The following is a 113,035-nucleotide window of genomic DNA, read 5'->3' on the forward strand; positions in this document are numbered from 1 at the left end:
AATGTTTTGTGTCTCAACACCACCAATCATTCCAGCTCAGAGGGCATTTTCACGTTATCGACACCCCGGATTCATCCACGGATCCAGGCTGAGGAGCGAGGCGCTAGCCGAGTGTCACGAAGGGTCAGTCCTGATTGCCCGAATCAACAGTCGCGGAAGTGATTTCCACCGGCTGCTTCGGCTTGCCGTCCTCGGCGCTGCCGTTGGGCCCCGGCGTCAGGCCGTTGGCCGCGATCTTGTCGAGCACCGTGAGGCCGTCAGGGTCGACCTGGCCCACCACGGAGTAGTTCGCCGCCAACTGGCTGTCCTGGAGCACCAGGAAGAACTGGCTCGAACCGGTGTCGGTCTGACCGCTTTGCGGGTTGTTGCTGTTCGCGATCGCCACTGTGCCACGCGGGTAGATGACCGGAGCGGTTCCCGACATGGGGTCGGGCTCACCGGCCGGCTTCAGGTCGGTGGGCAACTCGTCGGGGCTCGACCATCCCGGACCACCGGCACCGGTACCGGTGGGGTCGCCGCACTGCAGCACCTTGAGCGACTCGCTGTTGGTCAGTCGGTGGCAGGGGGTGTCGTTGTAGAAATCGTTCTCGGCCAGCGAGATCACCGCGCCGGTGTTGCATGGCGCGCCCGTGCGGTCCAGGGTGATGGGAACTGCGCCCTGGTTGGTGTCGAGCACCAGGTTCGCGGTGCCCTCCTTGAGTTGCTTCTCGTCAGGCTTGGGGGCGGTGCGCTGTTTGGACTCGCCGGCACGCATTTCATCGAGGTAGGCCTGGGCCTGTGCTCTCTGTTCGGCAGGGACCTCTGCCGGTACCTCGTCGGGGAGTTCGTCGAAGCGACTGGGTTGGTCGGTGTACGAGCATGCGGTCCAGCGGGCTGCCTCGCGATCGTCGAGCACCTTCTTGACGATCAACGTGGTGGCAGTGGCCACGATGGCGACGACGACCACGGTCGATACGGAGGCGATGATGATCTTGCGCCGCCGCTTCTCCTGCCGCTCCCGCTCGAGGCGCTCCTCGAGCTTGCGCTTGGCGGCTTCGCGGCGTTCCTCGTTGCTTGACACGCGGTTGGGTCCTCCTGAACTCGTGTGCCGTGGCTCCCCCGGGGGATGGCATGGGCGTACGTGCGGTCGGGCGGCACGTGAATCGGCGCTGATGCTACATCGACAGGCCAGTGTGCCAGCTGAACCTGAGAGTTCCATGGTCGGGGCGGAATCGGGCATGCGGAACCGGCGGATTCTCCGAGCGTGACCGTCGCGGGTGGAGGTGCCGAGCCGTTTGTCACAATGGACAGATGCTGATCACCGGATTTCCGGCCGGAATGTTCCAGACGAACTGCTATCTCCTCGCCAATGAGGCGGGCTCAGAGGCGGTCATTGTCGATCCGGGCCAGGACGCCGCGGTCCGAGTTCGTGAACTGCTCGCCGAGCACGATCTGACGCCGGTCGCGGTGTTGCTGACGCACGGGCACCTCGATCACACCTGGAATGCCACCGAACTGTGCGACGAGTTCTCCATTCCGGCGTATATCCATCCGGCAGATCGGCCGATGCTGACCGACCCCGGTATGGGGTTGGGGCAGGCCCTCGGTGGCCTGATCGGTTCGATGGAGTTTCGCGAGCCGGAGAAGGTGGTCGAGTTCGCCGACGATGAGGACGTGGAGCTGGCCGGTATCCGGATCACTGTCGACCTCGCTCCGGGGCACACCCGGGGATCGGTGTTGCTCGGCATCGAGGTGCCGGTGGAAGCAGACACCGCCGAGGGTGACGATTCCGTCCCCGAGGTCGTACCCGTGTGTTTCTCGGGAGATGTCCTGTTTGCCGGTTCCATCGGTCGAACCGACCTACCGGGCGGTGACCATCAGCAGTTGCTCGACTCGATCGCCGCCAAACTGATGCCGTTGCCCGATCACACCCAGGTGCTTCCGGGGCACGGACCACAGACCTCGATCGGTGCCGAACGCGCCGGCAACCCTTTCCTCGTCGACCTGCCCGGGCGCGGGGATTCCACACCCAAGAAGGGACGTTTCGGACTGTGAGCGCCGAATTTGCCGCTCCGCGGGGGATACCGGACTATTTTCCCCCGGCCTCCGCGGACTTCCGCCGAGTTCGTGACACCCTGACCGACGCCGCGCGTCGCGCCGGCTACGGACACATCGAGTTGCCGATATTCGAGGACACCGCGCTGTTCGCTCGGGGCGTCGGAGAGTCCACCGACGTGGTGAGCAAGGAGATGTATACCTTCGCCGATCGTGGAGATCGGTCGGTGACGCTGCGCCCCGAGGGCACGGCCGGTGTGATGCGCGCCGTCATCCAACACGGGCTCGATCGGGGGCAGCTGCCGGTAAAGCTGTGCTACGCGGGCCCCTTCTTCCGCTACGAGAAGCCGCAGACGGGTCGGTATCGCCAACTGCAGCAGGTCGGCGTGGAGGCGATCGGTGTCGACGACCCCGCGCTCGATGCCGAGGTGATCGCCGTCGCCGACGAGGGCTACCGGCGTCTGGGGCTCTCCGGATTCCGCCTGGAGATCACCTCGCTGGGTGACGCCGCCAGTCGCGGCCCGTATCGGGAGGCCCTGCAGCAGTTCTTGTTCGGCCTCGACCTCGACGAGGCCACCCGGCGCCGCGCAGAGATCAACCCGCTGCGCGTGCTCGACGACAAACGCCCGGAGGTGAAGGAGGCGACGGCGGACGCGCCGCTGCTCATCGACTATCTCTCCGATGATGCGCGTGCGCATTTCGATCTGGTTCTCACCCACCTGAAGCGGCTGGGCGTGCCGTACGAACTCAATCCGCGTCTGGTGCGGGGACTCGACTACTACACGAAGACCACCTTCGAATTCGTACACGACGGACTCGGTGCCCAGTCGGGTATCGGTGGGGGAGGCCGATACGACGGCCTGATGCAGCAGATCGGCGGCAAACAGGACCTTTCCGGGATCGGCTTCGGACTCGGTGTCGACCGCACGATGCTGGCGATGGAAGCCGAAGGCGTGGCGCACGCCGATGTCGCACGGTGTCGGGTGTTCGGAGTGCCGCTGGGTTCGGACGCCAAGGCTGAATTGGTCGGTGTCGCCGGACAACTGCGCGCCGCCGGGATCGCGGTCGATCTGGCTTATGGTGACCGGGGACTCAAGGGTGCGATGAAGGCTGCCGACCGTTCCGGTGCCCGCCTCGCCCTTGTTCTCGGCGACCGGGAACTGGCCGATCGCCAGGTCGAGGTGAAAGATCTGTCGAACGGTGAGCAGCGCAAGGTCTCGCTGGATTCCATTGTGGACGAGGTGCTTTCGATCCTCAGCTAGTCACCGCACCCTCGATGGGCCACGACGATGAAGGCTCTCGTCGTGGCCCGTGTGCGTTGTGGACGAGTTCGGTTGAGTTCGGTCACCGTGTTGGCAACGCCCGGACACCTTCGTATCCCCGCGTCACCCCTTCTCCCTGAGTAGCGTCCGAGCTTGCGAGGCCGCGTCACGAAGGGTGCTCCCACGCAACCACTCTCACCCACGAAAAGTTGTCACACCCCACCGCTATCCTGAACTTAACACCTCGCCGATCGAGTCCATCCACACCCCACCCGTAGCGCACCAAAGTTGTCAGACCCTCCCGATAGTCTGGTAGCAGTTTGATTCCCCGCCAACCCATCCCGACCTCAGAGACCGTCTTCGCTGGAAAGGAGCGTTTCGTGTTCACCTTCACCGACCGTGCTGCCGACGACGCTCTGCTGACCAGCAGCAGTCTCGATGAGTTGGCGCAGTACGGTCGCGATTTGTTGCGGTTGAGTAATCAAGCCCAGGCAATCGCGATGCAGATTGCCCGTCAGATTGGTCAATCCACTTACAACGAGCGCCTGGCCGGGTACAACGATTTCGTTCCGAACCGGGTCCGCAATGCCGCGGACAAGGCCGCGAAGGGCGAAATCTCGCTGCAGTTGGGTATTTCTCGACGTCAAGCCGGTGAATGGGTCGGTCTTGACGAACTGCTCGACGAGCATCCCAAGATTCGTGATGCCTTCCGCGCCGGCGATTTGAGGCCCCACCGGCTGGGTGTGGCCATCCGCGGCGCCGCCACCGGCCCCACCGGCGACCTGCGGGAGCGACTGGGCGAACTCGCCGACAACGCCGAAACCACCGACGAACCCGATACCGACGCCGACAGCAAGGATGTCGAGGAGGAACTCACCCTCGACCTCGACGACCCCGAGGCCGACCTCGGCGCCGACAGCGACGACGCCGGCACAGACGGTGAGGGCACCGACGACACTGATAACGCTGCGGCCGAGACCGACCCCGCCACCAACGACGATCCCGAGGATGAGCCGTGGGATTTCGATGATGTGGTGCTCGATCTGGCCAGCCGGCCCACCACCGACACCGCCCTGCGAGATGATCTCGACGCCATCATCATCAGCCTCGACCCCGATCGAGCCGCCCAGACGCGCGACGACATCACCGACCTGTTCGGGGATGTGACGATCGGTGCCGAAGCGTTCGGGCACATGACCGTCGATGCCTGCATCCCCGCCGAACACGGCGTACACCTGCGCGACCGCATCAGCGCCTTGATCAGCCGACGGGTCTGTCGCCGTGATGGGCGCAGCATCAAAGCCCAACGTGTGGCCGCGTTCGCCGAGATCATCAAGGCTCCCGGTGCGAAGCTGCGTTGCCATTGCGGCGATGACACCTGCCCCGCCCGCCAAGCCCGCACCAACAACCCAACACCCGCAACGGCACCCACTCCGAGTGCCGGTGACAGCAATGTCTGCGACTCATCGGTCGACACCAGCACGTCTGCACCCGACCAGACCGCCGACGAACCCGCGACGGGTGGGCCTGACGCGGCCGAAGAACAGCCGATCACCCTCGCCGACATCGACGCCGACAGTGGAATCGACGGCGACAGCGACAACAACGGTGAGAGCGGCCCGTCCGACGCCGGAATCGACGCCGATGACACCGCTAAGGACGCGCCCTCGGAACCGCGACGAGAGTTCATCACCGCACAACCCGCCGACCACGACGCAGACGTGCTCGTTGCGGAAGCGACCGACGACGCAGACTCCGACCGCGCGGCCGATGCAGATGCCGAAGTCGACACGGCCGCAGAAGTCGAACTCACCGCCGGCGCCGAACACGCCGAGGCGACCGCAGACGGTGCGGTAGACGACGACCCCACCGACACCGACTCCGACGCGGACACAGACTCCGATTCCGACCTCATCGTCCCTGGCCTGACCCTGCTCCATGACCCCACCGGTCTCGACCCGACCCGCCTGATGGGCTACGGCGCCATCGATCCGGCCCACGCCGCACGAATCGCACCACACGCCACCACCATCACCGCCCGACCGAGTGAAACCCGCACCGCCAGCGGACTGATCATCTTCGGCAACCGCACACCAGCCCCACCGATCGACCTGACCGGCCACGGCGGTTTCGCCGCCCCACCACCGGGGGCACTGACCTACAGGCCGTCAGCCGCCCTACGCGCGGAGATCATTCAACTCGACCGACGCTGCCGTTATCCCTACTGCGGGCGACCGTCCGAGGAATGCGAACTCGACCACCTGCTCAAGTTCTGCCATGCCGACCCGGCGGCCGGCGGCTGGACCGTGGCGTTCAACCTCGCACCCCTGTGCCGACCCGACCACGACCGTAAACATGACGGGCCGTGGATACCGACCATGCACACCGACCGCACCATCACCTGGCGCAACGCCCGCACCGGACAGACCATCGTCACCTACCCCAGATGACAGCGGGAGCTCACCCCGACGCGAGTTCATCGGCCAGCACATCGAGGGAAACTCCGCCGAGGGCCAGTGCGCGAGTATGGAAATCCCTCAGCGTCCAGTCGCGGTGGGTGGCGAGCGCTGCGGTTCGTGTCTCTTCCCATACCCGCTGTCCGAGCGCATACGACGGCGCCTGACCGGGCCATCCCAGGTAGCGGTCCAGTTCGAAACGCAACACCGAACGGTCCATCGCCACCGAATCGGTGAGGAACTGCCAGGCCTTGGCTGCATCCCAGGTCCCGCCGCCCAGCGCAGCGGGGGCGCGGAGCCTGCAGTGCACACCGATGTCCACCACCACGCGTGCCGCTCGCAGACGTTGCGAGTCGAGCATGCCCATCCGATCGCCAGGATCGTCGAGCCATCCGAGTTCGGCCATCAGTCGCTCAGCGTAAAGAGCCCAACCCTCGCCGTGGCCCGAGGTGAACGACGCCAGTTTCCGCCACGTGTTGAGATCGTCACTGACGATCGCAGCGCCGAGTTGCAGATGATGCCCCGGAACCCCCTCGTGGAAGACCGTAGTGGTCTCCTGCCATGTGTGGAACACCTCCTGCTCCGGCGGTACCGACCACCACATGCGCCCGGGGCGGGACAAATCTGCACTCGGCTGGGTGTAGTAGATGATTCCGGTCGACGAAGGCGCCAGGCGACACTCCAGCCGGGTCAACCGCGCCGGGATGTCGAAATGTGTTCCGGCCAGGCCCTCCACTGCGCGATCGGACAGCCCCTGCATCCACGCGACGAATTCGTGGCGATCGTGAACTGCATAGCGCGGCAGCGTATCCAGATGGGCCATCGCCTCGGCGACCGATGCACCCGGTAACAGTTCGTGGGCGAGCGCCGCCTGCTCGGCGACGATCGCCGACAGTCGGTCGGTCGCCCACGCATACGCTTCGTCCGGGTCCACGTCGGCGCCGAGGTAGGCCGGGAGAAAACGCAGATATCGTTCGCGCCCAACCCCATCCACCGCGGTTGCCGACGGTGCGGCCTCCGCACGCAGCACCGCGACGAGGGCCCCGAACGCCACCCGCGCGTCACTTAACGCCACCTCGAGCGGACCCTGCAGGCGGGGGTCGGCGGCGAACGGACCCGTGTTGGAGGCGATCGCGTCGGCTGCGGTGCTTGCCTGTGCCGCAACGAGTTCGACCTGCCTCTGGGCGAGCGGCGGGCCGTGAGCGATCCGATGACGCAGGCCGTCGATGATCGTGTCGACACACTCCGGCAGCGCGCGCAGACGCTCCAGGAAAACGTCGCGCTGCGTCGGCGTGTCGGCGGGCATGAGGTCGAAGATGTCGCGGACCGCCTGGAGTGGCGAAGCGATCACATTGCAGTCTCCGACACGTTCACCGGCTTCGGCGAGGGCGATCTCGCGGCGCAACGATGCACACATGGTGGCGACCGTGACCCGATCCACATCGTCCACGCAATGGGCCTCGGCCAGTGCGTGGACGGTCGCCCGCGCCGACGATGCGCGCGCGGCACAGGCGGCGGGGGAGAAGTCGGTCAACAGGTGATCGTGCCCGGCCACGCCGATCTCGGTGGCGAACAGCGGATCCTGGGCCGTCTGATCCGATAGGTACTGCTCGGCGATGCGATCGATCGCACTCGGTTCGCGTGGCATAGATCCGGCGGGCCCGGTCATAGGTCGTTGGTCGCGAAGGTGTCGCAGCGCCGCGGGTCACCGGAGTCGTAGCCGACGGTGAACCAACGGGCGCGTTGCTCGGACGAGCCGTGGGTCCAACCCTCGGGGTTGGAATTCGCGCCCTGGATGGTGTCGTCGCCGATCGCCTTCGCGGTCTGGATCACCGTGTCGATCTGTGTGGGGGTCAACGGCTCGAGCATCGCGTCCGGGCCGTTGTCGGCGTGATACGCCCACACCCCGGCGAGGCAATCGGCCTGCAGTTCCACGCGGACCGAACCGGAGCGCGGACCCTGCGACCCCATGCGGTTGCCCTGCTGGAGCACCCCGGTCAGATTCTCGATGTGATGGCCGTACTCGTGGGCGACCACATACTCCTGCGCGAGTGGCCCGTCGCTGCCGCCCATCTGTTCGAGCTGGGCGAAGAAGGAGGGATCGAAGTAGGCCGTCTGGTCGGCCGGGCAGTAGAACGGCCCGGTCGCCGACGTCGCCGGGCCGCAGCCGGTGCTCACCGCACCGGTGAAGATCTTGGTGCTCGGCGGCGTGTAGCCCGGCATCAGGTCCGACCACACGGCGTCGAGACTGTTGGTGGTGGCGACGATGCGGCAGATGGTGTCGACGTTCGCCTTTTCGATGGTGCACGACTGGATGTGCTGGTTGATCTGCGCCACGTCCCGGTTGTCGGCGGTTCCACCGCCATACGACGAACCACCGGTGAGTGAATCGGGGTCGATTCCGAAGAACAGCGCGACGATGGTGATGATCAGACCGGCACCACCCCCGACGGCGATACGGCCCACGCCGCCACCGCCACCACCACCGGAGACCGAGCCGGTGTCGAGTGGCCCGTCGCCCTGAAAAACCATCCCCGCTCCTCGCGTTCTGCGCCACGGCCCGACCGTCCCGCACGGTTGTCCGGTCCGGCAGGGTCGAGCATATTCGCCCACCTGCCCGGTTGCGGGTCGGTCCTGGTCACGACAGTAGGATGAGCCGAGATTCGCCTCGATCTCCATTGGGAAGGACTCCTGAGTGCTCCGCACGCATCTCGCCGGCTCGCTTGGTCGCGCCGACGCCTCGCAGACCGTCACCGTCGCCGGGTGGGTCGCGCGCCGCCGCGATCACGGTGGCGTGGTCTTCATCGATCTGCGCGACAGCTCCGGGCTGGTCCAGGTCGTCTTCCGCGACGAGGCGGTGGCAGAGGCCGCACACCGGTTGCGCGCAGAGTTCTGTGTCGCGGTCACCGGCGTCGTCGAGGTGCGCCCCGAGGGCAGCGAGAACCCGAACCTGCAGTCGGGCGAGATTGAGATCAATGCCGTCTCCCTCGAGGTCCTCAACGCCGCGGCGCCGTTGCCGTTTCAGCTCGACGAGAACCCGGGCGAGGAAGCGCGGCTGCACTATCGTTACCTCGACCTGCGCCGAGAGGGGCCGGCCCGCGCGCTGCGGCTGCGCTCCAAGGTGAACGCGGCCGCGCGTGGCGTACTCGCCGAGCACGACTTCGTCGAGGTGGAGACCCCGACCCTGACGCGATCGACGCCGGAGGGGGCGCGCGACTTCCTGGTGCCCGCCCGCCTACAGCCCGGCACGTTCTACGCCCTGCCGCAGAGCCCGCAGCTGTTCAAACAGCTGCTGATGGTCGCCGGGATGGAGCGCTACTACCAGATCGCCCGCTGCTATCGCGACGAGGATTTCCGTGCCGACCGGCAGCCCGAGTTCACCCAGCTCGACATCGAGATGAGCTTCGTCGATCAGGACGACGTGATCGCGCTGGCCGAAGACATCCTGCGCGCACTGTGGCAGCTGATCGGCGTCGAGATCACCTCGCCGATCCCACGGATCACCTACGCCGACGCGATGCGGCGGTTCGGCACCGACAAGCCCGACCTCCGGTTCGACATCGAACTCGTCGAGTGCACCGAGTACTTCAAGGACACGCCGTTCCGGGTGTTCCAGGCGCCCTACGTCGGCGCGGTGGTCATGCCCGGCGGCGCGTCGCAGCCACGCCGGCAGCTCGACGCGTGGCAGGAATGGGCCAAACAGCGCGGCGCCAAGGGACTGGCCTATGTCCTCGTGGGTGAGGACGGCGAACTGGGCGGCCCGGTCGCCAAGAACCTGTCCGACGCCGAACGCGCCGGGCTCGTCGAGCACGTGGGTGCGAAGCCAGGGGACTGTGTCTTCTTCGGCGCCGGCGCGGTCAAGTCGTCGCGCGCTCTGCTCGGTGCCGCCCGTGGTGAGATCGCCGATCGCCTCGGCCTGATCAAGGACGGCGACTGGGCGTTCACGTGGGTCGTCGACGCCCCACTGTTCGAACCGGCCGACGACGCGACGGCCTCCGGTGACGTCGCCGTCGGCTCCGGCGCCTGGACCGCCGTGCACCACGCGTTCACCGCCCCGAAGCCGGAATCGATCGAAGCTCTCGAATCCGACCCGGGTTCGGCGCTGGCCTACGCCTACGACATCGTGTGCAACGGCAACGAGATCGGCGGCGGTTCGATCCGTATCCATGAGCGTGACGTGCAGGAACGGGTGTTCGAGATCATGGGCATCGGCCACGACGAGGCGCAGGAGAAATTCGGCTTCCTCCTCGACGCCTTCGCCTACGGTGCGCCGCCGCATGGCGGCATCGCCTTTGGCTGGGACCGCATCACCGCGCTGCTGGCCGGGGAGAGTTCCATCCGCGAGGTCATCGCCTTCCCGAAGTCCGGTGGCGGCGTGGACCCGCTCACCGATGCACCGGCGGCGATCACTGCCCAGCAGCGCAAGGAGTCGGGAATCGACGCGAAGCCGATTCCACGCAAACAGACCGGGACCGGCGACGGCCCTACGACCACCGAGTCGGCGGCCACCGCCGAACACACCACCGGCGAATCCTGACGTGGTCCACCGTCGGTCGATCCGGATATGTCATCCCGATCGGCCGACGGCGCTTCGGCTATGTCGGTGATGCCCACCGCAAACCCGGCATCGGATCGGTAATTGTGATGTGATTTCTGACCATGACGATCAAGGTGGCCCTCGAGCACCGCACGAGTTACGCATTCGATCGCCCGGTCAAGATCTTTCCGCATGTGGTGCGGCTGCGACCTGCGCCGCACTCGCGCACGCCGATCGAGGCGTACTCGCTCAATGTCGAACCGGCACAGCACTTCCTGAACTGGCAGCAGGATGCCTTCAGCAACTATCAGGCCCGGTTGGTGTTCCCGGAACCCTCGTCGGTGCTGTCGATCTCGGTGAGTCTGATCGCCGACCTCACCGCGATCAACCCGTTCGACTTCTTCATCGAGGACTGGGCCGAGAACTACGGTTTCGACTACCCCGAAGAGCTGCGCCACGATCTGGAGATCTTCTTGCGGCCCGTCGGCGTCAGCGAGGGGGAGTTCGTGGGTGCGCCGGTGCATCCGTCGGTCGCCGAATTCGCCGCGCGACACAAGCCCACCGCCGAGATCCGGATCATCGACTTCCTGGTCGCGCTGAACCAGGCCGTCCAGCAGGCCGTCGGCTACACCGTCCGGCTCGAGGCCGGTGTCCAGACGCCCGAGCACACCCTGGCCAGTGGGATCGGATCCTGCCGTGATTCGGCGTGGCTGCTCGTCGCGATCCTGCGGGAACTGGGGCTTGCGGCGCGCTTCGTCTCCGGCTACCTGGTGCAGCTGACCTCCGACATCAAGTCGCTGGACGGCCCGTCGGGCCCCGACGCCGACTTCACCGACCTGCACGCCTGGACCGAGGTCTACCTGCCCGGCGCCGGCTGGGTGGGTATGGATCCCACCTCGGGCCTGTTCGCCGGCGAAGGCCACATCCCGCTCGCCGCCACCCCGAACCCGGGCGGTGCGGCACCGATCACCGGTGCGACCGGTCCGTGTCACGCCACCCTCGACTTTTCCAACACGGTCACCCGATTCCACGAGGATCCCCGCGTCACGCTGCCCTACACCGCGTCGCAGTGGAAACGCGTGCAGGAACTCGGCGCCGACCTCGACCAGAAGATGGCGGACAACGATGTCCGGCTCACCATGGGCGGTGAGCCGACGTTCGTCTCCATCGACAATCAGACCGACCCCGAATGGAACACCGCCGCCGACGGCCCGCACAAGCGGGCGCTGGCCTCCGACCTCGCCGGGCGCCTCAAGGATGCCTACGCACCGACCGGGCTGGTGCAGCGCAGCCAGGGCAAGTGGTACCCCGGTGAACCGCTGCCGCGCTGGCAGATCGCGTTGCTGTGGCGCACCGACGGCCACCCCATCTGGCGTCGTCCCGAGTTACTGGCCGATCCGTGGCGCAATCGCGCCGCGGCGCAGGCCTCCATCGAGGTCGAGACCAGCGGCCCGGCACCCGGCACGCGCGGTACCTCGGAGACCGCGCAGAAACTGCTGACCGCTTTTGCCGGCCGGCTCGGACTTCCGTTGTCGCAGGTGATGCCCGCATTCGAGGACCCGCTGGTGCGGATGCGGGAACTCGCCGCCCTCCCGCCCGGCGACCCCGGCGCCGATCCCACGCTGCGCACCGTCGTCACCTCCAAGCTCGCGGAGGCGGCGGTCGAGGCCGCCGACTCCGACGAGGACCTCGAACCACCGGCCGACACCACGCCGGCGCGGCGGGCACTGCTGGCCAAACTGGATGAAGCGGTGAATGCGCCGACGGCCTATGTGCTGCCGTTGAGCCGCTCCGAAGACGAGACCGCATGGCACAGTGCCCGCTGGACCACGCGCCGCGGACGGTTGGTGCTCACCCCGGGCACCTCCCCAGCAGGCCTGCGGTTGCCCCTGAACTCGTTGTCTTGGGGGCCCGCGCCGACCCTGTTCGAATCCGACCCGTCGGCCCGCCCCGACCCGCTGCCCGACGATCCCGCCGAAGCGTTGGGCGTGACGGTCCGCGAGATGGACCCCGCTGCCTTCGTGCCACGTAGCGCCGTGGTCGCCGAGATGCGTGGGGGAGTGCTGCACGTCTTCCTGCCGCCGACCGCCACGCTGGAGGAGTTCCTGGCCATCGTCGAGATGGTGGAGGAAGCCGCCGCTGCCATCGACACCCCCGTGGTGGTCGAGGGGTACGGCCCGCCCGCCGATGGTCGTCTCACCACGCTTACCGTGACCCCGGATCCGGGAGTCATCGAGGTCAACATCCAACCCACCAACAGCTTCGGAGAACAGTCCGAACTGCTGGAATCGCTATACGACCACGCGCGACGGGCCCGCCTCGGGACCGAGACCTTCGACCTAGACGGCAGTCACGGCGGCACCGGCGGAGGCAATCACATCACGCTGGGCGGGCCCACGCCCGCCGATTCCCCGATGCTGCGCCGACCGGATCTGTTGGTGTCGATGCTGACGTTCTGGCAGCGGCATCCGTCGCTGTCGTACCTGTTCTCCGGGCGGTTCGTCGGTACCACCTCACAGGCGCCCCGCGTCGACGAGGGGCGGGAGTCGTCGCTGTACGAACTCGAGATCGCGTTCGCCGAAATCGACCGACTCGCGGTGAAGGCAGCCGCCGGCGAAGGCGTCGACGCGCCCCCCAACCCGTGGGTGACCGATCGCGCGCTGCGACATCTGCTCACCGACATCACGGGCAACACCCACCGTGCGGAGTTCTGCATCGACAAGCTCTACAGTCCCGACTCGCCCCGCGGACGTCTGGGGCTGCTGGAGTTGCGGGCCTTCGAGATGCCGCCGCATCATCAGATGGCGATGGTGCAGTCGCTGCTGGTGCGCTCGCTGGTGTCCTGGTTCTGGGAACAGCCCTACCGCGGCCGACTGATCCGACACGGCGCCGACCTGCACGGCAAACACCTCCTCCCGCACTACGTCATCGCCGACATCGCCGCGGTCGCCGAGGAACTGCGCGAAGCCGGCTACGCATTCGACACGGCATGGCTCGATCCGTTCACCGAGTTCCGCTTCCCTCGGTTGGGGACTGTGCAGATCCGCGACCACGAGGTTGAACTGCGCGGCGCGATCGAGCCGTGGAACACCCTCGGCGAGGAGTCCACCGGTAGCGGCACCGCCCGCTACGTCGACTCGTCGATCGAGCGGGTGCAGGTACGGGTGCTCGGCGGCGACGACGACCGGTTCCTGCTCACGTGCAACGGTTACCCGATACCGCTGCGGCCCACCGGACGCACCGGCGAGCAGGTGGGCGGTATCCGCTTCCGCGCCTGGCAGCCGCCGAGCTCGCTGCATCCCACGATCACTGTCGACACCCCGCTGACCTTCGATCTGGTCGACACCGTCTCCGAACGATCCGTCGGTGGTGCCACCTACCACGTGGTGCACCCCGGCGGGCGGGCCTACGACCGTCCGCCGGTCAACGCCGTGGAAGCCGAATCACGACGCAACGGCCGCTTCGAGGCATCCGGCCACACGAGCGGTTCCGTCGACGTCGGGCTCCTGCGGGAGCGGCAGGCGCGCATCGCCACCGACACCGGGGTCCCGGCAATTCTGGATCTGCGTCGGGCACGTACAGTTCTCCGGTGACTGTTTCGTCGGACCACCCTGCCGGCGTCGGCCTGCCCGCGGTGTTCGACCGGTACCGTCCAGACGGTTCCGCCCTGTTCGACGTGGCACGACTCGCCGCGCCCACCGCATCACCGAGTGCGACGACTCCGTACGACGAGATGCTGGACACCGACGGTCGAGTGCGAACGGCGTGGACAGATCTGGTGGCCGGATACGGGCTGCGCGGAGACGCGCGACTGCGGTCCGCGGCCGGTCGGCTCGCCACCGCGATCGGCGACGAGGGTGTGGTCTACAACCAGGTCGTCGGTGGCGTCACGGTGGCTCGCGACTGGCAGGTCGACCCGGTACCACTGGTGGTCGACGGGGTCGACTGGTCCGATCTGGAAAAGGCGATCATCCAGCGATCGACAGTGCTCGACCTGTTGCTGCGCGACCTGTACCGCGACCAGAAGACCATCCGCTCGGGGCTGGTCCCACCCGAGATGGTGTTCGGCCACCCCGGCTACATCCGCAAGGCGGTACGCCTCGAACTGCCCGGTCCGCACGCGCTGTTCCTGCACGCGCTGGATCTGGGACGCGCCCCCGACGGCCGTTTCGAGGTCTTCGCCGACCGCACTCAGGCGCCGTCGGGCATCGGCTTCGCGATGATCGACCGTCGGCTGCTGTCGCGTACCTTCCCACAGCTGTTCCAGACGTGTGCACCTCGTCCGGTCACCAACTTCGCCGGCACCGTCCGGCTGGCCCTGTTCGACTACGCGCCACCCGGCGTCGATGACCCCACCGTGGCGGTGCTGAGTCCGGGCAGCATGTCCGAGACAGCCTATGACCAGGCATATCTTGCTGCGGTTCTGGGCTTCCCCCTCGTCGAGGGCAGCGACCTCACCGTGCGAGACGGGGTGGTCTACATGCGCTCGCTCGGCAAGTTCAAACGTGTCGACGTGCTGCTGCGGCGGATCGACGCGGAGTACGCCGACCCGCTGGACCTTCGCACCGACTCACGCCTGGGTGTCGCGGGCCTGGTGGAGGCCGTGTCGCGGGGCACGGTGACCGTGGTCAACACTCTCGGCAGCGGGGTGGTCGAGAATCCCGCCATCCACACGGTCCTGGACAGGCTGGCCCCGGTTCTCGTCGACGAGGAGCTCGCCTTACCGTCGGTGCCCACCTACTGGGCCGGCGATGACGTGCAGCGCGGAAAGATCCGTGCCGACCTCGACCACCTCGTGCTGACCAACTTCCGCACCGGCGAAGAGGTCGTGGCGCCGCTGGTCGACGCCGCGGCACGCGCCGAACTGGCCGCCCGCGTCGAGGCCGAGTCCTGGCAGTGGGTGGGACGGGAGCTGCGTTCCTATTCGGTGGCGCCGAGCATGACACCCGGCCGAAACGACGCGCCGGGTGCCGGTTCGGTACGGCCCGCGCCGGTCGGCATCCGAGCCTTCAGCGTCGCGCAGGGCCCCACCTACGCGGTGATGCCCGGTGGTCTCGGTGCCGTGTTGACCGATGGACCCGCGGGAGCTGCACAACGTACGATCGCCGCCAAGGACGTCTGGGTCACCAGCTCGGACATCGGCGGTCACGTGTCGCGGCGTTCGACCACCACGGCGACCGGGGCGGTCGACGAAGCGGTGTCGCGGGGCGCGGTGCGGCATGCCCGCGCACTCGAATACTCCGACGTCGCAGCGGCGGCCAGCCCACGCGTGCTGGCCGACCTGTTCTGGTTCGGTCGCTACGGTGAGCGCACCGAGGCCACCACCCGGCTGGCGAAAGTGGCCCGCGAGCGCTACCAGGAGGTGCAATACCGGCCCTGGATGAGCGGCACCGCGGCCGTGCCGCTGGTGCTGCATGCCGCCGCCACCGTGACCGGAACTGCCGCCTACCTGCGGACCGCCGAGCTCACCGCCGAGGCCGAGGACGGCACGCCGAGCCCGCAGCGGGTCGTCGACGCGATCGCGAAACTGACCGATCTCACCGTGGCGCGGGTCGTGCCGGGAACGATCGCGCACTCGGCTGAGCGGTTGGTGTCGACCGCCCGCGCGGTGCGCGACCAGATGTCGACGAGCACGTGGATGGTGCTGGCACCGGTCGAACGCGCCATCGAGCAGCTCGCTGCCCAGGTCCGCGCGGCCCGCGAGACCGGCGGCACCGATGCGGGGCTCGACCTCGGTTCCGAACTGGGTCACACCCACGACGAGGTGCTCCACGGTGTGCTGGCCCTGGCCGGTCTGCAGGCCGACTCGATGGTGCACGACGCCGGGTGGCGGTATCTGGACATCGGCCGACGTATCGAACGAGCGGTCAACCTGGCCGAGTTGACCCGCGCCCTCTTCGTCGAACATCACGACCGGGAGGTCGAACAGACGCTGCTGGAGTCATTCCTGGTCGCCAACGAGTCGTCGGTCATCTACCGGCGCCGTAACCGCGGCCTCTACCAACTCGACGCCGTCGCCGAGCTGCTCTTCTTCGACGAGACCAACCCACGAGCGATGGTCTTCCAGTTCAACCGGCTCCAGGAGAACCTCGGCGCCCTGCCGGATGCGCTGCGATCCGCGGCCGCCGAACGCATCATCGAGGATCTCATCGCCGAATTGCGCCGCTCGGACCCGGACGATCTGGCCACCGTCGACACCGCAGGCCAACGGACCGACCTCGAGGCGTTGATGACCGCCATCGGTGCCGGGGTGCGCGAGCTGTCCGACGTGCTCAACCGGACCCGATTCGCACCGCCGCGCGAGGCGCAGCCCATCTGGGGCGGGGGAGGTGCGCTGTGATGAGCAGTCCCGAGCAGGGCCGGGCCGTCGAACCCGGTGCCACCCGCCGGTATCGGGTGATGCACCGAACCCGCTACACCTACGACGACGTCGTGTCGTCGTCGTACGGGCGGTGCTACCTCACGCCGCGCGACCTGCCCGGTCAGCGAGTGCTGGACGCCGAGGTGAGGATCGATCCGGAACCCGACGACTGGTCCACCGGGGTGGACGTGTACGGCAACAGCGACTCGTACTTCCATGTGCGCAGCAACCACGACGAGCTGACGGTGACCGCCACATCCGTCGTCGAGGTCGACCCGCCCGACGCCACCGTGCTGTTGTCGGCGGCTGCGCTCGGACCGTGGGAGCTGGCGCGCCCGGCTGCTGCCGGGGTGGCCGGGGCGGCCGCCACCGAGTACGTCCTCGATCTGTACCCGCCGGAGATCACCGCTGCGGTCCGCGAGTACGCGGGCGACGTGTTCACTCCCGGTCGGCCGATGATCGAGGCGGTCACCGACCTCACCGGACGCATCTACCGTGACTTCGACTACAAGTCGGGATCGACGGCCATCAGCACCCGGGTCGACACCGTGATGCAGCGGCGGATGGGCGTCTGCCAGGACTTCGCGCGGGTCGCGATCGCATGCCTGCGTTCGGTCGGGCTCGCTGCACGCTACGAATCCGGCTACCTCGCGACCGACCCGCCACCGGGTCGCGAACGCATTTTCGGCGCCGATGCCAGCCACGCGTGGGCGGCCGTGTGGTTGCCCGGTGACCACTGGGTGGCCTTCGATCCCACCAACGACAAACTCGTGGACGAGCGGCACGTCACCGTCGCGTGGGGGCGCGACTACGATGACGTACCGCCGCTACGGGGTGTGATCTACACCGAGTCGAAGAAGAGCCGGATCGACGTGTCGGTGGACGTGAGTCCCATCGAGAGCGCACCCGATGAGGTGCCCCAGACATCGATCGGCGTCACCGACTGATCCCGCGCTGGTCACGGGCTCGCGACGATGGTGGTCCGAACGTATGACATGTGCTGACGTGGAGTCTTAACGGCGCGACCCTTGTTGTGCGAGACAAGATCTGGCGTTTGTGGAGGGGTTGCGTGCGGCAACTGGGTTGCAGATGGATGAAGACGACGACACCGCGATCGCGGATTGGGTAGGTTGGTAGACGACATGACGGTAATAACTGAGAGTCGCATCACCAGTGTGGTGCGTGCAGCCGAGGCGGTGCTGTCGCACCGGGCCGGCGCCCCCGTCACCCTCGCCGACCCAGAAGACCTCGGCGGCAGCGGCCGTACGGTCGTGGTCCGGGCGCGGGTGCTGGCCAACCCCTTGTCGATGGACCGCACGCTGGTCATCAAGGTGCTCCCCGCCGACGAGGATCCGCGCGCATTCCACCGCGAGCTCGCGTCCTACAAGTACGCCAATGCGTTGCCGAGTGAGTCCCGGCCGGGACCACAGCTGATCGCCTCTGATTCGGAGACCCGGGTGTTGGTGCTCACCGACCTGGGACACGGGCGCTCGATGAACTCACTGCTGGCAGGCCCCGACGCTGCCGACGCCTCCCATGCGGTCAGCGCGTGGGGGCAGGCGCTCGGGCGGATGCATGCCGCGACGGTCGGCGGGGAGATCGACTTCCTCGCCATCCTGCGTCGCGACGCGGCGGGTTCCGAGGATGTCGACATCCTGGCCGAATCGGCCGGTCGCGCGATCGCCGACGCGCCCGCACAGTTGTCACGGCTGGGAGTGGACCTTCCCGACGACATCCGGGACCGCCTCGCCGCGGCGTGCACCCTGTTCGTCGACGGCGATCACCGCGCTTTCAGCCCGTCGGACGTCGGCCCGGAGAACATCCTGCTCAACGATGACGGCGTCCAGTTCATGGACTACGAATGGGGTGGATTCCGGGACGCGACCCTCGACATCGCCTACGCCCTGGTCACCTGCGGCGCGCAACTGTCACCGGTCAACGTCGGGCACCGGGCGGATCTGGAGATCGCGCTCGTGGACGCGTGGCGATCCGAGGTCCACGCCATCTGGCCGTCGCTGGGCCGCGACGCCGACTGCGCCCGCAAGATCCTCACCGCACGACTGCTGTGGACCTGGCTGTCGACGACGTGGATGCTGCCGGCCAAGGACGCCTCCACGGCTGCGGAGATCGATCAGTTGAATCAGGCCGGCTTCGCGATCAGTCCGGCCGGCTACACCCACGACTGGGCGTTGCACACCAACGATCCGCGAGTCGTCGTGGCCCGGTGGACCGACCTGTCGGCCGCTGCGGTGCGCGGTGGTGATCCGACGATCGCCGAGTTCGCCGCGCAACTAGGGGCGGCCTTGCAGCGCACCTGGCTCACCTGACCCGGTATGGATGGGCTCTTCGACCCTCCGCCCGGCCCGATCGCCGCGCCCGGTGGTGGTGCGGTGACCGGCGGTGCGCTGACGAGCACGCCGTCGCCGTCTGCGCCGCTGGCGGTGCGGATGCGGCCACAGTCGCTCGACGAGATCGTCGGTCAGCAGCATCTGCTGGGCGCCGGCTCCCCGCTGCGTCGCCTGATCAACGGTTCCGGTGCAGCGTCGGTGATGCTCTACGGACCGCCGGGTACCGGCAAGACCACCATGGCCGCGTTGATCTCGCGCGCCACCGGTGGCCGGTTCGAGGCCTTGTCGGCGTTGTCGGCCGGGGTCAAAGAGGTCCGAGCCGTCATCGACGTGGCACGACGGCGGTTGGTCGACGGTCAGCAGACGGTGTTGTTCATCGACGAGGTCCATCGGTTCTCCAAGACACAGCAGGATGCGCTGCTCGATGCCGTGGAGAACCGCATCGTGCTGCTCGTCGCCGCCACCACCGAGAATCCGTCCTTCTCGGTTGTCGCGCCGTTGCTGTCGAGGTCACTGGTGTTGCAGCTGCGGTCCTTGACCGACGCCGACATCCGCGAGGTGCTCACCCGGGCCATCACCGACCCCCGGGGACTCGACGCCGGTGTCGAGGTCACCGACGCCGCGCTCGATCATCTGGTCGCGGTGGCCGGCGGTGACGCGCGCAGAGCGTTGACCGCACTGGAGGCCAGTGCGGATGCGGCACTGCGGGGCGACGATCGTGCACGCGACCCCGACGACGACCCGACTGATGCCGACCCGACCGACGATGCCGACCCGACCGACGACGAATCGACGTTCGAATCCGGGGCGTCCGCTGCGCCCGTGATCGACATCGCCGACGTGGAGGCCGCGATCGACCGCGCTGCGGTCCGCTACGACCGCGACGGCGACCAGCACTACGACGTCACCAGCGCGTTCATCAAATCGATCCGCGGTTCCGATGTCGACGCCGCGCTGCATTATCTCGCCCGGATGATCGTCGCGGGGGAGGACCCGCGATTCATCGCGCGGCGGCTGATGATCCATGCCAGCGAAGACATCGGTATGGCCGATCCGATGGCACTGCAGACCGCCGTCGCCGCAGCGCAGGTGGTCGCCCTGGTGGGCATGCCGGAGGCCCGCCTGGCACTGACCCAGGCGACCATCCACCTGGCGACCGCGCCCAAGTCCGCCGGAGTGGTATCGGCGATCGGTGCCGCGATCGCCGACGTCGAAGCAGGCAAGTCGGGTGCGGTGCCGGCGCATCTGCGGGACAGCCACTATGCGGGGGCACAGGGTCTGGGCAGCGGGATCGGCTATCGCTACCCTCACGACGACCCCGATGGAGTGCTCGCGCAGCAGTATCCCCCCGACGATCTCGTCGGCGTCGACTACTACCAGCCGACCGATCACGGCAATGAGCGAGAGATCGGCCCGCGACTGGGCAAGTTGCGTTCCATCGTGCGGGGTGTCACCAGCCGGGCGCGCCGACGGTAGGCTGGTGTGTCGACCAGCCCGGACACGAGATCACCGGGGCAGCGGGACGTCGACGGCGTGACCGACCACCACTTCAAGGACGAACTCAGTGCAGACGCATGACATCAGGCAGCGCTTCCTGGATCACTTCATCAAGGCGGGCCACACCGAGGTGCCCAGCGCCTCGCTGGTCCTCGACGATCCGAACCTGCTGTTCGTCAATGCCGGCATGGTCCCGTTCAAGCCGTACTTCCTGGGCGAGCAGACCCCGCCGTTCGACCGTGCGACCAGCGTCCAGAAGTGTGTGCGCACCCTCGACATCGAGGAGGTCGGCATCACCACGCGGCACAACACCTTCTTCCAGATGGCGGGCAACTTCTCGTTCGGTGACTACTTCAAGCGCGAGGCGATCGGGTTCGCCTGGTCGCTGCTGACCAACAGTGTCGACGAGGGCGGCTACGGGATCGACCCGGAGAAGCTGTGGCCCACCGTCTACCTCGACGACGACGAGGCCGAATCCATCTGGCGCGACGAGATCGGGGTACCCGCCGAGCGCATCCAGCGTCGGGGGCTCAAGGACAACTACTGGTCGATGGGCGTGCCCGGCCCGTGCGGCCCGTGCTCGGAGATCTTCTACGACCGCGGACCCGCCTACGGTGTCGAGGGCGGGCCCGAGGCCGACGAGGACCGCTACATCGAGATCTGGAATCTCGTCTTCATGCAAAACGTCCGCGGCCCGGGCGGCGGCAAGGACAACTACGAGATCCTGGGTCCGCTGCCCAAGAAGAACATCGACACCGGTCTGGGCATCGAGCGGGTCGCCTGCATCCTGCAGGGTGTCGACAATGTCTACGAGACCGACCTGCTCAAGCCGATCATCGACCTGGCGTCCCGGCTGACCGGTCGCGCCTACGGGGCCGGCAACCACGACGACGACGTGAAATTCCGGGTGATCGCCGACCACGCCCGCACCGCCGCACTGCTGATCGGCGACGGGGTCCTGCCCGGCAACGACGGACGTGGCTATGTGCTGCGCCGATTGCTGCGGCGCGTGGTCCGGTCGGTGCGGCTGCTGACCGCCGGGAGCGAAGCGAGCGGGACGGCTCCGGCAGCGGCGGATCAGCCCACGATGGGCGACATCATCTCGCTGGTCGTCGACACCATGTCGCCGTCCTATCCGAACCTCGCCGAGCAGCGTGAGCACATCGTCGATGTCGCCGTCGCCGAGGAAGCCTCGTTCAGCAAGACCCTCGCCGCCGGCTCGAAGTTGTTCGCCGACGCCGCAACGGCCACCAAGGCCGCCGACCGTTCGACGATCAGCGGTGACGACGCGTTCACCCTGCACGACACCTACGGATTCCCGATCGACCTCACCCTGGAGATGGCCGCCGAGGCCGGCCTCTCGGTCGATCGTGAGGGGTTCACCGAGCTCATGGCCGAGCAGAAGCAGCGTGCCAAGGCCGATGCGACGGCCCGCAAATCCGGCCATGCCGACCTGTCGGTGTACCGCGAGTTCCTCGACCGTGGGCCCACCCTGTTCACCGGGTTCGACGAACTCATCTCCGAGGCGACCGTCCTCGGCCTGGTCGCCGATGGGGCCCGCGTGCAGAGCGCAACGCCGGGCCAGGAGTTGGTGGTGGTACTCGACCGCAGCCCGCTCTATGCCGAATCCGGTGGCCAGATGGCCGACGTCGGCACCATCACCACCGGTGACGGTGTCCGGTTGCGCGTCACCGACGTGCAGAAGGCGGGCAAGTCCGTCTGGCTGCACAAGGTCACCGTCGACGAAGGTGAGATCGCCGAGGGGGATGAGGTCATCGCCGCGGTGGACCAGTCCTGGCGCCACGGAGCGACGCAGGGCCACTCCGGCACGCACATGGTGCACGCCGCGCTGCGTGAGGTGCTCGGACCCACCGCTACCCAGGCCGGCTCGCTCAACCGTCCGGGATATCTGCGCTTCGACTTCCACTCCGGCAAACCGTTGTCGGACAGTCAGCGTCGCGAGATCGAGGAGATCAGCAACGCCGCCGTGGAGGCCAACTATCCGGTGCACACCTTTGAGACCGGGCTGACCGAGGCCAAGCAGATGGGCGCAGTCGCGTTGTTCGGTGAGAACTACGGGGACGTCGTACGCGTCGTCGAGATCGGCGGGCCGTTCTCGATGGAGTTGTGCGGCGGCACCCACGTCGCGTCGTCGGCGCAGATCGGTCCGGTGACCGTGATCGGCGAGTCGTCGGTGGGTTCGGGGATCCGGCGTGTCGAGGCCTACGTGGGCATGGATTCGTTCCGGTACCTGTCCAAGGAACGGGCCCTGATGGCCGGCCTGGCGTCCTCGCTGAAGGTGCCGTCGGACGAGGTGCCCGACCGTGTCGAGCAATTGGTGTCACGCCTCAAGGACGCCGAACGTGAGGTCGAGCGGCTGCGTGCGGACTCGGCTCGCGCTGCCGCCGGGGGTCTGATCGATGCGGCGACCGTGTCGGGCGACACCCTACTCGTGGGTGGACTGGTGCCCGGCGGGCTTGACGCCAACGGTCTGCGGGGGCTGGCGACCGATCTGCGCGGCAAGGTCGCCGATCGACTCGCGGTGATCGCGCTGTTCGCACCGAGTGCCGACGGCACCAAGGTGCCGTTCGTGGTCGCGACGACGGAATCCGCCCGGAGCCACGGCATCAAAGCAGGTGACCTCGTGAAAGAGGTCGCCCCCCTCGTCGGGGGCCGTGGCGGCGGTAAACCCGACCTGGCGCAGGGAGCCGGCTCGGACCCGGCCGGGGTCGAACCGGCCATGGGCCGGATCCGCGACGTCGTGCGGGATCGATGACCTGGACTCGCGGACGGCGTCTGGGGGTCGACGTCGGTTCGGTGCGTATCGGGATCGCCGTGTGCGACCCCGACGGCATTCTCGCCACCCCGGTCGAGACGGTACGGCGTACGCCCGGTGGTCACTCGGATCTCACGCGGATCGCCGCGCTGGTCGAGGAATACGATGCCGTCGGTGTCGTGGTGGGGTTACCCAAGACTCTGCGCAACGAGAGCGGTACCGCAGCCGGACTGGCGCGGGAGTTCGGTGACCTCCTCGCCGAGCGCATCGCGCCCGTGACGGTCGAGTACCACGATGAACGACTGACCACCGTCACCGCGAGCCAGGCCCTGCGAGCGAGTGGACGCAACGCCAAGTCCTCGCGTGCCGTGATTGATCAGGCGGCCGCGGTCGCTATCCTGCAAGGGTGGCTGGACTCGCGACGATGACTTCTGCATGCGTCCGTCCAGACGGCACAACGCAATTCGCGATCACAAAGAGTGCGTGTCCCGCGACCGAATCATGCCCGACCCGGGGAGGAATCGCTCGGTGACCGACGAACGCCACCGACCGAGGCGGCACGATCTGTCCGACCAACCCACCGAACAGCTCGATCTCGAGCGGTTGCGGTACTTCACCCAACCCGCCGACGGAAAGCCCTCCACACGCCACCGGCGGCGCCGGGCCGTGCCGGGTGACCTGACGATGACCGGGCCGCAACCAACGGTGCAGCCGCCCGCGACGACGGGTTCCGGTGGAGCCCGCGGCATCGATCCGCAGGCCCACGACGCACCCGCACCAACCACCGGGCCGACGCCGTCCTCACCGCCGTCACCGTCGGCGGCTACCGGCGGGTGGCCGGCTCCGCCGCCCGCAGGGCGACCGGGCCGACCGCAACCCGAACGGGTGGCGCCACGCCGCCTACCGCCACGTCAACCCGTCGATCATTTCCACGAACCCGGCGAAGCCATTCCGGTTCGCGGTGGCGAGTTCGACGACCCCATGCGGCGCGCCGTGCCCCACCGGGTTCCGCCGCGACCCGTTGCGGCGCCCCCCAACGTGCTCGACGAGGACCGTGCGGACGCCGGTGACAGCGCCGAGGGTGTCCTGGACCTCTGGGACGACCGCGACGATCCGGAATCGGTGAACCCCGGGCGCCGTGACGGCGGCCGGACCCGCCGTTCGGGCGCGGGGAAGTCGGGACGTACTCGGCCGGCCACCGCGGGTCGGCTCCGCAAGCGTGTCGTGTTGGCGATCGTGCTCACCTGCATGCTGATCCTGGTCGTCGGCGTTGGTTTCGTCGGTCTGCGAGCCTTCGGGGTCTTCGAGAACACCAAGGACTACACCGACGCCGCGGGCACTGCCGACGTGATCGTGGACATCCCGGAGAACTCGACGCTGATGGACTTCGGCCAGATCCTCGAGGACAACGATGTGGTCGGTAGCGTGCAGGCGTTCATCAACGCCGCCGACGGACAGCCGATGTCCGGCGGGTACTACAAGCTGCGCACCCAGATCCCGGCAGCGACGGCGGTAGAGATGATGACCGACGACACCGCGCACCGGGTCGGGCGCATGGTGGTGCCCGAGGGGCTGCAGCTCGACAACAAGGAGGGGGTCGACGGCAAGATCACTCCGGGCATCTTCCAGATGATCGAGAACGCCACAGCGGTCACCGTGAACGGGGAGCGCATCGGTACCGACGTCGCCGAGCTGGAACAGGCGGCGGCGCAGGACACCCCCGAACAGCTTGGCGTGCCCGACTGGGCGCGTGCGGAGGTGCAGCATCTGGACGGAGATCATCGGCGGATCGAGGGCCTCATCGCGCCGGGCACCTGGGAGACCATCGACCCCAACGATTCGGCGACGTCGATCCTGCACGATCTGATCACGGCCAGCACATCTCGATTCGAGCAGTGGGGGCTGCTCGAACCACACGACTCGGGGTTGACCCCGTACCAGACGCTGGTCGCCGCGTCGGTCGTCGAACGGGAGGTCACCGACCCCGACGACTATGCCAAGGTCGCCCGGGTGATCCTCAACCGCCTGGACAAAGGTCAGCGGCTGGAGATGGACTCCACCGCCAACTACACCGCCGAGGTCACCAACATCGACGTCTACGGTGAGGCCTACCGCGCCGACAACGTGTGGAACACCTACCGCATCGAAGGCCTGCCGGCTACGCCGATCGGTGCGGTCGGGGAGCGTGCGCTGACCGCCGTGGAGTACCCGACCCCCGGAAACTGGCTCTACTTCGTGACCATCGATCGGGACGGCACCACGCTGTTCGCCGACACCTTCGAACAGCACAAACGCAATCGTGAGCAGGCCTGTGAGAACCAGTTGCTGACCACCGGGTGCAGTTGACGACGATGACATCCACCACACGCCGGGCCGCCGTGCTCGGATCCCCGGTCGGGCACTCGCGTTCCCCGGACCTGCACCTGGCCGCCTACCGGGCGCTCGGGCTCACCAATTGGACCTATGACCGCATCGAGTGCACCGCCGAAGCGTTGCCGGAGTTGGTGTCGGGGCTGGGGCCGGAGTTCGTCGGGTTGTCGGTGACCATGCCGGCCAAGCTGGCGGCGTTGGCGTTCGCCGACGAATGCACGGATCGTGCAGAGCTGGTCGGCTCGGCGAACACGTTGGTGCGCACCGAGCGGGGCTGGCGGGCCGACTGCACCGACATCGATGGAATGGCCGGCGCCCTCTCCGAAGTGGGGGCCGACGCGCAGGTCAACGCCACCGCAACGATGATCGGAAACGGGGGCACGGCGTTGCCGACGGTCGCCGCGCTCGCCGACCTCGGGTTCACCGACCTGGCCGTCGTGGCCCGAGACGCGGGACGCGCCGAGCCGGTCATCGATCTCGCGCAGCGACTCGGCCTGACGGTGTCGGTGTTGCCTTTCCACGCCGACCATGTGCTCGCCGAGCGCGCGCGCATCAGCGGGGTGGTGATCTCGACAGTGCCCGCGAGTGGCGCCGACGCCCTGGCGGGTGCGCTCGCCGGGGCTCCACGGCTGGTCGACGTCATCTACGACCCATGGCCGACGCCGCTGGCCGAGGCGGTATCCGCCGCGGGTGGCCACGTCGTCGGCGGGTTGGTGATGTTGCTGAATCAGGCATACAGCCAGGTCGAGCAGTTCACCGAGATGCCGGCGCCGCGCGAGGCGATGGCCGCCGCGCTCGGCGCGATCTGAGCCGCCGTAACGCGTCGACGGTGACTCGTCGACCAATCCATCCACAGGCCGGGACCGGTCCACAAGCGGCGGACGCGGGCAACGCCGCCGCCGCGGCGTGGCGGGCACGGTGGGTCGATGGCCACCGTTCTCGTCCTCTGCTGGTTGGCGACCATCGCCGAGCGCGACCGCCGCACGGGGCGCATCCCGGTGGCGTTGATGTGGCCGGGTCTGGTGATACCGGTCACGCTCATCCCCACGGACCCGACGGTGGCGGCCGCAGCGACACTCGCCGCGGTCCCGTATCTGATCGCGGCGCTCGTGGGTCACGGCGGCGGTGGTGACATCAAGTTGGCCTTCGCCATCGGCGGGCTGGTCGCCGATCCGACCCTCGCCTTGCTGGTGGTGCTCCTCGCCGCGACACTCGGGGGTCTCGATCATTTGTGGGTGCGCTCGGGTGGTCCGCGGCCGCACGCTCCGGCGCTCGTGGCCGCCGCCGTCATCGGGCTGGGCCTCGGCTGAGGGCACCGCACTCGTGCGGGTGGGATGCGCGCACCGCAGGTCGATGGTCGCATGGAACAATTGAGCACTGTGTTGCGCTGGATGACTGCCGGAGAATCGCATGGCCCGGCCCTGGTAGCCCTGATCGAAGGCATGGTGGCCGGTGTCGAGGTCACCTCGACCGACATCGCCGAACAACTCGCCCGCCGCCGGCTCGGTTACGGCCGTGGCGCCCGGATGAAATTCGAGGCGGACAAGATCACCATCGTCGGTGGACTCCGACACGGCCGCACCATGGGCGGCCCGGTGGCCGTCGAGATCGGTAACACCGAGTGGCCCAAATGGGAGACGGTGATGGCCGCCGACCCGGTGGATCCGGCCGAGCTGGAGGGCAGCGCGCGCAATGCGCCGCTGACCAGGCCGCGCCCCGGCCATGCCGATTACTCCGGGATGCTCAAGTACGGGTTCGACGACGCTCGGCCCGTGTTGGAGCGGGCGAGCGCGCGCGAGACCGCCGCCCGCGTCGCCGCCGGGACCGTGGCTCGCAACTTTCTGCGGCAGGTCCTGGGTATCGAGGTGCTCTCGCACGTCATCTCGATCGGCGCCAGTGAACCCTACGACGGTCCGGCGCCGCGTCACAGCGACCTCACCGCCATCGACGAGAGTCCGGTACGTGCCTTCGATTCCGCATCCGCGGATCGGATGATCGCCGAGATCGAGGCGGCCAAGAAGGACGGCGACACCCTCGGTGGTGTGGTCGAGGTGGTCGCCACGGATGTGCCGGTCGGCCTGGGCTCGCATGTAAGCGGCGAGACGCGACTGGATGCACGACTGGCCAGTGCGTTAATGGGCATCCAGGCGATCAAGGGGGTCGAGGTCGGCGACGGGTTCACCACCGCCCGGCGGCGCGGCAGTCAGGCCCACGACGAGATGGTGCCCGGACCGGACGGTGTGCTTCGCTCGACGAACCGTGCCGGTGGCCTCGAAGGCGGGATGACCAACGGCGAGGACCTGCGTGTCCGGGTCGCGATGAAGCCCATCTCGACGGTGCCGCGCGCGCTGGCCACCGTTGACATGGCGACCGGAGACGAGGCGGTCGCCATCCATCAGCGCTCCGATGTGTGCGCGGTCCCCGCCGCCGGCGTGGTCGCCGAGGCGATGGTCGCCCTCGTCCTGGCCCAGGCGGCGCTGGAGAAGTTCGGTGGCGACTCGGTCGCCGAGACCGCCGACAACGTTGCCGCCTACCGCAAACGCGTCGACGCCCGGTTCCCACGTTCATGACCGGAGAGTTCACCGACCGCGGGCCGTCGGCCGTCCTGATCGGATTCATGGGGGCCGGTAAGTCGACGGTGGGTCGTATCCTCGCCGACCGGCTGGGAGTCGATTTCGTCGACACCGACTCCGAGATCGTTCGCACCACCGGCCGCAGCATCCCGGACATCTTCACCTCCGACGGGCCCCAACATTTCCGCGAGATCGAACGCGACGTGGTGCTCGACGTGTTGCGCACCCATCGCGGCGTGGTGGCCCTCGGCGGCGGGGCCGTGATGACCCCTGCGGTCGAGTCCGCGCTCGCAGGTCACCGGGTGATCTATTTGCGCATCGATGCCGATGCGGGCTTCGCCCGGGTCGCCGACAGCGATCGGCCGCTGATCGCCGGAGACGATCCGCACGCGCGCTACGCCGAGCTGCTCGCCGCGCGCGACGACACCTATGTACGTGCGTCGGTGTTCGTCGTCGACGCCGGCGCCGGTGAGCCCGATACGGTGGCCGATGCCATCCTGACCCGACTGGCCCACGCCCTGACGGGCGAGAGAGTGGGAGAAAGGCCGTGACTTCATGAGTGGGGACCACACGACCGAACCGACGGCGATCACCGTCAACGCCGGATCACCCTATGACGTGATCATCGGCCGCGGCCTGCTCGACGACGTCGGCCTCGCCGCCACCGGAGCCGACCGGATCGCGATCCTGTATCAGCCCACGTTGGCCCAGACCGCCGAACAGGTCCGGGCTTTCCTGGCGGACAAAGGATTCGACGCCCACCGGGTGGAGATCCCGGACGCGGAAGCGGGCAAAGACCTGTCGGTGGCGGCGTTCTGCTGGGATGTCTTCGGACGGATCGGCCTCAAACGCAACGACAAGGTGATCAGCCTGGGTGGGGGAGCGGCCACCGATCTGGCCGGTTTCGTCGCGGCCACCTGGATGCGCGGCATCGGCGTGATCCACATCCCGACGACTCTGCTGGCGATGGTCGATGCGGCGGTGGGCGGTAAGACCGGCATCAACACCGATGCCGGCAAGAACCTGGTGGGTTCGTTCCACGAGCCCGACGCGGTGTTGATCGACACCGCAACCCTGGAGACCGTCCCGCACAATGAGGTGGTCGCCGGCCTCGCCGAGGTCATCAAGACCGGCTTCATCGCCGACCCGGTGATCCTCGACCTCATCGAGGCCGACCCCAGTGCCGCCGTCGACACCAGTGGTCCGGTACTGCCCGAGCTGATCCGACGCTCGGTGCAGGTGAAGGCCGACGTCGTCTCTGCCGATCTGAAGGAGTCGTCGCTGCGCGAGATCCTCAACTACGGACACACCCTGGGTCATGCCATCGAGCGTCGCGAGCGTTATCGCTGGCGCCACGGCGCCGCGGTGTCGGTGGGTCTGGTGTTCGCCGCCGAGCTCGCCCGGCTCGCCGGCCGTCTCGACGACGAGACCGCCGACCGCCACCGGTCGGTGCTGGATCTGGTGGGTCTGCCGACGACCTACGATCCGGACGCGCTGCCGGACCTGCTGGAGACCATGTCGGGAGACAAGAAGAACCGTTCGGGGGTGTTGCGCTTCGTGGTCCTCGACGGTCTCGCCAAACCGGGCCGGCTCGAAGGACCCGACCCGGGCCTCATCGCCGCGGCGTACTCTGCGATCGCCGGCGAGGCCCCGGCATCCGGCGGCGTCCTGCTCTGACGCCTTGTTTCCTCAGGGCGGGGTGGCCCCGAGCGTGCTGATGGCTCAGCTCGCCGCGTGCTCCGGATCGCGATCCGGGTGAACCGACCAGTCGTCGTCGGCCGCGGTCTTGCGCTGGTCGCGACGGACGAGCCAGCGGCCGACCGCCGCACCCATGAAGGCCGGTACGAACACCAGTAGTGCGGTGAACGACCCGCCGGCGATCACCTCGATGAACAGGCTGGCCTCGCCGATACCGGCGAACACGAACCGACCGAGGAACCACCCGATCACGCCCGACGCGACACCGGCGAGCAGGCCCGCCTGCAGCCACCGCACGGTCAGGTCCGCGTAGTCGTCGGGGTCCGGGTTGGCGCGCGCGTCGGCGACACCGTCGAACCCGCCCCACACCAGCGCGACGAGCACCACGGCTGCGATGGCGATGGTCTTCCACACGGTGGTGTGCAGCGGTGCATTGACCACCGCCACACCGAGAAGCACACGGGCTATGACGTGTACGGCGGTCATCACCAGACCGCGCGGCAACCACGAAGACATAGCGGACAGGGTACGCAACGTGGAACGTGTTCGAAAACACATCCCGTCCAACGGGCGTGGGCGCGGCGGTCCCACCGGGACCGCGAGTGGCGCGCGGTAGCGTGAAGGGATGTCCGCCACAGCCATGACCAGCGACTATCGGGCCCGCCGCGACCGCTTTCGCGACCAACTCGCCGGATCGGACCGTCCGGTGGATGCGTTCGTGGTCAGCGATCTGATCAATGTCCGCTACCTGACCGGGTTCACCGGCTCCAACGCCGCACTGCTCATCGGTGCCTCGCCCGAGGCCGACCGGATCTCTACCGACGGCCGCTACCGCACCCAGGTGGCCGAGCAGTCCGGTGATCTCGAGGCGATCATCGCCCGCGACTGTCTCACCGAACTCGCCCGCCGGGCGCGCGCCGCAGGCGCTGCCACCGTCGGGTTCGAAGCCGACGCGGTCACGGTCGCGGCCCACGACGCCCTGGTCGACGCGCTCGACGACGACAACGGGGTGGTGCCGGAGTTGGTCGCGCACACCGGAGCGGTGCAGCGACTGCGCATCGTCAAGGACGCCGGCGAGATCGAGCTGCTGCGGGCGGCCTGCACCATCGGCGACAAGGCGTTGGCGACCATCATCGAACGGGGTGTCATCCACGTGGGTGCCACCGAACGCGAGGTGGCCCGGTCTCTCGAGTGGGAGATGTACGCACTCGGCGCCGATGACATCGCGTTCGAGACCATCGTCGCGGCCGGGCCGAACTCGGCGGTCCCGCACCATCGACCGACCCAGGACGTGCTCGCCGACGGCGACTTCGTCAAGATCGACTTCGGCGCGGTGGTCGGTGGCTACCACTCGGACATGACGCGCACCTACGTGCTCGGACGCGCCTCCGACTGGCAACGCGAGATCTACGACCTGGTCGCACGCGCACAGGCAGCCGGTCGTGCGGCGTTACGGCCGAACGCCGACCTGCGCGATGTCGATGCCGCGGCGCGGTCGGTGATCGCCGATGCGGGGCACGCCGAGCACTACGTGCACGGGCTCGGTCATGGCGTCGGACTGCAGATCCACGAAGCGCCGGGAATCGGCGCGCTGGCGACGGGTACACTGCCATGCGGCGCGGCGGTGACCGTGGAGCCCGGCGTCTACCTCCCCGGCCGAGGTGGCGTCAGGATCGAGGACACGTTGGTCGTCACCGACGATGCACCGGAACTGCTGACCGCCACCGACAAGACGTTCACCGTCATCTGACGGTCATTCATCGACGACTGCAAGGGAAGAACACCGCATGGCGACCACCGCCGACTTCAAGAACGGCCTCGTACTCCGCATGGACGATCAGCTTTGGCAGATCCAGGAGTTCCAGCACGTCAAGCCCGGCAAGGGGCCGGCTTTCGTGCGCACCAAGATCAAGAACGTGATGTCGGGCAAGATCGTCGACAAGACATTCAACGCCGGCGTGAAGGTGGAGACCGCGACCGTCGATCGCCGGGACATGACCTACCTGTACAACGACGGCACCGACTTCGTGTTCATGGACGCCCAGGATTTCGAGCAGATCTCGATCTCGCCGGCCACGATGGGCGATTCCGCGCGTTTCCTGCTCGAGAACATGACCGTTCAGGTGTCCGTGCACGAGGGCAACCCGCTGTTCGTGGAACTGCCGGTCACCGTCGAGTTGCTCGTGCAGCAGACCGATCCGGGCCTGCAGGGCGATCGTTCCACCGGCGGCACCAAGCCCGCGACCATGGAGACCGGTGCCGAGATCCAGGTGCCCCTGTTCATCAACACCGGCGACAAGCTGAAGGTCGACTCGCGCGACGGCAGCTACCTCGGTCGCGTCAACGCCTGAGCCGTCCGACCCGTGAAACAACCCGGTACTCGACACAAGGCCCGCCGCCGCGCAGTCGACCTGCTGTTCGAGGCGGAGGCCAAGAAGGTCAGCGCGACACAACTCGTGGCAGAACGCCGCGAGTATGTGCGCGAGGACGAGAGCGTGGGGACGATCCACGACTACACCGCTACCGTCATCGACGGGTTGGCCGCCGATCTGCCGCAGGTGGACGCGGTGGTCTCCTCACACCTGAAGGGCTGGACCCTGCAGCGGCTACCGGCGGTCGATAGGGCCATATTGCGCCTGGCGACATGGGAGTTGTTCCACGCGACCGACGTCGACCCGATTGTGATCGTCGACGAGGCGGTGGAATTGGCCAAGGAGCTGTCCACCGATGACTCGCCCGCGTTCGTCAACGGGGTGCTGGCCCAGATCGCCGACCTTGCGCCTCAGGTGCGCGCGGCCGCCGCGGCCGAGGAGCCGCCCCGCCGGGACTGAGCTCGGTTGCCTGCAGGCTCGGCGACATATTGACGAAGCCCACATCGCGTTGCCTCGTTCGTGCGAGGTGGGCCGGTGTACAGTCCTTCGGGACAGACATCCTTTAACGATCCGTCCCGCGAGGCGGAGAAGGAGGTCGGCTTGGTCATGTCGACAGACGGTGCACCACCAACCGATGGTTCCCGGCCCCCCGGCCGGGTTCTGCTCGACGATTCCGATGTCTCGCGCACAATCGCCCGCGTCGCGCACGAGATCATCGAGAAGACGGCGCTCGACTCATCCGGCAGCCCACATGTCGTCATCATCGGGATTCCCACCCGCGGCACCTATCTCGCCTCTCGGCTGGCCGCCCGGATCAATGAGTTCGCCGGCACCGACGTCCCGGTCGGTTACCTCGACATCACGCTCTACCGCGACGATCTGCGCGCCAAACCGCATCGACCGCTCGAACGGACCGTCGTCCCGGCCGGCGGGGTGGACAACGCCATCGTGATCCTGGTCGACGACGTGCTCTATTCCGGTCGTACCGTCCGCGCCGCTTTGGACGCGTTGCGTGATCTCGGACGTCCGGCCGCGGTACAGCTCGCGGTGCTGGTGGACCGAGGGCATCGTGAGTTGCCGCTGCGCGCCGACTATGTCGGCAAGAACATCCCCACCTCCCGCGACGAGAACGTGTCCGTGCATCTCGAGGAGCACGACGGTGTCGACGAGGTCGTGCTGAGCGCAGCAGGGTCGCAGCCGACCCCGCACACCGGGGGTGGGATCTGATGCGTCACCTGCTGACCACGCAGGATCTGTCGCGCGACGAAGCGACCGAATTGCTCGACGAGGCCGAGCGATTCGAACAGGCCCTCACCGGACGTGAGGTGCGTAAGCTCCCGACCCTGCGGGGTCGCACCGTGATGACGGTGTTCTACGAGAACTCCACGCGTACCCGGGTGTCGTTCGAGGTGGCCGGAAAGTGGATGAGCGCCGACGTCATCAACGTGAGCGCCTCGAGCAGTTCGGCCGGCAAGGGTGAGTCGCTGCGCGACACGGTCAAGACCCTGCATGCCGCGGGCGCCGATGCGCTGATCGTGCGACATCCCGCGTCGGGCGCGGCCCACCAGATCGCGGCGTGGACCGCCGATGAGGACGGTGCGGGACCGGCAGTGATCAACGCCGGCGACGGCACCCATGAACACCCGACGCAGGCCCTGCTCGATGCCCTCACGTTGCGGCAGCGACTCGGTTCGCTCGACGGCCGTCGGATCGGCATCGTCGGCGACGTCTTACATTCGCGGGTGGCTCGTTCCAACGCGCACCTGCTGGCCACCCTGGGTGCCGAGGTGGTGCTGATCGCACCGCAGACGCTGCTGCCCGTCGGTGTCGATCAGTGGCCGGTGACGGTGTCCCACCACCTCGACGGTGAACTACCCACGCTCGACGCAGTGATGATGCTGCGCGTCCAGGCGGAGCGGATGAACGGCGGGTTCTTCCCGAGTTCACGCGAGTACTCCGTCCGCTACGGACTCAACGACCGACGTCTGGCTCTGCTCGACGACCACGCGGTGGTGCTGCACCCCGGGCCGATGTTGCGCGGTATGGAGATCGGCTACTCGGTGGCCGACTCGCCGCGGGCGACCGTGCTGGAGCAGGTGCGCAACGGCGTGCATGTGCGGATGGCGGTGCTGTTCCGACTGCTCGTCGGCACGGAGAACCCAGGAACTTGAGTGATGAGGAGATCGCAGTCAGTGGAGACGGCGCAATGAGCATCCCGGCAACCGGATCGGTACTGATCGCCGATGTCCGTCCCTACGGCGAGGGCGACCCGGTCGACGTCCTGGTCGTGGACGGTTCGATCGCGCAGATCGGCGCCGACCTGTCCACACCCGACGCCGCCGACCGGATCGACGGTGGCGGCGCGATCCTGCTCCCGGGTTTTGTCGACCTGCACACCCATCTGCGTGAGCCGGGCCGCGAAGACACCGAGACCATTCGCACGGGCTCGGCCGCCGCCGCGCTCGGCGGCTACACCGCGGTGTTCGCCATGGCCAACACCGACCCAGTCGCCGACAACTCCACGATCACCGACAACGTTTGGCGCACCGGCCGCGACATCGGCCTCGTGGATGTGCATCCGGTGGGGGCGGTCACGGTCGGCCTCGCCGGCAAGCAGCTCGCCGAGATGGGCATGATGGCCGCCGGAGCGGCCGGGGTGCGCATGTTCAGCGACGACGGTAAGTGCGTCGACGACCCGCTGCTGATGCGCCGCGCGTTGGAGTACGCGAAGAGCCTCGATGTCCTGATCGCGCAGCACGCCGAGGAGCCGAGGCTCACCGTGGGCGCGGTCGCGCACGAAGGTCCAACGGCCGCCCGGCTGGGTCTGACGGGATGGCCGCGCGCCGCCGAGGAGTCCATCGTCATCCGCGACGCACTGCTCGCCCGCGATGCCGGGACCCGGGTGCACATCTGCCATGCCTCGACCGAAGGCACTGTCGAACTGCTCCGGTGGGCACGGGAGCAGGGCATCGCGATCAGCGCGGAGGTCACCCCACATCACCTGTTGCTCGACGATTCCCGACTGGCCACGTACGACCCGGTGAACAAGGTGAACCCGCCGGTGCGCGAGACCCGCGACAACGACGCACTCCGCCGCGCCCTGGCCGACGGCGTGATCGACTGTGTGGCCACCGATCACGCGCCGCATGCCGCACAGGAGAAGGCCTGCGAGTTCGCCCAGGCCCGTCCCGGCATGCTGGGTCTGGAGACCGCGCTGCCGATCGTCGTCGACACCATGGTGAACCCCGGTCTGCTCGACTGGCGCGGGGTTGCTCGGGTGATGAGCGAACGCCCGGCGCAGATCGTCGGGCTCGCCGATCAGGGCCGCCCGATCGAGGTCGGAGAGCCCGGATCGCTCACCCTTGTCGATCCGGACCGTTCCTGGGTGGTACGCCCGGACGAACTCGCGAGTCTGTCGCGCAACACGCCGTATGCGGCGATGACCATGCCCGCGACGGTCACCGCGACAGTGTTGCGCGGTGTGGTGACCGCGCGTGACGGCGAGGTCACCCGGTGAGCGGTCTCGAGGTCGTGGTGGTCGTCGTCGTGATCGTGGTGTGGCTCGGCCTGGTGGCCCTGGCCCTGCGCGGCTGGCGCAATCGCGGTCGGCGGCAGGCCGAGGCGATCGGCACACCGCCGCCGGTGCCGGCCGATCTGCCCGCCCCGCTCCGCGGTCCGGACACCGGCCTGTATGTGGGCAGCACCCTCGCGCCGAGTTGGCAGGACCGCGTCGCCGTCGGGGACTTCGGCGACCGTGCGGCCGCATCGATCTCGGCGTACCCGCAGGGAATCCTGGTCGATCGGCAAGGGGCCTCCGAGATCTGGATTCCGCGCGAGTCGATCACCGCCGTCCGCACCGAACGAGGGCTGGCCGGCAAGGTGATGACCGCCGACGGTGTGCTGGTGATCCGGTGGCTGTTGCCCAGCGGGACCGCGGTCGACTCCGGTGTCCGGGCCGACGACAAGACCATCTACCCGGGGTGGGTGAGTGAGTTCGCCGATGCTGCGGGCGCCCCCGATCAGACCGGGTCAGACCAAGCCGAACAGGGGAATGATCAATGAGCACAGCAGTTCTCGTGCTGGAGAACGGACAGGTGTTCCGCGGGCTGCCTTACGGCGCCGTCGGCGAGACCCTGGGTGAGGCGGTGTTCTGCACCGCGATGACGGGCTACCAGGAGACCCTCACCGATCCGAGCTATCACCGGCAGATCGTGGTCGCCACGGCGCCGCAGATCGGCAACACCGGGTGGAACGACGAGGACGGGGAGAGCACCGGCAGCGCCGGCAGCGATTCGGCCACCGGCGATTCCGGCAAGATCTGGGTGGCCGGCTACGTGATCCGCAACCCCACCCGACGGGTGTCGAACTGGCGCGCGACCACCTCCCTGGAGGACGAGCTGCGTCGCCAGCAGGTGGTGGGAATCGCCGGCATCGACACCCGCACCGTCGTGCGCATCCTGCGCGACCACGGGTCGATGCGGGCCGGGGTGTTCTCTGGGCCCGCACTGGCCTCCGACGACGAGCTCGTCGCACGGGTGCGCAATCAACCGCCGATGACCGGTGCCGACCTCGCCGGCGAGGTGACCACCGCGGCGGCATACGAGGTGAGCCCCGCGTCGGCCGACGGCCAGGCTCGGTTCACCGTCGCCGCCATCGATCTGGGGATCAAGACGAACACTCCCCGGATGTTCGCGCAGCGGGGCGTGCGGGTGCACGTCCTGCCGGCGAACTCGGGGATCGATGCGGTCACCGCGCTCAACCCGGACGGGGTGTTCCTGTCCAACGGGCCGGGGGACCCGGCCACCGCGGACACCGCCGTCGAGCTCACCCGAGGCGTCCTGGGGGAGGGCCTGCCGCTGTTCGGCATCTGCTTCGGCAACCAGATCCTCGGACGCGCCCTGGGGCGTAGCACCTACAAGATGAAGTTCGGCCACCGGGGTATCAACATTCCGGTCATCGACCACGCCACGGGCACGGTGTCGATCACCGCACAGAATCACGGGTTCGCCCTCGAAGGTGAGGCCGGCGAGGAATTCGACACCGACTTCGGGCGCGCCCGGGTGAGCCACGTCTGCGCCAACGACGGCACCGTCGAAGGTGTGGAACTCCTGTCCGGACAAGCATTCTCGGTTCAGTACCACCCGGAGGCGGCGGCCGGGCCGCACGACGCCGCCTACCTGTTCGACAAATTCGTCACCCTCCTCGAGGGTGACCGTGCACGAGGAACGAGCGCCTGATGCCACGCCGCGAAGACATCTCCCACGTACTCGTCATCGGCTCCGGACCGATCGTCATCGGTCAGGCGTGCGAGTTCGACTACTCCGGTACCCAGGCCTGCCGCGTGCTCAAGGCCGAGGGGCTGCGGGTCAGTCTGGTGAACTCCAACCCGGCGACCATCATGACCGACCCGGAGTTCGCCGACGCCACCTACATCGAACCGATCACCGCCGAATATGTCGAGAAGGTGATCGAGGCCGAACGCGACGCCGGGCATCCGATCGACGCGGTGCTGGCCACCCTCGGTGGTCAGACCGCGCTGAACACCGCTGTCGCACTGCACGACCGCGGGTCGTTGGCGAAGTACGGCATCGAACTGATCGGCGCCGACTTCGACGCCATCCAGCGCGGCGAGGACCGCCAGATGTTCAAGGACATCGTCGCCCAGGTCGGCGGCGAGAGCGCACGGTCACGCGTCTGTCACACCATGGACGAGGTGTACGCCACGGTCGAGGATCTCGGTTACCCGGTGGTGGTGCGGCCGTCATTCACCATGGGCGGACTCGGCTCCGGTATGGCCTATGACCGCAACGATCTCGAGCGGATCGCCGGCGGCGGCCTCGCGGCCTCACCCACCGCGAATGTCCTCATCGAGGAGTCGATCCTCGGGTGGAAGGAATACGAACTCGAGTTGATGCGCGACAACCGCGACAATGTCGTGGTGGTCTGCTCGATCGAGAACGTGGACCCGGTCGGTGTGCACACCGGTGACTCGGTGACCGTCGCACCGGCGATGACGCTGACCGACCGCGAATACCAGATCATGCGGGACCTCTCGATCGCGATCCTGCGTGAGGTCGGCGTGGACACCGGTGGCTGCAACATCCAGTTCGCGCAGGACCCCCGCGACGGACGGCTGGTCGTCATCGAGATGAACCCACGCGTGTCGCGGTCGTCGGCGCTGGCATCCAAGGCGACCGGTTTCCCGATCGCCAAGATCGCGGCAAAACTCGCCATCGGCTACAGCCTCGACGAGATCGTCAACGACATCACCAAGGAGACCCCGGCCTGCTTCGAGCCGACTCTCGACTATGTCGTGGTCAAGGCGCCGCGGTTCGCCTTCGAGAAGTTCCCCGGCGCCGACGACACGCTCACCACCACGATGAAGTCGGTGGGCGAGGCGATGAGCCTGGGCCGCAGCTTTGCCGAGTCACTCGGCAAGGTGATGCGCTCGTTGGAGACCAAGGCCGCCGGCTTCTGGACCGAGCCCAATCGCCCCGACCCGGCCACCCTGGACCTCGACGCCCTGCTGGAGTCGCTCAAAACACCCAGGGACGGGCGACTCTACGGGCTGATGCTGGCGTTCGAGGCCGGTGCGAGTGTCGAACAGCTGTATGAGGCGACCGCCATCGACCCGTGGTTCCTCGCCGAGATCGGCGGCATCGCCGCACTCGGTGCCGACATCCGTGATGCCGACACCCTCGACGAATCCTTGCTGCGCCAGGCCAAGAGCAACGGCTTCTCGGATCGGCAGATCGCCGCGCTGCGAAGGGATTTCGCCGACGAGTCGGCGGTGCGGAGCCATCGCCTGGGGCTGGGTGTGCATCCGGTCTACAAGACGGTCGACACGTGTGCGGCGGAGTTCGAGGCGAAAACGCCCTATCACTACTCGACCTACGAGCTCGACCCGTCTGCCACAAGTGAGGTTGCACCCCAGCCGGACCGGCCCAAAGTGTTGATCCTCGGTTCGGGTCCCAACCGCATCGGTCAGGGCATCGAGTTCGACTATTCGTGTGTGCATGCCGCGCTGACCCTGTCGGAGGCGGGCTACGAGACGGTCATGGTCAACTGCAATCCGGAGACGGTGTCCACCGACTACGACACCGCCGACCGACTCTACTTCGAGCCGCTGACCTTCGAGGACGTCCTCGAGGTGTATCGGGCCGAGTCCGAATCGGGCACCGTGGCCGGCGTGATCGTCCAACTCGGCGGACAGACGCCGCTGGGACTTGCCCACCGGCTCGCGGCCGCGGGCGTCCCGATCGTCGGCACCAGCCCGGAGGCGATCGACCTCGCCGAGGACCGTGGCGAGTTCGGCAAGGTACTCACCGCCGCCGGCCTGCCCGCACCGGCCTTCGGCACCGCCACCAGCTTCGACGAGGCCCGCGCTACGGCGGCGCGGATCGGCTACCCGGTGTTGGTCCGGCCCTCCTACGTACTCGGCGGGCGCGGCATGGAGATCGTCTACGACGAGAAGTCCCTGGAGGACTACATCTCCCGTGCCACCGAGTTGACCGAGGACCATCCGGTGCTCGTCGACCGCTTCCTCGAGGACGCGGTCGAGATCGACGTCGACGCGTTGTGCGACGGCAACGAGGTCTACATCGGCGGCGTGATGGAACACATCGAGGAGGCGGGCATCCACTCCGGTGACTCGGCGTGTGCGCTGCCGCCGGTGACCCTCGGTCGGTCCGATCTGGCCATGGTCCGGGCCTCCACCGAGGCGCTGGCCAAGGGCATCGGGGTGCGCGGGCTGCTCAACGTGCAGTACGCACTCAAAGACGACATCCTCTATGTGCTCGAGGCCAATCCCCGGGCGAGTCGCACCGTGCCGTTCGTGTCCAAGGCCACTGCCGTGCCGTTGGCCAAGGCATGCGCGCGGGTGATGATGGGGGAGACGATCGCCGAACTCCGCACCCAGCGGGTGCTACCCGCCACCGGCGACGGGGGCGAGGCGCCCGTGCACGCGCCGATCTCGGTCAAAGAGGCGGTGCTGCCGTTCAACCGGTTCCGCCGCCACGACGGCAGCGGGGTCGACTCGCTGCTGAGCCCCGAGATGAAATCGACCGGCGAGGTGATGGGCATCGACGCCGACTTCGGTCAGGCGTTCGCCAAATCGCAGACCGCCGCCTACGGATCGCTGCCCACCGGTGGTGCGATCTTTGTCTCGGTGGCCAACAAGGACAAGCGGGCGCTCATCTTCCCGGTGAAACACCTGGCCGATCTCGGCTTCGACATCCTGGCCACCGAGGGCACCGCAGACGTCCTGCGGCGCAACGGAATCGAGTGCCGAACCGTCCGCAAACACTACGAGGCCGCCGACGATGTGCAGACCATCGTCGACATCATCCGGGCCGGTGAGGTCGCGATGGTGATCAACACCCCTTACGGCAACTCCGGTCCGCGGGTGGACGGCTATGAGATCCGAAGTGCCGCGGTCTCGGTGAACATCCCCTGCATCACCACGGTGCAGGGCGCGAGCGCCGCGGTGCAGGGCATCGAGGCCGCGATCAACGGTCAGATGGGCGTGCAGTCGCTGCAACGACGGCACGCGGTGCTGGTGAACCGATGACCACGTCGGCACCCCACGGCTATGCGTCGCGCCATCGCGCGGCGGTCGAGCAGCGCGGACGGCTGTGCGCCGGGATCGATCCGCACACCGAGCTGCTCGAGCAGTGGGGACTGCCGGTCTCTGCCACCGGGCTCGAGCGATTCGCCGATATCTGTGTGGCCGCGCTCGCGCCGGTGGCTGCGGTCGTCAAACCTCAGGTCGCGTTCTTCGAGGTGTTCGGGGCGGCCGGTTTCACGGTGCTCGAACGAGTGATCCGGGACTGTCGAGAAGCCGGTGCGCTGGTGTTGGCCGACGCCAAGCGTGGCGACATCGGGACCACCATGGCCGCCTACGCCGACGCCTGGCTCGAGGACCGCTCGCCGCTGTGTGCCGACGCCGTGACAGTCTCGCCGTATCTGGGTTTCGGGGCGCTGAGACCCGCCCTGGACGCGGCGAGTGCCGCGCAGCGGTGTGCCTTCGTGCTGGCGCGCACCTCCAATCCGGATGGCGCCGAAATCCAGCTCGCCGACGCAGGCGGCCGCGCAGTGGGGCAGACCGTCGTCGATGCGGCCGCCGCCGAGAACACGGACGGCAGCGGATCGGTAGGGCTCGTCGTCGGCGCCACCAGGGCGCACGGACTAGATCTGTCCGGGCTGCACGGACCGATCCTCGCGCCTGGGCTGGGCGCCCAGGGCGCCACCCCCGGGGACCTGCCGGAGGTCTTCGCCGGCGCCGACACCCGCTGGCTGGTTCCCGCGAGCAGCCGCGGTGTTTTGCGTTCGGGACCCGATGTCGACGCCTTGCGCGACGCGTTCTGTCACACCCGGGACGCGGTGGAGACCGCCCTGGGCTGACAGCCCTGCGGCGAGCCGACATGGTCGCGACTCGATCGATCTCGCCGCGACACGCGCGACCGCGACACCGAAAGCAGGAAATCCGCGATCGTCACTCTCGTCACACAGGTATCACCGCAGGCAGGGGGCCAATTTGCGGTTCGATTGCGGCGACGTGAGCGTTCCTCGTGCCCGTGACGCCCTGACCTGCGGTTTCGAGGCAAAGTGCGTAGTCAGGGGCTTGCCCGGGTGACGTGTCGGCGTCATACGTTAGGTTCGTGGGGCAGTGGCGCTACAGCATGCCGTTCCGACGGTTGCGCAGGGGGTGGCACTCGCAAATGCCTGCTCACGTGGGTACGGTCGCTTTCGCCGCACCATTGCGCGGCGATGGCAGGCCCGCTCATGGCGACCGCCATGGTCGCGTGGGCGACCAACCGCCATCAGGAGCAACACGCGACTGATGACAGTCCAATCGAAGACTAGAAAGACGGAGGAACCCGTGGCCCTTCCGCAGTTGACAGACGAGCAGCGCGCTGCCGCGTTGGAGAAGGCAGCTGCCGCTCGGCGGGCCCGCGCCGAGCTCAAGGAGCGCTTGAAGCGCGGCGGCACCAACCTCGAGCAGGTGCTCAAGGATGCCGAGAACGACGAGATCCTGGGCAAGATGAAGGTCTCGGCGCTGCTGGAGGCACTGCCCAAGGTGGGCAAGGTCAAGGCACAGGAGATCATGACCGAGCTCGAGATCGCCCCGACCCGCCGCCTGCGTGGCCTCGGCGATCGTCAGCGCAAGGCGCTGCTCGAGAAGTTCAGCTCCTGACCGAGTGAACGAGACGAGCGTGATGACGGCACAGGTTCGGCGGTGAGCCGCCCGACACCGGGAGAGCCGCAATCCACGCCCCCGAGGGGCCGACTGGTTGTACTGGTCGGCCCCTCGGCCGTGGGGAAGTCGACCGTGGTCTCCCGGGTACGTCAGCTACTACCGGAACTGTTCTTCAGTGTCTCGGCCACCACCCGGGCACCGCGCCCCGGAGAAACAGCCGGACGTGACTACCATTTCGTCGACCGCGCCGAGTTCGACCGGATGATCGACGACGATGAGCTGCTGGAGTGGGCGGACATCCACGGCGGACTGCAGCGCTCGGGTACGCCGCGCCGGCCGGTCATCGAGGCGATGGAGCGTGGCGTGCCCGTGTTGGTGGAGGTCGACCTCGTCGGGGCGCGCAATGTGTTGCGGCGGATTCCGGAGGCGACCGGTGTGTTCCTGGCGCCGCCGACGTGGGACGACCTGGTTGCCCGGTTGACCGCACGCGGGACCGAATCGGCCGACGCCGTGGCGCGCCGGTTGGAGACCGCGCGGGTCGAGATGGCCGCCCGAAACGAGTTCGATCACGTCCTGGTGAACCACGAAGTCGACCAGGTGGCCTCGGAGTTGGTATCCTTGCTGGTCGGGTCCGACGATTCAACAACTGATCCGTCACGAGTCGATGGGTCGAGCCCGGCGCCGTCGTCCACCCGACAGTCGACGTGAAGACGTTTCCATCGCCGACACCTGTCGAACCCGGCAGGCCGGCGCCACCAGAGCACACAGTGATGCAGGAGTTTGCGTGAGCACCCCCACCAATTTCGACCTGACCGAAGTTGCCGACGCCCCGACCTATGACACCCCGCTGGGCATCACCAACCCGCCCATCGACGAGCTGCTCGAGCGCGCGTCGTCGAAGTACGCACTGGTGATCTACGCGGCCAAGCGTGCCCGGCAGATCAACGACTACTACAACCAGCTCGGCGACGGCATCCTGGAGTACGTCGGTCCGCTGGTCGAGCCAGGCCTGCAGGAGAAGCCGCTGTCGATCGCGATGCGGGAGATCCACTCCGATCTCCTCGAGCACACCGAAGGCGAATAAGAGCCTCGGGCGCGGGGATGGCAACGGCGCACACCAGCACTCCCGGCAATCACCGTCGGGTCCTCATCGGCGTAGGCGGCGGTATCGCCGCCTACAAGGTCTGCTCGGTGCTCCGGCACTTCACCGAGGCCGGTCACGACGTGCGCGTCGTGCCGACCGAATCCGCGCTGAAGTTCGTCGGCGCGGCGACCTTCGAGGCCCTGTCGGGTAACCCGGTCTCCACCGACGTCTTCGACGATGTCGACCAGGTCGCCCATGTCCGCCTCGGGCAGGGCGCCGAATTGGTGATCGTGGCACCCGCCACCGCCGACCTGATGGCCCGCGCCGCGTCGGGGCGTGCCGACGACCTGTTGACGGCCTCACTGCTCACGGTGCGCTGTCCGGTCCTGTTCGTGCCCGCGATGCACACCGAGATGTGGGAGCACCCGGCCACCCAGGCCAATGTCGCCACCCTGCGCGCCCACGGCAACACGGTGATGACACCGGCGTCGGGCCGGCTCACCGGTACCGACAGTGGTCGTGGACGACTGCCCGATCCGCAGGAGATCGCGATGATCGGCGAACTCCTGCTCGACCGTCCCGACGCGTTGCCCTACGACCTCGCCGGGGTGCGGGTGGTGATCAGCGCCGGAGGTACCCGCGAGCCGCTCGACCCGGTGCGCTACCTGGGCAACCACAGTTCGGGTAAGCAGGGTTTCGCGTTGGCGCGTGCCGCAGCCCAACGCGGCGCCACCGTCACCGTCGTCGCGGGGTCGACGGCCGACCCCGGTGATCCTGCCGGTGTCGACATCGTCCGTGTGGCCAGTGCGCAGCAACTGGCCGACGAGATGACCAAACGCGCTGCCGAGGCCGATGTGGTGATCATGGCGGCTGCTGTCGCCGACTTCCGGCCCGTCGCGTTCACCGAGTCGAAGATCAAGAAGACCGATGCGGGACCGGCGCCGATCGAGCTCACCACCAACCCCGACATCCTGCGCGGGCTCGTCACCGACCGATCCGCCGGGCGTATCCCGGCCGAGACGGTCATTGTGGGCTTCGCCGCCGAGACCGGAGACGAAACGGGCGGCGTCCTCGATCACGGGCGCGCCAAGTTGCGTCGCAAGGGCTGCGATCTGTTGGTGGTGAACGCGGTGGGGGAAGGCAAGGCATTCGGCACCGAGGACAACACCGGCTGGCTGCTGTCGGCCACCGGTACCGAAACGGCGCTGCCGTTGGGGTCCAAGACGTTGATGTCGAGCCGAATCCTCGACGAGGTACGGGCATTGCTGCCCGAAGGAGATGGTGTGGCCTGACGGCACGGCCGTCGGAGCCGATGTGTAGGTTGGAACGCGTTCACAGCCGGGCGATTCCCGGGCTGCGAGAATGCTCGGCAGAAGAGACAATCGACGGCACCCGTCGTCGGCACACGCGCCCGAGACGGGGCCCGGAAAGAGCCTGAGAGGATCAGATGACCACCTCTGCGTCACGCCTGTTCACCAGCGAATCCGTCACCGAGGGGCATCCCGACAAGATCTGTGACGCAATCAGTGACTCGATCCTCGACGCGATGCTGGCCAAGGATCCGACCGCGCGGGTGGCGGTGGAGACCTTGGTCACCACCGGGCAGGTTCATGTCGCCGGTGAGGTCACCACGAGTGCCTATGTCGACATCCCCGACATCGTGCGCAGCAAGATCCTCGAGATCGGCTACGACTCGTCGACCAAGGGTTTCGATGGCGCCTCCTGCGGTGTGAACGTCGCCATTGGTGCCCAGTCGCCGGATATCGCCGGTGGTGTGTTCACCTCCCACGAAAGCCGCAGCGGTATCTCCGAGGACGAGATCGACAGCCAGGGAGCCGGCGACCAGGGCCTGATGTTCGGCTATGCGACCGACGAGACGCCCGAGTACATGCCGGTGCCCATCGCGCTGGCGCACCGACTCTCGCGCCGACTCACCGAGGTCCGTAAATCCGGCGTGCTCCCATACCTGCGGCCCGACGGCAAGACCCAGGTCACCATCGAGTACGACAAGGACAAGCCGGTACGGCTCGACACCGTCGTCCTGTCCACCCAGCACGCGGCCGACATCGATCTGGACAACATGTTGACCCCCGACATCCGCAGCAAGGTCGTCGACACGGTCCTCGCCGAGTTGGCGTTGCCGACTCTGGACACCTCCGAGGTGCGGCTGCTGGTGAATCCGACGGGCAAGTTCGTGCTCGGCGGGCCCATGGGTGATGCCGGCCTCACCGGCCGCAAGATCATCGTCGACACCTATGGCGGCATGGCCCGCCACGGTGGCGGGGCCTTCTCCGGCAAGGACCCGTCGAAGGTCGACCGCAGCGCCGCCTATGCGATGCGGTGGGTGGCCAAGAACGCGGTCGCCGCCGGTCTGGCCGGGCGGATCGAGGTTCAGGTCGCCTACGCGATCGGCAAGGCCGCGCCCGTCGGCCTGTTCGTGGAGACCTTCGGCACCGAGCGCGTCGATCCGACCGTGATCGAGAAGGTCATCTCCGAGGAGTTCGATCTGCGTCCGCTCGCGATCATCCGCGACCTGGATCTGCTGCGGCCGATCTACGCGCCGACCGCGGCCTACGGCCACTTCGGACGGACCGACGTCGATCTGCCGTGGGAGCGCACGGACCGCGCCGAGAAGCTCCGCGCTGCGGCCGGACTCTGAGCTGCCGCATCGTCTGAGCACTGTGTCCGCCCGCGGCGGGTCGCGGGTGCCCGCAACGCGCAAGCCGATCGGCAAAGTGCTGCCGATGCTCGGACTGGCGCACCTCGACCGTGAGTTCGACTACCTCATCGATGAACAGCAGGATGAGGTCGCGACTCCGGGAGTGCGTGTGCGCGTGCGATTCTCGGGCAGACTGATCGACGGCTTCCTGCTCGACCGGGTCGACGAGACCGACCACACCGGTCGGCTCGGCTGGCTGGAGCGGGTCGTGTCGGGCGAACCGGTTCTAGATCCGGCACTGATCGGAGTCTGTCGGGCGGTGGCCGACCGGTATGCGGGAACACTGTCGGATGTGCTGCGCCTGGCCGTACCGCCGCGGCACGCCCGGACCGAGAAAGAAGACCCACCGAATGCGGCGAGTGCAGTCGCGGCGGTGCCGGACCTGACGGCATGGCAGGCATACCCCGCCGCCCCGTCCTTCATCGACCTGCTGCCGGCCGGCCATCCTCGCGCGGTCTGGCAGGCCACCGCCGGTGAGGACTGGCCGACGCGGTTGGCCGAGTTGGCCGCGGTGACCGCGGCGGCGGGCCGCGGAGCAATCATCGTCGTGCCCGATCAGCGGGATCTCGATCGGCTCGAACGGGTCTGTGCACCGCTGTTCGGCGACCGGTGCGTGACACTGGCCGCCGGACTCGGGCCCACCGCGCGGTACCGGCGTTGGCTCGCGGTCCGGCGCGGGACGGCCGACGTGGTGCTCGGTACCCGCAGCGCGATCTTCGCGCCGGTACACGATCTCGGCCTGCTCGTGGTGTGGGACGACGGCGATGACAGTCTCAACGAGCCGCGCGCGCCCTATCCGCATCCGCGGGAGGTCGCGGTCATCCGTTCCCATCAGCAGCGCAGCGCGTTGGTTGTCGGGGGACTGGCCCGCACGACCGAAGCCCATGCGCTGGTGGCCGCCGGCTGGGCGCACGATCTTCTCGCCGACCGCACCACCGTCCGTGCGCGGACCGCGCGCGTGCTGGCATTGAGCGCCGAGGACCGTCGGGTCGCCGGCGATCCATTGGCTCGGTCGGCCCGGATCCCGGGTATCGCCTTCGATGCGGCTCGGCGGGCCGTCGCCGCCGACCGGCCGGTGTTGTTCAGCGTGCCGCGCCGCGGATACGTGCCGTCGCTGGCGTGTGCGCGGTGTCGGGCGCACGCGCGTTGTCGCGCCTGCCACGGGCCCCTGCAACTCGACGTAGGCGATCAGATCTCGTGTCGCTGGTGTGGGCGCGCCGAACGGGCGTTTCGCTGCGCGGAGTGCGGCGGTTCGCAGGTGCGGGCGCTGACCACCGGAGCGGGACGGACCGCAGAGGAACTCGGTCGTGCCTTTGCCGGCGTGCCGATCACCACCTCGGGTGGAGCGAACATCGCCGCGACGGTGCCCGACGGCGCCCGCATCGTGGTCGCGACGCCGGGCGCCGAGCCGATCGCCGACGGCGGGTACGGCGCGGCGATTCTGCTCGACACCTGGGCGCAACTCGACCGAGCGGACCTGCGCGCCGCCGAGGACGCGGTCCGGCACTGGATGGCGGTCGGGTCGATGGTCCGACCACACACCGACGGTGGCAGCCTCGTCATCGTCGCCGATGCGGGCCTGGCGCCGGTGCAAGCGGTGATTCGTTGGGACCCGGTGGGTTTCGCCGACGAAGAACTGAATCAACGAGGCGAGCTGGGCTTCCCGCCCGCAGTGACCATGGCGTCGGTCGATGGGGCTCGGGACACGGTGTCGGCGTTCGTCGACGCCATGGTGCTGCCGCCGACCGGTGAACTCCTCGGTCCGGTTCCGCTGCCCGTCGGCGTTCGTCCGCCGGCCGGATCGGGCGACGCGTTCGACGGAGCCGTGGAACGCATCCTGGTGCGGGTGCCGCGACGCGACGGCCGGCAGTTGAGTGCGGCGTTGACCGCCGCGCAGGTCCACCGCAACGCCCAGCACGAGACCGGACCGATCCGCGTCCAGGTCGATCCGCCTACGATCGGATGAGCGCGGACATCGTCGTGGTCCGAGACGAATCCGAGGCCATCCGCCGCAGAGGTGACCTCGATGCAGGTCGCGAACGCCGTGAAAGGGTCATATGAGGGTCGTATTCGCCGGAACTCCGGACGTCGCGGTGCCGTCGCTGCGCCTGCTGATCGAGTCCCCGCAGCACGAGGTGGTCGGGGTGATCTCACGCCCCGACGCAGCCGCCGGGCGGGGCCGCAAGGAGGTCCGGTCGCCGATCGCGGCACTCGCCGATGAGTACGGCATCGACGTGATCACCCCGCGCCGACTCAGCGACGCCGGCGTGCTGGATCGGCTGCGCTCGTGGCGTCCGGATTGCGGTGCGGTGGTCGCCTACGGCGGCTTGGTACCGCCCGGCCTGCTGACGCTGCCGACCCACGGATGGATCAATCTGCACTTCTCGGTGCTGCCGTCGTGGCGCGGGGCCGCACCGGTGCAACACGCCATCGCCGCAGGCGACGAGGTCACCGGTGCCACGACGTTCGAGCTCGAGGAAGGACTCGACACCGGACCTGTCTACGGCATCATCACCGAGGCCATCGGGTCCGCCGACACCAGTGGTGATCTGCTCGAACGACTGGCCGGGGCCGGATCCCACCTGCTGGTGTCCACCCTCGACGGCATCGAGGACGGCTCGCTGACCCCGGTTGCGCAGTCCTCAACAGGTGTCAGCCACGCACCGAAGGTCGGCGTCGACGACGCACGCATTCGCTGGGACCTGCCCGCACACATCATTGACCGGCGTATCCGGGCACACACCCCCGCGCCCGGCGCCTGGACGACGCTGGACGGAGCGCGGATCAAGGTCGGGCCGGTCGAGATCCTCGACGCAGGTGGCGACACGGCTCCGACACCGGGTGCCGCGGGGTCGCTGCGGGTCGCGAAGAAGTGGGTCGATGTCGCGACGGCGACGGGACCGGTGCGGTTGTCGTGGGTACAGCCTCCGGGGAAGAAGGCGATGCCGGCGGCCGACTGGGCGCGTGGCGCGCGGCTGACCGACGGGACGGTACTGGCATGAGCGACCGGCACAGACGGCCCGACAGTGCGCGCCCGGGTCGTGCGCGACCCGCCGAAGCCGGGCGAATGAAGAAGGCGGCGCTGCGGGACAAGGCGGTCGACCCGGCCCGGGAAGCCGCCCGGGACACCCTGCGCGCAGTGCGGGAGCGCGACGCCTACGCCAACCTGGTGCTGCCGAGGATGCTGACCGACCGCGGGATCACCGGTCGTGACGCCGCGCTGGCCACCGAACTCGCCTACGGGGCCGCGCGAGCGCAGGGGTTGCTCGACGCGGTCATCGCCGCGGCGGCGAACCGCCCGGTCGGCGAGATCGACGGGGCCGTCCTCGATGTGCTGCGCCTGGGCACATATCAGCTGCTGCGCACCCGGATCGGCTCCCATGCGGCGGTGTCGACGTCGGTGGACCTCGTCCGGTCCGAGATGGGTATGGGGCCGTCGGGTTTCGTCAACGCCGTGCTGCGCAAGGTGTCGCAGCGCGACGAGGATCTCTGGATCGACGAACTCGCACCGTCGATGGCCGACGACCTCGTCGGCAACCTCGCCTTCCGGTACGCCCATCCGCGCTGGATCGCCGAGGTGTTCGCCGAGGCGCTCGGCGGGTCCGCGGGAGCGCTGCAGGCCGCGCTGGCCGCCGACGACGAACGGCCACCTGTACACCTGGTGGCCCGACCGGGACTGATCACCGCCGAAGAACTGGCGCTCGTCAGCGGCGGCGACGTCGGCCGGTACTCGCCATACTGCGTCTACCTGCCCGGCGGCGACCCGGGGGAGCTGGACGCGATTCGCGACGGCTACGCCGGTGTGCAGGACGAGGGGAGCCAACTGGTGGGACGGGCGCTGACCGTCGCCGAGGTGGCCGACGACGCGGGCCGTTGGCTGGACATGTGCGCCGGCCCCGGCGGGAAGGCCGCGCTGGTCGCGGCCATCGCGGACATCGACGGTGCCCACCTCGACGCGGTGGAGGTCTCCGAGCACCGGGCCGAACTCATCCGCAAGGTGGTGCGTGACCTGCCCGTTGACGTCCGTGTCGCCGATGCGCGAGAGAGCGGGTTGACTCCCGGATTCGACCGGATTCTGCTCGACGCGCCGTGCAGTGGCCTCGGATCGCTACGGCGGCGACCCGAGTCGCGGTGGCGCCGTGGCCCGGCGGACATCCCCGGGCTGGTCACGCTGCAGCGCGAGTTGCTCACCGAGGCCGTGCGGCTGCTCCGTCCGGGTGGTGTCGTCGTGTACTCCACCTGCTCGCCGCACCCGGCGGAGACCGTCGGTGTGGTCGCCGACGTCCTCGCTGCGCAGCCCGAGGTCGAGCAGATTGACGCCCGGACGCTGGTACCCGCCGACCATCTCGGCGACGGCCCCCACGTCCAACTGTGGCCGCACATCCACGGCACCGATGCGATGTTCCTGGCCGTCCTGCGGCGCTGACGATCGTCGTCGTCCGAGCTCGCCCTACAATCTGTGCTCATGTGTGCCACCGGTGCCCCGATGATCGCCCCGTCCATCCTCTCCGCCGACTTCGCCAACCTGGCCGCCGAGGCGCAGGCCGTCGGCGGGCCGGGCGCCGACCGTGCCGACTGGTTGCACGTCGACGTGATGGATGCCCACTTCGTGCCCAATCTCACCCTGGGGCTGCCAGTGGTGGAGAGCCTGCTCAAGGCCACCGACATCCCGCTCGACTGTCACCTGATGATCGAGAATCCGCAGCGGTGGGCGCCGCCGTACGCCGAGGCCGGCGCCCACAATGTGACGTTCCACGCCGAGGCCACCGACGACCCGCTCGCGGTTGCCCGGGATATCCGCGCCGCCGGCGCCAAAGCGGGGCTGAGCATCAAACCCGGCACACCACTCGAGCCGTACCTGGAGATCATCCGCGACTTCGACACCCTGCTCATCATGAGCGTCGAACCGGGCTTCGGTGGGCAGAAGTTCATGCCCGAGGTGCTCGCCAAGGCGCGGGCGATCCGCAAGGTCATCGACACCGAGGACCTGTGCCTGCTCGTCGAGATCGACGGCGGGATCAACGCCGACACCATCGAACAGGCCGCGGAGGCGGGCATCGACTGCTTCGTCGCCGGATCAGCGGTCTACGGCGCCGACGACCCGGGGGCGGCCGTAGCCGCGCTGCGCGACCAGGCGCTCGCCGCGCGCACGACGCGCGCCTGACGACGTGGTGGCGAATCGTCGGCCGACAGACTTCGACATCGCTCGCGCGATGCGAATGGCGATCGACGAATCGGCGGCCGCGCAAGGTGTCAGCTCGCCGAACCCGCCTGTCGGTGCGGTCATCCTGGACCGCGACGGCACCGTCGTCGGACGCGGGCACACCCAACCGCCCGGCGGTCCGCACGCAGAGGTGATGGCGCTGCGAGCGGCGGGCGCCGCGGCAAAAGGTGCCACCGCCGTGGTCACCTTGGAACCTTGTGATCACACCGGACGTACCGGACCCTGCACGGCAGCCTTGATCGATGCGGGTGTGGTCGCCGTGCATTTCGCGGCCGAGGATCCCAACCCGGCGGCAGCCGGGGGTGCCGCGACCTTGCGGGCGGCGGGACTGACCGTGGCGGCGGGCGTCGAGCGTGCTGCCGCGGAGTCGGGGCCGTTGCGGCCGTGGCTGTTTCGTCACCGCCACGGCAGGCCGCTGGTCACCGTCAAGCTCGCCTCCACCATCGACGGCAGGATCGCGGCGCCCGACCAGACGAGTCGCTGGATCACCGGCGAGCAGAGTCGACGGCGTGTGCACGCACAGCGAGCACGGCTCGACGCCATCGTCGTCGGTACCGGAACAGTGCTCGCCGACGACCCGGCGCTGACCGCCCGCACCGACGACGGGGCGTTGCTCCCGCATCAGCCCAGTCGAGCTGTGATGGGCCGGCGCGCGATCCCGGTCGGTGCGCGGGTCGCCGACGGTATCGCGCCCCTGCATCACATCCGCAGCCACGACCCGGCGGCCGTGCTCGACGCGCTCGACGAAGCGCTGTGGGTGCTGGTGGAGGGCGGTCCGTCGATCATCGGTGCTTTTCTCGCCGCGGGACTCGTCGACGAGATCGATGCCTATCTCGCACCCATGGTGCTCGGCGGGGGCGCCGCGTCGGTGGAGATCCCGGGGATCACCACCCTGACCGATGCGCACCGGTTCTCACTCGCCGCGGTCGACACCCTCGGCGATGACGTGCTCGTGAGGCTGACCCGCACGGATGACGCGGTCTGACCGTCGCCGGCGTCAGCCGACGGGTCCGCGCTCTCATGCCGCACAGGGACGCCGCGTGCCGTCGCGGGTCAGTGCGTGCTAATTTCGATGTCAGAGTTCTCGGGGCGGGGTGGAATTCCCCACCGGCGGTGATGGCGTACTCATACCTCGTGAGGATGCCGAGCCCGCGAGCGCCTGCCCTCCGGCAGGGACAGCAGATCCGGTGTGAATCCGGAGCCGACGGTCATAGTCCGGATGTGAGAGAACCGGGCCGGCCAGTGCCTGCCCTCCTTCTCACATCGCCGTATGCACCGAGCGAGTTGTGAGGAGTACACACCGTGTTCACCGGCATCGTCGAGGAGCTCGGCACGATCGTCCGCCGAGACGACCTGGCCGACGCGGCCCGACTCACCGTCCGAGGCCCCCTGGTGACCAGCGACGCCGGCTTCGGCGATTCCATCGCCGTCAACGGCGTGTGCCTGACCGTCGTGGAGCATCAGACCGACGAGTTCACCGTGGACGTGATGGCCGAGACGTTGCGTCGCAGTTCGCTCGCCGACCTGACTGCCGGCAACCACGTCAACCTCGAACGCGCGATGGCGGCCGGCGGCCGCTTCGGCGGCCACATCGTGCAGGGCCACGTGGACGGGGTGGGACGCATCCTGTCGGTGACCCCGTCACAGAACTGGACCGTCGTACGGATCGCGGTACCCACCCAACTCGAGCGCTACATCGTGGAGAAGGGATCGATCACCGTCGACGGCGTCTCACTGACCGTGTCGTCGATCTCCCAGCCCGCAACCTCCGAGCCCGGAACCTCGGGGCCCTGGTTCGAGATATCGCTGATCCCCACCACATTGCAGGAGACCAACCTCGGGGCGGCGGCCGTCGGCGCCCCGGTGAACCTCGAGGTCGATGTGATCGCCAAGTACGTCGAACGTCTCCATCCCGCTCTGCAGGAGGCGCACTCCCCGCCGGCGCAACCGGTGGGCGACACTGGTGGACGAGACGGATCGGCGGCGGAGTAGACATGATCAGCAGTGCAACGGTAGGTGGTGAGGGCATGACGGGTCCGGCAGATCCGGCGGTTCGTGAGAAGGTGCGTTTCGACTCGGTCGAGCGGGCCATCGCCGACGTCGCCGCCGGCAAGGCGGTGGTGGTGGTCGACGACGAGGACCGTGAGAACGAGGGTGACCTGATCTTCGCGGCCGAGAAGGCCACGCCCGAACTCGTCGCCTTCATGGTTCGCTACACCTCCGGTTACCTGTGCGTCCCGCTGGCAGGCGACGATTGCGATCGGCTCGGCCTGCCCCCGATGTACTCCATGAACCAGGACAAACACGGCACCGCCTACACAGTGACCGTGGACGCCCGGGAGGGGATCGGCACAGGCATCAGCGCCGCCGACCGTGCCACCACCATGCGGTTGCTCGCCGACCCGGCCAGCAGCGCCGTTGATTTCACGCGACCGGGCCACGTCGTGCCGTTGCGCGCCAAGGAGGGGGGCGTGCTGCGACGGCCGGGCCACACCGAGGCCGCGGTGGACCTGTCGCGGCTGGCCGGACTCGCGCCTGCCGGCGTGATCTGCGAGATCGTCAGCCAGAAGGACGAAGGGTCGATGGCGCAGACCGACGAATTGCGGGTCTTTGCCGACGATCACGATCTTGCCCTCATCTCGATCGCCGACCTGATCGCCTGGCGTCGGCGGCACGAGAAGCACGTGGTCCGCGTCGCCGAGGCCCGGATCCCCACCCGGCACGGTGATTTTCGCGCTGTCGGCTACTCCAGTATCTACGACGACGTCGAACACGTCGCGCTGGTGAAGGGCGACGTCACGGGCCCGGACGGAGCCGGCCACGACGTGCTGGTGCGGGTCCACTCCGAGTGTCTGACCGGTGATGTCTTCGGCTCCCTGCGTTGCGACTGCGGGCCACAGCTCGATGCGGCGATGGAGATGGTCGCTGCCGAGGGCCGCGGCGTGGTGCTGTACATGCGTGGTCATGAAGGCCGCGGCATCGGACTGCTACACAAATTGCAGGCCTACCAGCTTCAGGACTCCGGTGCGGACACGGTGGACGCGAACCTGCAGTTGGGGCTGCCCGCGGACTCACGCGACTACGGGCTCGGGGCGCAGATCCTGGTTGACCTCGGCGTGAGTTCGATGCGCCTGCTCACCAACAATCCGGCCAAACGCGTCGGTCTCGACGGCTACGGACTACAGATCGTCGACCGGGTACCGATGCCGGTCCGCGCGAACTCCGAGAACCTGCACTATCTGCGTACCAAGCGCGACCGGATGGGCCACGACCTGGTGGGACTGGAGGACTGGGTGGAGCGCAACGATGAGGCGGATCCGGCGTGAGCGGACACGGTGAGCCGACACTCGACCTCGCCGATGCGAGTGTTCTGCGGCTGGCAATAGTGTCCTCCCAGTGGCACGACACCATCTGCACTGCACTACTCGAGGGCGCGCTGCGGGTGGCGGAGTCCCATCACGTCGTCGACCCCACCGTGGTCCGGGTGGCCGGGGCGATCGAACTGCCGGTCATCGTGCAGGCGCTGGCACGCACCCACGACGCCGTGGTCGCGCTGGGTGTGGTGATCAAGGGGGAGACCCCCCACTTCGAGTACGTCTGTGACGCTGTCACCGCCGGGTTGACCAGGGTGTCGTTGGATGAGTCCACGCCGGTGGGCAACGGGGTGCTGACCACGCTCACCGAGGAGCAGGCATTGGCCCGAGCGGGCCTGCCGGACTCGAAAGAGGACAAGGGCGCCCAGGCCACCACAGCGGCACTCGCATCAGCGCTGACCCTGCGTGCGCTGGCTCGGGGCGAGTCGCTGGGATGAGTGCGGACACAGCCGTGGAGTGGGACCTGATCTACCGTCCCCGGCGGATGCCGCGGATCGCGATCGCGGCGGCCGCGGTGGTGCTGGCCATCCACATCGTCTTCGCCGCGCTGCTGACCATCTCCGACACCGGCGTGCACATCGGTGGCTCCGACCAGCTCGGTCTCGCGCTCATCGGGGTAGTCGAGGCCGCCGCCATCCTGCTGTTCACCCAGCCACGGCTGCGGGTGGGTCCGTCGGGTGTCGCGGTACGCAACCTGGTGGGTGAGCGCCTGTTCGGCTGGGATCGGGTGCGCGGCATGACCTATCCGGACAAGGGCTTCTCCGCACGGTTGTTGCTGCCCGACGACGAGCACGTGCCGGTTCTCGCGGTGCAGGCAGCCGACGCCGATCGCGCGGTGTCGGCGATGAATTCGTTTCGTGAGTTGGCCGAGCGCTACGGCTCGGACTCCGGCGGCGAGATGGGTCCGGTCGAGCAGTCGTAGGCACCGATTAGCCTGGACTGTGTGGCAGACCCGTCAACCTATCGCCCCGCCGCGGGCAGCATCTCGACCGAACCCGGGGTCTACAAGTTCCGTGACGCACACGGCCGGGTCATCTACGTCGGCAAGGCCAAGAATCTGCGGTCGCGCCTGACGTCGTACTTCGCGGACCTGACCGGGCTGCATCCGCGCACTCGCCAGATGGTGACCACCGCCGCGGCAGTCGAGTGGACCGTGGTCGGCACCGAGGTGGAAGCGCTGCAGCTCGAGTACAACTGGATCAAGGAATTCGATCCCCGGTTCAACGTCCGCTATCGCGACGACAAGAGTTACCCGGTGCTCGCGGTGACCCTCAACGAGGAGTACCCGCGGTTGTTCGTCTACCGTGGCCCGCGACGGCGCGGGGTGCGCTACTTCGGGCCCTACTCGCACGCCTGGGCCATCCGCGAGACCGTGGATCTGCTGACCCGCGTGTTCCCGGCCCGCACATGTTCGACCGGCGTCTTCAAACGCCACCGACAGATCGACCGGCCCTGCCTGCTCGGGTACATCGACAAGTGTGCGGCGCCGTGCGTCGGGCGCGTGACCGCCGAGCAGCACCGTGAGATCGTCGACGACTTTTGCGACTTCCTGGCCGGCCGCACCGATCAGATGATCCGCCGACTCGAGCGTGAGATGACCACCGCTGCCGACGAACTCGACTTCGAGCGGGCCGCTCGACTGCGTGATGACGTGGGCGCGATGCGGCGCGCGATGGAGAAGCAGGCAGTGGTCCTCGGTGACGGTACCGACGCCGATGTGGTCGGCATGTCCGGGGATCAACTCGAGGTGTCGGTGCAGGTCTTCCACGTTCGCGATGGCCGGGTCCGTGGCCAACGCGGATGGGTGGTCGAGCGGTCCGACGACGATTCCGCCGGTGAGGAGGTCGGGCAGTTCCTGACCCAGTTCTACGGTGCCCAGGTCGATCTCGACGCCACCGTCGAGATCGACGACGACCGTGCGCACGGCGAGTCGATCCCGCGCGAGGTGCTGGTCCCGGCGCTGCCCGACGATCACGCGGATCTCCAGCAGTGGTTGTCGGATCTGCGGGGCAGCCGGGTGGACCTGCGTGTGCCGCAACGCGGTGACAAAAAGGCGCTGTTCGACACCGTGACGCGCAACGCCGCCGAGGCACTGGCGCAGCACAAGCTCAGGCGCGCCGGCGACCTCACGACGCGGTCGGCCGCCCTGACCGAGCTACAGGAGACACTCGGCCTCGACCAGGCGCCGCTGCGAATCGAGTGCGTCGACATCTCCCATGTGCAGGGCACCGACGTCGTGGCGTCGTTGGTCGTGTTCGAGGATGGCCTCGCCCGCAAATCTGACTACCGGCACTACTCGATCCGGCACGCTGCCGGAGACGGCCGCTCCGACGACGTCGCCTCGATCGCCGAGGTGACCCGACGGCGATTCCTGCGGCATCGGCAGGATCAGGAGAGTCCGATCACCTCCGCGGTGGACCCCGATACCGGTCGCGCCCGCAAGTTCGCCTACCCACCAAACCTTTTCGTGGTCGACGGTGGTGCGCCGCAGGCGCACGCCGCCGCCACGGTGCTCGACGAGCTCGGCGTGACCGACGTCGCGGTCGTCGGACTGGCCAAACGGCTGGAAGAGGTGTGGATTCCGGGTGATGATGAACCGGTGATCCTGCCGCGGACGAGCGAGGCGTTGTTCTTGCTCCAACGCGTGCGCGACGAGGCGCACCGCTTCGCGATCACCTTCCACCGCAGCAAGCGCAGCAAACGCATGACCGAATCCGTTCTCGACGGTGTGCCGGGGCTCGGTCGTACCCGCCGCACGGCGCTCGTCACGCATTTCGGGTCGGTCGCCCGCCTGCGCGAGGCGTCTCTGGAGGAGATCTCGGGGGTCCCGGGAATCGGGTCGGCGACCGCACGAGCCGTCCGAGCCGCACTGGCCCAGGATGCGGCACCCGACCCCGCGGTGTCGGATCCCGCTGGGGCCGATCACGATGGGCCAGACCCTGCTGTGCGCGACCCTGCTGGGCCGGAGCACGCCGGCGCGGGAGCTGCAACAACTCAACGCGAATCGACGGAGCAACGAGTGGAGGAGACGACCGGTGATCGACCCACCTGACGCCGAACCGACCGCCGAGACCGGCAGAGAGGCCACGGACCTCACCGTCCTGTTCGTCGCCGGTCTGTCGGGGGCCGGCCGTTCCACCGCCGCAAACGTGCTCGAGGACGACGGGTGGTACGTCGCCGACAACGTGCCGCCGTCGTTGATCGCGACAATGGTGGAGATGGTGCGCGAGAGCGACCCGACGATCTCGCGCCTGGCGATGGTGATCCGCGCGTCCGACGACGAGATCGGCGGTCAACTCGACGATCTCCGCAAGTCGCTGGAAACGTCCGGCGCGCGCACCAAGCTGCTGTTCCTCGACGCCAGTGACCATGTCCTGGTGCGCCGCTTCGAACAGGTGCGGCGACGCCATCCGTTGCAGGGCCGCGAGACACTTGTCGACGGCATCGCCCGCGAGCGCGCCATCCTGGCGCCGATCAAGAACTCCGCCGACCTTGTCGTAGAGACATCGGCGCTGACCGCAGCCAAACTGCGCGAGGTGGTGGAGGGGGTGTACCCGCACGACACCGACAACCGCCTCAGCGTGGCCGTGCAGTCGTTCGGATTCAAGTACGGTTTGCCGATCGACTCCGACTACGTGGCCGACGTCCGGTTCCTGCCGAACCCGTATTGGATCGCCGACCTGCGGGCGCAGAACGGTTGTGATGACGAGGTCCGGGACTACGTGCTCGGTCAGGACGGTGCGGGTCGTTTTGTGGATCTCCATCTCGAGATCGTGGCGGTGGTGGCTCCCGGATACCTGCGAGAAGGCAAGCGGTACATGACGATCAGCATCGGGTGCACCGGCGGCAAACACCGCAGCGTGGCGATCTCGGAGGAGGTCGGCCGTCGGCTCGCGGCGGCGACCGACACGCACGGCACGCCTTGCTACGACGTGCGGGTGATCCATCGTGATCTGGGGCGCGAATGAGTGCCCCGCAGGAACCCGCGGCGCGCGACATGCGGATCGTGGCGCTCGGCGGGGGGCACGGTCTGTACGCGACGCTGACGGCGATGCGCTATCTGAGCCCTGATGTCACGGCAGTGGTCACCGTCGCCGACGATGGTGGATCGTCGGGACGGCTGCGCGCCGAATTGGGCGTCATCCCGCCTGGTGATCTGCGAATGGCATTGTCGGCGTTGATGTCTGCGCCGGCCGCGCTGGCCGACAGGGTAGACGGACCCACCCCGCACGGCCCATCGGCACACGAACTGTGGGCGAGTATCTTCCAGCATCGATTCGGCGGTCGGGGAGCTCTGGCGGGTCACCCGGTCGGCAACCTGCTGCTGGCAGGCCTGACCGAGGTCACCGGGGATCCGGTGGCGGCGCTCGACGAGCTCGTCGCCGTGTTCGACATCGATGGCCGCGTGCTGCCCATGTCGGCGGTGCCACTCGACATCGAGGCCGACGTCTCCGGGCTGGAGAGCGACCCGCGCATCAGCAGGTGCATCCGCGGGCAGGTCGCGGTCGCGACCACACCCGGAAAGGTCCGGCGGGTCCGTCTGCTCCCGGCAGACCCGCCGGCGTGCCCGGATGCCGTCGAGGCGATCCGCGAGGCAGATCTGGTGGTGCTGGGCCCGGGGTCCTGGTTCTCCAGCGTGATCCCGCACGTGCTGGTACCCGAGCAGCTCCGGGCGCTGCGGGAGACCCGCGCGCGGCGGATGCTGTTCGTCAACCTGGCACCCGAACCCGGTGAGACGACCGGATTCTCGGTGGAACGCCACCTCCATGTGCTGCACGCCCACGCCGACGTGTTCCAGGTCGACGACATCGTGGTCGACGCCGCCTCGGTACCCGCCGGGCGTGAGCGGGATCACCTGATCCGGGCGGCTGAGTTGTTCGGCGCACGCCTGCACGTAGGTGACCTCGCAATACCTGGTCGGCACGTGCACGACCCGGAGAAAGTCGCCACTCTGGTGAAGCAACTGTGCGAAGGTGAATTGAGTCGATACGCTGTCCGAGCGCAAGAATCGTGAGTGAGTCGTGTGCACCGGCGACGGCGTTCGGAGCCGACGCAGTGATCACCGGGGATGGGTTCAATGCTCCTGGCGTGCCACGGCGCGACCCGGACAGAAGAACCGTGACAGGAGGGCAGGGACCGGTGGCGATGACCGCGGCGGTGAAGGATGAGCTTTCACGTCTGACCGTGACCCAGGTGAGTTGCCGCAAGGCCGAGGTGTCGGCGCTGTTGCGATTCGCCGGCGGACTGCACATCGTGGCGGGGCGGGTGGTGGTCGAGGCGGAGGTGGACCTCGGCAACGTCGCGCGACGGCTGCGGCGGGAGATCTTCGACCTGTACGGCTACAACTCCGACGTCCACGTGTTGCGTAGCGGCGGTCTTCGAAAAGGTGCCCGCTACATCGTGCGGGTCACCAAGGACGGTGAGGGTCTGGCGCGCCAGACCGGACTGCTCGACCTGCGTGGCCGACCGGTCCGGGGCCTCCCGGCTCAGGTCGTCGGCGGCAGCGTCGCCGACGCCGAGGCCGCGTGGCGCGGTGCCTTCCTGGCCCACGGTTCGTTGACCGAGCCGGGTCGCTCCTCAGCACTCGAAGTCAGCTGCCCCGGCCCCGAAGCGGCCCTCGCGTTGGTCGGCGCGGCCCGCCGGCTCGGTGTGTCCGCGAAGGCACGTGAGGTGCGCGGAGCCGACCGGGTGGTCATCCGGGACGGGGAGGCCATCGGTGCGTTGTTGACCCGCATGGGTGCCAACGACACCCGGCTGGTGTGGGAGGAGCGGCGCATGCGTCGCGAGGTCCGCGCAACCGCCAACCGCCTCGCCAACTTCGACGATGCCAACCTGCGTCGTTCGGCTCGGGCCGCCGTCGCGGCGGCCGCCCGGGTCGAGCGGGCCCTCGACATCCTGGGCGATGAGGTGCCCGATCACTTGGTGGCCGCCGGCCAGTTGCGCATCACCCATCGGCAGGCCTCCCTGGAGGAACTCGGTCAGCTCGCCGATCCGCCGATGACCAAGGATGCCGTCGCCGGGCGCATTCGACGATTGCTGTCGATGGCGGACAAGAAGGCCCGCACCGACGGCATACCGGACACCGAATCGGCCGTGACCTCGGACCTGCTCGACGACGCCTGAGCGCAGTCGAACCCGCGTGTCGGGCGATTCGTACCCATCGCATGCTGTTCGGTGAGCCTCCTACTAGGCTGAGGTGGGCCATGGGTGATGTTCACCATCGTGAATGTCGCCCCCGTTTGCGGCCGCAGGCCTTGATGATGAATACCGCTAAGGAGCACAACAGTGACTGTTCGGGTAGGCGTTAACGGATTCGGCCGGATCGGCCGCAACTTCTTCCGCGCCGTGGAAGCACAGAAGGCTTTGGGTACCACCGACATCGAGATCGTCGCGGTCAACGACCTGACCGACAACGCGACACTCGCTCATCTGCTCAAGTTCGACTCCATCCTCGGCCGCCTCCCAGAGGACGTCAGCCTCGAGGGTGAGGACACCATCGTCGTCGGCGACAAGAAGATCAAGGCGATGGCGATCAAGGAGGGCCCGTCGGCACTCCCGTGGGGTGATCTCGGCGTCGATGTCGTGGTCGAGTCGACCGGCATCTTCACCGACGGCACCAAGGCCAAGGGGCATCTCGACGCCGGCGCCAAGAAGGTCATCATCTCCGCGCCCGCCAAGAACGAGGACATCACCATCGTGATGGGCGTCAATGACGACAAGTACGACGGCAGCCAGAACATCATCTCCAATGCCTCGTGCACCACCAACTGCCTCGGCCCGTTCGCCAAGGTGCTCAACGACGAGTTCGGCATCGTCTCCGGCCTGATGACCACCGTGCACGCCTACACCCAGGACCAGAACCTGCAGGACGGCCCGCACAAGGATTTGCGCCGCGCCCGCGCCGCCGCGCTGAACGTGGTCCCGACCTCCACCGGTGCGGCCAAGGCCATCGGCCTGGTGCTGCCCGAACTGCTCGGCAAGCTCGACGGTTACGCCCTGCGCGTGCCGATCCCGACCGGCTCGGTCACCGACCTCACCGCGATCCTGGAGAAGTCCGCGACCGCCGACGAGATCAACGCTGCGATGAAGGCTGCTGCCGAGGGACCGCTCAAGGGCATCCTGAAGTACTACGACGCGCCGATCGTCTCCAGCGACATCGTCACCGATCCGCACTCGTCGCTCTACGACGCCGGCCTCACCAAGGTCATCGGCAACCAGGTCAAGGCTGTCTCCTGGTACGACAACGAGTGGGGCTACTCCAACCGCCTGGTTGACCTGACCGGTCTCGTCAGCAAGTCGCTGTAATCGCCCTCGAGTCACTAGGAGCAACGCCACCATGGGCGTACCCACACTGAAAGACCTTCTGGAAGAAGGCGTTTCGGGTCGGGGAGTGCTGGTCCGGTCGGATTTCAACGTTCCGCTCGACGGAACCACGATCACCGACCCGGGCCGCATCCTGGCCTCCCTGCCGACCTTGTCGGCGCTGGTCGATGCCGGTGCAAAGGTCATCATCACCGCGCATCTCGGTCGTCCGAAGGGCGAACCGGATCCGAAGTTCTCGCTGGCCCCGGTGGCCGAGCGACTCGGCGCCGAACTCGGCCGCAACGTGCAGTTGGCCGGCGACGTGGTCGGAACCGATGCGCTCGCCCGGGCCGAAGGCCTCACCGACGGCGATGTCCTGCTGCTGGAGAACGTGCGTTTCGATCCGCGCGAGACCTCCAAGGACGAGACCGAACGGGAAGCGCTGGCCAAGGCGCTCGTCGAGTTGGTCGGCGACGACGGTGCCTTCGTCTCCGATGGCTTCGGTGTGGTGCATCGCAAGCAGGCGTCGGTGTACGACGTCGCGAAGCTCCTGCCGCACTACGCCGGCAAACTCGTGGCGGCCGAGGTAGACGTGTTGTCGAAGCTGACCCACGAGGTGGCGCGGCCGTATGCGGTCGTCCTGGGCGGGTCGAAGGTGTCGGACAAGCTCGGCGTCATCGAAGCGCTGGCCCCGAAGGTCGACACCCTGGTCATCGGTGGCGGCATGGCGTTCACCTTCCTTGCCGCGCAGGGACACTCGGTGGGCAACTCGCTGCTGCAGGAAGATCAGATCGACACCTGCAAGGGCCTGCTCGAGCAGTTCGGTGACGTGATCCGGCTGCCGGTCGACGTGGTGGTGGCCGACAAGTTCGCCGCCGACGCCGAGGCGAAGACGGTCTCCGTAACGGAGATCCCAGAGGGGTGGATGGGTCTGGACATCGGGCCCGAATCGGTCAAACGTTTCACCGCGGTGCTCTCCGGAGCCGAGACGGTGTTCTGGAACGGGCCTTCGGGCGTGTTCGAGTTCGAGAAGTTCGCATCGGGTACCCGCGGGGTCGCCGAAGCGATCGCGGCGACCACCAAGGGCGGCGCGTTCACGGTCGTCGGCGGCGGCGACTCGGCGGCCGCCGTGCGCACCCTGGGTCTGCCCGACAGCGATTTCTCGCACATCTCGACCGGTGGCGGGGCATCCCTGGAGTATCTCGAGGGCAAGGAGCTGCCCGGACTGAAAGTGCTGGAGAGCTGATGGCGCGTACACCGCTCATTGCGGGCAACTGGAAGATGAACCTGAATCATCTGGAGGCCATCGCGCTCGTCCAGAAGATCGCGTTCGCCTTGCCCGCGAAGTACTTCGACAAGGTCGATGTGACGGTCATCCCGCCGTTCACCGACATCCGGAGCGTCCAGACCGTCGTGGACGGCGACAAGTTGCTGCTCACCTATGGTGCGCAGGATCTGTCGGCACACGATTCGGGGGCGTTTACCGGTGAGATCAGCGGTGCCTTCCTGGCCAAGCTGGGGTGCACCTATGTCGTCGTCGGACACTCCGAGCGTCGCACCATGCATGCCGAGACCGACGAGGTCGTCCTGGCCAAGACCAAGGCGGCGCTCAAGCACGGCCTGACGCCGATCGTGTGCATCGGTGAGGGTCTCGACATCCGGGAGGCGGGCGAACACGTCGCATACAACGTCACCCAACTCAAGGGGTCGTTGGCGGGTTTGTCGGCCGAGGAGGTCGGCAAGGTGGTCATCGCGTACGAGCCGGTGTGGGCCATCGGCACGGGGCGAGTGGCCAGCGCGCAGGACGCCCAGGAGGTGTGTTCGGCCGTGCGGGGTGCACTCGCCGAAATCTCGGACGATGCGACCGCAGATTCGGTTCGGGTGCTGTACGGCGGCTCGGTGAACGCGAAGAACGTCGGCGACATCGTCGGCCAGACCGATGTCGACGGAGCCCTCGTCGGCGGTGCGTCGCTGAAATCCGACGAGTTCGCGACATTGTCGGCCATCGCGGCCGGCGGGCCACTGCCGTGACGGCTCCTGCTCGCAAGCTCCGGGCCTCCTGAGGGCGGCAGGGGTTTGGTTCCGCTGACCCCCGTCACCCCATTCTCTGAGCACCGGCGACGAGCGCGTAGACTGTGGCAGGTTGTGCGGAGTTCGACGCTCCGCGCGACCTGCCACAGTTGCTTTGCACCGACCGAACAGGACTGACTACACGTGAAGCTCGCACTCGACATCGGATTGGTCATCACCAGCGTGTTGATGGTGGTGCTGGTGTTGCTGCACCGCGGTAAGGGCGGTGGCTTGTCGTCGCTGTTCGGTGGCGGTGTGCAGTCGAGTCTGTCCGGTTCGAGCGTCGTCGAGCGCAACCTGGATCGGCTGACCGTCTTCGTCGGCATCATCTGGTTCATCTTCATCATCGGCATCGGAGTCGACATCAAACTTTCCTGACGATCAGACGTCGAAACATTCGGCGACCCTGCCTTTCCGCATCAGTGCGGAGGTATGGGTCGCCGTTTTCGCGCTGACCGCGCCCGCCACGGTGCCCGATACCGGCCGCCGGGCCGACGCGCCCCGACGCGCCCCGAGATGACGCACCGTGTGAATACCGGGATACTGACCTCATGAGCGAATCGATCTCGTCTGAGTCCACTCGGTCCGCCGGAGCGCCTGCGTGGCGTCCCACGATGACAATCGCCGACCACATCATCATCGACGACGAGGGCCGCGCTCTCACCGAGCCACTGCGTGAGGACATCCGCCTGCTCGGCGGCCTGCTGGGTGACATGGTTCGCGAACACTCGGGCGACGAGGTCTTCGATCTGGTCGAGAACGCGCGGATCGCCGCATTCCGCATCCGTCGCGCGGAGATCGATCGCGACACCCTCGCCGACATGTTCGCCGATGTCGACCTGTCGGTTGCCATGCCCGTGATCCGTGCGTTCTGCAACTTCGCCCTGCTGGCCAATCTCGCCGAGGACATCCACCGCGAACGGCGGCGCGCCATCCATGTGCGAGCGGGCGATCCGCCCCAGGACAGCACCCTGGCGGCAACCTACGCAAAGCTGGCCGAAGCCGGGCTGACCGATGCTCAGGTGGGCAAGGCGCTGGCGGACGCGACGGTGGTGCCGGTCATCACCGCTCATCCGACCGAGACGCGCCGCCGCACCGTGTTCGAAGCTCAGAACCGCATCACCGAACTCATGCGTTTCCGCAGCCGGACCGAACTGACGCCGGCCGAAGAGGCCGAGGTGCTCGAAGGCCTCCGCCGGCAGATCCTGACCCTGTGGCAGACGGCGCTGATCCGTCTCGAGCGACTCAACATCAAGGACGAGATCCGCTCCGGCCTGCGGTATTACGACGCCTCCTTCTTCGAGGTGGTACCCAAGATCAACACAGGTGTCCGTGCGGCGCTGCGCAGCGCGTACCCCGACGCCGGGCTCGACGACGATCCGATGCTGCGGATGGGTTCCTGGATCGGTGGCGACCGCGACGGCAATCCCTTCGTCACCGGGGAGATCGTGGAGATGGCCACCACCCTCGCGGCGCGTACGGCCATCGGTCACCACTTGTCGGAACTGCGCCTGTTGGCCGAAGAACTGAGCATGTCGACGCGCCTCATGTCGCCCGACGACCGGATTTATGAACTCGGGGGAGTCGACCGGGCCGATCCCGCTGCCGACGAGCCGTTCCGACTCGCCTTGGGCAAGATCCGATCTCGTCTCGTGGCCACCGCGGTCCACATGTTCGGTGAGGAGGTCATGAAGGCATCGGATCTCTTCGAGCTCGACGGGGCCGAGCCGTATTCCGACGCAGACGAGCTGCTCGCCGAGCTGGACATCGTGGACGCCGCGCTGCGATCCACCCACGACGACATCATCGCCGACGACCGCCTGCTCATGCTGCGAGAAGCGGTCCGTACCTTCGGTTTCAACCTATCCGGCCTGGACATGCGGCAGAACTCCGACATGCACGAAGAGGTCGTTGCCGAGTTGCTCGCATGGGCCGGCGTGCACCCGGACTATGCCTCACTCGACGAGGCGCAACGGGTGGAGATCCTGACACGCGAGCTCACCGCACGACGTCCGCTCACCCGACTGGACGCGGAGCTCAGCGAGCTCGCGACCAAGGAACTCGACATCGTGCGGGCAGCCGCCAAGGCCGTCAATATGTTCGGCCCCGAGTCGGTGCCGAACTACGTCATCAGCATGTGTACGTCGGTGAGCGACATGCTCGAGCCGATGATCCTGCTGAAGGAAGCCGGATTGATCGATCTGGATCCGGAGACCGGAAAGCTGTCGTCGTCGGTGCGTATCGTGCCGCTGTTCGAGACGATCGAGGATCTGCAGCAAGGGGCCGAGACACTGCTGGCGGCACTCGACATCCCCCTCTATCGCGACCTCGTCGAAGGTCAGGCCGGTATGCAGGAGGTGATGCTCGGCTACTCCGACTCGAACAAGGACGGCGGGTACATGGCCGCGAACTGGGCGTTGTACCGCGGCGAACTCGACCTGGTGGAGGCGGCCGAGAAGGCCGGAATCCGACTGCGACTGTTCCACGGACGTGGTGGCACCGTCGGGCGCGGTGGTGGCCCGAGTTACGACGCCATCCTCGCGCAACCGCCGGGAGCCGTGCAGGGTTCTCTGCGAATCACCGAGCAGGGCGAGATCATCGCGGCCAAGTACGCCGAACCCGTCCTGGCCGAACGAAATCTGGAGACCCTGCTGGCAGCGACCATAGAGTCGTCGCTGCTCGATGTGGAAGGACTCGGTGACGAATCCGAGGACGTCTACAGCAACATGGACGAGATCGCGGCCCTCGCACGTTCCGCCTACAGCAAGTTGGTTCACGAGACGCCCGGCTTCGTGGAGTACTTCACCACGTCGACACCGTTGTCGGAGATCGGCGCGCTGAACATCGGCAGCCGGCCGGCGTCGCGTAAGCAGACCGAAAAGATCTCCGATCTGCGGGCCATCCCGTGGGTGCTGTCCTGGACGCAATCGCGGGTGATGCTGCCCGGGTGGTACGGCACCGGTTCTGCCTTCGAACAATGGGTGGGCGACGACGAGAAGCGCCTGGAAACCTTGCGCCGCTACTACGAGACCTGGCCGTTTTTCCGCACCGTCATGTCCAATATGGCGCAGGTGCTCGCGAAGTCCGATATGGGACTGGCGCACCGCTACGCCCAGCTCGTCGAGGACGAGGACCTACGCGACACGGTGTTCGGAATGATCGTCGACGAACACGAACGCACCATCGCGATGTGCGCGAAGATCACCGGTACCGAGGACCTGCTGTCGGACAACTCGGCGCTGAAACGCTCGGTCTACAACCGGTTCCCGTATCTGGAGCCGCTCAACTTGTTGCAGATCGAGCTGCTGCGCCGGTTCCGTGCCGGTGACGACGAGCCACGGATACGCCGCGGGATCCAGCTGACGATGAACGGCCTCGCCACCGCCCTACGCAACTCGGGCTAGTCCCCGGCCCGTCGACTGGGCACTGATTCTTGGTGACTGGGCGCCCCGACCGGCGCAGGCGGCGGTTCCCTCGCGCGGAATGCGGGAGTCGGTTGTCTGTGTTGCACCCGGCATGAAGGCTTTGTGGGTGAGTGCACATCCCGATCGCGGGTCCCTCAACTGCCATCTCCATCAATTCGGTGTGCGGGCTCTGCACGCCGAGGGGTGGCAGGTGACCGAATCCGATCTCTACGCGATGGACTGGGACCCGGTTCTGCGCGAGGAGGGCGGGGCCGACGTCGAAACCGAACAGCGCAAACTGGCCGATGCCGACCTCGTCGTGCTGCAGTTCCCGCTCTGGTGGTACGGCATGCCGGCGATCATGAAGGGATGGATCGACCGGGTCTTCGAGCGCGGTTTCGCCTACGACGTGATGGATCCGGCCACGGGGAGAGCCCGAAAGTACGGCGACGGCGGGTTGGTCGGACGACGTGCGCTGACGATCGTCACCGCCGGCGACCGTCCCGGTAGCCTCGGCCCGCGCGGGATCAGCGGCGACATCGAGGACGTGCTGTGGCCTACGCTGCACGGAACCCTCTGGTACACCGGGATGTCCGCACTCCGTCCGCATCTCATCACCCAGGCGCGCGACGTGAATGCGTCCACCATCGAAGGGGTCGAACGCGAGCTGGCCGACAGACTTCGCAGTGTTGCCGACGAGGAACCGATCGGATTCCTACCCCTCGACGAGGAGTTCTACGATCACTCGATTCGATTGTGCGAGGGTGTCTCACCTGGGCTCACCGGCAACGCCGCTCATCGCTTCGTGACGTGACCGGGGCCTGACGACGTGTACCCGCCGGCCGCCCAGTTGGTCCATGCGAAGAGCATGGCCCGACGACGACCGCCTCAGAGGCGCGACGCGGCGGGACGATCCAGGAACCAGACCGTCTCGTCGGTTCCGTGCGCACCGGCGCAGGGCCAGTCGGCTGCGTGCGCGCCGGTGTGGGCTGCCGCGACCGCCTCGGCCTTGTCCTCGCCGGCAACCAGAAACCACACCGCCTTGCTGCGGTTGACCACGGGGAGCGTCAGGGTGATGCGTCGGGGTGGCGGCTTGGGCGAGTCTTCCACGGCGACAACGGTCTTCTCGGTCTCGGCGGTGGCCGCGGTGTGCGGGAACAGCGAGTTGATGTGACCCTCACCGCCCATCCCGAGCAGGTGCAGATCGAAATGCGGCACACGGCCGGCACTGGTCCGCGTCAACACCGATGCATACGAGGCGGCGGCGGCCTCGATGTCATCGCCGAACTCGCCATCCGACGGTGCCATGGCGTGCACTCGCGCCGGGTCGACCGGAACATGATCGAGCAACGCCTCGCGCGCCTGTCCGTAGTTGCGCTCCGGGTCGTCGGCGGGCACGAATCGGTCGTCGCCCCAGAACAACTCGATCCGTGACCAGTCGACGTCACCGCTGTCGGCCGCCAACGCACGCAGGATCGCTATCCCGTTGCTGCCGCCGGTCAACACGACCGAGGCCACACCGTGGTCGGCCTGGGCCTTGGTGACCAGATCCACGAATCGACTGGACGCGGTCGCGACCAGGTCGCTCTTGTCGTCGAACACCAGGGTTTCCGGAATCATCAGGCGACCGCCTGTCCTTCGAACTCCACGTCCACCACACCCTGCAGTGCCAGTGCGTAGACGTCGTCGGTGTCGAGGCGACGTAGTTCCTCGGCCAGCAGAAGAGGCAGTTCGCGGCGGGTCATCGCGACGCGCCCGTCGGGTTTGCCCGGCATGCTCAGCACAGCGTTGTTGTTCATGTCGAGCGAGAGGACGGTCGGGCCGTCTTCGCGCATCAGACGGACCTCGAAGCTTCCCACGCTCCGCCGGGTCGGCACCGACAGCGCCGACCGTAGCCAGCCCGCGAGCAGGTCGATGCCGGGGGAGTCGGCGGGGCCTGCCACCACGACCTCGGTGAGCGGCGTGTGCGGCGGTCGATCCGCTGCCGAGGCCAGCAGGGCCCGCCAATGCGTGATCTGCGTCCAGGCGAGATCGGTGTCACCCGGCGAGTACGTGGCCAACCGCCGGGCAAGCACCGTCTTGGGATTGGCACACCGGTTGGCGTCGAGGATGCGACGGCGCCCGAGTGAACCCATCGGATCGGATGCCGGCGCAGTGGGCGCCTCGCCGGGCCACCACACGACAACCGGTGTGTCGGGCAACAGGAACGGGGTGACCACCGAGCGCGGGTGATCGGCGAGTTCACCCTGTAGCGAGAGCAGCACCACTTCCGACGCCCCGGCGTCGCCACCCACCCGAATCTCGGCATCGAGCCGGGAGTCGGCAGAGCGATCGCCGCGGGTCACCACGATCACTCGGCTCGGATGCTCACTGCTGGCACCGATCGCGGCCTCGATGGCACCTTCGGTGGGTTCGCCGTGTTCGGCACACACGACCAGCGTGAGCACGCGACCGAGACTGATGGCGCCGCCGGCCTCCCGGACTTCGACGATTTTCTTCGCGACATCGGTGGTGGAGGTGTTGGGCAACTCGACGATCATCGTCAGCCATTCTGTCGTTGGTTTACCGGCGGATGCACGGGCGTCGCGGTCATGGTCGGCGCCAGGTTCGGCCGACGCGCGACATCATCTCGTCGGCGGACGCCGGGCCCCAGGTCCCCGACTCGTAGGTGTCGGGCGTGCCGGACTCGGCCCAGTGTTCTATGACCGGGTCGAGTATTTTCCAGGAGAGTTCGACTTCTTCGTTGACCGGGAAGAGCGACGGCTCACCGAGCAACACGTCCAAGATCAGTCGCTCGTAGGCCTCCGGCGACGCCTCGGTGAACGCGGTGCCGTAGCTGAAGTCCATGTTGACGTCGCGGACCTCCATGCTCGACGCCGGCACCTTGGACCCGAACCGAAGGGTGATCCCTTCGTCCGGCTGTACTCGGATGACCAGCGCGTTCTGGCTGAGTTCCTCGGTCATGGTCTTGTCGAACGGCAGATGGGGAGCCCGTTTGAACACGAGTGCGATCTCGGTGACGCGGCGTCCGAGGCGTTTGCCGGTGCGCAGGTAGAACGGGACACCGGCCCAGCGTCGGGAGTCCACCTCGAGGGCGATCGCGGCGAAGGTCTCGGTGGTCGAGTCCTTCGCGAAGCCCTCCTCATCGAGCAGTCCCGGCACCTTCTGGCTGCCCTGCCAGCCACCGCCGTACTGCCCTCGCGCGGTGTTTTCGTCGAGCGGTTCGATGTTGCGGGTCGCCGCGAGCACCTTGATCTTCTCGTCCTGCAGCTGTTTGGGTTCGAAGGAGATCGGTTCCTCCATGGCGACCAGCGCCATCAGTTGCAGCAGATGATTCTGGATCACATCACGTGCTGCGCCGATACCGTCGTAGTAGCCGGCCCGGCCGCCGAGTCCGATGTCCTCGGCCATGGTGATCTGCACGTGATCGACGTAATGCGAACTCCACAGCGGATCGAACATCTGGTTGGCGAAGCGCAACGCCAAGATGTTCTGCACCGTCTCCTTGCCGAGATAGTGGTCGATCCGGAAGACCGACGACTCGGGGAACACCCCGTTGACGATCGCGTTGAGTTCCTTGGCCGATTCCAGGTTGTGCCCGAACGGCTTCTCGATCACGACGCGGCGCCAGTGGTCGCCGTCTTCCTTGGCCAGACCGCTGCGGTCCAGCTGCTCGCAGACGGTGGGGAACGCCTTGGGCGGGATCGACAGATAGAAGGCGTGGTTGCCGTCGGTGCCGCGTTCCTTGTCGAGCCCCTCCAGGGTTTCCTTGAGCCGGTCGAACGCGCTGTCGTCGTCGAAGGCGCCCTGGACGAACCGGAAGCCTTCGGCGAGTCGCTCCCACACCTCCTCGCGGAACCCCGTGCGTGCGTGGTCGCGCACCGCATCGTGGACGACCTTGGCGAAGTCCTCGTCGTCCCAGTCGCGACGAGCGAAACCGACGAGCGCGAACGACGGCGGTAGCAGACCGCGATTGGCCAGGTCGTAGACCGCCGGCATCAACTTCTTGCGGGCGAGGTCGCCCGTCACGCCAAAGATGATCAGGCTGCACGGGCCCGCGATCCGTGGCAGCCGCTTGTCCCGGGGATCGCGGAGCGGGTTGTTCCAGGTGGTACCGCCGCCGGGCACTCGGGGTCAGCCCTTCGCGGCCGTGAGCTGCTCGGCGGTGGCGTCGAGCAATTCGTTCCACGACACCTCGAACTTCTCCACGCCCTCGTCCTCGAGGACCTTGAAGACGTCGGCGACGTCGATGCCGACAGCGGCGAGACTGTCGAAGACCTCTTGCGACTCGTTCGCCAGGCCGACGATGGATCCGGTGTTGACCCAGCCGTGATCGGCGAACGCATCCATCGTCTTGCCCGGCATGGTGTTCACCGTGTTGGGGGCGACGAGTTCGCTGACATACAGGGTGTCGGGGTAGTCGGGATTCTTCACCCCGGTCGACGCCCACAGGGCACGCTGTGGGCGGGCGCCCTGCGCGAGAAGGTCGGGGAAGCGGGACTCGACCTCGAAGACCTCCTGATAGGCCTGATAGGCGAGTCGTGCGTTGGCCAGTGCGGCTTTGCCCTTGAGGTCGGTCGCGGCCGGGGTACCGATGGCATCGAGACGCTTGTCGACCTCGGTGTCGACCCGCGAGACGAAGAACGAGGCGACCGAATGGATGGTCGAGAGGTCATGGCCCGCAGCGGCGGCCGCGTCGAGGCCGTCCAGGTAGGCGTCCATCACCTCCTTGTACCGCTCCACCGAGAAGATCAGCGTCACGTTCACGCTGATGCCCTCGGCCAGGGTGCGGGTGATCGCGGGCAGTCCGGCCTTGGTGGCGGGGATCTTGATCAGCAGGTTGGGCCGGTCGACGATCTTCCACAGTTCGACGGCCTGTGCGACGGTGGCGTCGGTTTCGTGGGCCAGTCGCGGATCCACTTCGATCGACACGCGCCCGTCGACGCCGTCGGACTCCTCGAACACCGGTGCGAGCACGTCGCAGGCGTTGCGTACGTCGTCGGTGGTGACGGTCCGGATCGTCGCGTCGACGTCGGCTCCGCGCGCGGCCAGCTCGTTGACCTGGCCGTCGTAGGCGGTTCCCTTCGACAGGGCCGCCTGGAAGATGGATGGATTCGTGGTGACTCCGACGACGGATTTGGTCTCGACCAGTTCCTTGAGGCCACCGGAGGAGATCAGTTCTCGCGACAGGTCGTCGAGCCAGACCGAGACGCCGGCCTCGGACAGTTCTGCCAGCTTTGCGTTCTGCGTCATGCTGCTATCCCTTCACGTTGGCGATCGAGCGTTGTGCGGCGGCGACGGTGGCGTCGGGTGTGATGCCGAACTCGGTGTACAGCGTCTGGTAGTCGGCGGATTCCCCGTAGTGCTCGAGTGAAACGCATTCGCCGAAGCCGCCGACGATCTTGTGCCACGACATGGCGATACCCGCCTCGACGGAGACGCGGGCTTTCACTGTCGGCGGCAGTACCTGATCGCGGTAGTTCTGGTCCTGGCTTTCGAACCACTCGACGCATGGCATGGACACGACCCGTGCGCCGATGCCCTGCGCCTCCAGCTTCTGGCCGGCGGCGACGGCGATCTCGACCTCCGAGCCGGTGGCGATGAGGATCACGTCGGGGACGGGTGTGGATGCCTCGACGAGGACGTAGCCGCCCTTCTCCACGCCCTGGGCCGAGGTGTTCTCCAACACCCCGACCTTCTGGCGGGTCAGGCACAGACCGACCGGTCCGCTGCTGCTGGACTTTTCCAGCACCGTCTTCCACGCGAACGCGGTCTCGTTCGCATCGGCCGGACGGACCACGCTGAGATTCGGGATGGCGCGCAGGGCCGACAGGTGTTCGATCGGCTGGTGGGTGGGTCCGTCCTCGCCGAGCCCGATGGAATCGTGGGTCCACACATAGATCGGATCGATGTCCATCAGCGAGGCCAACCGGACCGCCGGACGCATGTAGTCACTGAACTGCAGGAAGGTGCCACCGTAGGCGCGGGTCGGTCCATGCAGCACGATGCCGGACAGGATCGAACCCATGGCGTGCTCGCGGATGCCGAAATGCAGCGTCCGCCCGTAGGGCTCGGCGTCCCAGTCGGCGTTGGAGATCGATTCGGGACCGAAGGACTTCGCGCCCTTCATGGTCGTGTTGTTGCTGCCGGCGAGGTCGGCCGAACCGCCCCACAGCTCGGGCAGTACGGGGGCCACGGCGTTGAGCACGTCACCGGATGCGGATCGGGTGGCGACCGAGCCGCCGGGCTCCCAGCTGGGCAGCACGTCGGACCAGCCGGCGGGTAGCCGGTCCTGGCTGACCCGATCGAACAGCTCCTTGCGCGCCGGTTCGCGTTCGACCCACGCGTTGAACGACGACTCCCATTCCTGGTGCGCCGTCCGACCGCGGTCGACGAGACCGCGGGTGTGCGAGATGACCTCGTCGCTCACCTCGAAGGACTTGTCGGGGTCGAAACCCAGGATCTTCTTGGTCGCCGCAACCTCATCGGCGCCCAATGCCGAGCCGTGCACGCCACCGGTGTTCATCTTGGTGGGTGCCGGGTAGCCGATGATGGTGCGCAGCAGGATGATCGACGGTCGATCGGTGACCGATTTGGCCTCGGCTACCGCGGCCTCGATGGCGACCACGTCCTCGCCGCCCTCGACGACCTGGACGTGCCAGCCGTATGCCTCGTAGCGCTTGGCGGTGTCCTCGGAGAGCGCGATGCTGGTGCCGTGTTCGATCGAGATCTCGTTGTCGTCGTAGAACAGGATCAGGTTCCCCAGTTGTTGGGTACCCGCCAGCGACGACGCCTCGGAAGTGACGCCCTCCTCGATGTCGCCGTCGGAGGCCAGCACATAGATGTAGTGATCGAACGGGCTCTCACCCCACGCCGGCTCCGGATCGAACAGGCCCCGTTCGCGGCGGGCGGCCATCGCCATGCCCACCGCCGACGCCAAGCCCTGTCCGAGCGGTCCGGTGGTGATCTCCACGCCACGGGTGTGCCGGAACTCCGGGTGTCCCGGGGTCTTGGACTTGAAGGTGCGCAGCGCCTCGAGGTCGGCGAGTTCGAGGCCGAAGCCACCGAGGTAGAGCTGGATGTAGAGGGTGAGGCTCGAGTGCCCGCACGACAGCACGAAACGGTCGCGCCCGACCCACGCGGTGTCGGCGGGGTCGTGGCGCATCACACGCTGGAAGAGCGTGTAGGCCAGGGGAGCGAGACTCATCGCGGTGCCGGGATGGCCGCTTCCGCATTTCTGGACGGCGTCGGCGGCCAGTACCCGCACGGTGTCGACCGCGCGGGTGTCCACGTCGGTCCAATCGTCTGGGTAAGCCGGCTGGGTCAACGCGCGAATGTCATCTGTCAGCGCCACGGTCGTGGTGTCTCCTGTGCCTAGTCGGTGCGATCCGATCGCAGGTTGTCTGGTCCCGCAATCAACAGTATGTACAAGTCCACAAGGTGCTCGACGGTGTGATCCGCACGACCATCGCCATGCCGGCGACGGCGCCACGATGGCGGGGTGCAACCACACCGGCCGCGAGTACGGCAGCCACGTCGTCAAGCGTAGTCGCCCTCGCTGTGCGACTGCGCGTCGAGTGACCCGAATGGACCCGGGAGGCGATTCTTCGATCGCCAGACCCACCGTCTACCATGCTCTGTAGTAGCCCCTCGTCGAGTTCCGCGCCGAAGTATCCGAATCCGCCGTGCTCCGACGTCGTCGGGGCAGACGAGGAGAGGCCGTGAGGATTGGGGAACGTGTGAGCGGAGATCTGTCCGCTGCATCCCGCGGGTCCCATGGGTCGGTCGCGCCGGCTCCAGCCGCCGCGGGTGACTCGTTCTTGGCCCGGTCGAAGGCGACGGTGCTCGCCTACGTCGCGCTCACCAAACCGCGGGTCATCGAGCTTCTGTTGGTGGCCACGATCCCGGTGATGCTGCAGGCCGACCGTGGCCACGTCGACATCGCGTTGATCGCCGCGACCCTCTTGGGCGGCTGGCTCGGCGCGGGCAGTGCCAACACCCTGAACATGGTGGCTGACGCCGACATCGACCAGAAGATGAAGCGCACCGCGCGCCGGCCGCTGGCGCGTCACGCCGTGACCACGCGCAACGCGCTGATCTTCGGCATCGTGCTGTGGATCGCGTCGTTTGCGGTGCTGTGGTCGGCGGCGAATCTGCTCAGTGCGCTGCTGGTCACCGCGACCATCGCGTTCTACGTAGGCGTCTACACGATGATCCTCAAGCGTCGCACCTGGCAGAACGTGGTGTGGGGCGGGGCCGCCGGATGTATGCCGACCCTGGTCGGCTGGGCAGCGGTGACCGGATCCATCGGCTGGCAGCCGATCGTGCTGTTCTTGGTGATCTTCTTCTGGACACCGCCACACACCTGGGCGCTGGCGATGCGCTACAAGGAGGATTACCGGGCGGCCGGCGTGCCGATGCTGCCGGTGATCGCCACCGAGGAGCGCGTCACCCGCCAGATGGTCCTCTACACCTGGGCGACGGTGCTCAGTTCGCTTGTGCTGATCGCCGGCACGAGTTGGATCTACGCTGCGGTCGCGGTGCTCTCCGGCGGCTGGTTTGCCAGCCGTGTGCACAAGCTCTACAAGGAGACCCGGGCCGGTGCCGAAGTGGCGCCATTGAAGATCTTCCTGCAATCCAACGAGTATCTCGCCATCCTGTTCTGCGGTCTCGCCATCGATGCGGTGGTGAACCTGCCGCTGATCACCAGCTACTTCTGACTCCTCCGCATCCTCGCCGGTCGGCATCAGTCGCCGTGCGGTGACGCCCAGACCGTGGTCAGCCCGGGATCAGCACGGTCGTTCCCGTGGTCAGGCGTGACTCCAGCGCCCGGTGTGCCTCGGCGGCGTCGGCGAGGCGATGGCGCTGTCCCACCCTGATGTCGATGTCACCGTCTGCGACAGCACCCAGGAACTCGCCGGCGCGCCAACGCAGTTCTTCGGTGTCGGCTATGAAATGCCCCAGGGTCGGCCGGGTGACCGACAGCGAACCGGCCGGATTCAGACGCTGCAGATCAAACGGAGGAACCGGTCCGGACGCCGCGCCGAAGAGCACGATGATGCCGCGTACCGCGGTCGATGCCAGCGATTGTTCGAAGGTGTCGGCCCCCACACCGTCATAGGCCACCGACACCCCGCGGCCGTCGGTGAGTGACCGAACTTCCTCGGCCAGCGCGTCGCCGTATCGCACCACGTGATCGGCGCCTGCCGCTCGGGAGAGGGTCTCCTTGTCGTCCGAGGACACTGTCGTGATCACCCGCAGGCCACGACGCTTGGCCATCTGCGTCAGGATCAGACCGACTCCGCCGGCGCCGGCATGGATCAGCACGGTCTCACCCGTGGCCGGTCGAGCACTCCCGTCGAGTAGGTAGTGCGCGGTGAGTCCGCGGAGCATGGCCGATCCGGCGACATCGTCGGCCACCCCGTCCGGGATCGGCACAGCGCGGGCGGCGGGCACCGCGACCAGTTCGGCATAGCTGCCCGGCGCGTCGACCCAGCACACCCGTTGTCCGACGACCACATCGTCGACGTCGGCGCCGACCGCGGTCACCTCGCCGGCGCCCTCCGTGCCGGGCACATACGGCGGCACCGACGGGTAGAGGCCGCGGCGCAGGTAGGTGTCGATGAAGTTGACCCCGACCGCGGCGGTGCGCACGATGACCTCTCCCGGTGCGGGTATGGGGTCATCGACGGTGCCGAAATCGAGGACGTCGGGGCCGCCGTGGCGGACCACCTGGATTGCACGCATGGCACCGTTGTACCCCATCGGCCGAGAGGTGATCGCGCGTGCCATGCGCAGCGTGCCGGCCACCGGTGGGTCGACATCACGGCGGGTGGGCACCGGTATGCTCAAGCACCATGAGCGATCAGCCCGCAACCGATTCCGTCGACGCCTCCGCCCCCGCCGTCGAGGTGCCGAACGACGTCGTCGCGTCCATCAAGGGCTTCGTCGAACGCGAGGGGGGTTCGGCGAAGGTGGTTTTGCAGCCGATCGGAGCAGCCGGGGTACGCATCACGCTGGTCGGTGAGAGCGGAGGCATCCTCGGCGACCGCGTGGTGTCCGACATGGCCGTGGCCCACGCCGTGGTTGCGGCGGTGGACGGTCTCGAGACCGCAGAGTGGGACCGTGACCTCACGTCGGCGGCGAATGTCTCACCGTCGCACTACACGAAGATGGCGGGTTGGGTGGCCAACCAGAAGCGCTTCCCGAAGCCGCGTAATCGGGCGATTCTGTGAGGTTCGCGGTCTGCGTTCCGGCGCGGGCCTTGCGGGCGCTCTAGCGGCGACGCTCGGCCCGCAGGGTGCCGGCGGTGGCCGACACCTCCCCGTCGTCGTGCACCGATTCCCGGTCCACCGGCCGTGGACGGTCGCCGAACCGCAGGATCATCCACGTGGCGGCGATGAGCAGCAACGCGCTCACCGTCATGTGCGCGATCACCAGGGCGATCGGCAGACCGGTGTTGTACTGGACGACACCCAGCACACCCTGGAGGGTGATCAATCCGAGCACCACATCGGCCGTTCGGCGTTCGGGTTGGCGCATCAGGTGGGTGACCACCGCGAGCGCCACGGCAAGACCGATGAGTACGAAGACCCCGTCGGCGTGTAGCTGGGTGGCGTTGTCGGGTGCCAACCCGTTACGGGGGGCGTCGGCATCACCTGCATGCGGACCGGAACCGGTGACCACGGTGCCGAGATAGATGACCACCCACACCACGAGATAGTGCAGCCACGCGAGCCGATGCCCCAGACGTGACGCGAGGTCGGCGACCGGTGTTGCAGCGGTCCGCGGACGCATCCGGTACACGAGCACTGTCGCACCGGACACCAGCACCATCGACAACACGAAGTGCAGCGAGACGACCCAGGGGTTCAGCTGGGTCAGCACGGTGATCCCGCCGATGACGCCCTGAAAAGGGATGCCGAGGGCGAGGAGTGCGGCGAGCCAGCGGTCGCGGCGCTCGGAGCGGGCGTATCGGTACACAGCGGTGAAGGTGGCGATCGCGATCACCACCAGTACCCAGGTGAGCATGCGATTGCCGAACTCGATCACCCCGTGCATGCCCAATGCGCCGTGGGGTACGAACGAATCGTCGGTACAGCGCGGCCAGGTGGGACATCCGAGTCCGGAACCGGTCAGTCGGACGGCGCCGCCGGTCGCGACGATCCCGACGTTCGCGACCAGCAGTGCGATGCTCCACAGCCACACGAAACGAGCGGTCGGGCGCCCGAAGCCCGGAACCCGCGTGAACCTGCCGGGCCGGTCGGATGTCGATGCCGACGTCTCGGTCGCCGATGTCTCGGTTGTCGAAGGATCGGCGGCCGATCCGGCCGACCGCGTGTTGGACGTTGTCATTCGAACCGGAACCACCTCACCGCGAGCACAGCGGCCACCGCCGCCCATGCGAGCAATACACCTATGCCGAAGAAATCGATCGAACCCGCGGTCGCCTGGCCGAGGGCTTCGGTCAGCGCGCCGGATGGGACGGCGCGGGCGATCCACTGCATCGCGTCGGGAACCCGATCACCCATCACCACCAAGCTGCCGACACCGACCATCGCGAACCACAGCAGGTTGCCCAGCGCCAGCACGACCTCGGCCTTCAGTGTGCCGCCCAGCAGCAGGCCGAGCGCCGAGAAGGTGATGGTCCCGACCGCGATGACAAACGCTCCGAGGACGATGCCGAGCGCCGATGGTCGCCAGCCGAACGCGAGACCGATGGCCCCGAGGATGACGGCCTGCAGGGCGACCACGAGCACGACCGCGATCGACTTGCCCGCGATGATGCCCCAGCGGGGGATCGGTGTGGCGCCCAGTCGTTTGAGTGCGCCGTACCGCCGGTCGAAGCCCAGTGCGATCGCCTGGCCGGTGAAGGCCGTCGACATCACCGCGACCGTCATGATGGCCGGGACGAACGTGGTCGCCCGTTCGGCCGTCGACGCGCCGAGGTCAGTGTCCAACGGCAGCAGGCACAGACCGACCAGCAGCGTGATCGGGATGAACATGGTGAGCAGCAATTGCTCGCCGTTACGCAGCAGCAGCTTCAGTTCCATCCGCGACTGCGCGACGAGGATCGTCGGCAGCGATGACGCGCGTGGGCGAGGTGCGAACGTGCCGGGGGCGAACCGATTGGCGGCGGTGGTCATGAGCGCAGCGCCCGCCCGGTCAGGTCGAGGAACACGTCCGACAGGCTGCGGGTCTCCACCCGCAGATCGGTGGCGAGCACATCGATCTTCGCGAACCACGCGGTGACGGTCGCCAGGACCTGCGGACTCACCGGCCCCCGGACCAGATAGCTGCCCGGCGCCGTCTCCGTACAGCGATAGCCCTCGGGCAATGCCAGCAGCAGAAGTGAGACGTCGAGGCCGCGGGGTGCGGAGAATCGCAATTCGTTCTCGGCGCCGCGGCTGGTGAGGTCGGCAGGTGTCCCGGCGGCGACCACCCGACCGTGGTCGATGATCACCACGTCGTCGGCGAGCTCCTCGGCCTCATCCATCAGATGTGTGGTCAACAGCACCGCCACCCCATCGCTGCGCAGGCGATCGATCAGTTCCCACACCAGGATCCGGGCGTGGGCGTCGAGGCCCGCGGTCGGTTCGTCCAGGAAGACCAACTCCGGTCGTCCGACGATCGCGCACGCCAGTGACAGCCGTTGTTGCTGGCCACCGGAGAGTCGACGAAATGGTGTCCGCGCGCAATCGGCGAGACCCAGCACGTCCAGCAACCAGCCGGGATCGACGGGGTCGGCGCTGTAGGACGCGCAGAGTCGGAGCATCTCCTCGGCCCGCGCGCCCGGGTACGCGCCACCGCCCTGCAACATGACGCCGATGCGCCGCCGCAGTTCATCGTTGTTCTCGATGGGGTCGAGGCCCAGCACTCGGACGGAGCCGGCGTCGGCGGTCAGAAAGCCCTCGCAGACCTCGACGGTGGTGGTTTTCCCGGCACCGTTCGGCCCGAGCAGCGCGAGGATCGAGCCGGGCGCGAGGTGGAGGTCGAGGCCGTCGACCGCGGTGTGCGTGCCGTATCTCTTGACCAGGCCGGTGACGTGCAGAGCCGGTGTGGTCCTCGCGGCGCGATCGGTGTTCATCGGGCGACCGTCGGCCGACCGTTGCTCATCTCGCCGGTCATCGCCGTGGTACCGCTCCCGCATCGTCGTGCCGTGCACACCCGCCAGAGTATGCGGAGGGGGCCGTCGGCCAAAAATTGCATCGAACCGAGGAATCGCGTCGGTTCAGCCGGTGTGCGCATCGTCTCGTGCCGACTCCCGGTCGCGGTGGGCGCCGCGCCGCGCCCGCCACCAGCGCTGGATCGGCAGATCCTCGAAGAACAAGGCGGTCATCACCGCGACCATGATCACGCCGGCGAGAAGTCCTTGTGCCAGAACCACTCCGCTGGTGTTGGAGCTGGTGGGCATCACCACGATGGCGATGATCGCCGATACCGCGATGGTGGAGATGCGGAACCACGGGCGGGTCGCCCACGCTGCCAGTGGGATGACCGCCCACAGGAGATACCAGGCCTGCACGAACGGGAAGAAGACGACCACTGTGGCCATTGACACACCGAGTGCGCCGAGTGGATGCAGCCGTCCGCCGAGGCAGGCGAGCATCCATCGGACGATGAACACCGCGGCGATCAGTTGGCCCAACGGTCGACCGACCTCCAGGATCGCCTGCGTCTGATCGCCGAGACCCAATGCGACGCCGAGCCGGCCGGTGGTGACCGACAGCAAGGTCGGCATCGACATCCAGGAACGCACCACGTCGCCGGTGGACAGGGTGCTGGTCCAGCCGAACCCGAGGCCGGTACCGACGCAGATGCCCACCATCACCGTCACCAGCACACCGGCCAGGGTGGCCGCCGAAGCAGCGAGCGCGGCGATGGATCGACGCGATCGATCCCACCACTGGCGCACCGGTGCGTGACGCAGCGCGGGCAGGTACGCGCCCCAGCGTTGGGCGAGCGCGATGCCGACGAACCCGAGCGCCAGCATCGACGTCACCTTCACCATGGCCGACGCGGAGATCACCGCGGTGCCGGCGATCAGGATCCAACCCGCCGACGATGGCCAGATCGACCCGGGTCTGCGTAATCGATCGCTGCCGTAGATGGCGCGGAAGCACAGTTCGAGACCCACCAGCATCATGCCGAGCATCAGGGCTTCGTTGTGGATGCCGCCGACGAGATGCAGGATCAGCAACGGGTTCATCGCACCGAGCCACAGCGCGGCCACCGAGGACACCCCGCAGCGGCGGGCCAGCCGAGGCAGTGCCCACACGATCAGCGCGATGCCCACCAACGCCAGCAGCCGATGCAAAAAGATCGCAGCCGTGATGTTCTCCCCGGTCACAGCGGTGATGCCCTTGCCGAGCCAGAGGAACAGGGGGCCATAGGGGGCCGGGGTGTCGCGCCACAGGTTGGGCACCGACCGCGTCAGTACGTGGTCGACCCCGAGGCCGCGCACCGGGCTGATCACGTAGGGGTCCATCCCTCGGAACGCGATCGCGCTCTGTGCCAGATACGAGTAGATGTCCTTGGACAGCAGTGGCGGTGCGACGATGATCGGCGCGATCCACAGCATCAGGGTGCGGTCGGCTTGTCGGCGGGTCATCCGACGGTCGGGGCTGCGTCCGTGCAGGACCTCCACACCGAAGCGTCCGACGGCGAATCGGCCGATCAGCAGCCATGCCACCACGAGCATGATGGTGCCGCCGATCGACAAGGTCAGCGCCGTGCTCCACATGCGGGAGGGCAGCGAGAGCACCCGCATACCGGCCACCGGGTTCTGCAGCACGGGAATCGCGCCCGTGCCGAGCGAACCGATCAGCAGCAGAACCGACCCGGTGGCGCCGAACAGCTTGATGCGCAGCAGCCGACGGTTCTCCGCTTCGTTGAGCGGGCCGACTTCGCGCTCGTCGTCGTGGAGCCGGGCGACCGTCCTGCCGTAGTCGCCGCGCCGTTCGGTGGCGTCATCGGCGGCGCCGTTGTCTCGGCGGGGGCGGGACCGGCGCAGGCCGAGGTAGTCCACTGCCCCCCGCAGGCGCGGACCCAGCGAACGGGCCCGACCACCCGTCACTGTGGTGTCTGGCACGCCGACGACTCTAATGCCCCGGGTGGTCGCGGCGGATCCGCCACAGACAGACGGGGCGCGAACCGGTCGGATTCACCACACTAAGGCGACCCTTGCTGGCACCGGGGAAGCAATTACGTCACACTTGTGTTGTGAAAACCATGCGGAGCGATACGACGCTGCGATCAGCAGCGCATGCCGCCCCCGTGGACGGGGGAGCGGCCGGCCTCGGTCATCCCGATGGCCAGACCCGTGCTGCGGTGGTGTCACTGCTGGTCGAAGACGGACCCTTGACCGCTTCGGAGATCGCCGATCGGTTGGGGATAAGCGCTGCCGGTGTGCGCCGCCATCTGGAGGCGCTCGCCGACGCCGGTGACGTCGAGACCTCGTCGTCGGGCTTCGGCCGAGCTCACCGCGGCCGGGGAAGACCGGCCAAGTGGTTCCAGCTCACGGCCACCGGCCGGGGCAAGTTGCGGCACGCCTACGACGATCTCGCGGGTGCGGCGATGCGCCGACTGCGCGCCGTCGGCGGCGAGGCCGCGGTCGAGGAGTTCGCGCGCGATCGTGTGGAGGAGATCGTGGCCGACGTCGTGCCCGCGCAGGAATCCGGTTCGGTCGCGGACACGGTCAACGAGATCGCCGACGCGCTCACCAGCGCCGGGTTCTCGGCCAACACGCGTCAGGTGGGTACCGGGATGCAGATCTGCCAGCATCACTGCCCGGTCGCACATGTCGCCACCGAGTTCCCCGAACTGTGTGAAGCCGAGACCGCGGTGTTCACCGAACTCCTCGGCACGCACGTGCAACGTCTGGCGACCATCGCCAACGGCGACTGCGCGTGCACCACCCACGTGCCGCTGCACCCTCCGCCGGAGAGTGCCCAGGTCCCATCCGGGACCACCACGACGCAAGCGAGTGATGCACAGCCCGCATCCGCTCGAACACAGAAGACGAGTCGAAAGGCCTCGCGATGACAGTGACCGACCCGACCGCAACCGATACCGGAACACCGACGAAGCCTGCTCCGCTGACCCAAGAGGAGACCATCGCGTCGCTCGGCAACTACGGCTACGGCTGGGCCGACTCGGATGTCGCCGGCGCCAGCGCGCAGCGCGGCTTGTCCGATGCCGTCGTCGCCGACATCTCCGGCAAGAAGAACGAGCCGGAGTGGATGCTCGAGCAGCGACTCAAGGCGCTGCGCATCTTCGATCGCAAGCCGATGCCGCACTGGGGTGGCGACCTCGACGGGATCGACTTCGACAACATCAAGTACTTCGTCCGCTCCACGGAGAAGCAGGCGGCGAGCTGGGACGACCTGCCCGAGGACATCAAGAACACCTACGACAAGCTGGGCATCCCGGAGGCCGAGAAGCAGCGTCTGGTCGCTGGCGTCGCCGCCCAGTACGAGTCGGAGGTGGTCTACCACCAGATCCGCGAGGACCTCGAGGAGCAGGGCGTCATCTTCATGGACACCGACACCGGGCTGCGTGAGCATCCGGAGATCTTCCAGGAGTACTTCGGCTCGGTCATCCCGGCCGGGGACAACAAGTTCTCCGCGCTCAACACCGCGGTGTGGTCGGGTGGTTCGTTCATCTATGTGCCGCCGGGCGTGCACGTCGACATCCCGCTGCAGGCGTACTTCCGCATCAACACCGAGAACATGGGGCAGTTCGAGCGGACGCTGATCATCGTCGACGAGGGTGCCTACGTGCACTACGTCGAGGGTTGCACCGCGCCGATCTACAAGACCGACTCGCTGCACTCGGCGGTCGTCGAAATCATTGTGAAGAAGGGCGGACGCTGCCGCTACACGACCATCCAGAACTGGTCGAACAATGTCTACAACCTGGTCACCAAGCGTGCCAAGGCCGAGGCCGGCGCCACCATGGAGTGGATCGACGGCAACATCGGGTCCAAGGTCACCATGAAGTACCCGGCCGTGTGGCTGACCGGTGAGCACGCCAAGGGCGAGGTCCTCTCGGTCGCGTTCGCCGGTGAGGGGCAGCATCAGGACACCGGCTCCAAGATGGTGCATCTGGCCCCGAACACGTCGAGCAACATCGTTTCCAAGTCCGTTGCGCGCGGCGGCGGGCGAGCCTCGTACCGCGGCCTGATCAAGGTCAACAACGGTGCACACGGCAGTCGGTCCACGGTGAAATGCGATGCGCTGCTGGTCGACACGATCTCCCGCAGCGACACCTACCCGTACGTCGACATCCGTGAGGACGACGTGACCATGGGTCACGAGGCCACCGTCTCCAAGGTGAGCGACGATCAGCTCTTCTACCTCATGAGCCGTGGCCTCACCGAGGACGAGGCGATGGCCATGGTGGTGCGCGGATTCGTCGAGCCGATCGCCAAGGAACTCCCGATGGAGTACGCCCTCGAACTCAACCGCCTCATCGAACTGCAGATGGAAGGAGCCGTCGGCTGATGGCCGATCCGACTATTCCGACGACCGGCAGCCCGGCAACCAACAGCACTGCCGGCACCCCCGGACTGACCACGACGGCCGTCAACAAAGGTGAGATGTTCACCTCGTTCGACGTCGACGCTTTCGAGATCCCGAGCCCGCGCGAAGAGGTCTGGCGGTTCACGCCGTTCCGCCGCCTGCGCGGACTGCACGACGGCAAGGCCACCCGCACCGCCGAAGCGCAGGTCACGGTCGAGGGCGCCGGTGACGGCGCCTCGGTGCAGACCGTAGGGCGCGACGACGCGCGGCTCGGCGACGGCGGCGTCCCGTTCGATCGCATCGCAGCGCAGGCGTACACGTCGTTCACTCAGGCCACCGTGGTCACCGTCGGCAAAGAGGTCGATCACACCGACCCGATCACGCTGACCGTGACCGGGCCGGGCGTCGACGAGGTGGCCTTCGGTCACATCCAGATCCGGCTCGAACCGTTCGCCCGCGCCGTGGTGGTCCTCGACCAGAAGGGCAGCGGCACCTACGCGGAGAACGTCGAGTTCGTCGTTGGCGACCAGGCATCGTTGACCGTGGTGAACGTGCACGACTGGGCCGACGATGCCGTGCACGTCGCCGCCCACCATGTGCGTGCGGGTCGTGACTCGACGATTCGTCATTTCGCCGTCAGCCTCGGTGGCAACCTGGTCCGGCTCTCGCCGGTGGTGCACTACGACGCACCAGGTGGCGACGTCGAACTGTGGGGGCTCTACTTCGCCGACGCCGGCCAGCACCTCGAGCAGCGTCTACTCGTCGACCACAGTCAGCCGCACTGCCGCTCGAATGTGGTGTACAAGGGTGCGCTGCAAGGTGATACGACCGGCGATCGCACCCGCGAAGCCCACACCGTGTGGATCGGTGACGTCCTGATCCGTGCGGAAGCCGAGGGCACCGACACCTTCGAGCTCAACCGCAACCTGGTGCTGACAGATAACGCCCGCGCCGACTCGGTGCCGAACCTCGAGATCGAGACCGGAGAGATCGTCGGCGCCGGACATGCCAGCGCCACCGGACGTTTCGACGACGAACAGCTGTTCTATCTGCAGGCCCGCGGCATCCCCGAGGATCAGGCGCGTCGCCTGGTGATCCGGGGCTTCTTCCGCGAGGTCATCGCCAAGATCGGCGTCCCGGACCTGCGCGAACGGCTCGAAGCCGCGATCGAAGAAGAACTCGAACTCGCCGGCGCCTGACCCGTACCTCCGCTGATCGAGTAGCCCGAGACGCCACCCGCTGATCGAGTAGTCCGAGGCACCACCCGAGACACCACCCGCTGATCGAGTAGTCCGAGGCGCTAGCCGAGGACGTATCGAGATCGAGATCACCAGCCCTAGAAAGAAACACACCACATGACCACACTGGAAATTCGTGACCTGCACGTCGACGTCGCGCAGAGCGACACCGACGCCGAACCCATCCACATCCTCAAGGGTGTCGACCTCACCGTGTCGTCCGATCAGACGCACGCGATCATGGGACCCAATGGTTCGGGGAAGTCGACGCTGTCCTACGCCATCGCCGGACACCCGAAGTATCAGGTGACCCAGGGGTCGATCACCCTCGACGGCGAGGACGTCCTAGAGATGAGCGTCGACGAGCGGGCCCGCGCCGGTCTCTTCCTGGCCATGCAGTACCCGGTCGAGGTGCCCGGCGTGTCGATGTCGAACTTCCTGCGCACGGCGGCCACCTCGGTACGAGGTGAGGCCCCGAAGCTGCGCCACTGGGTCAAGGAGACCAAGGAGGCGATGAGCGCGCTGGAGATCGATCCGTCGTTCGGCGAGCGCAGCGTCAACGAGGGCTTCTCCGGTGGTGAGAAAAAGCGTCACGAGATCCTGCAGCTCGATCTGCTCAAGCCGAAGATCGCGATCCTCGACGAGACCGACTCGGGACTCGACGTCGACGCGTTGCGCGTGGTGAGCGAGGGTGTCAACCGTTACAAGGCCACCGAACACGGCGGCATCCTGCTGATCACCCACTACACGCGCATCCTGCGCTACATCAAGCCGGACTTCGTCCACGTGTTCGTCAACGGTCGCGTGGTCGAGTCGGCCGGTCCCGAACTCGCCGACGAACTCGAAGAGAACGGCTACGTGCGGTTCACCTCGGCAGCTGCCGCGGGCTGAGCCCAGTCGAAGGAGGTGCAGACGTGACGATCTCACCGGATGTGGTGGCGTCGCAGCCTATCGATGTGGACCGTCTGAGGGCCGACTTCCCTATCCTGGCGCGCACGGTTCGCGACGGGAAACGGTTGGTGTACCTGGATTCCGGCGCGACATCGCAGCGCCCGGTCCAGGTGCTCGACGCCGAACGCGACTTCCTCACCACACACAACGCTGCTGTTCATCGCGGGGCGCATCAGCTGGCTGAGGAGGCCACCGACGCCTACGAGGATGCACGTGCCGCGATCGCCGAGTTCGTTGGTGCGACCTCGGAGACGATCGTGTTCACCAAGAACGCGACCGAGGCCATCAACCTCGTCGCCTACACACTCTCCGACGACCGGTCAGCCGCCCTGCTGGGCGGGCGGCGCCTGGGTGCCGGGGACACCGTGGTCATCACCGAGCTCGAGCATCACGCCAACCTCGTCCCGTGGCAAGAGCTGTGCCGCAGGACCGGAGCCACCCTCAAGTGGTACGGCGTAACCGACGACGGACGTATCGACCTGGACTCGCTGGAGCTCGACGAGACCGTCAAGATCGTCTCCTTCACCCACCAGTCCAATGTCACCGGGGCAGTGTCCGACGTTGACGAACTCGTCCGGCGCGCACGGGCGGTGGGCGCCCGGGTGGTGCTCGACGCGTGCCAGTCGGTGCCGCATGCACCGGTGGATTTCACGGCGCTCGACGTCGATTTCGCTGCGTTCTCCGGACACAAGATGTTCGGCCCGTCGGGCGTGGGAGTGCTCTACGGCAAGCCGGAACTGCTCGAGTCCCTGCCACCTTTCGTCACCGGCGGTTCGATGATCGAGTTGGTCACGATGGAGACCTCGACGTATGCGCCGGCACCGCAGCGCTTCGAGGCCGGCGTGCCGATGACCTCGCAGGTGGTGGGGCTGGGGGCAGCCGTCAAGTATCTGAACCAGATCGGCATGGATGCGATCGCGGCCCACGAGCATCGACTCACCGTGTACGCCCTGGAACGCCTCGGCACAATCGATGGGCTACGCATCATCGGCCCACAGACGGCCACTGATCGCGGCGGTGCTGTCGCGTTTTTGACCGAGGGTGTGCATGCACACGATCTCGGGCAGATCCTCGACGACGAGGGTGTGGCGATTCGCGTGGGACATCATTGCGCCTGGCCGTTGCATCGACGTTTCGGTGTGGCCGCGACCGCTCGGGCATCGTTCGCCGCGTACAACACCACCGCCGAGGTCGACGCGCTGGTCGACGCGATCGTCAAGGCCCAGAGCTTCTTCGGAGTGCGCTGATGCGGATGGAGCAGATGTACCAGGAGGTGATCCTGGATCACTACAAACATCCGCACGGTCGTGGCCTGCGTGAGCCATTCGGTGCCGAGGTGCACCACGTCAACCCGACCTGCGGCGACGAGGTGACCCTGCGCGTCGCGGTCTCGGCGGACAACACAACGATCGAGGACATCTCCTACGACGGTCAGGGCTGTTCGATTTCACAGGCTTCCACCTCGGTGCTCTACGACCAGCTGGTCGGGGAGTCGGTGGACGACGCACTGGCCACCGTCGAGTCGTTCAACTCGATGATGACCTCGCGGGGTGCCGATGAAGGAAACGAAGATCTGATCGGCGACGGCATCGCGTTCGCTGGTGTCAGCAAGTATCCAGCGCGGGTGAAGTGTGCGCTGTTGGGATGGATGGCGTTCAAAGACGCGTTGTCACAAACGGTCGACGCAAAGGAGTCAGCATGAGCGAGGAAATCACCGCGCCGGAGGCGCCCGAAACAGCACAGCCTGAGGCGCCGAACACGTCGCTGCCTCAACTCGAGGATGTCGAAGAGGCGATGCGCGACGTCGTCGACCCGGAACTCGGTATCAACGTCGTCGATCTCGGTCTGGTGTACGGCATCGAGGTCACCGACGAGGCGGTGGCCAAGATCGACATGACCCTCACCTCGGCAGCGTGCCCGCTGACCGATGTGATCGAGGATCAGTCGCGCGGAGCACTCGTCAGCAGCGGGTTGTGCACCGACCTGGAGATCAACTGGGTCTGGATCCCGCCGTGGGGTCCGGACAAGATCACCGATGACGGCCGCGAACAACTGCGGGCGCTCGGCTTCACGGTATAGCTGTCAGCGATGCTGCGACGAAGCATACTGGTGGACGTCGAGGATTTCGCGCACCTGTGGCCGGTCATGGCCGCGTGCCACACATCGTGATCGATTGCTGTCCCAGATGTTCTGCAGTACGCCGATGAAGTGCTCGGCCTGCTCTTTCGCGCAGAAGTCGAGGTCGACGTAGACCTTTGTCGGATCGTCGAGGTTCCGCGTGACTCGGTATGCGGTGACTCCCGCGCCCGCGCGGAACCCTTCGGCCTGTGCGAACGCGTCGTGCCAGCGGCCGTAGTCGTCGGTCACGGTGGCGACATGCAGTGCGAACATGACTCTCTCCCTGTTGTTGTGGTGTCCGTGTGACCTCAACGTAGAGCCCTGGTCTGCGGTGCCACCATCCCCAACTCTGGGGATCTTCGCCCGGTCGCCGGCAGGATAGGGTGAGATCATGCGTGCCGATCTCGTGGCGCGGGTGGAACGAACCTGCTCCCGGCGCCAGGACGCGAAAGGACTGCGATTGGCAGTCCTCGAGCACCTGCGTGACGAGTTCGCCTTCGACGGCTACGTATGGCTGCTCACCGATCCACAGACCAGCGTCGGGACATCACCGTTGGCCGCGATTCCCGGTTTGCCGTGGCACCGGCTTCCGGCGCTCATCACCGCACGCTATCTCGCCACCGCCAACCGCTGGACGGCGTTGACGTCGTCCCCCCGGCAGGTCGGAAGGCTCTCTGCGGCAACCGAATCCGAGCTCGCCGGGTCGCAACTGTGGCGAACGGAATTGGCGAAGCTCGGCGTCGTCGACATCGCCTCGGTGGTCTTCGCCGACAAACACGGGTATTGGGGATGGCTCGATCTCTGGCGATCGAACGGCCGCCGAGCGTTCGACGATGCCGATCTGGAGCTCCTCGCGCAGATCCGGTCCGCCGTGACACACGCGCTGCGCGGGTGTCAGGCCCGATGCTTCGGGGACCGCGTCGACGGTGCACGTGCTGGTCCGTCGGTACTCGTGCTGGCGCCGGACTTGTCGGTCCGCGGGCAGACCGCGGAAGCGGGGCGACAGTTGTATCGGCTCAATCCTCCCGATCCCGGTCCCGACGGTGCGCCGCCGGATGTGCCGGCCATTCCTGCAGCTGCCTACAACGTTGCTGCGCAACTGGTTGCGCGCGAGCGCGGTGTCGACGCCCGGCCGTCCCGTGCGCGGGTGCACATCGCCGGGTTGGGCTGGCTCACGCTTCAGGCCGATCGGATGACCGGCCCGGCACCCGTCGACGAGCGCGACATCGCCGTCACAATCGAACCATCCGGATTCGCCGATCGGCGTGAGGTGTTCGGTCGGGTACACGGTCTCACCCGCCGCGAAGTCGAGGTGCTCGAATCGGTGCTGCGTGGCGCGGACACTCACGCGATCGCGCGGGAATTATCGGTGTCCGAGCACACCGTCAACGATCACGTGAAAGCGATTCTTGCGAAGACGGGATGCCCGAACCGACACGGGCTCGTGGCGCGGGTGGCCGGTGACCTACCGGCAGATGCACGCGTCGACGAGGGCATTCTCGGTCGTGGGGACGCCCCGGGTCGATGCGCGGTGTAGAACTGCACACGTGGGTGAACCGTCGGATGAGCATGCGGCATCGGACGGGCGGTTTCGGCGCGTGCGGCGCTGGAAACCGCCCGTCTACGAGTCACGCGTGGAGAAGATGATCCGGGAGGCGACCGAACGTGGCGAGTTCGACAACCTGGACGGTATGGGCAAGCCCCTCGATCTCAGTGACGCCGACGACCCCGACTGGTGGGTCAAACGCAAGATCCGGGACGAGAATCTGGACTCCTCGGCATTGCTCCCGATGCCACTGCAACTGAGAAAAGAGGCGCAGGGCTTTCCGGAGTCGCTGCGCCACATCGCCGACGAGGTCGCGGTGCGGGAGATCCTGATCGATTTCAATCGTCGTGTGCGCGAAGCCCATCTGAGCAGTCGAGCCGGACTTCCGACGCTGGTGACCGCACACACGGTCGACGTCGATGCCCTGGTGTTGCGCTGGCGTACGCTACGCGAGCGCTGACGGGGGCCCGGCCGGAAACTGAACGCAAGATTAGGGTAGCCTAATCCCAGATCGTCCGGTCTTCGGTGATGGGGGTGTCGAATGCCGACCGTTGGCGTCGTGATCCCGCTCTATCGGTGCGCGCCCTACGTTCGGGGGTGTCTGGAATCCGTGCTCGCCCAGACCCGGCCGATCGATGAGATTGTTCTCGTCGACGATCGTGGCGATGATGACTCGGTCGGCATCGCCACCGCCACCCTCGATGGACAGGGGCGTTCCTACATCCTCCTCACGCAGCCGCACAACAAAGGGCTCGGCGCCGCACGTAACACAGGTCTGGCCGCGCTGACCACCGACCTCGTGTGGTTCCTCGACAGCGACGACCAGGTCGACGCCGAGTTCGTCGAAACACTCGTCGACGCACTCGAGGCCGCAGACGCAGATTTCGCGGTCACCCGCACGCGGCGTGTCGATGAAGCAGGGAACACGCTGCAGATCGACGAGGAGCATGTTCGGGCGCCCGTGGTCACCGGAACGCACTACGCACGCGAGCTGATCAGTGGCGGCGCCAAGGGATATGCATGCACCAAGATGTTTCGCCGGGCGGTGCTCGGTGCACGTCCTTGGGCGGAGGGCCAAGCCTACGAAGACATCGGTACCAGTGTGCGCATTGCGCTGTCGTCACGACGCGTGGCGATGGTCGATCGACCCTTGTACCACTACCTCTATCGGGAGGGTTCGATCTCGACCACCTTGTCGCCGGCGACCCTCGACCTGTTCACCGTCGAAGACGACATCCGCAAGCTGTTGTGCGAGTCATCGCTCGAGCACGATTGGCGCCGCGAGTTCACTGGATTCCGGTATCGGGAGGTCCTGACCTCGGTCGCACATCTGGCCATGCGTGACCAGCACGCCCAGGGGACACGATCGGGTCTGCAGCACACCGCCATCAGCCAGGTGCGCACCCGGATCGCGCTCCGGGACATCCCGATACTGTGGCAGGGCAGGCACTACCGGGAAATGGTGTTCGCCGGGCTGGTCAAGTACCTCCCCGGCATGTACTCGGCCATCCTGCGTCGCCGTTGACGGGTCGATGGGCGCGGTGGGCGTTGCTACGCTGGGAGACGTACGGACCAACGCGAGTTTCGAAAGAGGTGCGCGATGACCGTCAACGATCCGATCCCGTCTGCCGATGACGCCGATCTCATCGAGCAGTCGATGGAGGTCGATGAGGGCGATGACGACTACCCGGCCACCAGCCACGACACCGTCAGCGACGAAACCGAGGCCATCGCGCCGGTGACACCGGGCCAACGACACTGACATCCTCGGCTGACCCAGGGGTGCTCCCGCCTGCCGCCGCCAGAGGCTATTAGGCTAACCTAAGTTGGTTGTCTCAACGGGTCGTTGGATGGAGCGGATGGGCAATGGCGCCGACACGGATACCGCTGATCACCATCCTGATGCCGGTGTACAACGCGGCGGGCTACATCGCTGATGCGGCTCGTTCGGTGATGGCCGGAGATCACATCGACCTCGAACTGTTGGTCGTCGACGACGGGTCGACCGACGCCGGGATGGATGAACTCGCAGCGCTGGGCGATCCGCGCATCAGGGTGGTGCGTCAGCCGAACTCCGGGCTGATCGCGGCCCTGAACACCGGGTTGGACGAGGCGCGTGGCGCGTACCTGGCTCGGATGGATGCCGATGATCTGTCCGTCCCGGGACGACTGACGGCACAAGTGCGCTGGCTCGAGGAACGACCGACAGCGGTCGTGTGCGGTACGGACTACGAGATGTTCGGGACGATGACCGGTCGGGTGCGCATGCCCCGTGGCGATCGGGCTTGTCGGGAGCGGCTGCTGCTGGCGAGTTGTCACTGCGGCGCGTCGGTGATGATGCGTCGGAAAGTACTCGCCCGGAACGGCTTACGCTTCGACCCCAAGTATCCGCACGCCGAGGATTACGAGTTCTTCTCCCGGCTGGCCGAGCATGGTGAACTCGGCAACCTCCCGATGGTCGGCTACCGGTATCGCACACACAGCGCGCAGGTCAGTGCACGGCACGCCGAGATCCAGCGGGCGACTCATCTCCGGGTGGCCGCCGCATACGCCGAGCGGACGGGGAGGCGGCCGGTGTCGGAGGCCACCATCCGCCAGTTGATGTGGCCGGCCCCCGCACCGGTGATCCGGACCACCATGTCGACGGCGGCTGCAGCGGCCGCCGCCCTTCGTCGCCGGCCGGGCATGGAAACGGCTCGGTTCGGCGGGCGCCGGGTGGTCGAGGCAACGTTGAACGCCGTCAAGGACTGACCGCGGCTTGCTGAGCCTGTTCACCCCACCAGCGGGCGGGCCGGTGCGACCGGTGACGGTTCGCCCGCCATCTCCCGAACGCCGCGTGCGAGGGGCCGTGCGACGAGCGCCAACGCCACGGTGGCCGATGACAGCGAGGCAAGCCCGACCCCGGTCAGGCCGAGAGGTCCGATCAGGACGAATGCTCCGCCAACGGTGACGATCACCATCACGATCTGCGTGATCAGCATCAGCCGCATTCGCCGCTGCAACTGCGCGATGAGGAAGTAGGTGAGCACCACCGTCTCCACGACCGCGGTGCCTGCCATGATCACCATCAACCAGCCGGCGGACTCGACGTACTCGCGGCCGGCGAGGAGCAGGACGATGGGTCCGCCGATGGCCACGCCGACAACGGTCAGCGCGGTGACGCCGGTCAGCATGCGTCGCAGATGACGAAGCAGCGCCGGACGATCCGCAGAGGGTTGGGACGCTTCCACTACGAACGCGGAACCGACCGCGCTGCGCAGCAGCCCGGCAGCCGTACACATCGTCCACGCGAGGTTGAAGTAGGCATTGGCGGTGGTGCCCAACTCGTGCACGACGATCAACGGCACCACCAACGGCGTGGTGGAACTGACCAGGGTCATGGTGAAGAAGGCGCCTTGAAAGGCGAGCATCTCGCGGGCGGGCGGGAGCTGGTCGCCCCTCTCGCCGCGCCGGGCGGCTGCGTGACGCACCGCGTGGAACACGAAGGCGGTGGTGATGACGGCGGCCAGCACCGTCCACGATCCGGTGATCGACAGTGCCGAACCGCTGCCGGCCAGTAGGAACAACGGGACGATCTTGATCACCGACAACGTGATGTTCTTGGTGGCCACGGCTGGTGCGCGCCGTAGGCCGGTCAGGATCGGATCGGTGAGCGCGTAGAGGGCGAACACGATCACCACCAGAGGAAACGTGGCCCTCTCGACGGTGGTCAGCAGGATGCGGTCGCCGAATCCCGTCAGCACGAATCCGGTGCCCAAGACCACCGCGGCGGTGCAGACGATCGCGTAGCCGCCGGCCACCAACCTCGCCGACCGGTCGCCGGCGATGGGCAGGAACCGCTGGAAGGCGCCACCGAGCGACAGACATGACAGCGATGCCAACGCGGTGGCGGTGCTGACCACCGCAGAGGCCTGGCCGACTGCCGCCGCGGGAAAACATCGCCCCGCGACAACCCAGTAGACGAGGCCCAGCAGCCCGGTCGCCAGCGACGAGATCATCAGCGCACCGGCGTTGACCACCAATCGGTTGGCGGTGACCCGGTTGGCGGTGTTGGTGGAACGGTTCAGCATGTGGGTGCCATCCGCCAGGTCCAGTCGGCGCCGGCCTTGCGGGCGAACATGGCCGGACCGGCGCGTGCGCGCGCAAGCGATTCGGCGGTCAGCTCGGGCGGTCGCAGTGCCGTCGGATCCGACCAGTCGATGAAATGCTGACCGTGCACCGTGTGATCAGGACACTCGGTGAGCGCGGAGTACTCCTGCGCGATCATTTCCCGGTAGCGGGTCGCCATCAGCGCCGAGTGGATCACGAATTCGTCGGGACAGTGCGAGAAGCGGTGGCGTCGCAGCCACTTCGGGTGATCGTCGATCACCTTGCGGGCTGCGGCGACTGCGTCATCGGTGAGCGACCACCATTGCGATCCCTGGAAGATCGGCAGGGTGATGTCCGTCCTGCGTGGTATCCGGCCGGAGAGCCGAAGCCGGTCGAGCAGGGGATGGTCGGGGAAGTGGTACGTGGTGATCTTCTGCGCCATCGGCTGATCGGGGCTGTCGATCCGTCGGTCGACCCGGATCAGTTCGTCGTCGCCGGACCACAGGTCGATCAGTTCGGGCAGGTCGCGCAGCAGCACGTCGGTCCCGGACAGAAGTGAATGCCGGTGATAGCGGCCGCCGTTGGCTCGGGCTTGGTCGAGCAGTGCGAAGGTGGCGCGCAGTTGACTCAGCCCGCCCCACCGGACCCGTACCCGTCGGTGGTGCGGCACGAAGTGTGCGGTGATCCCGCGGGGTAGCGCATCGACGAACATCGGTTGCGCCGCACCTGCATCGATGTGGATGTAGACGTCGATGCGGGCGTGGTGCAACGACTCGACGAGAGCGCCGAGCAGCTGAGGTTTGTCGTGCGCCATGATGTGCGCGGCGAATCGTGCGCTCACACCGGCACTCCCGACAATGCGGATCGGACGAGGTCGGCGGTGCGATCGACATGCGGTGAGCGCAGCATGCCGTTGTGATCGCCGCCGACGCGGTGGACCGCGCGGCACTCGGGTGCCACCGAATACCACCACTCCGCGAGATCCGGATTGTCCTCGGCCAGCACGGCGGTGAGGGCACCGGGATAGGGCCGCAGTCGATGCAGCATCGCCGAACGGCGGCCGAGCTCGTGGAACAGCGCCCACTGTGCTTCGGTTGGTCGCCGCCACCACCCGGCGGTCAACAGAGCCATGCGGGTGCGCCACAACTCGGTACGCCGGGCCGGGGCGCGCGACTGCGCCGCGTGCGCCGCCGACGCGGTGCAGTCGGTCAACGCGACACTGCTGCGGGTGCCCAGCGGACCGGTGAGAATGGTGTCGAGGCAGACGATGTGACTGACCTCTCGGCCGGATCGGGCCAGGATGCGCGCGGCCTCCATGGCGATCACGCCGCCGAGGGAGTGTCCGACGAACTGATACGGTCCGGTCGGGTCGATCGCGGTGATGTGGTCGACGCACCGACGGGCCGCGCGAGTGATGGTCCAATCGGGCAGTCCGCGGCGCTCCAGGGCATGCGCCTGTAATCCGATCACTCGGTATCCCCGCATCCGACGCGACAGCGGTGCGAACGCGAGCGCAGCTTCGCCGGCGCCGGCGAACGCGAAGACCAGCGGTCGCCCGGCCCATCGAATGAAGTTGTCGTCCACGGACGGGAGTTCGGCAACAACTCCGGCGCCGGCATGGTCGGCTTGTCCATCGATGCGCGTGGCCAGCGCGGCCAGGGTGCCGGCGCTGACAACGGTCGACGGGGAGATCCGGACGCCGAAGGTGTCCTCGATCCGCCGGATCAGTTCGACAGCGGTCAACGAGTCACCGCCGAGAGACGTGAAGTCGTCGTCGGCGCCGATATCGCTCACCGACAACAGATCCGCCCAGATCGGCGCCAGCAGACCCTCCGTCACACTTCTCGGCGCCACCCGCGGCGCACGATCGACCGGGTCGGGCAGGGCGGTGCGGTCGACCTTGCCGCTGCTGGTGCGGGGCAGTGCCGCAACCATGATGAGATGGGTCGGCTGCATCCAGGTCGGCAGCACCGTGCCCAGCGCGGCACGGACGTCGGCGACCGCGGGAGGCCGCCTGCCCGGAGTCGGGGCCAGATGGGCCACGATCTCGGGACGTCCCCGCGTCGTGGTGATCGTGACGACCGCATCGTCGATGCCCGCGACGGCCATCGCGGCCGAGGTGATCTCGGCGATGTCCACGCGGTAGCCGCGGATCTTGATGGTGTCGTCGGTGCGGCCCACGAGATGCAGCTCGCCATCGTGGAAGCGACCCCGGTCACCCAGTCTGTGGTCGCGGCGCCCGCCAGCAGCGGATTCGAAGAGCTCTACCCGGCCGTCGACGACGTAGCCCGACGCGATGTGGGCCGAAGTGACATGGACGTGCCCGATCTCGCCGTCGGGTAACGTGGTTCCGGCGTCGTCGACGATGCGGATCTGCTTGTGCCGCGCCGGTCGGCCGGCGCTGAGCATCCCGTCCGGCAGCGGGCATGCGGGCGGAACCACGTTGAAGGTGAGGTTCCCGGTCTCCGAAGAACCCGATCTATTGATGAACGTCGCCGAGGGGGCGAGTGCGCGTAGCGCCCGCACATCCGCCGAGTGGACGGCTTCGCCGCAGGTGGCGACCACACCCACAGCGTGTAGTGCCGCATGGGCGTCGGGTGCGCCGCAGATCGCACGGAGGAGGGCCGGACTCAGGTGCAGAGAGTCCGGCGCGTGGTGCCGCAGCGCCCGCACTGCCGCGTCGACGCCGTCGAGGCGGGGTTCCACCAGGTGCAGCGTCGCACCGTTGAAGAGGGCGCCCAGGGTGATGTCGAGCCCGCCGCCGTATCCGACCGGCAGGGCCTGAGCGGCCCGGTGGTCGGGGCCCAGGCCGAGTTCCTCACCGAGTTCCTCGATCTGGTTGAGCCACAATGCAGCCGGATGCAAGACGGCCTTCGGCCGACCCGTGCTACCCGAGGTGAACGCGATCACCAGGCACGACGGCGGTATCCGCACGGTCGGGGGCGGTGGCCCGGCGGCGGTCGCCGCAGCCGGGAGGTCGCAGCCCGGGAGATCGCAGCCCGGGAACGCACGCGCGTGCACCGCGCCGACCATGGCGCGCACCCGCTCGGATGGCAGGGCGGCGTCGACGGGAACCACCGGACGGCCCGACAGCAGCGCGGCGATCAGTGCGGCCACCGCGTCGCCGGACCCGTCGAGACGCACCGCCAGCGGCCGCGGGTCGTCGGCCCCGCCGATCCGGTCGCTGCGCTGTGCGACCTGCCGTCCCAGTTCCGCGTAGGTGATCAAGGCCTGCCCGGTGTGCACCGCCGTGCGGTCGGCGTGTGCGGACACCACAGCAGCGAACCTGTCGCTCAGGACTGCTTGTGGTGTCACCGGACTGGACCCCCTGTTCGTGCTCGCGGCGAGGTACGTGCGAGACATTGGTTAGGTTAGCCTACTGTTACCTGTCGGAGCGGGGCGGCTCGGTAGCTGCGCTGTGGGATCTCCTACACGAAATGGGGAAGCAATGGGGTCGCGGACGTCGGTGGCACCCGGAATCGAGCGGAACTCCCTGGCGCTCGCGATCTCCGGCGTCGTCACCGCGGGGGTCGGGCTCGTCTACTGGATCGTGATGGGCCGTCTCTACCCGCCCGGCGAGGTCGGCGCTGCGGCAGCGGTCATCACTACCGCGACGATGTTGTCGGCCTTCGGGAATCTCGGGTTGGGCGCGTATTTCGAGCGGTTCCTGCCGATCGCGGGCGCTCGCAGCGTGCGGCTCCCCATCCGAGGACTCGCCGTCGGCGCCTCGGTGGGAGCTCTGCTCGGACTCGGCTTCCTGCTCGTCGGCCCCACTTCAGAGATGTTCGCCTCGCCGGCGCAGATGGCACTGTTTCCGGTTGTGGTGGTGGTGCTGTCGGGGTTCGCGCTGCTCGACCACATCTCGATCGCGATGCAACGCGCCGATTGGGCGGCGCGCAAGAACATCGCCCACGCCGTCCTGAAACTCCTTGTGGCGGCGGGTGTGGCGGCGGTGGCCGGACGTCTGGGCATGATTCTCGGTTGGGTGGTGACCGCAGCCTTGTTGAGCGGTGCTCTGTGGGTGGTGGCACGCCGCGCGTTGGTGCAGGCGGCGCGCACACCCGCGGCCGTCGACGTGGATCTGCCCCCGTGGTCGCAGCAGTGGCGCTTCATCGCCGGCAACTACGGCATCTACGTCGCGAGTTCGCTGACGCCGCTGCTGTTGCCGCCGGTGGTGATCGGACTTCTCGGCGCCGAGTCCAACGCCTATTTCGCGATCGTATGGTCGCTGGTGAGTGCCGTGTTGGTGCTGATGACGATGCTGATGGGACCCTATGTTGCCGCGGTCAGCGCGGCGCCCGAGGACGTGGTGTCGTTGACGAGACGTTTCGTAGCGATCCTGGCGGTGGTGGCGGGGGTCGCGTCGCTCGGTTTGCTGACCGTCGGGCCGCTGCTCCTGCGACTCGCAGGGCCCGGTTACAGTGATGCGGGGACACCGCTGATGCGGTTGGCTGCGATCGCGATTCCCTGCGCCGTGGCCGGACTGGCGTTCACCGCGATCTGCCGGGTGCGGCGCAGACTGCTTCCCGCACTGCTGGTCCAGTCGCTCAATGCCGTCGTGATGCTCACCCTCTGTGCGCTGTGGATCTCCCGGGACGGACTGGCCGGCGCGGGATGGGCCATGATCGTGGCCGAGGCGATCACCACCGTGCTGGTGGCCATTCCCGTGGCCCGCGCCCTGCTCGATCGGCCACCGCGGCGATATCCAGAGTGACTCACTCGCCGATCTGTATCGCACCGGGGGTGGGGCTGAAGTAGCCCTCGGCGGCCGAGGCGAACTCTGCGCTCGGCCGGTACACACTGACCCAGTCCACCTCGAGATCCGCGCTCTGCGGCCTCGGTTCGTCATCGCCGCACGGCGTCATACCCCAGTCCAGGCGCCGCTCGCAGGCACCTGCCTCGACTTGCATGCCGAGCCACATGGGCGTGTTCGGAACCATGTCGGCCGAACGCACCTCGGCCCACACCTGGCCGTCGAGCAGGTAGCGGATCAGGCCCGGCAGCCACTCGACCCCGACCGTGTGCCAGTCGATGAAGCGACCCGCGATGTCGGCGTTGGCCTTTCGGTTCTGGCCCGCGCTCTGCCAGTGCACGAACGCCGACATCTCGTCGCGCATCGCCGACACCGATTCGGCGAAGTCGATCTCCGGCGGCCACTGCTCGTTCTGCGGCCACAGTAGTAGGTGGTAGGACAGGTCGGCGCTGGGATCGGCGCGCATGCGCACCTCCCACCGCCCATAGGTCTGGGTCACCGGATAATTGGAGACACCGCCGGTCACCCATCCGGTGGGTGTCCGTTGGCCGGCGAGCCGAAGCGTGCCGTCGGCCAGCGTGACCATCGACTCGTCCCATGTCCCCACGGGATTGCCGCCCGGGCTGCCCGCATAGGTACCCCACTGTTCGCCGAGCGAACACCGATCGAAGTCGTCGACGAAGACCTGTTCCCACGCAGGTCCCGCCGCCGATGGTGCCGGTGCCGTTGCATTCACCGCATCGGGCTGCGGACAGGCTGCGCCACCGGTGGTCGCTGCTTCATCGGCGGACCCCGATGCCGCGGTGCAGGCGGACACCATGGCGACGAGCGGGACCAGTGCGGTACTGAGCAGGCGACGTGACGCGCCCACCCTCACCGCGCCGACCCTCACCGCGCCCACCCTCACAGGGCCCACCCTCACAGGGCCTCGGCCAACCGCATGAGCGTGACGTAGGCGGTGGCCACCGTGCAGATGGCCAGCACCGCGGTCAAGCGGTGCGCCGACGCCTGCCGCCCGATCGTTCCGGTCGAGGCGACGGTCAACTCGCGCAGCAGGTCCCCGCACAACAGGAGCAGTCCGCAGGTGATGAAGAACACGATCGAGACGTTCATGGCAGATCCCGTCGATAGTTGGGCCCGAGTACTCCGGAGTAGTCGATCGACGGTTCGGTGACGCGCCGCAGAATCGTCACCGAGTCGGTGTCGACGTCGGTGACATAGGTGCCGGACGCCAGGATCGCGTCGATCTCATCGTGTACCTCGGCCAGTGGCACGCCGTACTGCAAGGCGATCATCTGCAGTCCCTGATTGGGAATGTAGAGGTAGTCGGGACCGTGTTCGTCGGCGCACCTCGCCAGATCGTCGAGACAGTCGTAGCTGTCGACGGTGAACAACTGTGGGCCGGCCGGGTCGAGTGTGCGGCGCACCCCGACGCTCTGCGGTGCGTAGCCGAAACTCAACACCCGCGCATCGGGTGGCGCGGCGGCGATGAACGCGTCTGTCACGGCCACCTCGTCGCGGGTGGTGGCCTCGAAAGCGGTGTTGAGTCCGCGATTGGTCGTCTCCAGCACACCCAGCAGGGTCACGAGGACCATCGCGCCGACCACGACTGCGGGTGCAAACATCCGGCGCAGCCGGGGCGCGAGGAGGGCCAGCGCGAGTGCGGCGAACGGGGCCACGGTGGGGGAGGCGAGCAGGAAGGCACGCAGGATCATCTCGCCGCCGTAGCTCTGCAGGAAGACGAGGACGAACGGCGACGCGCACACCATGCCGCCCACCGCCCAGGACCGTCTGCCACGCCACAGACTCCACCCCACCAGCCCCAGCAGCACGAAACCGCCGGAGGCCGCCATCCGCAGGTACTGCATCCGCTGGTAGGTGGGATCTCCGTTGAGGCGATCACCGACGCCCGCGTTCACCGATTGCCCGACCTGACCGATCTCGCTGACCACCGATGGCAGATGCCCGAACCAGTAGTCCGTCGCGCCGTAGGTGAACCACGCCGCGAAGATGAGACCCGCTGCCAGCCAGAGTGTTCGGTACCGGGTGGCCCCGGTGAGCGCGAAGGCGGCGAGTGCCAGCACGGTCAGCATCGGTGTGATCTGGTGGGTCACGGTGTTCGCCGTGATGATCACCAGCACGACGGCGCCCACGGCGAGTGTGCGTCCGGGACCGAAGCCGGGGACGCGGCCGGGGGTGCGGGAGATCGCCTGTCGGATGCGTTGTCCGCGCGTGTCACCGGTCAGCGGTGGCAGTGGGGCGCGGCGTAGCTGCCAGAACAGTGTCGCGATGATCGCGGTGTAGCCGATCATCGCCATCGCCTGCGGGGCGAAGTAGTCCTGCTGGTACCAGTTGGTGGCGTGGTACAGGAACACCGCCAGCCACGCGAGGCGTGCGCGACCGGTGATCGCGATGGCGATGGCATAGAGCCCGAACGACAACACGATCCCGGAGACCAGAGACGCCCACATCATCAACGCGGTCACGTCGGACAATCCGGTGAGGTCCTGGATTCCGGCGCTCAGCGCAAAGAACCCGGCCCAACTGAACCGCGCGTCGATCTGGCTGGGCAGGTGATGCGACTCGGCGAGGATCGAGATGAATCCACGGTGCACGAAGGACGTCGGGATCGAGGTCTGGCCGGTGGCCAGTCCCACCAGCATGGTGTTGAAGAGGATGATCACGGTGGTGAGCGCGCCGAGCACGACCGTGTCGAGACGCCGGGCTCGCAACGCCGACACGAGGACGCCGGCGGCGATGGCTATGCCGACGATGTACCAGGGGCCCACCAGGGCGATGACGCCGTAGTGGCCGGCGTCGAGGACATCGATGCTGCGCGCCGCGGCGACGAACATCACCACCGCGACGGCGAGTGCGAGCAGTTCGCATCCTCGTCGGCCCGTCCACCGGTGACGGGCGAACCCGATCGGACCGCTCGAGGTACGCGCCGGGACCGTACGGAAGGCGACGGCGCACGCCACAAGGCCCAGGATCACGACGATGCTCTGGGTGCGCAGCGGGTTCCACGCCTCGGCGACGATGCTCACCTGTGCGGCGAGCGCATTGATCGACACGGACACCGACACAGCCAAGACCGTGCTCAAGGCCCGCCCCGGGATCCGCAGCGCGATCACCACGGGAATACCCGGCAGGAACATCACCCCGGCGACGACAAGCACCACCCGGACTGCCGTGGGCGGCGCGGTATCGGGCATGACCGACTGCCACAGCGTGATCAGCAGCAGCGAGAGACCCAGCAGAGCAGCGGAATACAACCCCACGCGCGGAGACCACCCGTAGGCGGTCGACTCGGCGTTCGTATGCGTACCGACCGGCTCGGCGACGGTGGTGGTCACGACTGCCGCCTCCTCGGGCCGGCCACGGTGCGTCGACGCAGCTGCAGATGCGTACGCACGAACAGCCATGGACCGGTGAGGTATCCGAGCTGTTCGAGAGCGCGCAGGTGCCGAGGCCAGGCGTCCGGGAAGATCTCGTTGCGCGTCGACCCCGGTGCGAACAACAACCACAGCCCCAGCGGTAGGCACCGAAGCACGCCGAGCGCATGACGCGAGCCGAGTACCTTGGCCAACGACGCGGCCATGCCGGTGCCGTAGCCGTAGCACTGGGCACGCAAATCCGCCATCGTGTCGCGATGATGATGACGCACGATCATCTCCGGGCGATAGCAGACTGTCCATCCGGCGAGGATCGCCGAGCGAAAGCCATCGAGATCCTCACCCCCACGCGAGGGCGTCCCGGTTCCCAGTCGTTCGTCGAACCCACCGATGCGTGACAGCGCTTCCGCGGTGAACGCCATGTTGTTGCCGGAGCCGAATTGCCCCGCCACGTAAGGGAAGAAGACCCCGGTGGGCCCCTGTTCGCCGAGCACCCGGTGGGCGGGCTGCGGCGCCATCGACCAGACGGTGGCGGTGGGGCCCTTGTCGAACATTCCGGTGGCCTCGAACCATCCCTGGATCTCGGTCGTCTGTTCGGTGCTGAACACGCGACCACTGACCGCGCCCAGGCTGCCGGTGGAGTCGGCGGCGAAGGTGTCGAGAATCCGTGTCACCCAGTCGGGATCGGGGATCGCGTCGTCGTCGGTGAAGGCGATGATGCGCCCGGACGCCGCCGCGATGCCGGCGTTGCGGGCGGCGGACACACCAGCGCGGGGCTGGTCGACGACGCGTAACCGACCGTCGGTGATCGCGCTGACCAGCGCGCGGGCGTCACCCCGCGCGGGACGATTGTCCACCACGATCACCTCGATGTTCGGGCTCTCCTGTGCCAGCAGCGCGTGCACCGTGAGCGGCAACAGGTCTCGGCCGACCGACGGGATCACGATCGACACCAGATCGTCGGCGGTCACCGGGGTGTGTGACCTTCCGGGAACCGAGGGCCGGGCAGCCGACGGGGCGCCGCGAAGCGATCCGATCAGTGTGCCGATCGCGGTCACGGCCACGCCGAGGACCATAACGGCCAGGCGCGCTGCGGCGCTGCGGTCACCGTGGAAGAACCGGGCGGTGTATCGGGCGACTGCGGTGGTCACCGTCGCCGCCACGAACCTGATCTCGGCGGACAGCGCCTGCGATGGTCCGGCGATGCGACTCAGCAGCGCCTTCGACTGGCCTTCGTGACGACAGCGGGACAGGAAGTAGCGTAGGTCGGCACGCTGCGCAGGCACGTGATGGTCGACCGCGAAAGCGACCCGTCGCAGTATCCGGCCGTCGGGGTAGGCCCGGCGCAACTCGATTCCCATCAGCGTCTCCTCGCAGCCGGCCGGGATCGTGCCGACTCGCCCCAGTTCGGTGGCGAAGCCCCCGATCGTCTCGAGTGCGGCACGTCGAACCGCCATCGCGGCACCGATCGGGTTACGGATCTCGCCGCCGTCGGCCGCGATTCCGCGATAGTCGCATCCGATCACCCAGCCGAACTCACGGGGAAACCACCTCGGGGCCCGACCGTCCCACGCGGGGTGGACGCCACCGCCGATCGCCACGGTCGCGGCATCGGTGAACGCGATCCGTACCTCGTCGAGCCCGCCCGGTCGGACGATCGCGTCGTCGTCGAGGAAGACGAGCACGTCCTCGGTGGCGTTGGCCAGTCCGGTGTTGCGCGCGCCGGACAAACCAGTCTCACCTGCGTTGTCCACCACGACGATCTGATCGGTCGCAACGCCTACCGGCCGCTGTTCGTCGACGTGGTCGAGGAATCGCCGGCGCAGAGCCGCATTGTGGTCGACCACGATGAGCAGCCGATCGGTCGGCGCGAGCTGTCGCGCCACCGCGTCAATGCCGCGAGTGGCCACCGACCACCGGTCGGTCGTGTAGCAGCAGATCACCGCGCAGATCGAGACCGGGCCGGATCGAGCGGGACTGTGTACACCGGTGGCAGAACTGGTCACCGACCGTCTCCTCTGAACGTCCAACGAAACCTTGGTCACCTTGAGAAACCTCAATTAGGCAAGGCAAGGCTAACCTAGAGTAGGCGATGGTCGGGCAGCAGCTCAATCGGGGACGTCGCCGGACGGTGGTGGCCGGTCCAGACACCCTCGGGCGACGTCGGCTCGCACGGACATGTCGAGACCGGCGAACACTCGCGCCATGGCGGCCAGGGTCCCGGACAGGTCGCCACGGTCGCTGAGATAGCTGCGTTGGGCGGTCAACGGCATGGCGAAGAAGGCGTCGAAGAAGCCGATGGTCTCCTCGGCGTCGAGTCGGAGCAGCACGGCGAGCCCCCGCAAGCGGAGGCGGTACACCGCCCGTGCGCTCCGAGGCCACAGGGTCGACGCCGGGTCGCGGCCGGCGGAGATCGCCCCGACCAGCCGATCGGCCTCGCACAGTGCCGACGCGACGCTGTATCCGGTGGTGGGATGCAGGAGGCCACCGGCGGCTCCGTGGCGCAACGGCCGGGGTCGCCAGGGTCGTCCGGACGTCGCCGTCAACGGAAACGACACCCGCTCGGTTCGTCGGACGCCGGTTGGGGTGCCCCGGAGACGACTGCGCAGACGATGCTCGAGCACGTCGAGCGACAGTGCGGGCCGACCGGCCAGGCACGTCTCCTCGAGGAGAAACTCGTCATCACCGAGCGGGATGGCGTACAGGAATGACGGCAGGGCACCCGGATCACGCTCGGTGGCACGCCAATCCATCAGAACGGCGTCGGCGCTGTCGAGATGGCGGCGCGCGGTGGCCGCGTCGACGACGATGCCGAAAGCCGTCTGGCGCGGCGCGTGGCGCGCCGACGATCCGCGACAGTCGACCACCACGTCGGCAGTGACAGTTGTTCCGTCGGTGAGGCGGATGCGCCCACCATCGACGTCTGCGACGCGTCCGCCGACCACCCGCGCGTCGTCGAGCGTGAGCTTGCGCTGCAGCGCGGCGGTGTGGAACACGCTGTATCCGCGAGCGAGTTCGGTTGCGGTGTGGCCGATCACTCCGACAGCACTCACCTGGGCGGCGATCGTGGACGGGTCCAGCCAGGCCGGGAGTTCGTCGCTCCAGCAGGCATAGGTCGCCAACCACGGCCGGCTCGGGTGGGCCTCCACCACCGTGACGTCGAGGCCGGCCACGAGGAGTCGATGGGCGAGGCCGCGGCCCGAGGGTCCTGCACCGAGGACTGCGACGTGCGTTGTCACATCCTCACGCGCCGCCGGTGGCCATCATGCCGCCGTCCACGCGAATGGTCTCTCCGGTGATCCAGGCCGATGCGTCGCCTGCGAGAAATGCGGCCGCGCGGGCCACGTCCACGGGTTCGCCGATACGGGCCATCGGGTAGCCGGCGGCGATGCGCGCCTCGTTGTCACCGGCGATCAGTCCGGAAGCGAAGGTCGTCCGCACCACCGATGGGGCGATCGCGTTCACCCGGATCCCGGGCCCCAGTTCCCACGCGAGTTCTTCGGTCAACCGGATCAACGCCGCCTTCGACGCCCCGTAGGCGGCGATCGCGCCGGTCGACCGCAGTCCGGCCACCGAGGAGATGTTGACGATGGACCCGCCGTGCTCGCGCATCCCGGCGCGATAGGCCTCCTGGATGAATCCGAGGGTGCCGGCGACGTTGACATCGAAGATCTTGCGGACGGCGCTGAGATCGGCGTCCATCAGGGGGCCCATGATCGGGTTGATGCCGGTGTTGTTCACCAGAATGTCCACACCACCGAGTTCGACTGCAGCGGCGATCGCCTCGGCGCGGTGAGATTCGTCACCGGCATTGCCGGGGGACGTGACGATGGTGGCACCGGCCACGGCGGCCCGGATATCCTCGGCGGCGGCGGCCAACGGATCCGGTTTGCGTGCGGTGATCACCACCGAAGCTCCGCATCGTGCCAGTTCGGTGGCGATGGCCAGCCCGATACCACGGCTGGCGCCGGTCACCACGGCGCACTTTCCGGTCAGGTCGCCAGGGGCGTTGATCATGGTCGAGGTGCGTTGCGGTTCACTCACGCACTCACCGTATCGGGCCGATCGATCGTTCGGGCAGAGTCGGCCGGATAGGTCTGAGCCGCTGCGCAGGTAGACTGGTTCGCCGTGATCACCGCGACTGACCTGGAAGTTCGAGCGGGCGCGCGGACACTGTTGGCGGCGCCCGGCGATGCGCTGCGCATTCAGCCCGGCGACCGTATCGGTCTCGTCGGCCGAAACGGGGCCGGCAAGACGACCACCCTGCGCATCCTGGCCGGTGAGACCGAGCCGTATGCGGGCAGCGTGCTGCGCAGCGGCGACCTCGGATATCTCCCGCAGGACCCCAAGGAGGGCGATCTCGACGTCCTCGCCAAGGACCGGGTGCTCTCGGCCCGCGGACTCGACGCCATCCTGCGTCAGATGGAGAAGCAGCAAGCGCTGATGGCCGAGGCGGCCGATGACCGCGTGCGTGACAAGGCGGTGCATAAGTACGGGCAGCTCGAGGAGCGGTTCGCCGCCCTGGGCGGTTACGTGGCCGAATCGGATGCGGCCCGGATCTGCCACAGCCTCGGTTTGCCGGACCGGGTTCTGGGTCAGCCGCTCGGCACGCTCTCCGGAGGTCAGCGACGTCGTATCGAGCTGGCGCGCATCCTGTTCGCCGCCTCCGATGACGCCGGCAAGTCTGACACCACCCTGTTGCTGGATGAGCCGACCAACCACCTCGACGCCGATTCGATCGCCTGGTTACGGGGCTTCCTGCAGAACCACGAGGGCGGCCTTGTCGTGATCAGCCACGACGTGGAGCTGTTGGCCGACGTCGTGAACCGAGTGTGGTTCCTCGACGCCGTCCGCGGTGAGGCAGACGTCTACAACATGGGCTGGAAACGCTACCTCGACGCGCGTGCCACCGACGAACAACGACGCAAGCGCGAACGTGCCAACGCGGAGAAGAAGGCCGGCGCGTTGCGCGCGCAGGCGGCCAAACTCGGCGCCAAGGCGACCAAGGCCACCGCCGCACAGAACATGCTCAAACGCGCCGATCGCATGCTCGACTCGCTCGACGAGGAACGCGTGTCCGACCGCACCGCACGCATCCGGTTCCCGGAACCGGCCACCTGCGGCAAGACTCCGCTCATGGCCAGCGGTTTGACGAAAACCTATGGGTCGCTCGAGATCTTCACCGGCGTCGACCTGGCGATCGACAAGGGCAGCCGGGTGGTTGTGCTCGGCCTCAACGGTGCGGGCAAGACCACCCTGCTCAAGCTCCTGGCGGGGGTCGAGAAATCTGACATCGGCTCGATCGAACCCGGCTACGGGCTCAAGATCGGCTACTTCGCGCAGGAGCACGACACTCTTGACGACATGGCGACGGTCTGGGAGAACATCCGCCATGCCGCACCGGACGCGGGCGAGCAGGATCTTCGAGGTCTACTGGGCGCCTTCATGTTCAGCGGCGCGCAACTCGACCAGCCGGCCGGCACGCTGTCCGGCGGCGAGAAGACACGACTGACCCTGGCCGGGTTGGTCTCCTCGTCGGCGAATGTCCTGTTACTCGACGAACCGACCAACAACCTCGATCCGATCTCCCGTGAACAGGTGCTCGATGCGCTGCGCAGCTACACCGGTGCGGTGGTGCTGGTGACCCACGACCCCGGCGCCGCGGCCGCACTGGACCCGCAGCGCGTGATCCTGTTGCCGGACGGCACCGAGGACCACTGGTCCGACGAATACCAGGAGCTCATCGAACTCGCCTGACCCACGCGATCTCGTAGTACGAACCGGCGGTTCCCGCACGGTTCGTACTACCAGATCAGCTGTCCGTCAGTGCACCTTCTCGGGCCAATATTGCTTGCGCAGTTCACCTTTCACCAGTTTGCCGGTGGGTGTGCGCGGCAGGTCGTCGACGAAGTCCACCGAACGAGGCGCCTTGTACGCCGCGATCGACTCCTTGGTGTAGTCGAGCAGTTCATCGGCGAGCTCCGGCGATGGCGCGTAGCCCGGTGCGGGTTGGACACAGGCCTTCGCGACTTCGCCGAGCTCCTCGTCGGGGACCCCGATCACTCCGACGTCGAACACGGCGGGGTGATTGACCAGAACGTTCTCCGCTTCCTGCGGATAGATGTTGACCCCGCCGGAGATGATCATGAACGCCTTGCGGTCGGTGAGGTACAGGTAGCCCTCGTCGTCGACGTATCCCATGTCGCCAGTGTTCGCCCAGTTCGCGTGCTCGGGATGTTGTGCGCTGCGGGTCTTCTCCGGGTCGTTGTGGTATTCGAAGGCGGGTTCGTCGCGTTCGAAGTAGACGAGGCCGACCTCGCCGGTGGGTAGGTCGTTGCCGGCCTCGTCGCAGATGTGCACCACACCCAGCAGCGGCTTGCCGACCGAGCCGGGATGATCAAGCGCCTCCTGCGGTCCGATGAAGGTGGCGCCGGCGGCCTCGGTGGAGGCGTAATACTCGTGGATGACCGGACCCCACCACTCGATCATCGCGCGCTTGACCTCGACCGGGCACGGGGCGGCAGCGTGGATGGCGAGCTTGATGCTGCTCACGTCGTACTTCTCGCGGACATCCGCCGGCAGCTTGAGCATCCGGATGAACATCGTCGGTACCCATTGACTGTGCGTGATCCGGAACTTCTCGATGGCGCTCAGGGCGGTCTCGGGGTCGAACCGGTCGAGGAACACGACCGTCCCGCCGACCGAGTTCGTCATTCCGCAGTAGCGCAGTGGCGCAGCGTGATACAGCGGTGCAGGGGAGAGGTAGACGGCGTTGTCGTCGTAGCCGTACATCGGGGCGAAGATCGCCGTGTAGGTATCGGGGATCTCGTCGACCTGTCCTTGGGGCAACGGAGTCTGAATTCCCTTGGGACGGCCTGTGGTCCCGGACGAGTACAGCATGTCGGTGCCGCGGGGCTGATCGGTGCGCGGGGCATCGGAAGCGGCGGTGAGCGCGGCATCATACGATTCGAATCCGGCGATCTCGCCGCCCCAGGCGAGACGATGACCGGGCTCGGCCAGGGCTGGGATCTGGTCGCTCTCGGCGACCGTATCGGCCACTGACGCGCCGGCGAAAACCACCTTGGCGTTGCAGTCGCCGAGGATGTAGTTCGTCTCCCCGGCGGTCAGGTGGTGGTTGATCGCGGTCACATACAGGCCACTACGCAGCGCCGCCCAATAGACCTCGAACATGTGCAGGTCGTTTTGCGAGATCATCGCGACGGTGTCGCCAGGCCGTAGGCCGAGCGATTCCAGGTGATTGGCGAGGCGCGTGGAGTTGTCGTCGAGTTGGCGATAGGTGAGTTGTTCGCCGGTGGAGGCGCGAATGACGGCGGGCTTGTCCGGGGTGGAAGCGGCGAAGACTCCGGGGAACACGTGGTACTCCTCTGACGAAGGGACGACTCTGCACATCTGTGTCGACTGTTACCGAACGATCGATCGGGGTGTCGTGCATCACAGTACCCCACCCGATCGAACCTCGATTGTCAGAGGGTGGCGACGAACCTGTCCATCGTGCGTTCGGCCAGGGCCAGAATGGTCAGCGACGGGTTGACCAGACCCACGGCGCCCGGCGCGAAGGATCCGTCCACGACATAGAGGTTGTCATAGCCGATCACCGATCCGTCTGACCGTGCGGCACGGTCGATCACGACCCCACCGAGGCCGTGATAGGTGCTTCCCGAGCCGAACCCGGATGCGCGGCTGTACACCGGGATGCCATTGCGCGGGTGTCCGTGTCGCGTCTCGGTCATGCGATGGAAATGCCCGGCGAACGCGGACGCGCGTCGGTCGAGGACGCTGGTCCCCTCGGCGAAGGGATACGTCAGACGTGTCTGGCCGGTCGCGTGGTCGAAATCGATGCTCCCGCGCTCATCGGTGTGGACCTGGATCAGGTGGGTGGTCGCGACCCCGCCCAGCGGCGACGGGAAGGGACTGGCCTGATAGACGATTGCGGCCGGTCCGCCCGAGAGCTGATCGTCGCGAATTCGCCCGTAACCGGGCCCGCCCTGGATGGGCCCGTAGGGGTCACGCAAGGCGGTGCGCAGGATCACGAAGTCTCCGTTGGCGCCGAAGCCGTCGCCGATGTGTGGGGACAGACGCGGCAGGTGTCCGAGCGCACGTGCCCGCACGAGCAGCGATGTCGTGTGGAATGAGCCGGCCGCCATGAACAGATAGTCGGACTCCATCGTCACGATCCGCAGCGTGGTGCGGCGCTCGTCGATGAGTCGGGCCCGCACGACGAAGCCGGGCCGCCGACTGCGAGGTCGGATCTCGAAGACCTCGTGCATGGGTTTGATGGTGACGTGCCCGGTCGCCTCGGCGGCGGGCAGATAGTTGTGATCCACGGATGTCTTCGCGCCGCTGTTGACGCCATAGGACAGATCGCCGTTGCTGATCCCGGGCGGGGCCGTTCCGGCGAGTTCCCTGCGGACGATGTCCCAGTTCACCGAATAGTCGATGAAGCTCGGCGCCACGCCATATCGGGCAACCGTCCGGATCCAGGATCGAGCACCCACGTAATTCGGATGAGCCAGGATGTCCGGAGGTAGCGGCGCGGCCCGAATCATCTGCCGCGCCCGCGGATAGTACGTCCGTGCCAGTTCGTCGTAGTCCGTGCCACCGGGAAAGACCATGTCGAAATCGGGCTTGTCGGGCTGCGCCGCGAACGCGCCGAACACCAGCGAACCGCCGCCGACACCGGCACCGTACACCGCCTCGATCCCGTTGCCCTGGATCTTCTCAAGCACACCGGGATACGGCTCGACGGGTATCTGCAGGAGGCCGGAGATCCCGGCGGTCGGGCTGAACCACGCGGCCCGCTTGTCCGGACTGGTGAAGGTGGCGAAAGTGTTGCCGTCTGCGCGAATCGGCCAGCGCCTGCCGCGTTCGAGGACGGTTGTGCGGATGCCGGCACGGCCGAGTCGCAATGCGGCGACCGCACCGCCGAAGCCGCTGCCGATCACGATGGCCGAGGCCGGCTGGGCAGCCGAGGTGCGGGATGTGACGGCAGCGAGGGCACCGAGCGCGCCGAAACCCGCAGAGCCCCGAATCAGCGCTCTGCGTGTGATCGGTGTGCGCCCGGCCGCCGCACGGTCCACCCGGGCAATTCTACGGGCCGGGCCGGACCTTCGACGCCGAAATCGCGCGCTCGCCTCCGGGCCCGGAGCGTCAGCGTTTCGTGCGCACCGATTCCTCGACGAGGTCGAGCACAGCGTGCAGATCGTCGGTCGGCTGCCCGGTGGCCAGTCTGGTGATCAGACCGTCGAGAACGAGGTCGAGATACTTCACCAGGACGTCGGTGTCGACATCATCGCGGAGTCTGCCTGCTTGTCGTCCCCGTTCGAGACGCCGCAGCGTCGCGGCCTCCACGTCACCCGAGAACGCAAGCCAGGTGGAACGAAACGACGAGTCGGTGCGCAGTTTACGGGCGATCTCCAGTCGCGTGCCGAGCCAGTCGAAATCCTGCGGACGCGCGAGCATGTCGCGCATGACCTGTACCAGACCCTGTTCGGCCGCGACATCGGCCATCCGCTCGGCGTCCTCCTGGGCAAGGGCGAGGAACAGCGCTTCCTTGTCGCGGAAATGGTGGAAGATCGCGCCCCGGGACAGCCCGGTGGACTCTTCGATGCGTTTGACGGTCGCGCCGTCATAACCGTATTCGGCGAAGCAGTGCCGCGGGGGGGGGGGGGGGGGGGGGGGGGGCGCGGGCCCCCCCCCCCCCCACGCACAAAGGGCCCGAGTAGCGGCCGGGTGGGGTGTGGGCT

General features: G+C 67.5%; 94 protein-coding genes and 1 riboswitch. Of the genes, 67 read left to right on the plus strand and 27 right to left on the minus strand.

Annotation, left to right across the window (positions count from 1 at the left end; genetic code table 11):
• Positions 1-124: 124 nt before the first annotated feature.
• Positions 125-1,060: a peptidylprolyl isomerase gene (locus ACIGKQ_RS14980; protein ID WP_287015496.1), complete on the minus strand. Its 936-nt coding sequence runs from the start codon at positions 1,058-1,060 to the stop codon at positions 125-127.
• Between the two features lie 230 nt (positions 1,061-1,290).
• Here ACIGKQ_RS14980 and ACIGKQ_RS14985 point away from each other — a divergent pair, with 230 nt between their 5' ends.
• The 3 genes from ACIGKQ_RS14985 (at position 1,291) to ACIGKQ_RS14995 (ending at position 5,746) form a co-directional block, all read left to right on the plus strand.
• A complete protein-coding gene (locus ACIGKQ_RS14985) occupies positions 1,291-2,034 on the plus strand; it encodes an MBL fold metallo-hydrolase (RefSeq protein WP_235722101.1) in 744 nt (247 codons plus the stop codon).
• Positions 2,031-3,296, plus strand: coding sequence for a histidine--tRNA ligase (gene hisS / locus ACIGKQ_RS14990; protein ID WP_396574287.1), 1,266 nt, complete (start codon positions 2,031-2,033; stop codon positions 3,294-3,296). The genes ACIGKQ_RS14985 and hisS overlap by 4 nt, the downstream gene beginning before the upstream one ends.
• A gap of 380 nt (positions 3,297-3,676) precedes the next feature.
• Complete coding sequence (locus ACIGKQ_RS14995) at positions 3,677-5,746, plus strand: HNH endonuclease signature motif containing protein (protein ID WP_396574289.1); 2,070 nt, start codon at positions 3,677-3,679, stop codon at positions 5,744-5,746.
• Positions 5,747-5,756: 10 nt separating this feature from the next.
• On the opposite strand, the gene ACIGKQ_RS15000 is transcribed toward ACIGKQ_RS14995, so the two are convergent.
• Complete coding sequence (locus ACIGKQ_RS15000) at positions 5,757-7,421, minus strand: DUF885 domain-containing protein (protein ID WP_396574291.1); 1,665 nt, start codon at positions 7,419-7,421, stop codon at positions 5,757-5,759.
• Entirely contained in the window at positions 7,418-8,284 is an 867-nt protein-coding gene (locus ACIGKQ_RS15005) for a neutral zinc metallopeptidase (protein ID WP_396574293.1), read from the minus strand. Before ACIGKQ_RS15005 ends, ACIGKQ_RS15000 begins: the two co-directional genes overlap by 4 nt.
• 163 nt (positions 8,285-8,447) lie before the next feature.
• Between ACIGKQ_RS15005 and aspS the strand changes: the two genes are divergently transcribed.
• From aspS to aroB, 14 genes are all read left to right on the plus strand, one after another.
• Positions 8,448-10,289 carry an aspartate--tRNA ligase gene (gene aspS, locus ACIGKQ_RS15010; RefSeq protein WP_287015977.1) on the plus strand — a complete coding sequence of 614 codons (1,842 nt, stop codon included), beginning with the start codon at positions 8,448-8,450 and terminating at the stop codon, positions 10,287-10,289.
• A gap of 122 nt (positions 10,290-10,411) precedes the next feature.
• On the plus strand, positions 10,412-13,882 hold the full coding sequence (locus ACIGKQ_RS15015) for a DUF2126 domain-containing protein (RefSeq protein WP_396574295.1): 3,471 nt from the start codon (positions 10,412-10,414) through the stop codon (positions 13,880-13,882).
• Between the two features lie 41 nt (positions 13,883-13,923).
• Positions 13,924-16,629 (plus strand): circularly permuted type 2 ATP-grasp protein, encoded by a 2,706-nt coding sequence (locus tag ACIGKQ_RS15020; protein ID WP_396574361.1) that lies wholly within the window; start codon positions 13,924-13,926, stop codon positions 16,627-16,629.
• Positions 16,629-17,597 carry a transglutaminase N-terminal domain-containing protein gene (locus ACIGKQ_RS15025; RefSeq protein WP_396574297.1) on the plus strand — a complete coding sequence of 323 codons (969 nt, stop codon included), beginning with the start codon at positions 16,629-16,631 and terminating at the stop codon, positions 17,595-17,597. Before ACIGKQ_RS15020 ends, ACIGKQ_RS15025 begins: the two co-directional genes overlap by 1 nt.
• A 195-nt stretch (positions 17,598-17,792) precedes the next feature.
• Positions 17,793-18,977, plus strand: coding sequence for a phosphotransferase (locus tag ACIGKQ_RS15030; RefSeq protein WP_396574299.1), 1,185 nt, complete (start codon positions 17,793-17,795; stop codon positions 18,975-18,977).
• 6 nt (positions 18,978-18,983) lie between these two features.
• Positions 18,984-20,474 (plus strand): replication-associated recombination protein A, encoded by a 1,491-nt coding sequence (locus tag ACIGKQ_RS15035; protein ID WP_235722092.1) that lies wholly within the window; start codon positions 18,984-18,986, stop codon positions 20,472-20,474.
• Positions 20,475-20,562: 88 nt separating this feature from the next.
• Positions 20,563-23,271, plus strand: coding sequence for an alanine--tRNA ligase (alaS, locus tag ACIGKQ_RS15040; RefSeq protein ID WP_235722091.1), 2,709 nt, complete (start codon positions 20,563-20,565; stop codon positions 23,269-23,271).
• The gene (gene ruvX / locus ACIGKQ_RS15045; RefSeq protein ID WP_328713380.1) at positions 23,268-23,699 is read left to right on the plus strand and encodes a Holliday junction resolvase RuvX; all 432 of its coding nucleotides are present in this window, start codon (positions 23,268-23,270) and stop codon (positions 23,697-23,699) included. The genes alaS and ruvX overlap by 4 nt, the downstream gene beginning before the upstream one ends.
• Before the next feature lie 100 nt (positions 23,700-23,799).
• Positions 23,800-25,617, plus strand: a complete 1,818-nt coding sequence (gene mltG / locus ACIGKQ_RS15050) for an endolytic transglycosylase MltG (protein ID WP_396574302.1) — start codon at positions 23,800-23,802, stop codon at positions 25,615-25,617.
• Between the two features lie 5 nt (positions 25,618-25,622).
• A complete protein-coding gene (locus tag ACIGKQ_RS15055) occupies positions 25,623-26,450 on the plus strand; it encodes a shikimate dehydrogenase (RefSeq protein WP_396574304.1) in 828 nt (275 codons plus the stop codon).
• A gap of 117 nt (positions 26,451-26,567) precedes the next feature.
• On the plus strand, positions 26,568-26,951 hold the full coding sequence (locus tag ACIGKQ_RS15060) for a prepilin peptidase (protein ID WP_266062162.1): 384 nt from the start codon (positions 26,568-26,570) through the stop codon (positions 26,949-26,951).
• A 51-nt stretch (positions 26,952-27,002) separates the two neighbouring features.
• Entirely contained in the window at positions 27,003-28,211 is a 1,209-nt protein-coding gene (gene aroC, locus ACIGKQ_RS15065; protein ID WP_396574307.1) for a chorismate synthase, read from the plus strand.
• Positions 28,208-28,765 carry a shikimate kinase gene (locus tag ACIGKQ_RS15070; protein WP_235722085.1) on the plus strand — a complete coding sequence of 186 codons (558 nt, stop codon included), beginning with the start codon at positions 28,208-28,210 and terminating at the stop codon, positions 28,763-28,765. The genes aroC and ACIGKQ_RS15070 overlap by 4 nt, the downstream gene beginning before the upstream one ends.
• Positions 28,766-28,769: 4 nt before the next feature.
• Positions 28,770-29,891, plus strand: a complete 1,122-nt coding sequence (gene aroB, locus ACIGKQ_RS15075) for a 3-dehydroquinate synthase (protein WP_396574309.1) — start codon at positions 28,770-28,772, stop codon at positions 29,889-29,891.
• Between the two features lie 45 nt (positions 29,892-29,936).
• On the opposite strand, the gene ACIGKQ_RS15080 is transcribed toward aroB, so the two are convergent.
• A complete protein-coding gene (locus tag ACIGKQ_RS15080; protein WP_235722083.1) occupies positions 29,937-30,428 on the minus strand; it encodes a B-4DMT family transporter in 492 nt (163 codons plus the stop codon).
• Between the two features lie 109 nt (positions 30,429-30,537).
• Between ACIGKQ_RS15080 and ACIGKQ_RS15085 the strand changes: the two genes are divergently transcribed.
• The 34 genes from ACIGKQ_RS15085 (at position 30,538) to ACIGKQ_RS15250 (ending at position 68,473) form a co-directional block, all read left to right on the plus strand.
• Complete coding sequence (locus ACIGKQ_RS15085) at positions 30,538-31,662, plus strand: M24 family metallopeptidase (RefSeq protein ID WP_396574312.1); 1,125 nt, start codon at positions 30,538-30,540, stop codon at positions 31,660-31,662.
• A gap of 37 nt (positions 31,663-31,699) precedes the next feature.
• Positions 31,700-32,263 (plus strand): elongation factor P, encoded by a 564-nt coding sequence (gene efp, locus ACIGKQ_RS15090; protein WP_235722081.1) that lies wholly within the window; start codon positions 31,700-31,702, stop codon positions 32,261-32,263.
• A gap of 12 nt (positions 32,264-32,275) precedes the next feature.
• Entirely contained in the window at positions 32,276-32,743 is a 468-nt protein-coding gene (gene nusB, locus ACIGKQ_RS15095; protein WP_235722080.1) for a transcription antitermination factor NusB, read from the plus strand.
• A 147-nt stretch (positions 32,744-32,890) separates the two neighbouring features.
• Positions 32,891-33,511 (plus strand): bifunctional pyr operon transcriptional regulator/uracil phosphoribosyltransferase PyrR, encoded by a 621-nt coding sequence (pyrR, locus tag ACIGKQ_RS15100; protein WP_266062173.1) that lies wholly within the window; start codon positions 32,891-32,893, stop codon positions 33,509-33,511.
• The gene (locus tag ACIGKQ_RS15105; RefSeq protein ID WP_235722078.1) at positions 33,511-34,455 is read left to right on the plus strand and encodes an aspartate carbamoyltransferase catalytic subunit; all 945 of its coding nucleotides are present in this window, start codon (positions 33,511-33,513) and stop codon (positions 34,453-34,455) included. The genes pyrR and ACIGKQ_RS15105 overlap by 1 nt, the downstream gene beginning before the upstream one ends.
• Before the next feature lie 35 nt (positions 34,456-34,490).
• Positions 34,491-35,801: a dihydroorotase gene (locus tag ACIGKQ_RS15110; protein ID WP_235722077.1), complete on the plus strand. Its 1,311-nt coding sequence runs from the start codon at positions 34,491-34,493 to the stop codon at positions 35,799-35,801.
• Positions 35,798-36,346, plus strand: a complete 549-nt coding sequence (locus ACIGKQ_RS15115; protein WP_235722076.1) for a transporter — start codon at positions 35,798-35,800, stop codon at positions 36,344-36,346. Before ACIGKQ_RS15110 ends, ACIGKQ_RS15115 begins: the two co-directional genes overlap by 4 nt.
• A complete protein-coding gene (carA, locus tag ACIGKQ_RS15120; RefSeq protein WP_235722075.1) occupies positions 36,343-37,521 on the plus strand; it encodes a glutamine-hydrolyzing carbamoyl-phosphate synthase small subunit in 1,179 nt (392 codons plus the stop codon). The genes ACIGKQ_RS15115 and carA overlap by 4 nt, the downstream gene beginning before the upstream one ends.
• A complete protein-coding gene (carB, locus tag ACIGKQ_RS15125; protein WP_396574316.1) occupies positions 37,521-40,853 on the plus strand; it encodes a carbamoyl-phosphate synthase large subunit in 3,333 nt (1,110 codons plus the stop codon). Before carA ends, carB begins: the two co-directional genes overlap by 1 nt.
• The gene (pyrF, locus tag ACIGKQ_RS15130; protein ID WP_266062181.1) at positions 40,850-41,686 is read left to right on the plus strand and encodes an orotidine-5'-phosphate decarboxylase; all 837 of its coding nucleotides are present in this window, start codon (positions 40,850-40,852) and stop codon (positions 41,684-41,686) included. Before carB ends, pyrF begins: the two co-directional genes overlap by 4 nt.
• Before the next feature lie 478 nt (positions 41,687-42,164).
• Positions 42,165-42,479, plus strand: coding sequence for an integration host factor, actinobacterial type (gene mihF, locus ACIGKQ_RS15135; RefSeq protein WP_160902413.1), 315 nt, complete (start codon positions 42,165-42,167; stop codon positions 42,477-42,479).
• A 42-nt stretch (positions 42,480-42,521) separates the two neighbouring features.
• Positions 42,522-43,190 (plus strand): guanylate kinase, encoded by a 669-nt coding sequence (gmk, locus tag ACIGKQ_RS15140; protein ID WP_396574319.1) that lies wholly within the window; start codon positions 42,522-42,524, stop codon positions 43,188-43,190.
• Between the two features lie 76 nt (positions 43,191-43,266).
• Complete coding sequence (gene rpoZ, locus ACIGKQ_RS15145; protein ID WP_235722071.1) at positions 43,267-43,566, plus strand: DNA-directed RNA polymerase subunit omega; 300 nt, start codon at positions 43,267-43,269, stop codon at positions 43,564-43,566.
• A gap of 17 nt (positions 43,567-43,583) precedes the next feature.
• Positions 43,584-44,858 carry a bifunctional phosphopantothenoylcysteine decarboxylase/phosphopantothenate--cysteine ligase CoaBC gene (coaBC, locus tag ACIGKQ_RS15150; protein ID WP_396574320.1) on the plus strand — a complete coding sequence of 425 codons (1,275 nt, stop codon included), beginning with the start codon at positions 43,584-43,586 and terminating at the stop codon, positions 44,856-44,858.
• Positions 44,859-45,013: 155 nt separating this feature from the next.
• Positions 45,014-46,225, plus strand: a complete 1,212-nt coding sequence (gene metK / locus ACIGKQ_RS15155) for a methionine adenosyltransferase (RefSeq protein ID WP_235722069.1) — start codon at positions 45,014-45,016, stop codon at positions 46,223-46,225.
• Positions 46,226-46,292: 67 nt separating this feature from the next.
• Complete coding sequence (locus ACIGKQ_RS15160) at positions 46,293-48,251, plus strand: primosomal protein N' (protein ID WP_396574362.1); 1,959 nt, start codon at positions 46,293-46,295, stop codon at positions 48,249-48,251.
• Positions 48,252-48,342: 91 nt separating this feature from the next.
• Positions 48,343-49,287: a methionyl-tRNA formyltransferase gene (gene fmt / locus ACIGKQ_RS15165; protein ID WP_396574323.1), complete on the plus strand. Its 945-nt coding sequence runs from the start codon at positions 48,343-48,345 to the stop codon at positions 49,285-49,287.
• 65 nt (positions 49,288-49,352) lie between these two features.
• On the plus strand, positions 49,353-50,711 hold the full coding sequence (locus tag ACIGKQ_RS15170; protein WP_396574363.1) for an RsmB/NOP family class I SAM-dependent RNA methyltransferase: 1,359 nt from the start codon (positions 49,353-49,355) through the stop codon (positions 50,709-50,711).
• A gap of 39 nt (positions 50,712-50,750) precedes the next feature.
• Positions 50,751-51,449 carry a ribulose-phosphate 3-epimerase gene (rpe, locus tag ACIGKQ_RS15175; protein WP_396574324.1) on the plus strand — a complete coding sequence of 233 codons (699 nt, stop codon included), beginning with the start codon at positions 50,751-50,753 and terminating at the stop codon, positions 51,447-51,449.
• 49 nt (positions 51,450-51,498) lie between these two features.
• The gene (gene ribD / locus ACIGKQ_RS15180; protein WP_328713391.1) at positions 51,499-52,494 is read left to right on the plus strand and encodes a bifunctional diaminohydroxyphosphoribosylaminopyrimidine deaminase/5-amino-6-(5-phosphoribosylamino)uracil reductase RibD; all 996 of its coding nucleotides are present in this window, start codon (positions 51,499-51,501) and stop codon (positions 52,492-52,494) included.
• 91 nt (positions 52,495-52,585) lie between these two features.
• A riboswitch (FMN riboswitch) is annotated at positions 52,586-52,744 on the plus strand.
• A gap of 67 nt (positions 52,745-52,811) precedes the next feature.
• Positions 52,812-53,501: a riboflavin synthase gene (locus tag ACIGKQ_RS15185; RefSeq protein ID WP_235722065.1), complete on the plus strand. Its 690-nt coding sequence runs from the start codon at positions 52,812-52,814 to the stop codon at positions 53,499-53,501.
• 35 nt (positions 53,502-53,536) lie between these two features.
• A complete protein-coding gene (locus tag ACIGKQ_RS15190) occupies positions 53,537-54,835 on the plus strand; it encodes a bifunctional 3,4-dihydroxy-2-butanone-4-phosphate synthase/GTP cyclohydrolase II (protein WP_235722364.1) in 1,299 nt (432 codons plus the stop codon).
• Complete coding sequence (gene ribH, locus ACIGKQ_RS15195; protein ID WP_235722064.1) at positions 54,832-55,320, plus strand: 6,7-dimethyl-8-ribityllumazine synthase; 489 nt, start codon at positions 54,832-54,834, stop codon at positions 55,318-55,320. The genes ACIGKQ_RS15190 and ribH overlap by 4 nt, the downstream gene beginning before the upstream one ends.
• Positions 55,317-55,805, plus strand: a complete 489-nt coding sequence (locus ACIGKQ_RS15200; protein WP_235722063.1) for a PH domain-containing protein — start codon at positions 55,317-55,319, stop codon at positions 55,803-55,805. Before ribH ends, ACIGKQ_RS15200 begins: the two co-directional genes overlap by 4 nt.
• Before the next feature lie 21 nt (positions 55,806-55,826).
• On the plus strand, positions 55,827-57,935 hold the full coding sequence (gene uvrC / locus ACIGKQ_RS15205; RefSeq protein ID WP_396574325.1) for an excinuclease ABC subunit UvrC: 2,109 nt from the start codon (positions 55,827-55,829) through the stop codon (positions 57,933-57,935).
• On the plus strand, positions 57,919-58,851 hold the full coding sequence (gene rapZ / locus ACIGKQ_RS15210) for an RNase adapter RapZ (RefSeq protein WP_235722061.1): 933 nt from the start codon (positions 57,919-57,921) through the stop codon (positions 58,849-58,851). The genes uvrC and rapZ overlap by 17 nt, the downstream gene beginning before the upstream one ends.
• A complete protein-coding gene (gene yvcK, locus ACIGKQ_RS15215; protein WP_272492736.1) occupies positions 58,848-59,897 on the plus strand; it encodes a uridine diphosphate-N-acetylglucosamine-binding protein YvcK in 1,050 nt (349 codons plus the stop codon). Before rapZ ends, yvcK begins: the two co-directional genes overlap by 4 nt.
• Positions 59,898-60,028: 131 nt before the next feature.
• Positions 60,029-61,006: a DNA-binding protein WhiA gene (whiA, locus tag ACIGKQ_RS15220; RefSeq protein WP_235722362.1), complete on the plus strand. Its 978-nt coding sequence runs from the start codon at positions 60,029-60,031 to the stop codon at positions 61,004-61,006.
• A 162-nt stretch (positions 61,007-61,168) separates the two neighbouring features.
• Positions 61,169-62,188 (plus strand): type I glyceraldehyde-3-phosphate dehydrogenase, encoded by a 1,020-nt coding sequence (gene gap, locus ACIGKQ_RS15225; protein WP_235722060.1) that lies wholly within the window; start codon positions 61,169-61,171, stop codon positions 62,186-62,188.
• 31 nt (positions 62,189-62,219) lie between these two features.
• Positions 62,220-63,431, plus strand: coding sequence for a phosphoglycerate kinase (locus tag ACIGKQ_RS15230; RefSeq protein ID WP_235722059.1), 1,212 nt, complete (start codon positions 62,220-62,222; stop codon positions 63,429-63,431).
• The gene (tpiA, locus tag ACIGKQ_RS15235) at positions 63,428-64,216 is read left to right on the plus strand and encodes a triose-phosphate isomerase (RefSeq protein WP_235722361.1); all 789 of its coding nucleotides are present in this window, start codon (positions 63,428-63,430) and stop codon (positions 64,214-64,216) included. The genes ACIGKQ_RS15230 and tpiA overlap by 4 nt, the downstream gene beginning before the upstream one ends.
• Positions 64,217-64,399: 183 nt before the next feature.
• Complete coding sequence (secG, locus tag ACIGKQ_RS15240; protein WP_235722058.1) at positions 64,400-64,633, plus strand: preprotein translocase subunit SecG; 234 nt, start codon at positions 64,400-64,402, stop codon at positions 64,631-64,633.
• Between the two features lie 173 nt (positions 64,634-64,806).
• Positions 64,807-67,659 carry a phosphoenolpyruvate carboxylase gene (ppc, locus tag ACIGKQ_RS15245; protein ID WP_396574328.1) on the plus strand — a complete coding sequence of 951 codons (2,853 nt, stop codon included), beginning with the start codon at positions 64,807-64,809 and terminating at the stop codon, positions 67,657-67,659.
• Positions 67,660-67,771: 112 nt separating this feature from the next.
• Entirely contained in the window at positions 67,772-68,473 is a 702-nt protein-coding gene (locus ACIGKQ_RS15250; RefSeq protein WP_266062196.1) for an NAD(P)H-dependent oxidoreductase, read from the plus strand.
• Between the two features lie 74 nt (positions 68,474-68,547).
• Here ACIGKQ_RS15250 and pgl read toward each other — a convergent pair whose 3' ends face one another.
• Genes pgl through tkt form a run of 5 tightly spaced genes read right to left on the minus strand, consistent with a single transcriptional unit; the run spans position 68,548 to position 75,013 of the window.
• Positions 68,548-69,279 carry a 6-phosphogluconolactonase gene (gene pgl, locus ACIGKQ_RS15255; protein WP_266062199.1) on the minus strand — a complete coding sequence of 244 codons (732 nt, stop codon included), beginning with the start codon at positions 69,277-69,279 and terminating at the stop codon, positions 68,548-68,550.
• Positions 69,279-70,199, minus strand: a complete 921-nt coding sequence (locus tag ACIGKQ_RS15260; RefSeq protein ID WP_266062200.1) for a glucose-6-phosphate dehydrogenase assembly protein OpcA — start codon at positions 70,197-70,199, stop codon at positions 69,279-69,281. The genes pgl and ACIGKQ_RS15260 overlap by 1 nt, the downstream gene beginning before the upstream one ends.
• Positions 70,200-70,248: 49 nt before the next feature.
• Positions 70,249-71,787 carry a glucose-6-phosphate dehydrogenase gene (zwf, locus tag ACIGKQ_RS15265; RefSeq protein ID WP_266062202.1) on the minus strand — a complete coding sequence of 513 codons (1,539 nt, stop codon included), beginning with the start codon at positions 71,785-71,787 and terminating at the stop codon, positions 70,249-70,251.
• A gap of 6 nt (positions 71,788-71,793) precedes the next feature.
• Positions 71,794-72,912, minus strand: coding sequence for a transaldolase (gene tal, locus ACIGKQ_RS15270; RefSeq protein WP_235722052.1), 1,119 nt, complete (start codon positions 72,910-72,912; stop codon positions 71,794-71,796).
• A 4-nt stretch (positions 72,913-72,916) separates the two neighbouring features.
• Complete coding sequence (gene tkt / locus ACIGKQ_RS15275) at positions 72,917-75,013, minus strand: transketolase (protein WP_396574332.1); 2,097 nt, start codon at positions 75,011-75,013, stop codon at positions 72,917-72,919.
• A 385-nt stretch (positions 75,014-75,398) separates the two neighbouring features.
• Between tkt and ACIGKQ_RS15280 the strand changes: the two genes are divergently transcribed.
• Positions 75,399-76,379 carry a heme o synthase gene (locus tag ACIGKQ_RS15280; protein ID WP_396574334.1) on the plus strand — a complete coding sequence of 327 codons (981 nt, stop codon included), beginning with the start codon at positions 75,399-75,401 and terminating at the stop codon, positions 76,377-76,379.
• A gap of 58 nt (positions 76,380-76,437) precedes the next feature.
• On the opposite strand, the gene ACIGKQ_RS15285 is transcribed toward ACIGKQ_RS15280, so the two are convergent.
• Positions 76,438-77,406 carry a quinone oxidoreductase gene (locus ACIGKQ_RS15285; RefSeq protein ID WP_266062247.1) on the minus strand — a complete coding sequence of 323 codons (969 nt, stop codon included), beginning with the start codon at positions 77,404-77,406 and terminating at the stop codon, positions 76,438-76,440.
• Positions 77,407-77,516: 110 nt separating this feature from the next.
• Between ACIGKQ_RS15285 and ACIGKQ_RS15290 the strand changes: the two genes are divergently transcribed.
• A complete protein-coding gene (locus tag ACIGKQ_RS15290; protein ID WP_266062206.1) occupies positions 77,517-77,894 on the plus strand; it encodes a hypothetical protein in 378 nt (125 codons plus the stop codon).
• Between the two features lie 40 nt (positions 77,895-77,934).
• Here the strand turns inward: ACIGKQ_RS15290 and ACIGKQ_RS15295 are convergent, their stop codons facing one another.
• The 4 genes from ACIGKQ_RS15295 to mptB form a co-directional block, all read right to left on the minus strand.
• Complete coding sequence (locus ACIGKQ_RS15295) at positions 77,935-79,014, minus strand: heme A synthase (protein WP_396574336.1); 1,080 nt, start codon at positions 79,012-79,014, stop codon at positions 77,935-77,937.
• On the minus strand, positions 79,011-79,805 hold the full coding sequence (locus tag ACIGKQ_RS15300; RefSeq protein WP_396574338.1) for an ABC transporter permease: 795 nt from the start codon (positions 79,803-79,805) through the stop codon (positions 79,011-79,013). The genes ACIGKQ_RS15295 and ACIGKQ_RS15300 overlap by 4 nt, the downstream gene beginning before the upstream one ends.
• Complete coding sequence (locus tag ACIGKQ_RS15305; protein ID WP_235722046.1) at positions 79,802-80,746, minus strand: ABC transporter ATP-binding protein; 945 nt, start codon at positions 80,744-80,746, stop codon at positions 79,802-79,804. Before ACIGKQ_RS15305 ends, ACIGKQ_RS15300 begins: the two co-directional genes overlap by 4 nt.
• A gap of 144 nt (positions 80,747-80,890) precedes the next feature.
• Positions 80,891-82,699 (minus strand): polyprenol phosphomannose-dependent alpha 1,6 mannosyltransferase MptB, encoded by a 1,809-nt coding sequence (gene mptB, locus ACIGKQ_RS15310; RefSeq protein WP_372512428.1) that lies wholly within the window; start codon positions 82,697-82,699, stop codon positions 80,891-80,893.
• Positions 82,700-82,890: 191 nt separating this feature from the next.
• Between mptB and ACIGKQ_RS15315 the strand changes: the two genes are divergently transcribed.
• From ACIGKQ_RS15315 to ACIGKQ_RS15345, 7 genes are all read left to right on the plus strand, one after another.
• Complete coding sequence (locus ACIGKQ_RS15315; protein ID WP_266062250.1) at positions 82,891-83,703, plus strand: metalloregulator ArsR/SmtB family transcription factor; 813 nt, start codon at positions 82,891-82,893, stop codon at positions 83,701-83,703.
• Positions 83,700-85,163, plus strand: coding sequence for a Fe-S cluster assembly protein SufB (gene sufB / locus ACIGKQ_RS15320; protein ID WP_266062209.1), 1,464 nt, complete (start codon positions 83,700-83,702; stop codon positions 85,161-85,163). Before ACIGKQ_RS15315 ends, sufB begins: the two co-directional genes overlap by 4 nt.
• Positions 85,163-86,380 carry a Fe-S cluster assembly protein SufD gene (gene sufD, locus ACIGKQ_RS15325; protein WP_235722044.1) on the plus strand — a complete coding sequence of 406 codons (1,218 nt, stop codon included), beginning with the start codon at positions 85,163-85,165 and terminating at the stop codon, positions 86,378-86,380. The genes sufB and sufD overlap by 1 nt, the downstream gene beginning before the upstream one ends.
• Positions 86,381-86,536: 156 nt before the next feature.
• Positions 86,537-87,310 carry a Fe-S cluster assembly ATPase SufC gene (sufC, locus tag ACIGKQ_RS15330; RefSeq protein WP_235722043.1) on the plus strand — a complete coding sequence of 258 codons (774 nt, stop codon included), beginning with the start codon at positions 86,537-86,539 and terminating at the stop codon, positions 87,308-87,310.
• Between the two features lie 23 nt (positions 87,311-87,333).
• Positions 87,334-88,617: a cysteine desulfurase gene (locus tag ACIGKQ_RS15335; protein WP_287014803.1), complete on the plus strand. Its 1,284-nt coding sequence runs from the start codon at positions 87,334-87,336 to the stop codon at positions 88,615-88,617.
• Positions 88,617-89,072, plus strand: a complete 456-nt coding sequence (gene sufU / locus ACIGKQ_RS15340) for a Fe-S cluster assembly sulfur transfer protein SufU (protein ID WP_235722042.1) — start codon at positions 88,617-88,619, stop codon at positions 89,070-89,072. Before ACIGKQ_RS15335 ends, sufU begins: the two co-directional genes overlap by 1 nt.
• Positions 89,069-89,449, plus strand: a complete 381-nt coding sequence (locus ACIGKQ_RS15345) for a metal-sulfur cluster assembly factor (protein ID WP_235722041.1) — start codon at positions 89,069-89,071, stop codon at positions 89,447-89,449. Before sufU ends, ACIGKQ_RS15345 begins: the two co-directional genes overlap by 4 nt.
• Before the next feature lie 3 nt (positions 89,450-89,452).
• Here ACIGKQ_RS15345 and ACIGKQ_RS15350 read toward each other — a convergent pair whose 3' ends face one another.
• A complete protein-coding gene (locus ACIGKQ_RS15350; protein ID WP_235722040.1) occupies positions 89,453-89,761 on the minus strand; it encodes a hypothetical protein in 309 nt (102 codons plus the stop codon).
• Positions 89,762-89,879: 118 nt separating this feature from the next.
• Between ACIGKQ_RS15350 and ACIGKQ_RS15355 the strand changes: the two genes are divergently transcribed.
• From ACIGKQ_RS15355 to ACIGKQ_RS15375, 5 genes are all read left to right on the plus strand, one after another.
• Complete coding sequence (locus ACIGKQ_RS15355; RefSeq protein WP_396574342.1) at positions 89,880-91,025, plus strand: LuxR C-terminal-related transcriptional regulator; 1,146 nt, start codon at positions 89,880-89,882, stop codon at positions 91,023-91,025.
• Positions 91,026-91,131: 106 nt separating this feature from the next.
• Positions 91,132-91,494, plus strand: a complete 363-nt coding sequence (locus tag ACIGKQ_RS15360; protein ID WP_235722356.1) for a DUF1992 domain-containing protein — start codon at positions 91,132-91,134, stop codon at positions 91,492-91,494.
• 81 nt (positions 91,495-91,575) lie between these two features.
• Positions 91,576-92,559, plus strand: coding sequence for a glycosyltransferase family 2 protein (locus ACIGKQ_RS15365; protein WP_396574344.1), 984 nt, complete (start codon positions 91,576-91,578; stop codon positions 92,557-92,559).
• Between the two features lie 75 nt (positions 92,560-92,634).
• Positions 92,635-92,796 carry a hypothetical protein gene (locus ACIGKQ_RS15370; RefSeq protein ID WP_235722037.1) on the plus strand — a complete coding sequence of 54 codons (162 nt, stop codon included), beginning with the start codon at positions 92,635-92,637 and terminating at the stop codon, positions 92,794-92,796.
• Positions 92,797-92,900: 104 nt separating this feature from the next.
• The gene (locus tag ACIGKQ_RS15375; protein ID WP_235722036.1) at positions 92,901-93,785 is read left to right on the plus strand and encodes a glycosyltransferase family A protein; all 885 of its coding nucleotides are present in this window, start codon (positions 92,901-92,903) and stop codon (positions 93,783-93,785) included.
• Between the two features lie 20 nt (positions 93,786-93,805).
• Here ACIGKQ_RS15375 and ACIGKQ_RS15380 read toward each other — a convergent pair whose 3' ends face one another.
• The 3 genes from ACIGKQ_RS15380 to ACIGKQ_RS15390 are packed head-to-tail and all read right to left on the minus strand — an operon-like array spanning position 93,806 to position 98,438.
• A complete protein-coding gene (locus ACIGKQ_RS15380; RefSeq protein ID WP_235722035.1) occupies positions 93,806-95,104 on the minus strand; it encodes a lipopolysaccharide biosynthesis protein in 1,299 nt (432 codons plus the stop codon).
• A complete protein-coding gene (locus ACIGKQ_RS15385; RefSeq protein WP_235722034.1) occupies positions 95,098-95,964 on the minus strand; it encodes a beta-1,6-N-acetylglucosaminyltransferase in 867 nt (288 codons plus the stop codon). The genes ACIGKQ_RS15380 and ACIGKQ_RS15385 overlap by 7 nt, the downstream gene beginning before the upstream one ends.
• Positions 95,961-98,438: an AMP-binding protein gene (locus ACIGKQ_RS15390; RefSeq protein WP_396574348.1), complete on the minus strand. Its 2,478-nt coding sequence runs from the start codon at positions 98,436-98,438 to the stop codon at positions 95,961-95,963. Before ACIGKQ_RS15390 ends, ACIGKQ_RS15385 begins: the two co-directional genes overlap by 4 nt.
• A 133-nt stretch (positions 98,439-98,571) precedes the next feature.
• On the opposite strand from ACIGKQ_RS15390, the gene ACIGKQ_RS15395 reads away from it, so the two are divergent.
• A complete protein-coding gene (locus ACIGKQ_RS15395; protein WP_396574350.1) occupies positions 98,572-99,837 on the plus strand; it encodes a lipopolysaccharide biosynthesis protein in 1,266 nt (421 codons plus the stop codon).
• A gap of 1 nt (position 99,838) precedes the next feature.
• Here the strand turns inward: ACIGKQ_RS15395 and ACIGKQ_RS15400 are convergent, their stop codons facing one another.
• The 6 genes from ACIGKQ_RS15400 to ACIGKQ_RS15425 all read right to left on the minus strand — a co-directional run bounded on the left by ACIGKQ_RS15400 (position 99,839) and on the right by ACIGKQ_RS15425 (position 107,288).
• Positions 99,839-100,768, minus strand: coding sequence for a family 16 glycosylhydrolase (locus ACIGKQ_RS15400; protein ID WP_235722031.1), 930 nt, complete (start codon positions 100,766-100,768; stop codon positions 99,839-99,841).
• Between the two features lie 26 nt (positions 100,769-100,794).
• Positions 100,795-100,989 carry a hypothetical protein gene (locus ACIGKQ_RS15405; protein ID WP_235722030.1) on the minus strand — a complete coding sequence of 65 codons (195 nt, stop codon included), beginning with the start codon at positions 100,987-100,989 and terminating at the stop codon, positions 100,795-100,797.
• Positions 100,986-103,232, minus strand: coding sequence for a hypothetical protein (locus ACIGKQ_RS15410; protein WP_396574352.1), 2,247 nt, complete (start codon positions 103,230-103,232; stop codon positions 100,986-100,988). The genes ACIGKQ_RS15405 and ACIGKQ_RS15410 overlap by 4 nt, the downstream gene beginning before the upstream one ends.
• Positions 103,229-105,277, minus strand: a complete 2,049-nt coding sequence (locus ACIGKQ_RS15415) for a glycosyltransferase (RefSeq protein ID WP_266062222.1) — start codon at positions 105,275-105,277, stop codon at positions 103,229-103,231. Before ACIGKQ_RS15415 ends, ACIGKQ_RS15410 begins: the two co-directional genes overlap by 4 nt.
• A gap of 102 nt (positions 105,278-105,379) precedes the next feature.
• Positions 105,380-106,510, minus strand: a complete 1,131-nt coding sequence (locus ACIGKQ_RS15420) for a lycopene cyclase family protein (protein WP_235722027.1) — start codon at positions 106,508-106,510, stop codon at positions 105,380-105,382.
• Positions 106,511-106,514: 4 nt separating this feature from the next.
• Positions 106,515-107,288 (minus strand): SDR family oxidoreductase, encoded by a 774-nt coding sequence (locus tag ACIGKQ_RS15425; protein WP_235722355.1) that lies wholly within the window; start codon positions 107,286-107,288, stop codon positions 106,515-106,517.
• Between the two features lie 111 nt (positions 107,289-107,399).
• Here ACIGKQ_RS15425 and ACIGKQ_RS15430 point away from each other — a divergent pair, with 111 nt between their 5' ends.
• Complete coding sequence (locus ACIGKQ_RS15430) at positions 107,400-109,028, plus strand: ABC-F family ATP-binding cassette domain-containing protein (RefSeq protein WP_235722026.1); 1,629 nt, start codon at positions 107,400-107,402, stop codon at positions 109,026-109,028.
• Positions 109,029-109,094: 66 nt separating this feature from the next.
• Here ACIGKQ_RS15430 and ACIGKQ_RS15435 read toward each other — a convergent pair whose 3' ends face one another.
• The 3 genes from ACIGKQ_RS15435 to ACIGKQ_RS15445 all read right to left on the minus strand — a co-directional run.
• Positions 109,095-110,645, minus strand: coding sequence for an acyl-CoA synthetase (locus ACIGKQ_RS15435; RefSeq protein ID WP_396574354.1), 1,551 nt, complete (start codon positions 110,643-110,645; stop codon positions 109,095-109,097).
• A gap of 110 nt (positions 110,646-110,755) precedes the next feature.
• Positions 110,756-112,369, minus strand: a complete 1,614-nt coding sequence (locus ACIGKQ_RS15440) for a GMC oxidoreductase (RefSeq protein WP_396574356.1) — start codon at positions 112,367-112,369, stop codon at positions 110,756-110,758.
• Positions 112,370-112,439: 70 nt separating this feature from the next.
• A partial coding sequence (locus ACIGKQ_RS15445; RefSeq protein WP_396574358.1) for a TetR/AcrR family transcriptional regulator occupies positions 112,440-113,035 on the minus strand: 596 nt, incomplete at its 5' end.

The organism is Gordonia sp. NPDC062954 (genome assembly GCF_044543825.1).
GTDB classification, from domain to species: Bacteria; Actinomycetota; Actinomycetes; order Mycobacteriales; family Mycobacteriaceae; genus Gordonia; species Gordonia tangerina.

Bases quoted from the DNA above. Each gene is read 5' to 3' on its own strand.
- ACIGKQ_RS14985 (WP_235722101.1), top strand. From the start codon at position 1,291: ATGCTGATCACCGGATTTCCGGCCGGAATGTTCCAGACGAACTGCTAT.
- ACIGKQ_RS15000 (WP_396574291.1), bottom strand. From the start codon at position 7,421: ATGACCGGGCCCGCCGGATCTATGCCACGCGAACCGAGTGCGATCGAT.
- ACIGKQ_RS15005 (WP_396574293.1), bottom strand. From the start codon at position 8,284: ATGGTTTTTCAGGGCGACGGGCCACTCGACACCGGCTCGGTCTCCGGT.
- ACIGKQ_RS15015 (WP_396574295.1), top strand. From the start codon at position 10,412: ATGACGATCAAGGTGGCCCTCGAGCACCGCACGAGTTACGCATTCGAT.
- ACIGKQ_RS15025 (WP_396574297.1), top strand. From the start codon at position 16,629: ATGAGCAGTCCCGAGCAGGGCCGGGCCGTCGAACCCGGTGCCACCCGC.
- ACIGKQ_RS15030 (WP_396574299.1), top strand. From the start codon at position 17,793: ATGACGGTAATAACTGAGAGTCGCATCACCAGTGTGGTGCGTGCAGCC.
- ACIGKQ_RS15035 (WP_235722092.1), top strand. From the start codon at position 18,984: ATGGATGGGCTCTTCGACCCTCCGCCCGGCCCGATCGCCGCGCCCGGT.
- ruvX (WP_328713380.1), top strand. From the start codon at position 23,268: ATGACCTGGACTCGCGGACGGCGTCTGGGGGTCGACGTCGGTTCGGTG.
- ACIGKQ_RS15055 (WP_396574304.1), top strand. From the start codon at position 25,623: ATGACATCCACCACACGCCGGGCCGCCGTGCTCGGATCCCCGGTCGGG.
- ACIGKQ_RS15060 (WP_266062162.1), top strand. From the start codon at position 26,568: ATGGCCACCGTTCTCGTCCTCTGCTGGTTGGCGACCATCGCCGAGCGC.
- aroC (WP_396574307.1), top strand. From the start codon at position 27,003: ATGGAACAATTGAGCACTGTGTTGCGCTGGATGACTGCCGGAGAATCG.
- ACIGKQ_RS15070 (WP_235722085.1), top strand. From the start codon at position 28,208: ATGACCGGAGAGTTCACCGACCGCGGGCCGTCGGCCGTCCTGATCGGA.
- aroB (WP_396574309.1), top strand. From the start codon at position 28,770: ATGAGTGGGGACCACACGACCGAACCGACGGCGATCACCGTCAACGCC.
- ACIGKQ_RS15080 (WP_235722083.1), bottom strand. From the start codon at position 30,428: ATGTCTTCGTGGTTGCCGCGCGGTCTGGTGATGACCGCCGTACACGTC.
- ACIGKQ_RS15085 (WP_396574312.1), top strand. From the start codon at position 30,538: ATGTCCGCCACAGCCATGACCAGCGACTATCGGGCCCGCCGCGACCGC.
- efp (WP_235722081.1), top strand. From the start codon at position 31,700: ATGGCGACCACCGCCGACTTCAAGAACGGCCTCGTACTCCGCATGGAC.
- pyrR (WP_266062173.1), top strand. From the start codon at position 32,891: ATGTCGACAGACGGTGCACCACCAACCGATGGTTCCCGGCCCCCCGGC.
- ACIGKQ_RS15105 (WP_235722078.1), top strand. From the start codon at position 33,511: ATGCGTCACCTGCTGACCACGCAGGATCTGTCGCGCGACGAAGCGACC.
- ACIGKQ_RS15110 (WP_235722077.1), top strand. From the start codon at position 34,491: ATGAGCATCCCGGCAACCGGATCGGTACTGATCGCCGATGTCCGTCCC.
- carA (WP_235722075.1), top strand. From the start codon at position 36,343: ATGAGCACAGCAGTTCTCGTGCTGGAGAACGGACAGGTGTTCCGCGGG.
- carB (WP_396574316.1), top strand. From the start codon at position 37,521: ATGCCACGCCGCGAAGACATCTCCCACGTACTCGTCATCGGCTCCGGA.
- pyrF (WP_266062181.1), top strand. From the start codon at position 40,850: ATGACCACGTCGGCACCCCACGGCTATGCGTCGCGCCATCGCGCGGCG.
- coaBC (WP_396574320.1), top strand. From the start codon at position 43,584: ATGGCAACGGCGCACACCAGCACTCCCGGCAATCACCGTCGGGTCCTC.
- metK (WP_235722069.1), top strand. From the start codon at position 45,014: ATGACCACCTCTGCGTCACGCCTGTTCACCAGCGAATCCGTCACCGAG.
- fmt (WP_396574323.1), top strand. From the start codon at position 48,343: ATGAGGGTCGTATTCGCCGGAACTCCGGACGTCGCGGTGCCGTCGCTG.
- ACIGKQ_RS15170 (WP_396574363.1), top strand. From the start codon at position 49,353: ATGAAGAAGGCGGCGCTGCGGGACAAGGCGGTCGACCCGGCCCGGGAA.
- rpe (WP_396574324.1), top strand. From the start codon at position 50,751: ATGTGTGCCACCGGTGCCCCGATGATCGCCCCGTCCATCCTCTCCGCC.
- ribD (WP_328713391.1), top strand. From the start codon at position 51,499: ATGCGAATGGCGATCGACGAATCGGCGGCCGCGCAAGGTGTCAGCTCG.
- ACIGKQ_RS15190 (WP_235722364.1), top strand. From the start codon at position 53,537: ATGACGGGTCCGGCAGATCCGGCGGTTCGTGAGAAGGTGCGTTTCGAC.
- ACIGKQ_RS15200 (WP_235722063.1), top strand. From the start codon at position 55,317: ATGAGTGCGGACACAGCCGTGGAGTGGGACCTGATCTACCGTCCCCGG.
- yvcK (WP_272492736.1), top strand. From the start codon at position 58,848: ATGAGTGCCCCGCAGGAACCCGCGGCGCGCGACATGCGGATCGTGGCG.
- whiA (WP_235722362.1), top strand. From the start codon at position 60,029: ATGACCGCGGCGGTGAAGGATGAGCTTTCACGTCTGACCGTGACCCAG.
- ACIGKQ_RS15230 (WP_235722059.1), top strand. From the start codon at position 62,220: ATGGGCGTACCCACACTGAAAGACCTTCTGGAAGAAGGCGTTTCGGGT.
- ppc (WP_396574328.1), top strand. From the start codon at position 64,807: ATGAGCGAATCGATCTCGTCTGAGTCCACTCGGTCCGCCGGAGCGCCT.
- ACIGKQ_RS15250 (WP_266062196.1), top strand. From the start codon at position 67,772: ATGAAGGCTTTGTGGGTGAGTGCACATCCCGATCGCGGGTCCCTCAAC.
- pgl (WP_266062199.1), bottom strand. From the start codon at position 69,279: ATGATTCCGGAAACCCTGGTGTTCGACGACAAGAGCGACCTGGTCGCG.
- ACIGKQ_RS15260 (WP_266062200.1), bottom strand. From the start codon at position 70,199: ATGATCGTCGAGTTGCCCAACACCTCCACCACCGATGTCGCGAAGAAA.
- tal (WP_235722052.1), bottom strand. From the start codon at position 72,912: ATGACGCAGAACGCAAAGCTGGCAGAACTGTCCGAGGCCGGCGTCTCG.
- ACIGKQ_RS15285 (WP_266062247.1), bottom strand. From the start codon at position 77,406: ATGCGTGCAATCCAGGTGGTCCGCCACGGCGGCCCCGACGTCCTCGAT.
- ACIGKQ_RS15290 (WP_266062206.1), top strand. From the start codon at position 77,517: ATGAGCGATCAGCCCGCAACCGATTCCGTCGACGCCTCCGCCCCCGCC.
- ACIGKQ_RS15295 (WP_396574336.1), bottom strand. From the start codon at position 79,014: ATGACAACGTCCAACACGCGGTCGGCCGGATCGGCCGCCGATCCTTCG.
- ACIGKQ_RS15300 (WP_396574338.1), bottom strand. From the start codon at position 79,805: ATGACCACCGCCGCCAATCGGTTCGCCCCCGGCACGTTCGCACCTCGC.
- ACIGKQ_RS15305 (WP_235722046.1), bottom strand. From the start codon at position 80,746: ATGAACACCGATCGCGCCGCGAGGACCACACCGGCTCTGCACGTCACC.
- ACIGKQ_RS15315 (WP_266062250.1), top strand. From the start codon at position 82,891: ATGCGGAGCGATACGACGCTGCGATCAGCAGCGCATGCCGCCCCCGTG.
- sufB (WP_266062209.1), top strand. From the start codon at position 83,700: ATGACAGTGACCGACCCGACCGCAACCGATACCGGAACACCGACGAAG.
- sufD (WP_235722044.1), top strand. From the start codon at position 85,163: ATGGCCGATCCGACTATTCCGACGACCGGCAGCCCGGCAACCAACAGC.
- sufC (WP_235722043.1), top strand. From the start codon at position 86,537: ATGACCACACTGGAAATTCGTGACCTGCACGTCGACGTCGCGCAGAGC.
- sufU (WP_235722042.1), top strand. From the start codon at position 88,617: ATGCGGATGGAGCAGATGTACCAGGAGGTGATCCTGGATCACTACAAA.
- ACIGKQ_RS15345 (WP_235722041.1), top strand. From the start codon at position 89,069: ATGAGCGAGGAAATCACCGCGCCGGAGGCGCCCGAAACAGCACAGCCT.
- ACIGKQ_RS15350 (WP_235722040.1), bottom strand. From the start codon at position 89,761: ATGTTCGCACTGCATGTCGCCACCGTGACCGACGACTACGGCCGCTGG.
- ACIGKQ_RS15355 (WP_396574342.1), top strand. From the start codon at position 89,880: ATGCGTGCCGATCTCGTGGCGCGGGTGGAACGAACCTGCTCCCGGCGC.
- ACIGKQ_RS15360 (WP_235722356.1), top strand. From the start codon at position 91,132: ATGATCCGGGAGGCGACCGAACGTGGCGAGTTCGACAACCTGGACGGT.
- ACIGKQ_RS15365 (WP_396574344.1), top strand. From the start codon at position 91,576: ATGCCGACCGTTGGCGTCGTGATCCCGCTCTATCGGTGCGCGCCCTAC.
- ACIGKQ_RS15370 (WP_235722037.1), top strand. From the start codon at position 92,635: ATGACCGTCAACGATCCGATCCCGTCTGCCGATGACGCCGATCTCATC.
- ACIGKQ_RS15375 (WP_235722036.1), top strand. From the start codon at position 92,901: ATGGCGCCGACACGGATACCGCTGATCACCATCCTGATGCCGGTGTAC.
- ACIGKQ_RS15380 (WP_235722035.1), bottom strand. From the start codon at position 95,104: ATGCTGAACCGTTCCACCAACACCGCCAACCGGGTCACCGCCAACCGA.
- ACIGKQ_RS15395 (WP_396574350.1), top strand. From the start codon at position 98,572: ATGGGGTCGCGGACGTCGGTGGCACCCGGAATCGAGCGGAACTCCCTG.
- ACIGKQ_RS15405 (WP_235722030.1), bottom strand. From the start codon at position 100,989: ATGAACGTCTCGATCGTGTTCTTCATCACCTGCGGACTGCTCCTGTTG.
- ACIGKQ_RS15425 (WP_235722355.1), bottom strand. From the start codon at position 107,288: ATGATCAACGCCCCTGGCGACCTGACCGGAAAGTGCGCCGTGGTGACC.